Origin of the sequence: Mesorhizobium sp. B2-3-5 (assembly GCF_006442395.1) — a bacterium.
Taxonomy (GTDB): Bacteria; Pseudomonadota; Alphaproteobacteria; order Rhizobiales; family Rhizobiaceae; genus Mesorhizobium.
The window spans coordinates 169,847-281,505 of the sequence record NZ_VFVX01000004.1 but is presented as its reverse complement, the minus strand read 5'-3'; the positions used below and the strand labels follow the sequence as shown (position 1 = coordinate 281,505).

Here is a 111,659-nt window from a genome sequence, read left to right as displayed (position 1 = left end):
GAAACAAAGCTTACCGCCGGCCCAGGACACACCAGCGCCGCGCGAGCCCGCGCCATCGCCCTGTCGGCGATCCGCGAGACCTACGAGGAAGCTGGGCTTCTGATCGGCCGCAAAGGTGCCTTTGCCACCGCTAGGCGCGATTGGCAGGGTTTTGCCGAACATGGCGTGCAGCCCTCCCTGGACATGCTGCGCTTCATCGCCCGGGCCATCACTCCGCCCAACCGGGTGCGCCGCTTCGATACACGCTTCTTCAGCGCCTGGCGCGGCGACGTCGCTGTCGAACTGCCTGGCGGCGGCCCGACGAACGAACTCGAGGAACTGGTCTGGCTGCCGCTTGCCAAGGCTCGCGAAGCCGACATACCCGACATCACCCGAACGATCCTGGACGAGTTGGAAGAGCGTCTGGCCCATGATCCGCAGCTGCGTCCGGGCAGTCCCGTCCCCTTCTACCGGCTGATCCGCAATCGCTTCACCCGCGAAATTCTGTAAAACATCGAGTACTCAGACACCCATGACGGTCGATACCCAACCAAAGGGCGACGAACGCGTACACTGGCTGCCAATGATCGCGGCGATCTCGTCGATCAGCGTCGTCGGCATCGCCATCGGCTTGGGCATGCCCCTGCTCAGCGTCATCCTGGAAACACGCGGCCATTCGGCCTCCATGATCGGCCTCAACACGGCTGTCGCCGGCCTTGCCTCGATCGCCGGAGCGCCATTGGCCACACCGCTCGCCATGCGCTTCGGTGTCGCGTGGACCATGATTGGCATGATTGCCGCCGGTGCGTTCGCCTTCATCGGCTTTCATTTCGCACCTGATTTCTGGATGTGGTTCCCGCTGCGCATAGTGCTGCACATTGCGCTGACCGTGCTGTTCATCCTGTCGGAATTCTGGATCAGCACGTCGGCGCCTCCCTACCGGCGTGGCCTTGTCCTTGGCATCTACGCCACTGTCCTGTCGCTCGGTTTTGCCGCCGGTCCGTGGCTGTTCGCCCATCTCGGCAGCTCCGGCTTCAGGCCATTCGGCGTCATCGTCGCATTGGTGACGCTGGCCGCGATACCGGTGCTGGCGGCGCGTAACGAGAGCCCCACCATTGTCGCCGACGGCGAAACCAGCAACTTCCTGCGCTACATCTGGCTGGTTCCGACCGCGACCTTCGCCGTGCTGGTGTTCGGCGCGGTGGAGACCGGCGGCTTCGCGCTATTTCCAGTCTACGGCAACCGCATCGGCTATTCCGAGGCCGACGCGGCACTTCTCCTGACCATGATCGGTCTCGGCAACGTGCTGTTGCAGATACCCATCGGCATGATCAGCGACAGGGTCAGCGATCGCCGCTATCTGCTGCTCGCCTGCGCCATTGTAGGGTTGGCCGGCACGGTGTTCATGCCCTTCTTCGCCGCGAACTGGCATTTCATGGCAGCGCTGCTTTTCGTCTGGGGCGGTGTCGTCGCGGCCATGTACACGATCGGCCTTGCCCATCTCGGTTCGCAGCTTTCCGGCCACGAACTGGCGTCGGCCAATGCTGCTTTCGTGCTGTGCTACGGCGTCGGCATGGTGCTTGGCCCGCAGGCGATCGGGATCGGCATGGACAGTTTCGGACCTTCCGGCTTCGGCTGGTCGCTCGGCCTGTTCTTCGCCGCCTACATCGTCCTGGTCTGCTTCAGGCTTGTGCGCAAGATTCTCCTGTAACGGGGGACAAAAGCCCTTTGTCGCCGCCCTGAGGCGGCAGGCTGCTGACAGAACCGTGTCAGCAGCCAAGCGGTAAAAGAGGTGTTCCCAAACATCGGAAGTTGAGGACACTCCCATGATCGACAGCGGCTTTGAAACCACATCCCTGCGCATGACGCTTTTGCTGCTGGTGACCTTCCAGGCGCCGGCCGCGGATGTCGACCGCATCATGGACGCGGTGGTCGCGATCGCCCCGCTGGCCATGGGCAAATATGACCGCAACGCTTATCAGTCGGCGCACGGCATCGAACGCTACAGGCCACTGGAAGGCGCGGCGGCCGGCGCCGAAGCCGAATTGCGCCGCCGCCCGGGCACGGTCGAGGTGTCGTTCGAATTGCCTGATGACCAGGCGCTGGCCAGCCGCGTCGTCGAGGTGATTTTCCAGGCGCACTCCTACCAGGAGCCGGTGATCCGCATCCAGCCGATCCTTGCCAGCCGCTCCAAGGGGCTGGACGACCGCACCAATCCGAATCGCTGGTGGAATACGACCGGAGACTGGAAGAAGGTTGCCGCGCCCCAGACGGAAACCGTGTAATTTATGCATGCTGGGCAGCTCGAACCGGCCACATCAGGTCCGCCGGGCTTGACTTTCCGGGTACGTTCTTTATGTGTCGCGCCAAGTTTCCCGCGTCCGGGTGTTTTCCCCGTGCTCCAGCGGCCAAAACTCCACGAACAAACGGACTGATACCATGGCCAAAGCCGCAAACATCAAGATCAAGCTTCTGTCGACCGCCGACACCGGTTTCTTCTACGTGACCAGCAAGAACAGCCGTACCAAGACCGACAAGCTGTCGTTCCGCAAGTACGACCCGGTCGCCAAGAAGCACGTCGAATTCAAGGAAACCAAGATCAAGTAATCTGGTTTCTCTGGAATGCAAAACGCCGCCCATCGGGCGGCGTTTTTTGTTCAGCCGGCAGGCTTAGTCCCTCACCCGATGCGGTCGCCGTTTTTCGGGTCAAACAGGTGCAGCGACGCCGGATCGGCCGCGAGCCGCACGGTATCGCCGGGCTTCACCCCGGCACGGCCCATGGCGAACACGCAGAGCTGCTGGCCGGCCAGTTTGACATAGAACTGCGTCGACAGGCCGAGCGGCTCCACCACCCCCACCTCGCCTTGCAGCGCACCGTCACCGGCCAGCCGGATATGCTCGGGCCGCAGGCCGACGGTGATCGTATCACCCTCCTTGAGCGGTAAGCCGTCCGGCAGTTTTAGCGACTGGCCATCCGACAGCACCGCTTCCAGTAGGCCGCCCTTGCGAACCGTCGCCGGCAGGAAATTCATGCCCGGCGAGCCGATGAAGCCGGCGACGAACATATTGGCCGGCCGGTCGTAGAGATCGAGCGGGGCGCCGACCTGCTGGATCAGCCCATCATGCATGACGACGATGCGGTCGGCCATGGTCATCGCCTCGATCTGGTCGTGCGTGACGTAGACGGAAGTGGTTTTCAATTGTTGGTGCAGCGCCTTGATCTCGGCGCGCATATGCACGCGCAGCTTGGCATCGAGGTTCGACAGCGGCTCGTCGAACAGGAACACTTTGGGGTCACGTACGATGGCGCGGCCCATGGCGACGCGCTGGCGCTGGCCGCCCGACAACTGCCTGGGCAGGCGTTGCAGGAAACTGTCCAGGCCGAGCCGTTTGGCCGCACCGTCGACGCGGGCATCGATGGCGGGCTTCTCGGCCTTCCTCAGCATGAGGCTGAAGCCCATGTTCTTCGACACGTCCATATGCGGATAGAGCGCATAGGACTGGAACACCATGGCAATGTCGCGATCCTTCGGCGCCACGTCGTTGACCACCCGCTCGCCGATGCGGATCTCGCCGCCGGAGGCTTCCTCAAGCCCGGCGATCATGCGCAAAAGCGTGGACTTGCCGCAACCGGACGGGCCGACCAGCACCACGAATTCGCCATCGGCGATTTCAAGATCGACGGCGTGCAGGACACGAACGGCACCATAGTCCTTGCGGACCTTTTCGAGCGAAACAGAAGCCATCGATCTATCCTTTGACGGCGCCGGCGGTCAGGCCGGTGACGAGGTAGCGTTGCAGGAAGGCGAAGAAGATGCAGACCGGGATCAGCGCCAGGATGGATGCCGCCATCATCTGCCCCCAGTCGACGGCGAACTTGCCGATGAAGGTGAGCAGGCCGACGGCAAAGGTTTTCTGGGCGTCGCTTGAAATCAGCATCAGCGCGAACAGAAGCTCGCTCCACGCCGCTGTGAAGACGAAGCCCAGCGTGGCGCCCATGCCGGGCAGCGTCAGCGGCACGATCACGCGGCGCATCGCTTGTGCCCGCGTGCAGCCGTCGATCATCGCCGCCTCCTCCAGATCCTTCGGGATGCCGTCGAAGAAGGACTGCATCAGGAAGGTGGCGAAGGCGGTGTTGAAGGCGGTGTAGATGATGATCAGCCCGGTCAGGCTGTTGATCAAGCCGATCTGACCCATGACGCGGTAGATCGGCGGAATGACCATCACCAGCGGAAAGGTCTGGGTCAGCAGCAACAAGAGAGCCAGCGCCGCCTTGCCGCGAAAGGTGAAACGCGACAAGGCGTAGCCGGCGAGCGTGGCTATGACCGTCACCAATGCCGCCGTCGACACCGAGACGATGACGCTGTTGAGGAAATAGCGTGGAAAATCGGTCGCCTCGAGCACGGTGACGAAGTTCTGTAACGTCACGTGAGACGGCCAGAACGTGACGCCTTCGGAATAGAGCAGCCGCTCCGGGGTGACCGAGATCTTCAGCGTCCAGTAGATCGGAAACAAGGCGAAGATCACATAAGCAGCGATGGCCGCGTAGAGGCCGATGCCGCCGAAGACCCGTTGCGAGGTTGAGCGCCCTGCGATCATCAGACGTGCCTCACCAGTGAGCGGCGGATGGCGATTAGCGCAATCGCATAGGCGATGAGCAGGACGAGCAGCAGAACGGCCACCGCCGAGGCATAGCCCTTGTCCAGCGACTTGAACGCACTGACATAGATGTAGACCGGCACCGTGTTGGTCGAGCCGGCCGGTCCGCCCTCCGTCATGACGAAGATCAGGTCGGCGAAGGTGGCGATCCAGATGGTGCGCAGCATCACCGTGATGGCGATGGTCGGCGCCAGGAACGGCAGCGTCACCTTGGTGAAGCGTTGCCAGGGCGAAGCGCCGTCGATCGCCGCCGCCTCATGCAGTTCCGAGGGGATCGACTTCAGGGCAGCCAGAAGCGTGATGGCGAAGAAGGGAATGCCGAACCAGATATTGGCGACGATCGGCCCCCATATCGCTGTGGCCGGATCGGAGAGTACGTTGGTCGGCTCGGCCTTCAGCCCCAACGCGAACAGCCAGTGCGGCAACGGACCGATGATCGGGTTGAACAACCAGGCCCAGGTCAGGCCCGAAAGGAAGGACGGCACGGCCCAGGGCAGGAACACCAGAGCCTGCACGACCTTGCGGCCCAAGAACGGCTTGTCGAGCAGCAGCGCCAGGCCAAGGCCGAGGAAGAACTGGAAGAACAGGCTTGCGACCGTCCACCACAGCGTGTTGACCAGCGCCTGTCCAAGTACCTGGTCCGACAGCATCGCCTGATACTGCCCGAGCCCGACATATTCCGACTTGAAGGCCGAGAATTTGCGGAAGGAATAGCTGATGCCTATGACCAGCGGCACAAGCAGCACCACGACCAGCAGGATGATCGCCGGGCTGAGATAGAGCCAGGGCTCGAACGCCGCATAGGAAAGCCGCTTCTTTCGCGGCCGGCCGGCGGATCGTATTTCGGAGACGGCATAGGTCATTGGCGCTCGCAGTGGAAGATTGGTGCGACATGGCAACAGCTTCCTTCTCCCCGTTCACGGGGAGAAGATGCCGGCAGGCAGATGAGGGCTGCGCGAACCTACGAGAGGATGGCGCCGCCCCTCATCCGTCACTTCGTGACACCTTCTCCCCGTGAAATGGGGAGAAGGAAGAAGGGCGTCACTTCTTGTTCTTCGCCATCCAATCCTGCTGTTCCTTGGTCAGGAACGCTGCCCACTGGTCGGCGACTTCCTTGGCCGTCTTCTGGCCAAGCAAGACTTCCTGGAAGTTCTTGATCGCCACCTGGTCGACGAAATTGCCGAGGTTTTCCAGATGCGTCGGCGGCGTCACCATCTCATATTTGGAGCTGTCGCTCAGTTCGGTGAACCAGCCCTTGAACTGCTCGGTCTTGAAATGCGCGTCCTGGTCGGCGCCGTTGTGGATCGGGATGACACCGACTTCCTTCGCCCATTCGAGATTGTCCTTCGGCGACAGAAGGGTCGACATCAGCTTCCAGGCGTCGTCCTTGTGCTGCGAGTTGGCGAACATCGCCCAACCGGCGTAGCCGAGCGTCGGATAGGATTTGCCGCTTGGTCCGACCGGCAGCGGCGCCACGGCGAAGTCGTCGGCGCTCATCTTGTCGGCGATGCCGAGCAGCGCGTCCGGATCCTGGTTGAGCATGGCGCAGGTGCCGGAATAGAAGCCGGTGACGGTTTCGTTGAAACCCCAGCTTACCGCATCCTTCGGCGCCAGCCCCTGCTTGTACATGTCGGCCAGCATCTGAAGGCCTTTGACCGAACCTTCTTCGTTGATGGTCGAGGTGCCGTCCTCGTTGAAATAGCCGCCCTTCCCGGCCGCAATGTTCATGAACATGTGCATGCCGTTGAAGGCACCCGGGCCGCCGCGCAGGCAGTAGCCGTACTTGCCTGGGATGGCGGAGATCTTCTTGGAGTCGGCGACGAACTCATCGAGCGTGGCCGGCGGGCCGTCGAGGCCGGCTTGCTTGAACAGCTTCTTGTTCCAGAACAGCGCATTCACATAATAGCCGTAAGGGATCATGAACTGGGTGTTGTTGACCGTCGAGCCGAACTGCTTGGCGCGCTCGCCGAGCGTCTTGGCATCAGCCCATTTGGCCATATAGGGCCCGAGATCCTCGAGCTGGGCATTGTTGGCATAGAGGCCCATCCAGCGCTCCGGCATCTCGACCACGTCGGGCGTGTCGCCGGCCTGCACCATGGTCAGGAATTTCTCGAAGGCCTGTCCCCAGGGCAACGACACCAGTTCGACCTTGACGCCGGGATTGGCGGCTTCGAACTCGGCGATCTGCTTTTTCAGGAACTCGGTGCGCGGCGGGCTGGTGATGACTTCGACCATCTTGAGGGTCGAATCGGCCAGCGCGCTCCCGGCGGAAATCGCCAGTCCCGCAACGGTGGCAAGCATGACGGTCAGTTTTTTCATGTTCAAGACTCCCATTTTGAACCTGCTTGTTATTTTCTGGCTTTTTCGAAGGCCTGGGCGATATCGGCCCAGAGGTCCTCGACACTTTCCAATCCGACATTAAAGCGGATGGTTCGGGGGCTGACGCCGAAGCGCGCCATCGAATTCAGTCCTGGCGTCTGCTCCAGCGACGCCTTGGCCGGCACGACCAGGCTCTCATGCCCGCCCCAACTGACGCCGATGCGGAAATATTTCATCGCATCGACGAAAACCGGGATGTCGATATCGTCCGTCACCTCGAAGGAGAACAGGCCGGCATAGCCGGCAAGCGTCGCTTTGCCGGGATGGTTCGAATAAGCGGGATGGTTGACCCGCTCGACACTGCCATGCGCCTTCAGCCGCTCGGCGATTGTGAGCCCGCTCTTCATATGATGCGGCAAACGCAACGGCAGCGTCCGCAGTCCACGCAACAGCAGCCAGGCCTCGAACGGCGACAGCTTGCCGCCGAGATAGGAGTACGTCTGCTCGTTGATATGCTTGATGTGCGCGGCCGAACCCGCCACTACGCCGGCGACGGTGTCGCTATGGCCGCCGAGATATTTCGAGGCCGAGTGCAGCACGAGATCGACGCCGTGCGAGATCGGCTTCTGGAAAACCGGCGTCGCCCAGGAATTGTCGATGGTGGTGACGATGCCCTGCTCCCTGGCCAGGCGGGTCAGGTGTGGCAGGTCCTGCAGCTCGAACATCATCGAGGTCGGGCTTTCCAGATAGAGCAGCTTGGCGCCGGGAAGTGCCGCCGCGACCGCATCGGGATCGGAACCGTCGACATAGTCGACCTTGATATTGAGGCGCGGCAGAAGCCGCTCGAAAAGGCGGTAGGCGTCGCCATAGCAATTGCGGACCGCAACGATGCGCTCGCCGGCGCCGACGAAGGCAAGCACGGTAGCGCTGATCGCAGCCATGCCACTTGAAAAGCCGCGCGCGGCCTCGGCGCCCTCGAGCGCGGCCACGCGCGCCTCGAACTCCATCACCGTCGGGTTGTCGCCGCGCGAATAGATCGGCTGCTTTCGTTTGCCGGCAAACGTATCGGCCATTTCGGCATAGTTGGCGAAGGTGAACAGCGACGTCTGGTAGATCGGCGGCACCACCGCGCCACCAGGGAACGGTTCGTCATGCGCCAGAAGCGTCGCCGCCTCGGCAAGATAGTCGTGGTCGAAACCGGTCGGATGCTCGTTCATGTCTGGCTCGGAAGTTTGAGTTTGGCCGCACCGCGCTTGAGGTCGTCCTCGACGGTGGCGATCAGCTTGAGCGCCTCGGCGCGCGCGCCTTGCGGGTCACGCGCGGCGATAAATTCGTAGATGGTGCGGTGGTAGGGAAAGCTGGCGTGGCCGAAGTCGCGCACGCCGAGCGGATGCTCCCAGAAGCGGTGGAACAGTTCGTGCATAGCGGCGATGATCTGTTCGAACAGCGGATTGCCCGAAACCCTGTAGATCGCCTGGTGGAATTCCCAATCCTCTTCCGACGACATGCCGTCACGGGTGCGAAACGCCTGTTCCATGATGTCGAGCTTGCGTTCGATCTCGGCGATATCGGCTTGGCTCGCGCGCTCGGCGCAAAGGGCCGCCGCCTCAGCTTCCAGCGCACGGCGGATTTCCAGAGTCTGCATCAGGCTGGTGAAATCGTTGCCGCCCGCCAGCGTCAGCGGCATGTGCAGCATGTCAGGAGACACAGCCGCCTTGAGGTAGGTGCCACTGCCTTGCCGGCGCTCGACGAGACCGAGCCCTTCCCACCGCGTCAGTGCCTCGCGCACCGTGTTGCGGCTGACCTTCAGCCGCTCGGCCAGAATACGCTCCGTCGGCAGCCGCTCGCCGGGCTGCAGGGCTTCGGCACGCACAAAGCCCACCAAAGCCTTCAGCACGGCGTCGTCCCGCGCCGTCGTCTGAATGGGTGGCAGGCTGTTATGGTCCACAGCAACTCCAAGTGGTTCAATGGTCCAACCAATTTCTACACAGAAGAAGGCCCCTGTCAATCGCTTGTCAGGAGGCCATCGAATGTCTGCGAGAGGCACGGTCGGCGAGTGGCAAACAGCCTTATCGGTTGAAGTCGCCATAGTTCAGGAAGCGTTATTCAGATTTTCCGCGCATGAAAAAGCCCCTGATATTTCGGGCTTGGTACGGAGTCTTGAGTCCGTTTTGAAACAAAGGGGGCCGGTCGGCGTTTGGCAGCGGTACGAGGAGGCCACTATGTGCCAGCGCCGGCCGGCCGACCCCACGGACCCAGGAGATGCGGCGGACCTGAGCATCATGGGGTATTCGAGAGATCGAGCCGGCTATCTACCCTCGTGCCGGTTTCGTCTTGACCAGCACACTTGCGCAAGAGCTTATGAAAATCAACACTTTCTTAACCAAGGCTCGCGAATCGCTTGGATTAAGGTAAACGGGTAACCCTGTCGGAGTGACTGGATAATCGAGCCTGGGCCGTTACGCCGCTTTGGCGACAACGCGGTTGCGGCCGCCACTCTTGGCTTCATAGAGCGCGAGATCGGCGCGCTTCATCAGCGCCGCCACCGTATCCATGCCCTTCAGTACCGACGACACGCCAACACTGACGGTGACCTCGATGGTCTTACCATCGGCACCGAGGGCAAACGGCTTCTGGGCGATCTCGGCCCGGATGCGTTCGGCCACCTTCTCGGCCACCGCGCCATCGGTGTCCGGCATGACCACCACGAACTCTTCGCCGCCGAAACGGCAGGCAAGGTCGATGCCGCGAACATTCTTGCGCAGCCGCCGCGCGAATTCCCGCAGCACCTCGTCACCGCCATCGTGGCCATGCGTGTCATTGATGGACTTGAAGCGGTCGAGATCGGTGATCATCACCGACAACGGCCGGCGCCGCGCCACGGCGCGGTCGAACAGCGTCTGCAGATGGCTGTCGAGATAGCGGCGGTTATGCAGCCCGGTCAGGCCGTCCGTTACCGCCATCTCGATGGTTTGGGTGACGCTGGCGCGCAATTGGTCGTTGTAGCGCTTGCGGCGCACCTGGGTGCGCAGCCGTGCCGTCAGTTCCTGCTGGTCGATCGGCCGCATCAGATAGTCGTTGATGCCGAGTTCGAGGCCGCGGATGATGCGCTCCTCCTCGCCCTCCTCCGCCAGCAGGATGATCGGCACGAAACGGGTTCGGTCGAGCGAGCGCAACTGCGAGCAGAGCCTGAGCGGATCGAAATCGGCGAAGGCCGTCGAGATCATCACGCATTCGTAGGGTGTCTCGGCGGCCTGGAAGAAACCGGCGTGCGGATCGCTGGTGACGTCGAGGTCGGCACGGTCGCGCAGCATCTTCTCGATGCGCTCGACCGACGATTTGCGCTCGTCGATCAAAAGCACTTTTGGCGTCGTGTCCTCGGATGCGAAATTGCGGCTGAGCAACTCTTCGATGCCGATGTTGCGGGTCGTCGAAGCGCGCAGCCTGAGCTCGTCGGTCAGAGACTTCAACCTGACCAGGCTCTTGACCCGCGTCATCAGCTGCAAGTCGTTTACGGGCTTGGTCAGGAAGTCGTCGGCGCCGGCTTCCAGCCCGCGCACGCGGTCGGACACCTGGTCGAGCGCGGTGATCATCACCACCGGGATGTGCGACGTCGCCGGATCGCTTTTCAGCCGTCGGCAGACTTCGAACCCATCCATGTCGGGCATCATGACATCCAGCAACACCACGTCGACCTTGCCGTTCTCGCAAGTCTCGATCGCATCAGGCCCGTTGGTGGCGGTCAGCACCTCGAAATACTCGGCCAGCAGCCGAACCTCCAGCAGCCTCACATTGGCAGGGATGTCGTCGACGACGAGGATCCGCGCGGTCATTTCACAAGGCTCCGGCTCGGCTGGAAAGGCACATCAGGCATCGCCCAGATAGGATTTGATGGTTTCGATGAAACGCGGCACCGAGATCGGCTTTGAGATATAGGCCTCGCAGCCGCCCTGGCGGATGCGTTCCTCGTCACCTTTCATCGCGAAGGCAGTCACCGCGATGACCGGGATGACATGCAGGTCGTCGTCTTCCTTCAGCCATTTGGTCACCTCCAGACCCGACACTTCGGGCAACTGGATGTCCATCAGGATGAGATCCGGCCGATGCTGGCGGGCAAGGTCGAGCGCCTCCAGACCATTGCGGGTGCGCACCGTCTCGTATCCACTTGCTTCGATGAGGTCCCGAAAGAGCTTCATATTGAGCTCATTGTCCTCGACGATCATGACCTTCTTCGGCATCGACATCCCGTCCCGGTCGCCCTCCGCTCGAAGGCAGCCGTCATGCGTTCTTCCTTGAGCGCACCAAACCCTGCTTCACTATACGGCAATATGATTGACGAAACGGAAACCTATGGCTGCAAAGCAGCGCGATTTCCACCCCGTCTTCCCGCGCGTCGAAAAGGCGCGCCGCGTTGTAAAGGCTTGCCGCAAACAACTCTTGCCATTACTGCGGAAGAGACTCATTCCGCATACCGAAGGTAGTGATGGCAAACGCGGCGTCAATGCGCGAAGAGGCGGAAACCCTTGCCGTGAAGGCGCTGGGTTTCGTTGCCTCCGATCCGGAGCTGTTGCCGCGTTTTCTGGCCATCACCGGAATAGAGGCGCATTCGATCCGAAAGGCCGCCGGCGAGCCGGGATTCCTGGCCGGCGTCCTGCAGTTCATTCTCGCCCACGAGCCGACCCTGATGCGCTTTGCCGAGGAAACCGGCACGCCGCCGGCGGCCGTCGGTAAGGCGTTGCGCGCCTTGCCGCTCGGCGACGACAACCATGAGCGTTCGATATGAGCGATGATCCAGAGACCGCGCGCCAGATCGAGGAGCTGGCGGCCGACGACCGGCCGCTGCTGGTGCTCGACGTCGACGACGTCGTGCTCGAATTCATCCGCCCCTTTCCGCACTTCCTCAAGGCGCGCGGTTATGGCCTGACACTGGCGTCCTTCCGCCTGACCGGCAATATCGCCGAAACAGCCGGCGGCCGCCTGATCGAACAGCCGGAAGTCACGGCACTTCTGGGCGATTTCTTCGATGCGCAAGCCGATTGGCAGAGCATCACCGACGGTGCCGTGGAAGCCCTGGCAAGACTTGGCGACAACGCCGAGATCATCATGCTGACGGCCATGCCGCACAAGCATCGCGCCGTGCGCCGGGCCCATCTCGATGCCCTGGGGCTAAACTATCCGCTGCTGACCACTGAAATGGCCAAGGGACCAGCGGTGGCGAGGCTGCGCGGCCGTAGCAGCCGGCCGGTGGTTTTCGTCGACGATCAGCCGCACAATCTGGCGTCGGTGCGGGAATCGGTCGCCGACGCAAATCTTTTCCACCTGATGGCCGACAATTCGCTACGTGCGTTCCTGCCGCCAGTCCCGGGCGACGTCATCGTCGTCCAGGAATGGCGCGAAGCCGGGCCGAAGATCGCGGGCGCGCTGGGGTTCTAAGGCAAATCGCCCAAAAGTGACTTTGGTTTCGGGATCGAGGGCTGAACCCTCAAGGGTTCAGTTTCGCTCCTGATCCGCCATTGTCGTTACCGCCATTATCGCTACCGCCACTATCGTCGCCGTTGCCATCGTCCGCGCCGTTACCGTCATCGACGCTATCGTCCACTGCGGGATCGGCAGGCTTCAGCATGACACCGTTGACAGCGACCGAGCCGTCAGCCTTGGTGTTGATAACCCACTCCAACTTGCCATCCGGCAGCGTTTTGGCAAAACCCTTCGCCATGAGAGCGACAGGCACGTACTGCCCGATCTCCGGCTGCGCCTTTGCCGCCTCCTGCAGATGCGCCATGATCTTGTCGAAGCCGGCGACATCGACAGTGAGACTCGCGTCGGGTTTCTGGCCGAAGCTTGTCATCTCGCCTTCCAGCGCGATCTCCATGTCTTTGTTCTTGACGGTGCTGTGATCGATGACAACCTTCGGCGTCTTGGCCAGGAAGTCGGCCTTGAGCTGGTCGCCGAATTCCGCCGACAACGGCGGTTTGTGATTGAGATCAAAGGCTTCGATAGCCTTCTTCGCCATGCTGTCGAGATCGATGTTCGCGCCGCCGAAGTTCAGGTCGATATCGGTGGGCAGCAGCGCCACGCTCCAGCTTGGCAAAAGCTGCTGCGGCACGGTCAGCCCTGAAGCCTTGATGCCATAGCTGATTTTGCCGTTCTGGGAGACGCCGTCGGTACCGAACACGGCGCTGAGCTGGGTCGCCCCGAAAGTGCCGATCGGGCTGTCGACCGCGAAATCCTTGAAGCCATAAGTGCCATCGATGCGCTCCCACACCGGAAGCGCGGCAAGCAGAAGCGACTTGAGTTGCGCCTGGTTTGCCTTCAGCGTCTTCTCGTCTTCATTGGCCACGGCAAATGCCAGGAGGTCGAGCAGCGGCTTGGTCTGCACGCCCTTGCCACTGGCTTCCACCGACAATTCCGGCGACCTTATCGTGACCGGAAAATTCAGCCCGCTCTCGGGATCATTGTATTTTATCGCTTCGACGAAGCTCGAAATCTTTTGCGATGTCGTGAAATCGACGCCGCCATTAGCCGCCTTGGTCGCGGACAGGCTCGCGGTGCCCGCGCCAGCGCTCATATCGATCTGCTGCTTGGCGTCCTTCGATGCCATCGTCATGCTCGCGATCGAGCTGGTGCCGCTGGTAAAGGCGGCAAGTTTCGGATCGTAGACGCCGGAACCCTTGCCGTCCTTGATTGAAAACTGTGTGCTTTGCAGCCCCTCGGGCCCGTTGAACTCGAAAGATGCGCTTTGCGAAAAATCCATCGAGACATCCCAGGATCCGTCACTGCGCGGCTTGACCAGCAGGGCGTAGGGCGCAAAGTCGAATTTCACCAGCTTCTGGTCGGGAAATGTCCCGGCCAGAGCCTTGAAATCAAACACGATCTTGTAGGCGTTGCCTTCGACCGAAACCTTCAGGATGCCTTTGTCGAGTGCCTGTTTACCGACATAGCGGGACAGGTCATCGGACAATTGCTTCGCGCCCTGGCTGTCGACGGTCTGGCCGAAAGCGGGCGCGCTGAGCAGGAGCGCGGTAATGGCAACTGGCAACATACGGGTCACGGGAACTCTCCGTTTGGTCGAAAGGCAAAAATCTGTTCGTACTTCTGGTAGGGAAATACAATCACAACTGCAAGACAGCGATGTTCAGGCGCCCAGCACCAGTCGCATCAATGGCCGGCCGGCCTTCCGCTCGACGAGCCTCTCGAACCCGGCCTTTTCGAACACGCGCGACGAGCCGACGAACAGCCCGATGGAGCGCGAATCGCGGGACAGGTCGATCGGGCAGGCCTCGACAAGGCGTGCCCCGCTTTTGCGGGCGAAATCGACACCGCCTTCGACGAGCTGGTGGGTGATGCCCCTGCCGCGTGCTTTGGCGCGGATGAAAAAGCACGAGATCGCCCAAACGGCCGGATCGGAAGCATCGGCGGGGTCGATCGGCGCCGAGCCCCTGCCCTTGTTGTTCCATTCGGGCACGTCGGCCCGTGGTCCGATCTGCATCCAGCCAACCGCCTTACCATCCTCGATGGCCAGCAGGCCGGGCGGTGGGCCGGCTTCGATGCGCGCCTTTATGTGGTCCTTGTTGCGTTCGCGGCTGCTCTCGCGCCGCGCCGCCGGTGCCAGCCGGAAATGCGTGCACCAGCAGCCGTAACAGGCGCCCTGCTTGCCGAAAAGGTCCTCGAATTCAGGCCAGAGCTCAGGCGTCAGCGGTACTATGGTCGTGCTCATATGTTCTCCCCAGGCCAAGCTTGTCGCTGGCCCTGCACTGTCGTACCATTGCCTCTGTTCTCTTTATGTTCGCAGCGATGGCGGCCCCTGTCAACAATCCTGATCACGGTTTTTGTCGTGACTGCCTGACGTTTCAGCGCAGTGAAACGCGCCGCTGCGAGCGCTGCGGCAGCCCCCGCCTTGCCCGCCATCCGGAGCTTTACCGGCTGCATCTGGCCCATATCGACTGCGATGCCTTCTACGCGTCGATCGAAAAGCGCGACAACCCGGCGCTCAAGGACAAGCCGCTGATCATAGGCGGCGGCAAGCGCGGGGTCGTCTCCACCGCATGCTACATCGCCCGTATCAGGGGCGTGCGCTCCGCCATGCCGATGTTCAAGGCGCTCGAAGCCTGCCCCGAGGCCGTCGTGATCCCGCCCAACATGGAAAAATATGTGCATGTCGGCCGCGAAGTGCGCGCCATGATGCAGGCGCTGACGCCGTTGGTCGAGCCGCTGTCGATCGACGAGGCATTTCTCGATCTCGCCGGCACCGAGCGGTTGCACGGTCTGCCGCCGGCGGTGGTGCTGGCGCGCTTTGCGCAGGCGGTCGAGACGGAGATCGGCATCACGGTTTCGGCCGGCCTCTCCTACTGCAAGTTCCTCGCCAAGATCGCGTCGGATTTCCGCAAGCCGCGCGGCTTCTCGGTCATCGGCGAGGCCGAGGCGGTCGGCTTCCTGGCGCCGCAGCCGGTGACCATGATCTGGGGCGTCGGCAAGGCATTCAACGCCACGCTGGAGCGCGACGGCATCCGCACCATTGGCCAGCTTCAAAGGATGGAGCGCGGCGACTTGATGCGCCGCTATGGTTCAATGGGTGACCGGCTCTATCGGCTTTCGCGCGGAGAGGACGTCCGCCGCGTCGATCCTGACCAGGACGCCAAGAGCGTATCGGCCGAAACCACCTTCGACACCGACATCGCATCACTGGAAGAACTGGTCTCGGTGCTGAGGGGCCTTTCGGAAAAGGTCTCGGCGCGACTGAAAAAATCAGGCATCGCCGGGCGCACCGTGGTGCTGAAACTGAAGACCCAGGACTTCAAGCTGCGCACCCGCAACCGCCAGCTCGGCGACCCGACAAGGCTCGCGGACCGCATCTTTTCGACCGGCGTGGACCTTTTGCGCAGGGAAGCGGATGGCACGAAATACCGGCTGCTCGGCATCGGCGTCAGCGACCTTTCCGACGACGACAAGGCCGACCCGCCTGACCTCGTCGACCTCCAGTCGCGCAAGCGCGCCATGGCAGAAGGCGCCATCGACGCGTTGCGCGACAAGTTCGGCCGCAAGGCGGTGGAAACCGGCTATACGTTCGGCAGGGGCCGCGATGCCCACCCGCCGGAGCCGATCGAGGACTGACGCCGGATATGGGTATGGAGATTCGGGCCAGACATCACCTGAATATCAATGCACCCGTCAGGTGCGCTTCAGATCGATGCGACTGGTCACCACGTTCTTGCCGGTTTTGGGATCGTGGTCGGTGACGGTCAACAGAATGCCGTCGGTGCCTTTTTTCTCCACGGTCAATTGCGAAACGCTGTTGCCATTGACGGGCTTGGCCCAGCGGATGGCAAGATTGATCGCGTTGCCGGAGCGGCTGCCGTTGAGCTGCGCCGGACCAGTGCGCGATCCCACATAGACGCCGCTGTATCTGGTGCCACTGGTTTTCAGATGCGCGCTGATGGCGCGGCTCACCAGGATAAGGCCGCGGCAGTTGCCGTCGAGCGACAACGAGGATGATGTCGAATCCGATTTGAATGTGCAGGAGACGCTGACGGTCGGGGCCTCTGTCGTCACCTGGACAGCCCCCTTGCCGGCGAAATTCCCCTTAAAGGACTGGAGAAATTTGGCCTCGTCGGCATGTGCCGCATTGGCAGCGACCAGCAGGCACCCGCAAAGCACAAATCGCGCTGGTGACATCATCGACCCTCTCCTCGTCAGGTGGTTATCCATCAGGTGAGCCCCACGTCTCAACGCCCCTTCCGTCATCAAGTTCCGTCTGCGAAACGACCGTTTCGGACCAGCACCACCGCAACTGGCCCAGAAGAATGGCGCGGCTAGCGATTGCCCCGTCAGCCACCGCCTGCGAGATAGCTGACATGGCACCCACCCCTTCGATCACCAAGGCCGCGTTCTGGATGGCGCTGTCGATTGCCTCGTTCCTGGCGATGTCGGTCGCTGGCCGCGCCACGACAGCCGAGCTCAACGTCTTCCAGGTGCTGGAACTGCGTTCGGTGATCGGCTTTTTCATCCTGTTGCCGCTGGTGATGACGACGGGCGGATTTGCGGCAATGCGCACGCAGCGACCCCTCGCCCACATCGCCCGCAATGTCGTCCACTACAGCGGTCAGGCGGCGTGGCTCTACGCGCTGACGCTGATCCCGCTGGCGGTGCTGATCTCGATCGAATTCACGACGCCGATCTGGACGGCAATCCTGGCCGTGACCTTCCTTGGCGAAAGGCTGAACCGCCCCAAGCTTGCGGCGGTCGTGCTGGGACTGATCGGCGTGGTGATCATCGTCCGTCCCGGCGTCGACGCGGTCGATCCCGGACATCTGGTCGTGCTGGGCGCCGCGGTCTGTTTCGGCGCCTCGTTGGTTCTCGTCAAATCGCTGACGCGCACCGACAGTGTCGTGCGCATCATTTTCTGGATGCTGATCATCCAGTCCGCCGTTGGCCTCATCCCGGCGCTCTATGTGTGGCGCAACCCATCGCTTGAACTCTGGCCGTGGATCCTGCTGATCGCCTTCAGCGGCATGTCGTCGCATTTCTGCATGGCCCGCGCGCTCACCTATGCGGACGCGACCGTCATTTCGCCTATGGATTTCCTGCGCGTCCCCTTGTCGGCGCTGGTTGGCTGGCTGCTCTATAGCGAGCAGATCGACGCCTTCACCGCGGGCGGTGCGCTGCTCATCCTGATGGGCAACCTGCTCAATCTGCAGCGCAAACCGGTACAGCCGGCTGAAGTGGCGGCATCGTAGGCCGACCAGCCTCTTGGCGCAGCCGCGCCGGTGCGGAACGGTCTCTCGATGCGACCTTGTCCGAAGCCTTGTTGCCGATCACGGTGATATAGGCGGCAGCCGCCGCCCGATGTGTGGTCACCTGGCAAAGGCGGCGATCACACCAGTTCCACTTCGACCACGCCCGGCACCGCGCGCATCGCCGAGGCGATCTGCGGCGAGACGCGGTAGCCGCCCTGCAAGGCAATCTCGATCTCGCCCTGCGCCTCTTCCTTGATCACGATAATGCTGACCTGGCTTTCGCCGCGCTGGGTGAGTTGGGACTGGATCATCGACGCCGGTCCTTCGTTCCTGACGAAAATGCGCAGCGCCTTCTGGATGCGGCTTGCCTCGTCCTCCAGCGATTGCACGGAGTTGATGCGCAAATTGACGCCCTCGGGCCTGTCCTCGGCGGCGACCTGGATGACGACGGAGCGGCCGGGCTCCAGGAAGTCGCGAAACTGGGCCAATCCTTCCGAAAACAGCACGGCCTCATACTGTCCCGACGTGTCGGAGAACTGCACCACGCCCATCTTGTTGCCGGTGCGTGTCTTGCGCTCCTGCTTGGTCGTCACCGTGCCGGCAAGCCGGCCGGCGGTGGCGCCCCGCTTGACGGCGGCCGAGAACTCGCCCCAGGTCTGCACCCGCATCTTCTGCAGCGCCGCCTTGTACTCGTCGAGCGGATGGGCCGAGAGGTAGAAGCCGACGACCTGGAATTCGCGGTGCAGGCGGTCGGCCGCAAGCCAAGGATCCGTTGCCGGCAGGTTGAGCGCCTGCGACTGCGCTCCCAGCGAGGCGCCGAAAATATCGGCCTGGCCGGAAACGGCGTTCTGCTGGGCAAGTGAAGCCAGCCCCATCATCCGTTCGACGCCGGCCATCATCTGAGCGCGGTCGTGGCCGAAGCAGTCGAGCGCACCAGCCATGATCAGGCTTTCGAAGACACGTTTGCCGACGATCTTGGGATCGACCCTTTCGCAGAAATCGGCAAGGTTCTTGAACGGCTTTTCACCTCGCACGGCCACGATATGCTCGACCGCCGCGTCGCCGACGCCCTTGAGTGCGGCCATCGAATAATAGATGCGGTTCTCGCCAACCTCGAAGGGACGAAAACTCGTCATCACGGACGGCGCCAGCACCTCGATGCCGAGGCGCAATGCATCCTGGCGGAAATCTGCGAGCTTGTCGGTGTTACCCATGTCGAGCGTCATCGATGCCGCCAGGAACTCGACCGGGTAATGCGCCTTGAGATAGGCCGTCTGATAGGAGACCACGGCGTAGGCGGCGGCGTGCGACTTGTTGAAACCATAATCGGCGAACTTGGCCAGCAGGTCGAAAATGAAGTCGGCTTGCGGCTTGCTGACGCCGCGCTCGACAGCACCCGAGACGAAGCGCTCGCGCTGCTTGTCCATCTCGGCGCGGATCTTCTTGCCCATGGCGCGGCGCAGAAGATCGGCTTCGCCGAGCGAATAGCCCGACAGCTCCTGCGCGATCTGCATGACCTGTTCCTGGTAGACGATGACGCCTTGCGTCTCCTTCACCAGATGGTCGATCTTGGGATGGATCGAGGCCATCTCCTCCTCGCCATGCTTTCTGGCGTTGTAGGTCGGGATATTTTCCATCGGGCCCGGCCGGTAGAGCGCGACCAGCGCGATGATGTCCTCGATGCAGTCGGGCCGCATGCCGATCAGCGCCTTGCGCATGCCCGCACTTTCAACCTGGAACACGCCAACCACCTCGCCGCGCGACAGCATGGCGTAGGTGTCGGGATCATCGAGCGGGATTGTCGCCAGATCGATGTCGATGCCGCGGCGGCGGATCAGCTTCACCGCCGTCTCAAGCACCGTCAGCGTTTTCAGGCCGAGGAAGTCGAACTTCACCAGCCCGGCCTGCTCGACATATTTCATGTTGAACTGGGTGACAGGCATGTCCGAGCGCGGATCGCGGTACATCGGCACCAGCTCCGACAGCGGACGGTCGCCGATAACGATGCCGGCGGCATGCGTCGAGGCGTGGCGATAGAGCCCTTCCAGCTTCTGCGCCATGTCGAGCAGCGTCTGGACGATCGGCTCCTTCTCGGCCTCCTCGGCAAAGCGCGGCTCGTTGGCGATGGCGTCGGCGAGCTTGACCGGATTGGCCGGGTTCTGCGGCACCATCTTGGACAGCTTGTCGACCTGGCCGTAGGGCATCTGCAGCACGCGGCCGACGTCGCGCAGCACGGCCCGGGCCTGCAGCGTACCGAAGGTGATGATCTGGCCGACCTGGTCGCGGCCGTATTTCTGCTGGACATAACGGATCACCTCTTCGCGGCGGTCCTGGCAGAAGTCGATGTCGAAGTCGGGCATCGACACGCGGTCCGGATTGAGGAAGCGCTCGAACAGCAAGGAGAATCGCAGCGGATCGATGTCGGTGATGGTCGTCGAATAGGCGACCAGCGATCCGGCGCCCGAACCACGGCCCGGACCGACCGGAATGCCCTGTGCCTTGGCCCATTTGATGAAGTCGGCAACGATCAGGAAGTAGCCGGGGAACTTCATCTTCTCGATGATGCCGAGCTCGAATTCGAGCCGCTCGCGATATTGCTCGACCGTGTAGCCCGGGGTCGGTCCATGCAGGGCAAGGCGCGCGTCGAGCCCCTCTCGCGCCTGCCGGGCGAGTTCCGCGGCCTCGGCCTTTTCGGCCGCGTCCTTGTCGGCACTGTCGCCGCCGGTGAAGCGCGGCAGGATCGGGCTGCGGTTTTTTGGGTAGTAGGAGCAGCGCAGCGCGATTTCGACTGTGTTGTCGATCGCTTCCGGCAGGTCGGCGAACAGCTGCGACATGTCGGTCTGGCTGCGCAGGAAATTGTCCGGCGACAGCCGGCGGCGGGTGTCGACGGCGACGACCGAGCCTTCGGCAATGGCAATCAGCGCGTCATGCGCCTCATAATCGTCGCGCGATGAAAAAAACGCCTCGTTGGTGGCGACCAGCGGCAACTCGTGCGCATAGGCCAGATCGATCGTCGAATGTTCGATCATCCGGTCGTAGCCGGCAACCCGTTCCAGTTCGACATAGAGGCGGTCGCCGAACATCGCCTTGAGCGTCAAAAGCCGCGTCTCGGCAAGATCGCGGCGATCTTCCTTCAAGGCGCTGCCGATCGGGCCGCGCGGTCCGCCGCTGAGGCCGATCAGCCCATCAGCCTGCCCCTCCAGCATCCCGGTGGTCAGGTGCACGGCTTCGCCGGGTGGCGTTTCCAGGTAGACGCGGCTGACAAGCCTGACCAGATTGGAATAGCCGGCTTCGGTCGCCGCGATCAGGACGACCGGCCGCATCTCCGGGCCTTGCCGCCGGCGGTCGCGCTGGCCGTCGCTGTTTTCGCCGGAAAAGGCGAGCGCGATCTGGCAGCCGATGATCGGCTGGATGCCGTCCTTGACCGCCTTCTGGGCGAATTCCAGCGCGCCGAACAGATTGTTGGTGTCGGTGACGGCGATCGCCGGGGCTTCGTCTTTCAGCGCATGGCCGACGATCTTGCCAAGCTGAAGCGCGCCCTCGAGCAGCGAATAGGCCGAATGCACCCGCAGATGGACGAACGGCCGCACGGGCGCCTTCGGCGGCATGGCCGCAATCGCGGCTTCGCGCTTCAGGGGATCGCGTGGAAGTCTCTCATCCGCCATGGTTTCTCGCGCTGCCCGTAACACTTGAGTCGATGGAGATGTATTGTCCGGGACCGGACGATACCAGTCCAGCACAAACGACCACCAGCCACAGGCTTCCGCGACCTGCCCGGCTGGCCTCAGTCTCTCAGGCGAATTCCATGATCACCGCGTCGACAGCCAGGCTGTCGCCCGGCTTGGCATTTAGTTTCGACACGACGAGGTCGCGTTCGGCGCGCAGCACGTTTTCCATCTTCATCGCCTCGACCACGGCCAAAGTCTCGCCGGCCTTGACCTCCTGGCCCTCGGCAACGGCGATCGACACGACAAGGCCAGGCATCGGGCAGAGCAGCAGCTTCGACGTGTCTGGCGCCACCTTTTCAGGCATCAGCCGTTCCAGCGCCGCGGTGCGCGGCAGCATGGCGCGCGCGGTCACCGACATGCCTTTCCAGGCGATGCGGAGGCCGTTGGCAACCGGACGGATCTGGGCGACGACCTCGCGCTTGCCGACCGTGCCGCGCCAGATGAGGTCGCCTGGCCGCCAGTCGGACGAAACGGTCAGCGCCTTGCCGCCGTCGATCGACAGGTCGATCTCCATCGGAATGGAAATCATGCCTTCGAGGATGGCCGCCGGCAGATAATTCTCGCCGAGCTTAACCACCCAGTCGCGCTTGAGCGCCCCCGAATGCGGCGCCAGGCGCCCACCCAAACGGTCGAGCCGGTCGCGGCGCAGCAGTTCGACCGCGGTCGCGATCGAGGCCAGCACGGCCTTTTCCTCGCTGTTCGGCACGATGGGCGCAAAACCATCGGGATATTCCTCGGCGATGAACCCGGTCGATATCGCCCCTTCCCGCCAGCGCGGGTGCTGCATCAGCGCCGCCAGGAACGGAATGTTGTGCTCGATGCCGTCAACCACAAAACTGTCGAGCGCTTCCGACATGGCGTCGATGGCTTCGAGCCGCGTCGGCGCCCAGGTGCACAGCTTGGCCAGCATCGGATCGTAGAACATCGAGATCTCCGAACCCTCGGTGACGCCGGTGTCGTTGCGGACGACGACATCGCCGAACTGTCCTTCCTCGGGCGGCCGGTAGCGGGTCAGCCGGCCGATCGACGGCAGGAAATTGCGGTAGGGATCCTCGGCGTAGAGCCGGCTCTCCACTGCCCAGCCGTTCAGCTTGATATCGCTCTGCTTCAAAGCAAGCTTCTCGCCGGCGGCGACGCGAATCATCTGCTCGACCAGATCGATGCCGGTGACGAGCTCCGTCACCGGATGCTCGACCTGCAATCGCGTGTTCATCTCAAGGAAATAGAAGTTCTTGTCCTTGTCGACGATGAACTCCACCGTGCCGGCGCTCTGATAGTCGACGGCCCTGGCCAGCGCCACCGACTGCTCGCCCATGGCCCTTCTGGTCTTGGCATCGAGGAATGGCGAAGGCGCCTCTTCCGCCACCTTCTGGTTGCGGCGCTGGATCGAACATTCGCGTTCGCCGAGGTAGAGCGCGTTGCCATGCGCGTCGGCCAGCACCTGGATCTCGATATGGCGCGGGTCGACGACAAACTTCTCGATGAAAACACGGTCGTCGCCGAACGAGCTCTTGGCCTCGGAGCGGGCCCGGTCAAACCCGTCGCGCACTTCCGACTGGTTCCAGGCGATGCGCATGCCCTTGCCGCCACCACCGGCCGAGGCCTTGATCATCACGGGATAGCCGATTTCGCCAGCGATCTTCTCCGCGTGGTCGGCATTCTCGATCACGCCGAGCCAGCCCGGCACCGTCGAAACCTTGGCGGCGTTGGCGAACTTCTTCGATTCGATCTTGTCGCCCATCGCCCTGATCGCCTTCGGCTTGGGACCGATGAAGACGATGCCTTCTTTCTCCAGGGCTTCGCAGAAGGCCGCTCGCTCGGACAGGAAGCCATAGCCCGGATGCACGGCCTGGGCGCCAGTCTGCTTACAGGCTGCGATGATCTTTTCAGGGACGAGGTAGCTCTGCGCCGCCGGCGACGGTCCGATATGCACCGCTTCGTCGGCCATCTCGACATGCACCGCGTCGCGATCGGCATCGGAATAGACGGCGACCGTGGCAATGCCCATCTTGCGTGCCGTCTTGATGACGCGGCAGGCGATCTCGCCACGGTTGGCGATCAGGATCTTGGTGAACATGCGGATATCCCTCGGGTCGGCCGTTCCTTTTATGACCTGTGCTGGCGCGGTCAAGCCGGGTGGGTCAATCGCCGTCTTTCAATCGGTTAGGGAATAAAATTCTGCACGCTGGCCCAAGTGTGCAACCAGCTAGCAGTTGATCGTCGGGGCAAAACCTGAAAGCCTGCGCAAAAATCGCCTTTGGAGGAATTGCCTGATGAAAACGCGCGCCGCTGTCGCCGTCGCCGCCGGAAAGCCGCTGGAGATCATGGAGGTCGACCTCGACGGTCCTCAGCCCGGCGAGGTGTTGGTCGAGATCAAGGCGACCGGCATCTGCCACACCGACGAGTTCACCCTGTCGGGCGCCGATCCCGAAGGCATCTTCCCGGCCATTCTTGGCCATGAAGGCGCCGGTGTCGTCGTCGATGTCGGCAAGGGCGTCACCTCGGTCAGGAAGGGCGATCACGTCATCCCGCTCTATACGCCCGAATGCCGGCAGTGCCCGTCCTGCCTGTCCAGGAAAACCAACCTCTGCACCGCCATCCGCGCCACCCAGGGGCAAGGCCTGATGCCGGACGGCTCGTCGCGCTTTTCCATCGGCAAGGACAAGATCTTCCACTATATGGGCTGCTCGACCTTCTCCAACTTCACGGTGCTTCCCGAGATCGCGGTGGCCAAGGTCAACCCCGACGCCCCCTTCGACAAGATCTGCTACATCGGTTGCGGCGTCACCACCGGCATCGGTGCCGTCATCAACACCGCCAAGGTCGAGCAAGGCGCCACCGCCGTCGTCTTCGGTCTCGGCGGCATCGGCCTCAACGTCATCCAGGGCCTGAAGCTTGCCGGCGCCGACATGATCATCGGCGTCGATCTCAACAACGACAAGAAGGAATGGGGCGAGCGCTTCGGCATGACGCATTTCGTCAATCCGAAGGAGATCGACGGCGACATCGTGCCTTACCTCGTCAACATGACCAAGCGCGGTGCCGACCAGATCGGCGGCGCCGACTACACGTTCGACTGCACCGGCAACACCAAGGTGATGCGCCAGGCGCTGGAAGCCTCGCATCGCGGCTGGGGCAAGTCGGTCGTCATCGGCGTCGCCGGCGCCGGCCAGGAGATCTCGACGCGGCCGTTCCAGCTGGTCACCGGCCGCAGCTGGATGGGCACCGCCTTCGGCGGCGCGCGCGGCCGCACCGACGTGCCCAAAATCGTCGACTGGTACATGGACGGCAAGATCCAGATCGATCCGATGATCACCCACACGCTGAAGCTCGAGGACATCAACAAGGGGTTCGACCTCATGCATGAGGGCAAGTCGATCCGAAGCGTCGTCGTTTACTGAAGCCAGCCACACGCCGCCAGCCAACCGGCCAGCGACCTCTGTGGTTCACAAACGGGAGGAAATGGAATGGCGGAGAAACTGCATCCAAAAATCGACAATGGGCTGCCCAAGGAGAGCGCGAGCTTTGCCGGCGGCACGCTGATCTGCCTTTGCACCAGCAACCCGGTGAAGGTGAAGGTCAAGGGCCAGATCGCCCACAACCACGCCTGCGGCTGCACCAAATGCTGGAAGCCGGACGGTGCGGTGTTCTCTGTCGTGGCCGTGGCCGGCACCGGCGATGTCACCGTCGCCGAAAATGGCGACAAGCTCAAGGTGGTCGACCCCGCCGCATTGATCCAGCGTCATGCCTGCACCGGCTGCGGCGTCCACATGCACGGGCCGGTCGAGCGCGATCATCCGTTCAAGGGCCTGACCTTCATCCACCCCGAGCGCTTCGAGGAGGACGGCTGGTCGCCGCCGGGCTTCACCGCCTTTGTCTCCTCGATCATCGAATCCGGTGTCGATCCGGGCCGCATGGACGGCATCCGCGGCCAGCTGAAGTCTATCGGGCTCGAACCCTATGACTGCCTCAACCCCGGCCTCATGGACTACATCGCCACCTGGACGGCCAAGAGGTCTGGCGCCCTGCCGGCATGATAGCTGAGATTCCAGGCGGGGGCCGGATATGTTTCCGGCCCCCGCACGTTCCTGGAGAGACAATGCCCGTACCCGCCATCTACGTCGATGCCGACGCATGCCCGGTCAAGGCCGAGGTCGAGAAAGTCGCCGACCGCCATGGCATCGTCGTCACCCATGTCTCCAATGGCGGCCTGCGGCCCTCACGCGATCAGATGATCCGCAACGTCGTCGTCTCCAAAGGCGCCGACGCCGCCGATGACTGGATCGTCGAGAACGCAAAGCCCAACGATGTCATAGTGACAGCGGACATTCCGCTCGCCGCCCGCGCGGTGGCGCTTGGCGCGCACGTGCTTGGGCCTACCGGACGCCCCTTCACGCCGGAAACCATCGGCATGGCGGTGGCCATGCGCGACCTCAAGCAGCATTTGCGCGAGACAGGCGAAAGCAAGGGCTACAATGCCAGCTTCGCGCCCCGCTCGCGGTTCCTCGGCGAGCTCGACCGTATCTTGCGGCGCGCGCTGAAATCCGCCACACCCAGCTGAAGCAATTCCAGGAAAAGTGCGTAGCGGTTTTCCGTCCGGAATTGCGTCAAAACGAGATAAGGCAATTCCAGGAAAGGCGCCTAGCGGTTTTCGTCCGGAATTGCGCCAAAACAAGAGATAGAGCGGTTCGCCGTTTCCGTGAAACGGTGAACTGTTCTAGAAGCAGAGCGCCATTCAGGGTGGAGACCGCCATGGCCGCCGAAACGCCTCCAATCAAGAAGCCGATGCAGCGGCACATGCTGTTTGTAATGTCGGCGTGTATTGGTGTCTTTGCGCTCCTTGTGGCGTTGCTCCTTCATGCCCCGCTTGCCTATTCGATCGGCGCCAACGCCTTCTTTGCCGCCTACGTCATACTGGTCGTCGCCCAGATGCCGAAGTTCACGGGCACCTATCTCAGCAAGAATGCGCGCGCTGCCGATCAGCCGGTGCTGGTCATCTTCGCGGTCACGCTGGTCGTCGTCGGCCTCGCCATCATCTCATTGTTCCTGTTGATCAACCAGAAGGACAAAGGTCATCCGATCGAACTCGGCTTCGCGCTGCTGTCGATCCCGCTCGGCTGGTTCACCATCCATGCCATGGCCGCGCTCCATTATGCCCATGTCTACTGGATGGACGGCGAAGAGGTCGATGCGGGAACCAAGAAGAAAATCCCCGTCGGGGGCCTGCTGTTCCCGGGCGACAAAAGGCCGGAAGGCTGGGATTTCCTCTATTTCTCCACCGTCATCGGCATGACCGCGCAGACCGCCGACACCAACATCTCGACAACGCATATGCGCCGTGTCGTGCTTGTCCACTCGATCCTGTCGTTCTTCTTCAACACGGTGATCGTCGCCGCCGCCGTCAACCTCGCCGTCAGCCTGGGCGGTTCGTAATAAATCCGTGATCGGATGAAACATCGTTTTGGATCGCAACGTATCAGGAGGACAATGGACGCGCAGGCCGGGAGACGAGAGAAGATGGAATCGGTTGCCAAAAGCGAACCCACCGCCGGATCGGACGCTCCAGCATCACGGGACAGGAACTTGATCTACCGTCAGTCGCGCTGGACGCGCACGACGCATTGGATCTGGGCCATCTCACTGTTTTTCATGCTGCTTTCCGGCCTGCAGATATTCAATGCCCGCCCACAGCTCTACATCGGCAAGCAGTCGGGTTTTGGCTACAACAACACCGTCTTCGCCATTGGCGCCGAGAATACCGACGCAGGGCCGCGCGGCTACACGGAAATCTTCGGGCACCGCTTCGACACGACAGGCGTGCTTGGCTGGTCGGGTCCGTCGGGCAACGAGACGGCGCGCGGTTTCCCTTCCTGGGCGACCATCCCTTCCTACTATGATCTCGGCACGGCCCGCGTGGTGCATTTCTTCTTCGCCTGGATCCTCGTGACGACGCTGATCGTGTGGCTGGTCGCCAGCCTGATCAACGGCCATATCCGGCGCGACCTTGCACCACGCCTCGACGACCTCAAGCGGCTGCCACAGGACATCGTCGATCATGCCAAGCTGAAGTTCCACCACACACGTGAATACAACACGCTGCAGAAGATGGCCTATGGCGGCGTGCTGTTCGTGCTCTTGCCGCTGATGGTCATCACCGGCCTTGCCATGTCGCCGAGCATGAATTCGGTGCTGCCGTTCCTGAACGACCTGCTCGGCGGCCGGCAGACGGCGCGCACCATCCATTTCACCGTCATGGTGCTGCTGGTCGCCTTCTTCGTTATCCACATCCTGATGATCCTCGCCGCCGGACCGATCAACGAGCTGCGCTCGATCATCACAGGCTGGTATCGCACCGATCCTCCAGCACCGGACGATGAAACAGCGCAGAGGAGTGCCTGACATGGCGAAGTTCCAGATCAGCCGCCGGAAATTCCTGACCGCCGCCAGCCTTGGCGCCTCAGGCATCATCTTGTCGGGTTGCGATGCCTTCGACAGCCAGCTGAGCATCGGCGACGGCCTGCGCAGCTTCCTCGAGAACGCCAATAATCTCACACATCGCGCGCAACGCCTGCTTGCAGGCCGCGATTCGCTTGCACAGGAATTCACCGAGGCCGATATCCGTCAGCCAATGCGGCCGAACGGTGTCACGGCGCCCGATGACGACGCCTACAAGGCCCTGCTCGCCAGCAATTTCGCCGACTGGCGATTGGAGGTTTCCGGCCTTGTCGAAAAGCCGCTGTCACTCAGCCGCGAGCAGCTCCAGAACATGCCGAGCCGCACCCAGATCACGCGTCACGACTGCGTCGAGGGCTGGAGCTGCATCGCCAAATGGACCGGCACGCCGCTGTCGCTGGTGCTGGACCAGGCGGTGGTGAAGCCGCAGGCGCGCTATGTCATGTTCCATTGTCTCGACACGATCGACCGCAGCCTGTCGGGCGACGTCAAATACTACGGCACCATCGACCTGATTGACGCACGCCACCCGCAGACGATCCTCGCCTATGGCCTGAACGGCAAGCCGCTGCCCGTCGAGAACGGCGCGCCGCTCCGCGTCCGCGTCGAGCGGCAACTCGGCTACAAGATGCCCAAGTATCTCTACAAGATCGAGTTGGTCGACGGATTCGCCGATGTCGGCGGCGGCCGCGGCGGCTACTGGGAAGACAATGGCTACGACTGGTATGGTGGTATTTGATAGTCAGAGAGAATAGTGCTCCGACGTCGACGGCTTAACAGCCAATACTCAAGCAACCTTTTCGAGCAGCGGCTTTAGGGCCGGATGGATTTCCGGCGAGGCATGCTTGATCAGGGTCAGCAGTGCACGCTCGTTTTCGTAGAGAGGCCGATTCAGCCCGATATGCTCGACCAGCCATTTGGCTTCGCCGGCATCGATCGTTTCGGCGCGCCGGGCAAAGGCCTCCGCCGCCCTGTTCTTCGCCTCCCATTCGACTTCGATGTCATCCGGGGACCGGTAGGCCTCGATGATTCCGGCAAGGCCACCGGAGACCATGCGGCTGAAGAAGCCGCCGATTTCCGGGTCGGCTTGATTGAAGAAGCTTTCCTGGCGCAATGCCACATCGCGGGTCGGCGCTTCATAACCGGCCGAGCACATGACGAAGTTGGCGATCGCCTTGACGAACAGCTCGTTCCAGGAGGGGTCGTTGTTGGCATGGGCAGTCTGTTCATTGATCCTGAACAGCACCTCGGCCTCGCCGCGGGTAATGGCGATGTTGCCGTCACCGCCATGGGCGTAGAGGATGCGGCGCAGGAGCTCGACCTCCGCCTTGGCGATCAATCCCGGAACCAGGGCGCCGCCCAGCATCAGCGGTCCCTTGCCGTCGATGACGGCGTGGGCGACTTGCTCGAGGGCGTAGACGCAGAGCCGGCCCGGCGACGATTTAGCCTCTTCCAGCACATGGACCAGCAATTCGAGTTCGGTTCCGCGGTCGACCATGCCGTCTCGCGAGATCGTGCGGATCAGCCAGTCGGCATTGTCTTGCGAGATGTAGCCCTCCGGCCTTTCCTGATGGACGATGTAATCGGTCACTGCCTCGACAAAGAATGGCGCCCACTCCGCGCACTTGTTCCGCGCCGTCTGGTCGAGCGCGAACAGCGCCTCCGCCTCGCCGCGCGTGACCACACCATCGGCGAACACGTCGCGGCGCAGCATCACCACATCCTCCGGAGCAATGCTAATCTTTGATGTCAGCCCCGCCACCGGCGCGCTCATGATCAATTCGCCCATTTGTCGTCCCCGTCCGCGCAACGCGTCACATCGGCCTGCTGTATCAGGAATGTCTTGAAAAACGGGCAAATGGCGTGGTTAGCAAAGACTTGTCGGCCAATGTATGTCGCCCAAAAGCAGGCCCTCGGGCTCGACCCGAGGTGTGCAGCGGTTTTGGGAGAGCAACATGCATCAGAACAAATATCCAACGCGCATCGCCCAAACCCGCTTCAGCACGACGCGCTTTAGATGTCGCTGGGAGGTGACAAGGTGTCGCCGACGGGCTATGGATGGCGCGTCGAGGGCTCAGGCTTTGAGTCCTACCTGTTTGCGGGAGAGAGCAGCGAGAGCTGCCGCCGAAGGGGAAATCGCCCGAAATCTCTCAGGCAAAAGAACCGTGGACGGGAAAGACACTCTGGAAAGTCGGGGCTTGCCCCCGCGCCGAAGGTGTAAGCGCCGCTGACAGAGTTCCGGCTGCGCGAGTCTCTCAGGCTTCAGACAGAGGGGCACGGACTGGTCGCCATTCGCGGCCGATTGCGTGCGACTCTGGAGACGACATGACGGGCAACGACGATAAACACCTTCCCCTCGAGGATATCCACACGGCCGCAGGCGCGCGCTTCGGCGCCTTTGCCGGCTGGTCGATGCCGCTGACCTACCCGGCCGGCGTCATGAAGGAACATCTGCATACCCGCGAGCACGCGGGTCTCTTCGACATCTCGCATATGAAACTGTTCGTGGTCAGCGGGCCGCAAGCCGTTGCGCTGCTCGACCGCGCCTGCCCGCTGGACGCCGGCGCGCTCGAAATTTCGCAATCCAAGCTGACGTTCTTCCTCAATGAAGCCGGCGGCATCCTCGACGACCTGATCGTTACCCGGCTCGGCGCCGATCGCTTCATGGTGGTCGCCAATGCCGGCAACGCCGTCGCCGACGAAAAGCACCTGCGCGAACTTGCAGCCGGTTTCGACGCCATGGTCGAGCCGCTCGACCGCGTCTTCCTGGCCATCCAGGGGCCCGAGGCCTGGGCAGTGCTGTCCCGTGCGGGCATCGAAACCGGCTCGTTGCTGTTCATGCATGGGGTCGAGCCGCGAAAGGACTGGTTCATGAGCCGGTCCGGCTATACCGGCGAGGATGGTTTCGAGATCGGTCTTCCGGAGACCGATGCGCGCGACCTCGTCGCGAAGCTGCTGGATGATGAGCGCGTGCTCTGGATCGGTCTTGCCGCGCGCGACAGCCTGCGGCTGGAGGCCGGACTTTGCCTGCATGGCCAGGATATCGCACCGGAGACAGACCCCGCCGCCGCCGCGCTGATGTGGGCGATCCCGAAGGACACCAGGGCTTCCGGCACCTTTATCGGTGCCGACGCCTTGCGCGCCGCCGTGGAACGCGGCCCGGCGCAAAAGCGCGTCGGGCTGAAGCCGGAAGGCCGCCAGCCGGTGCGCGCCGGCGCCGCGCTCTTTGACGTCCACGGCCACCCCGCCGGCCATGTCACGTCGGGCGGCTTCGGCCCCTCGGCCGGTCATCCGGTCGCCATGGGCTATGTCGCCGCGCCGCTGGCAAAGCCCGGAACCCGGGTCTTCGCCGACGTGCGCGGCACGAAAATCCCGGTCGATATCAGTTCCCTGCCCTTCACTCCCCATCGCTACCGCAAAGGATAAATTTCATGGCAAAGACCTATTTCACCGCCGATCACGAATGGCTCAGTGTCGAAGGCGGCGTCGCCACGGTCGGCATCACCGACTATGCCCAGGAGCAACTCGGCGACCTCGTCTTCGTCGAATTGCCCGAGACGGGAAGGAAGCTCACCAAGGGTGACACCGCCGTCGTGGTCGAATCCGTCAAGGCCGCCTCCGACGTCTATGCGCCGGTCGACGGCGAGATCACCGAGGCCAATGGCATGCTCTCGTCCGACCCGTCGCTGGTCAATTCGGCGGCGACCGGCGCCGGCTGGCTATGGAAGATGAGGCTCGCCGATGAAAGCCAGCTCGCCGGCCTGATGGATGAGACCGCCTACAAAGCCCATATTGGCTGATAGCAGGACGATAAAAATGACCGCAGCACCTACCCCCTTTTCCGCCCGCCATATCGGCCCCGGCATCAACGACGTCAGAGCCATGCTCGCCGTCATCGGCGTTCCTTCCGTCGAGACGCTGATCAGCCAGGCCGTGCCAAGATCGATCCGTCTCGACCAGCCCCTGGCCCTGCCCGCGCCCGCCAGCGAAGCCGAAGCGCTGGCCGAATTGTCGGCGACCATGGCCAGGAACACGGTGCTGAAGAGCTTCATTGGCGCCGGCTACCATGGCGTCCACGTGCCGCCGGTCATCCAGCGCAATCTGTTCGAGAACCCGGCCTGGTACACTGCCTATACCCCTTACCAGGCGGAGATCAGCCAGGGCCGGCTGGAAATGCTGTTCAATTTCCAGACACTGGTCACCGAACTGACCGGTCTGCCGGTCGCGTCGGCCTCGCTGCTCGATGAGGCAACGGCGGTGGCCGAAGCCGTCGGCATTGCCTTGCGCCACCATCGCGACAAGCGCACCAAGGTGGCGCTTGCCGGCACACCGCATCCGCAGACGCTGGATGTTGTGCGCACGCGCGCCGAGCCGCTCGGCATCGAGGTCGACGGCGAGACGATCGACGACAACACCGCCGCCCTGCTCGTCTCCTGGCCGGATACGTTCGGTGTCTATGGCGACCATAAGGCGGCGATCGAAAAGGCCCGCGCGACCGGCGCCATCGTCGTCTTCATTTCCGACCCGCTCGGTCTTACGCTGACCAACGCTCCGGCGAAACTTGGCGCCGATATCGCCGTCGGCCCGATGCAGCGCTTTGGCGTGCCGATGGGCTTTGGTGGCCCGCACGCCGCCTATTGCGCGGTCTCCGACAGACTGACGCGGCTGATGCCCGGCCGCCTCGTCGGCCAGTCGACCGACAGCAAGGGTCGTCCCGGCTATCGGCTTGCCTTGCAGACACGCGAACAGCACATCCGCCGCGACAAGGCGACGTCCAACATCTGCACCGCGCAGGCGCTGCTCGCCAACATGGCGACCGCCTATGCCATCTGGCATGGCCCCGCCGGGCTGCAGGCGATTGCCGGCCGCATCCATGGGCTCGCCAACCGCCTTGCGGCGGGCCTGAGAGCCGCTGGCCTGCCCGTGCTCGGCACAAGCCGCTTCGACACGGTGACGGTTGAAATGAAGGGCAAGGCGAAAGCGATCGCCACGGCCGCCGAAGAAACCGGCCGGCTGCTGCGCGTCATCGACGCCGACCATGTCGGCATCAGCTTTGATGAAACCTCGACCGAAGCCGATCTGGAGGCGATCGCCGCGCTGTTCGGCGCCAAGGCAGCCGGCGCCGCCGACGGCAGCATGCCTGGAAAAGGACGCGGCAAGGAGTTTCTCACCCAGCCGGTGTTCCACGAAAATCATTCGGAAACCGAAATGATACGCTTTCTGCGCCGGTTGGCCGACAAGGATCTTGCGCTCGATCGCGCCATGATCCCGCTCGGCTCCTGCACCATGAAGCTCAATGCCGCTGCAGAGATGATGCCGGTGAGTTGGCCAAGCGTCGCCAATCTGCATCCCTTCGCGCCGGCCAGCCATTCGGCGGGCTATCGCGCCATGGTCGGCGACCTTGAGGTCTGGCTGTCGGAGATCACCGGCTTCGACGCGGTAAGCCTGCAGCCCAATGCCGGCAGCCAGGGCGAGTATGCCGGGCTGCTGGCCATCTGCGCCTACCACCGCTCGCGTGGCGAAGGCCATCGCACGGTCTGCCTTATCCCGTCCTCGGCGCATGGCACCAATCCGGCGAGCGCGGCGATGGCGGGCATGAGCGTCGTTGTCGTGCGCTGCACCGAGGACGGCAATATCGACATGGACGATCTCAGGGCCAAGGCCAACGAGCATTCCAGGAACCTCGCGGCGCTGATGTTCACCTATCCCTCGACGCACGGCGTCTACGAGGAAGGCGCGCGCCACCTCTGCGCCCTCATCCACGAGCATGGTGCCCAGGTCTATTTCGATGGCGCCAACTTAAACGCCCTGGTCGGCCTCGCCCGCCCCGGCGACATCGGCGCCGACGTCTGCCACATGAACCTGCACAAGACGTTCTGCATCCCGCATGGCGGCGGCGGTCCCGGCGTCGGCCCGATCGGCGTCAAGGCGCATCTGAAACCCTATCTGCCGGGCCATGTTACAGAAGGCTCAGGCCATGCCGTGTCGGCCGCACCGTTCGGCAGTGCTTCCATCCTGCCGATCACCTGGATGTACATCCGCATGATGGGCGCTTCCGGTCTCAAGCAGGCGACGGAGACCGCCATCATCTCGGCCAATTATGTGGCGACGCGGCTCGCGTCGTACTTCCCGCTCCTTTACAAGGGCAGGAGCGATCGTATCGCTCATGAATGCATCCTCGACACCCGCGTGCTCAAGGAGCGCGCCGGCATCAGCGTCGATGACATCGCCAAGCGGCTGATCGACTATGGTTTCCATGCACCAACCATGTCGTTCCCGGTCGCCGGCACGCTGATGGTGGAGCCGACGGAATCCGAGCCGAAAGGTGAACTCGATCGCTTCTGCGAGGCCATGATCGCGATCGCCGGCGAAGCGGCGAAGGTAGCAAAGGGCGAATGGCCGTTGGCCGACAACCCGCTGGTCAACGCGCCGCACACTGCCGCCGAGGCGCTGGCCGGCACGTGGACCCATCCCTATTCGCGGCTGGAGGCGGCCTATCCCGCGGGCAACGTGGATACCGCCGCAAAATACTGGCCGCCGGTGTCGCGCATCGACAATGTCGCGGGCGACCGCAACCTCGTCTGCTCCTGCCCGCCGCTGTCGGACTATCTGGGGGCGGCCGAATAGTAGTCTCTCGGCCTAAGCCGAACGCAAGGCCGGCTTGACCGGCTCGGCCTTGCCCATCAGCCCTTGTTCAGCAAGGCGAGATTTGCGTTGACAACCGTCGGATCGGCCATGCCGGCCTTGGCCTCGAGCAGCAGCGCCCTGGCCTTCTTCTTGTTGCCGCGCAACAGTTGCGAATAGCCCATATTGTTGACGATCTGTGGCCTGCGGCCGGCGACTTTCAGGAGTTGGTCGTAGGCGCGGTCGGCAAAGTCGAAGCGGCCGAGCTCGTCATAGGATGCGGCGAGCCCCATCCAGGCTTCCGCATTGTCGGCCTTCAATTCGACGGCCTTGCGGAAATGCTGTTCGGCCAGACCATAATTGGCGTCGCGAAACTGCGCTTTGCCCTGCGCCAGATCGGAGGTGTCGATGTTCTTTGCCGCAGGCTGAATGGCGGTAGTCTTGGTCGTGTCGACGTTGTTGTTCGTCGTACACCCGGTGATCATAAGGACGGCCGCCACGGTGGCTGCCGCCGCAAAATTTCTCTGACGCATGCCCTGCCCCGTCGCCCGATTTGTCGGGTCGTTCTTCAGCAAGGATGTTACAGCACAGCGGTTAAGCTTCGGTGCCGAAATGCAGCTAAGATTCGGTCTCCGAAAAACCGGCCGTTAACCACCAGGTGCCGGCCAAACAACGGGACAGTGCAACCGATAATTCAGGCGCCCACCCAAGCGCTAGAATGAAGTCGCTCAGAAAAATTGCATCGCTCTTGGCGACATGCTTGCCGCCATACATCGTCCTTTGCGCGGTGAAGGCGAATGTCGTCGCGCCGGGGTTGGCAATTTGGCCTTGATCGCGAACGCCATGCTTGTGGATTGCTCCGCGGACACGTCGGGATGAGTTCAGGCCGGGCTGAACTCATCCCGACGCATCTAGTGCCCGCCCGTCAATTTGACGATGATCGGAATGATCGCGATCATCAGCACCACCGGCAGGATGCACACCGTGACCGGCACCGACATCTTGGCCGGCAAGGCATGCGCCTTCTCCTCGGCCAGCGACATGCGCTTATGACGCATTTCGTCGGAGAAGACCCGTAGCGCTCCCGACAGGCTGGTGCCGAGTTCCTTCGACTGCTGCAGCAGCGTCGCGAAAGAACGCACCTCGTCCAGGCTGAGTCGATCGGCGAGCGCCTTCAGCGCGTCGTCAAGGCTGCGCCCGGCCCTCAATTCCAGCGACACCAGCTGCAGATTCTGGCTGAGCGCGGGATAGGTCTTGGCGAGTTCCTTCGAGACGCGCTCGACGCCCGCCTCCATGCTCATGCCCGCATCCGAGCACACGATCAACAGGTCCATGAAGTCAGGAAAGCCGTTGCGGTATTCGCGCATCTTCTCCCGCACTTTCTGGGTCAGCACCAGGCCGGGCAGGAAGTAGCCGGCCACGCCCGTCAGGATGACGAACGCCCAGCGGCTGGCCATCGTCGCGTCGGCGCTGGCCATCCAGCGGTTGATCACAAAGGCTCCCGTCGCGGCACCCATCAGTGCCGCGAAGCGAATGAGGAAGAACATGCCGACGGCGCGTGGCTCCATGTAGCCCGCCTGGATCAGCTTCATACGCAGCCGGGCAACATTTTCCGGATCGCTCTTGGCGTAGAATTCCTGCGCCCGTTTCACCGCCTTCTCGCGCACGACGCCGGCGTTCTTCTTCTGCACCGGCTCGGGTTTCGCGGCCACGCGACTGTCGTCAACCTTGAGGCGACGCTTCACGTCATTGCGATCACCCTTGGCAACCACCATCGGCCAGGCGACCGCGACAACACCCACGGCCAGAAGCACAACAGCCACCGGGATCAAGGAGGTCGGCGCAAGCGACGCGAGGAATTCTATGAAATCGCGCATGTCAGAACCTGAAATTCGACATCTTGAACATGATCAGATTGCCCAGCATCAGCCAGGTAACCGACCCGCCAAGCATGTACCAGGTTTTCGGCACCCCCCAGACGTCCCTGTAGAACCCCGGCATCAACGCCATGATGGCGGCAAACAAAAGCGCCGGTATTGCCGTCAGGATGTAGGCGGACAGGCGGCCTTCGGTCGAAATGGCGCGCACCTTGCGCCGCAGCTTGCCGCGCTCGCGTATTGTCGACGACAGGCCGTCGAGGATTTCACGCAGGTTGCCGCCCGAACTGGACTGGATCGAGACGGCGGTGACGAATAGCGGCAGGTCTTCGTGCCCCACACGATCGAACAGGTTGTTCAACGCCGAAACCAGATCGGAGCCATAGGTCACCTCATCGGCAACGACACCGAACTCGGTGCCGATCGGATCGGGCATTTCGCGCGACACCATGGCGATGGCCACCGGCACAGGGTGGCCGGCCTTGAGGCCGCGCGTAATCAACTCCAGCGCCTCCGGCAGTTGCATGCCGAAACGCTTGTGCCGCCGTTTGCGCATGAAGCGCATCGCGACCACCGGCAGCAGAGGCGCCAGCACGAAGAACAGGATGAGCCCCATGAGCAGCGGCAACCCATACCAGATGGCGACCAGGGCTGCGGCCATCGCCACGCCGCAGGTGATCGTCAGGAACTTCGACAGCGGCATGATCATGCCCGACTGTGTGCGCAGGGCACGGAATCGGTCCGGCGAGAACAGCGACGTGCCGGCATCGAGGCCGCGCTCCTTGCGCAGCTGGATCAGCACCTGTTCCTGGCTGATCTTGTTTTCCTGCAGCTTCATGCGCCGGTTGATGGCGGCGCGCTTGTCGCTGCGGCCAGCGTAGAGAAGATAACAGGCCTCGGCGATCAGGATGCCGGTCAGCGCTGCTCCGGCATAGACGACGTAGATCGCGCTGAATCCGTCGAACACTTGGCTACTCCTGCGGCCGGCCGGGTTCGAAATAGCGTCCGGGAAATTCGATGCCCATGGCGCGCAGGTCCTCGAGGAAGCGCGGCCGGATACCGGTCGCTTCGAAATAGCCGAGAACCCCGCCGTCCGCATCCATACCGGTGCGCACGAAGCGGAAGATCTCCTGCATCTGGATGACATCGCCTTCCATGCCCGTCACCTCGGCGACGCTTGTGACCTTGCGCTTGCCGTCGGAAAGCCGGGTCAGCTGGACAATGATGTCGATGGCGCTGGCGATCTGGCTGCGGATCGACTGTACCGTCATCGGCATGCCGGTCATGCCCAGCATCTGTTCGAGGCGCGAAATGGCATCGCGCGGCGTGTTGGCATGGATGGTCGCCATCGACCCTTCATGGCCGGTGTTCATCGCCTGCAACATGTCGAAAGCCTCCTCGCCGCGGCACTCGCCGAGGATGACGCGGTCGGGGCGCATGCGCAGCGCGTTCTTGACGAGATCGCGTTGCTTCAGTTCGCCATGGCCCTCGATGTTGGCAGGTCGCGTCTCCATGCGCGCGACATGCGGCTGCTGCAGCTGAAGCTCGGCGGCATCCTCGATCGTGATCAGCCGCTCGTCTTCCGGGATGAAGGCCGACAATGCGTTGAGCATCGTTGTCTTGCCGGTGCCGGTGCCGCCGGAAATGATCGTCGTCTTGCGGGCATGGACCGCCGCGGCCAGCACTTCGGCCATGTTCTGGGTGATGGCGCCGAACTCGACCAGCTTGTGCAGGCCAAGCTTGTTCTTGGAGAATTTGCGGATCGACACCAGCGGCCCGTCTACGCCCACCGGACGGATGGCCGCGTTGAAGCGTGAGCCGTCCAGCATGCGGGCGTCGACCATTGGCTGCGATTCGTCGACGCGGCGGCCGACGGCCGCCACGATCTTGTTAATGATTCTAAGCAGATGCGCCTCATCCTTGAACGGAATGTGCACCTGCTGCAGCTTGCCCTTCTTCTCGACGAAGCAGTTCTGGTGGCCGTTGATCAGGATGTCGTTGATGTCGGGATCCTTGAGCAGCGGCTCCAGCGGGCCCAGGCCAACCATCTCGTCGACGATGTCGTCGACCAGCGCGTCAAGTTCGGCGGTGTTGATCGCCATCCGCTCCTGGCGGGTTTTTTCCGAGACGAAATCATGCACCTGCCGCCGCATTTCGTCCCTCGGCAAGCGCTCCAGGGCGACAAGGTTGATTTCCTCGAGCAGCATCCGATGAATGCGCACGCGGGCATCGAGCACCCTGTTGGCGTTCTTTGCCGGGGCGACCTCGGGTTTTACCGGCAAAGCCTTTCGGCTCGTCGGGATCACCACCGCGTGATGCGCGACCGGCGTTGTTTCGGACGAACGCTGCGGCCGCGCGTCGCGGTTCTGCAGGGTCGAAAAGCGACTGGTCATCCGGCCCTCCTCTTCAAAAGACCCTTGCCGAGGCCGAACAGCGACGTCGATTTGCGCGCGGTCGCGGCTACCTCCTCCGGGAGGATGATCTTCTTCAGGTCGTTGACGACGTTGGCGTTCGGATCGATCTCGTGCAACGGCACGCCACGGTCGACCGCCTCCCGCACCAGCCGGTAGTTGTTGGCGATGCCGCCGACGAAATGCTCGCCAAGGATTTCCTGAACATCCGCCTGCTTGATGCCATTGTCGAACATCTTCTGCTCGAAGCGGTTGACGATGACGTTCGGCTTCACTTCCTTGCCGGCGGTCTCGTAGATTGCCTGGATGAGGCGCTGCGTATGGCGCAGGCAAGGCACCGTCATCTCGGTGACGATATAGAGCTTGTTGGATCCGAGCAGCACCGTCTCCGTCCAAGGAAACCAGGTGCGGGGCATGTCGATGACGACATTGTCGAAATAGGCCGAGACGAGGTCCAGCATGCGCACCACGACATCGGTCTTGAATGAGCGCATTTCCGACGGACGCGCGGGCGCGGCGAGCACGCACAATCCGCTCGCATGCTTCGACAGCATCACGTCCAGCAACTGCCGGTCGAGGCGCTCGGGCTGGTTCTCGATCTCGGTGATGTCGAAACGCGGCTCGAGGTCGAGATATTCCGCGCAGGCGCCCTGCTGGAAATTGAGATCGACCACGCAGGTCGAGGCGCCGCGCGTCACCGAGTGATGCAGCTGGAACGCCGTCTGCAGCGCCAGCGTCGTGGTGCCGACACCGCCCGCGGCCGGCATGAAGGTGTAGATCTGCGACTCGGTGTTTTCCTCGCGCCCCGGCCCTTGCAGGGCCCGCACGACCGAGCGCACCAGGTCGGCCGTGGTGATCGGCTTGACGAGAAAGTCCGCGACCTTGAGCTGCACCAGGATGCGGACGACGGCGGCGTTGAACTCCTGGGTGACGACGACCACTGGGGCCTTGCCCTCCAGTCTGCGCATGACGCGCTGCAGCGATTCGATCTCCTCCAGCTTCGCCGCGTCCATATCGACGATGATGGCGCCGAAGTCGGTTTCCTGGATCTCGCCGCGCAGTTCGGTGACATTCTTTTCCACCGTCGAGAGCTGGATGATCTCGGAGGCGGCGAATGCGGTGCGCGTGTCCTGCACGAAGGTCCCGTCCGTCGACACGAGCAGGATCTTCTTGGTCTTGATGCCGTTTGCCATTCTTGCCGCCTGTGAAGTCGATCGCCGCCTGGATCAGTTGCCCGCCGGAATCAGTTACTTGTGCTTGTCTGCGCCGTCTTCGCGCCAGCCGCCTGATCGGATGTGACGGGCGCGGCATCACCGCGCTTGGCCGGCACGAGGAGTCGGGTGTTCTGGACACCGTACTTCCACGGATCGACCATCTGCATGACCGTGTTGGCGGCCTGCGCTTCGCCGGCGCCTGTCGTCGGACCTTCGCTGCGCACATAGTCGTCGCTGGTGCAGCCGGCGGCGATGCCGGCAAGAAGCAACACGATGCCTGCTCTCAGGATCACACGCATCGCTTCAATCCTTCGGCAGGTCTAGGAAATGACCGACCGTGGTGGCCGTCCGCGCGGCGCTGCCATCGGCCAACGCCAGCGCACGGCCGTTGTTCGCCCCCTTCACCTCCTCGGTGTTGTTGAGAAAGTAGTCGACGTTGCTGGCCGGTTGAGTGCCGTCCGTCGGCCCGGCCATCTTCTTCGACGGATCGACGGGCTTGACCAGATAGGGCGTGACGATGATGACGAGGTCTGTCTCGCGCCGCTGATATGATTTAGACGAGAACAGCGGTCCGAGCACCGGCATCTTGCCGAGGCCTGGAATGCGAGAGGTGGTGATGTCGTTCTGCGACTGCAGCAGCCCAGCGATCATGAAGCTCTGGCCGTTCTTCAGGTCGACCGACGTCTTGGCGCGGCGAACGATGAAACCGGGCACCGAAATGTTGCCGATATTGTAGGAGGCCGACGCATCGATGGAGGACACTTCCGGCGCGATGTCGAGGCTCACCAGCCCGTCCTTGAGCACGGTCGGCGTGAAGTCGAGGCTGACGCCATATTTCTTGTAGCTGACCGAGATCTTGCCATTGTCCTCCGAAACCGGGATCGGAAATTCGCCGCCGGCCAGGAAGCTCGCCGTCTCGCCGGACCGAGCAATAAGGTTTGGTTCCGCGAGGCGTCGGGCAAGGCCGCGCTCTTCCAGGGCCTTGATGGCGATGTCGATCGAGACGCCGTTGGACAGCAGCCGGCCGATGGCTTCACCGGTTCCTGCCGCCGGCACCGTATCGGGTTTGAGCGAAACATCGCGCCCACCAAAGCCGTAGGCAAAGTTGGCGCTGTATTTGGCGCCGAGATCCTGGCCTGCCTGGCGGTTGATCTCGACGAAACGGACGTTGAGCTGGACCTGCTGCGACGATGAGATGTTGACCGAGTTGATCACTTCTTCCTTGCCGGAGAAGCGGGTGGCGATCTTGTTTGCCTTTTCGGCGGCGACCGCGTCATCCGCCTCGCCCGACAGCACGACACGGCCATTGGCCGAGCCGACCTTGATCTTGGCATCCGGCACGCTGGCGCGGATCGTGCTCGCCAGTTGGTCGGTGTCGAGCGTCACCTCGATGTCGATGGTGCCGACCAGTTGCTTCTTGTCGTCGAACAGCGCGATACCGGTGGTGCCGAGATTGTTGCCGAGCACGTAGAAAGACTTGTCGGTCAGTGGGTTGACGTTGGCGATCTCCGGATCGCCGATCACGATCTGGTAGAAAGCGGCACTCGTCATGATCGTCTTGGGCTTGCCCTTGGCGACCTTGATCGATGCATTCCTGGTCGACGAGACGTGGACGACATCGTTGTCCGCCCTGGCAGCGCCGGATAAAGCGAGCACTCCGCTCGCGGCCAGCGAGACGACCATCGCCAAGGCGCGCACGAAGTGCCGCCGAGCCGTCATTCGATATAGCGTACGCATCAACATTGTCCGTCCCGTCCGGTCCCCACCGGCCTTTATTTCTGGTCCCGCGAAGGAACCTGATATTCCTCGGCCTGTGTGCCGCGTGTCACGATGACCGTCTTGAATTTCGGCTTCTCGGGCTCCTTGGCCACCGCGTCGAACAGCGAGCCGGCCGCTGCCTCGGCCTTGGATGCCACCGATCCGCCGAAGGAGGAAATGGTGGTGACGCCGCCATTGCCGTCACCGCCTTCTCTGGCCGACCGCAGCGACAGCGACAACGTGCCGACGGTGCGGGCAAGCGCCACTTTCTGCGCGCCATCGGTCGTCACCTGGATGGTCACGGAATTGGCCACCTGCGGCGTCGTCTGACGCTCGTCGGCGCCCTGGCCGACGCTGAGCACCTTGGCATCGGCGACGACAATCTCGGAGGTGACGGTCGAACCAGCAGCTCCTTGGGCATTCTTGGCCACTTCCTGGATTGCGCCGGCATCGCGTGTCAGCACGACATCGACCCGGTCGCCCGGCGTGACGAAGCCGCCGACGCCGGCGATCTCGTCGGTGCGGATGGTGACGGCCCGCATTCCTGGCGCAAGCATGTTGGAGAGCGTCGCACGGCCGTTCGGTCCCGACAGCTTGGCCAGCAGCACCGGCTCGTTGACCTCGATCGGCGTCAGCACCACGCGGCCGCCTTCGCCGAGCAATCCGTCGATGGTGGCAAAAGCGCCCTGCGGCAGGGAATCCTGCGGCCACGGGATTTCGCTGAGCTTGGCACGGTCGATCTCCATGCCGTAACGCAACGGCGCGTTCGCCACGACGATGGTTTTGAATTCAATCCTGGGCGGGGTTGGAGCGGCGATCGATGCCGTCTTTTCCCCGGCATCGGCCTTGGCCTGGCTCTTGACCCAGAAATCCGCGGCAAAGATCGAGATCGCGCCGAAAACGGCGGCGATGCCGATCATCGTTATGGCCTTGCCCTTCACGCCGAAACCCCTGATGCCCGCAGTTTCTTGTTATGTTGGGCTCACGCTAGGCGGCATTGTTAAAGAATCAGGTATCCTGCACGGCCGCATTTGATCTATTTCCGGCCGCTTGGTTATCGAATGGTTTTAGGATAAGAGGGGCCAGACCCCCGAACGTAACAGGAACCTCCGTCGCTTGGCGCTGAAAAGCGTGGCAGTATCGACGGGTGATTCGAAGCATCGGACTCTATGGCAGGCATGGACGACAACAACGATCTCTTCGCCAATATGGACAAGCAGCCGCAGCCGGTTCGGGCGTCCGCGCGCCCGGCGGATCCGCTGGTGCAGGCGGCAAAACGCCCGGCGGCTTCCAAGGACGGCAGCGAGGGTTACAGCGCCGCCGATATCGAGGTGCTCGAAGGCCTGGAGCCGGTGCGTCGCCGGCCCGGCATGTATATTGGCGGCACCGACGACAAGGCGATGCACCACCTGTTCGCCGAAGTCATCGACAACTCAATGGACGAGGCGGTTGCCGGCCACGCCACCTTCATTGATGTCGAACTCTCGGCCGATGGCTTTCTCACCGTCACCGACAATGGCCGCGGCATTCCGGTCGACCTGCACCCGAAATACAAGAAGCCCGCGCTCGAAGTGATCATGACCACGCTGCATTCGGGCGGCAAGTTCGACTCGAAGGTCTATGAGACCTCAGGCGGCCTGCATGGCGTCGGCGTTTCCGTCGTCAACGCGCTGTCGGACCATCTCGAGGTCGAAGTCGCGCGTGGCCGCCAGCTCTACCGCCAGCGTTTTTCACGCGGCATCCCGGTGAGCGGCCTTGAGCATCTCGGTGAAGTCCACAACCGGCGCGGCACCAGGATCCGCTTCCATCCCGACGAGCAGATCTTCGGCAAGGGCGCGGCATTTGAACCGGCGCGGCTCTACCGCATGACGCGTTCGAAAGCCTACCTGTTCGGCGGTGTCGAGATCCGCTGGACCTGCGACCCCTCGCTGATCAAGGAAAAGGATCAGACACCGGCCAAGGCGGAATTCCATTTCCCTGGCGGCCTCAAGGACTACCTCAAGGCGTCGCTCGGCGACGAATTCCAGGTGACGCGGGAAATCTTCGCCGGCAAGAGCGACAGGCAAGGCGGCCACGGCTCACTCGAATGGGCGGTGACCTGGTTCGGCGGCGACGGCTTCATCAATTCCTACTGCAACACCATTCCGACCGGCGAAGGCGGCACCCACGAGGCCGGCTTCCGTAACGTGCTGACGCGCGGCCTGCGCGCCTATGCCGATCTTGTCGGTAACAAACGCGCCTCGATCGTCACCTCGGAAGACGTCATGATCTCGGCGGCAGGCATGCTTTCGGTATTCATCCGCGAACCGGAATTCGTTGGCCAGACCAAGGACAGGCTGGCGACGATCGAGGCGATCCGGATCGTCGAGACCGCGATCCGCGATCCCTTCGACCATTGGCTGGCCGACAACCCGCAGGAAGCCTCGAAGCTGCTCGAATGGGTGATCGCTCGCGCCGACGAGCGCGTACGCCGCCGCCAGGAAAAGGAAGTGTCGCGCAAGAGCGCGGTGCGCAAGCTGCGCCTGCCGGGCAAACTCGCCGACTGCACGCAGAACGCCGCCGCCGGCGCGGAACTCTTCATCGTCGAAGGCGACTCGGCCGGTGGCTCGGCCAAGCAGGCGCGCGACCGTGCCAGCCAGGCAGTGCTGCCGTTGCGCGGCAAGATCCTCAATGTCGCCAGCGCCGGCAATGACAAGCTGGCCGCCAACCAGCAGATATCGGACCTGATCCAAGCGCTCGGCTGCGGCACGCGCTCCAAGTATCGCGACGAGGATCTGCGCTACGACCGCGTCATCATCATGACCGACGCCGACGTCGACGGCGCCCACATCGCCTCGCTGCTGATCACCTTCTTCTACCAGGAGATGCCGGCGCTGGTGCGTGGCGGTCACCTCTATCTGGCGGTGCCGCCGCTTTACTCGATCAGGCAAGGCGGCAAGGTCGCCTATGCTCGCGACGACGCGCATAAGGACGAGCTCCTGCGCACTGAATTCACCGGACGCGGCAAAGTCGAGCTCGGCCGTTTCAAGGGCCTGGGTGAAATGATGGCCTCGCAGCTCAAGGAGACCACCATGGACCCGAGGAAGCGCACGCTTCTGCGGGTCGATGTGATCGATGCCGAGGCGGCGACCAAGGACGCGGTCGAAGCGCTGATGGGAACCAAGCCGGAGGCCCGCTTCCGCTTCATCCAGGAACGTGCCGAATTCGCCGAAACGGAAGTGCTGGATATCTGAGCGCCCCCTGCTCTACCTTGTCCGTGCGGGTACGGAGTCGAGCATGTGATCGGGGCGTGGCTGAAAGATTATCTCGGGACACGGTTCGCCGGCCTGACGCGACCAACGCGCTCGGACTGGATCTTCGCTCTTAGAACCGTTTCGGCCGGCCTGATCGCGCTGCTGGCCGCCTACGCCCTCAAGCTCGACCATCCGCAGTGGGCGATGATGACGGTGTTCATCGTCGCCCAACCGGTCGCGGGCATGGTGCTGGCCAAGGGCTTCTACCGCCTGCTCGGCACATTGGCGGGCGGATTGGCGGCAATCGGCATCACCACGGTCTTCGGCTCCAATCCGTGGCTGCTGGTGACCGTGCTTGCCGTCTGGATCGGCATCAGCACCTTCGTCTCGTCGCTGTTGCGCAATCCCGAAGCCTATGGCGCGGCGCTTGCCGGCTACACCGCGATGATCATTGGCCTGCCGGCTTTCGGCCAATCCCATCTCGTGGTCGATCTGGCGGTCGCGCGCTGCGCGGAAATCGTGTTGGGCATCGTCTGCGCCGGCGTGACCAGCCGGCTGATCCTGCCCAAGCTGGCGGGCGACGCCATCATCGAAAGGCTGAAGCGCTGCATTCTCGACCTTGCCGTCTATGCGGGCGGTGCATTTTCCGGCCGCGACAGCGCGGTATTGGCCGATCTTCACCGAAAGCTGATCGCCGAAGCGGAGATACTTGGTGAAATGCGCGTCTATGCAAGGCTGGAGGCGCCGAGCCTGGCGACCCGCGCGCATCCAGTCCGGCGCACCATCGGCCAGCTTCTGTCCGCTCTATCGGCCGCGCGCGCACTGCATGCCCATGCCGCGCCAAAGAACGCGGCGCTCATTCCCGTGCGCGCCGACCTGCATACTCTGGTCAGGGAACTCGCAGCCAAACCAGGCGCTCTCGAGGACACCACGTCATGGGTGGCACGGCTCGATACCATCGCCGCCAGGGCACGGCAGATGCCGGACATGCCGGATGGGCAAGGTGACGAGAGGCTCGGCACCATCACTCGCCTGACCATCGCCGCCGATTTCGCGGAAGCCTTGAAGCAGGTGCTGCGCGGCCTCGACGCGTTGCGTGCGGCCGCCCCGCGCTCCACCCGCGTGCGCAAGCAGCCCGCGCTGGTGGTGCACCGCGACTATCATGCGGCCTCGCGCAACGCTGTGCGCGCGGCACTCGCCACCTTGCTGGTCGCGGCCTTCTGGCTGACGACGAAATGGTCGGAAGCCGCGGGCACGGTCATCCTGGTCTCCGTCGTCTCCAGCCTGTTCGCCGCCCGCCCCGATCCGGTGCAAGTGGCCTGGGGCTTTTTCAAGGGCACCTTGCTGGCCCTGCCCTTTGCCTTCCTTGTCGGTCAGATCGCCCTGCCCGCCTTGCCCGGCTTCGGCTGGTTCATGATCTTCGTCGTGCCGATCCTGGTGCCTGCCGCGCTGGCGATGGCCAATCCGCGCTATGTTGGCGTGGCGACGGCCTTTGCCATCAACTTCCTGGCTTTCCTCAGCCCGCACCAGGCGATGACCTATGATCCCGGGCCTTTCCTGGCGGGTTGCGCATCAATCCTGGTTGGCATCCTGCTGGCGATCGGCGTTTTCATCGTTGTGTTGCCCTCCGATCCGTGGATCTTCGTCAACCGCATCGTGCGCGTGATGCGCGAAGACCTGGCGCGCCTCTGCTTGCATGAGCGCGTGCCAAGACGCAGCGCTTTCGAGAGTCTCGCCTACGATCGGGTCAATCAACTGATGTCGCAGACGCAGCGCATTGGAAAAAAAGGCGATGCGGTTCTGGACGGCAGCATAGCCGGTGTCACCGTGGGCGTCGAAATCCTGCGCCTGCGCCACGCGCTGCAAAGTTCCACCTTGGCAGCCGAAACGACCCTCTCGATCTCGAATTTTCTGCGCGGACTGGCGCGCGAGCTGCTGTTCCGGCGGCCAGGCGAGCCGCAGACTTCAACCGTGACCGTCGCCAGACAGTATGCGGCCACGATCACACAGCGAAGCAGCGCCGGTGAAATGCTGCAAGTCGCAGCCTCGCTGCGCATCATCGCCGCCGCGATCGAGGATTTTCCGGATTTCTTCGCGAAAGACCGAGGCTAGAGCAATTCCAGGAAAAGTGCGCAGCAGTTTTCCGTCCGGAATTGCGTAGGAAAAAGAATTAGAGCGGGTCAGCTATTCCATCAAACGCTGAACCGCTCTAAGCCGCCGCGATGGCCAGCGCATGGCCGCGCGCGTTCTCGCGCAGCGCGTCGAGATGGATCGACTTGACCAGAGCGGCAAGATCGCCTTCCGCGGATTGCCCGCCCAATTCCTTGAGCATCAGCCAGCTGACTTCCTGCACGCCGGCAATGCGCTTGCCATTGGCGACCTCCCGCCAGATTTTCAGCGCCCGCAGGATGATCGCATGCGTGGAGACGGCGAGGCCGGCGCTACGGAACAACGCTTGCAAAGCCACATCATGCCCGCCTGCCAGCAGCGCCCTCACCCGCGGCTCCGACTGCTGGCCGAGCGCGACCAGCGTGGAGCCGAAGAAATCGACCTTGCCGTGGGCGATGGTGCGGATGAGGAAGCTCGCGGTGAGATCGCCGCGCAGCCTGAGATGCTCGATCAGCGCGGCGTGTTCTTCCTGCCGCGTGCCCTCGATCAGCGTTACCGAGGCCTTGGCGCAGGCATCGCGCATGACGCGGTCGGCACGCGCGGCGCCCATCAGGGCCATGACCAGTGGCGACGTCTTCAATGTCTCGCCGAGCTTGACGAGCAGCATGTGCCGGCAGTCGGCAGGCAGGCGGGCATCCGATATCAGCGCTTCTCGCACCTGCGGGAGATGCCCGTGGCGTTCGGCCATGCGGCGGAAGCTCAGCGAAGCGATATCGGCACCGCTGTTGGCAAGCAGGACAGCGCAGGCTTCCGCCTCGCCGATCTCGGCGATGGCCGCCGCCAGCGCCATCGAGACGAGCGGACGGTCGGCAATCAACTTCTGGGTTGCTTTCGGGCTCGCCGCCACGCGGTTGATCAGATCGGCGTCGGTGAGCAGTGGTGAGCGCGCCAGCACGACGCCGGCGACCTCCGGCTGGTCGGACGCCAGCGCACTGATGATCTGCAGCGGCGCGTGGTGGCTCATCGAAAGCGCTTCCGCCATTGCAAGCCGCACCTTCGACGAGGCATCGTCGAGCAGCAGCGTCAGCGCCGCTTCGGCGGCGCAGCGGTCCTCGAACGGCAGTTCGGAATTGACATAGGCCCGGGCCAGCGCATTGGCCGCCGCGGCACGCTCCGACACCCTGGCCGTGTAGATCCATTTCAGGAAATGCGAAACAACAACCATGCCGCCTGCCAACGCCCCTTGCCGGAAGGTTTCCAGCCCCGTGCAGACGGTAGGCAGAAATGGTTTACGAACCGTTCACCATGTTCATTAACTGGCTTGCGAGTGCCGGATGCAGCGCCTATCAACCGTCAGACAGTGCAGGAGACGGAGAATGGCCGGACTACATCTCGAGGAATTTGTTGTCGGCCACGTCTTCCAGCACCCGCTGCGCAAGACCGTCACGGAAAGCGACAACATGCTGTTTTCGGTGATGACGCTGAACCCGCAGCCATTGCATATCGACTTCGATTTCGCCGCGAAAAGCGAATGGGGCAAGCCGTTGGTCAACTCGCTGTTCACGCTCGGGTTGATGATCGGCATTTCGGTCAACGACATCACGGTGGGCACGACGGTCGCCAATCTCGGCATGAAGGAAACGGTGTTTCCGCATCCAGTCTTCCATGGCGATACCATCCGCGTCGAGACAACGGTCGTCTCGGTACGCGAGTCCAGGTCGAGGCCCGATCGCGGCATCGTCGAATTCGAACACCGCGCCTACAACCAGCATGGTGATCTGGTCGCCAAATGCGCCCGGCAGGCGATGATGCTGAAGAAGGCCGCCTGATGCGTTCGCTGCTGTTTGTTCCCGGCGATTCCGAGCGTAAGCTGGAAAAGGGATTTGGCGCCGGCGCCGACGTGGTGATCGTCGATCTCGAGGATTCCGTGGCACCGCGGAACAAGGCAACGGCGCGAGAGGTCGCGGCGCGTTTTATCGCCGAACGCCGGAGACAAACCGGCTCGGCGATCTATATCAGGGTCAACGATCTGGCGAGCGGACTGACGGATGATGATCTTGCCGCGCTGATACCGGCGCGGCCGGACGGCATCATGCTGCCCAAGTCCAACAGCGGGCAGGACGTCCAGCAGCTCTCGGCAAAGCTCAGGGTACGCGAGGCGGAGAATGGCCTGCCCGACGGCAAGATCAGGATCCTGCCGATCATCACCGAGACCCCGGCGGGTGTGCTTGCCGCCGCGACCTATGCCGGCGCAAGCGCGCGGCTCGCCGGCCTCACCTGGGGCGCGGAAGACCTCTCGGCGGCGATCGGCGCTCGCTCAGCCCGCGACGGGCACGGCCGCTACACCGACGTGTTCCGCCACGCCCGCCTGATGACCATCCTGGCGGCCGGCGCCGCGGAAGTCGCGGCGATCGACACCGTTTTCCCGAATTTTCGCGACATGGCAGCCTTCGCCGCGGAATGCGCCGAAGCCGAGTGTGACGGCTTTACGGGAAAGATGGCGATCCATCCCGATCAGGTACCCGTCATCAACGCCGCTTTCACGCCATCGCCCGAAGCGGTGAAACAATCGGCGGCGATTGTCGCGGCGTTCGCGGCGGCCGGAAATCCAGGTGTCGTCGGCATCGACGGCAAGATGTACGACCGCCCGCATCTGCGGCTCGCCGAGCGGCTCCTGGCACGCGCGAGGGCGGCAGGGATTTCCGCCTAGACGCGCCAATCGCTACCATGCGCGCCGCCTTGACAGCCCGAATGCCGTCAACGCGCTGTGATTTGCCAAAGCCTGGAATCTATTCCTTGCCCCAGCGCGGCCGGCGCATCGAAAAGATTTCATTGACGCTGGCATAGTCCATGTAGCCGAGGCGAGCCACGTTGCCAGCCTTGGTGACATCGAACAGGCCGTCTTTCAGAAAAGCATCGTCAATGTGCACGCCCACCACTTCGCCGGCGACGACGACGGCGCTCGTTGGCGCCCCATTCAGCGCCTTTGGGCGAAAGACCTCCGTCACCCGGCATTCGAGCGCGGCCGGCGCTACCGCCACACGTGGCGGCCTGACGAGACGCGAAGGCGCCATGGCGAGATCGGCATAGACGAACTCATTGACGCCACGCGGCGCATTGACGGACGTGTAATTCATCTTCTCCGCCAGATCGCGGCCGACCAGGTTGGCGACGAACTCACCGGTCTCCTCGGCGAAGGAGGCGCTGTCCTTCTCGCCCTCGGAGGAGAACCAGACGATGAAGGGCCGCGTCGAAATGGCGTTGAAGAAGGAGTACGGCGCGAGATTGATCTCGCCCGCCTTGTTCAGCGTCGATATCCAGCCGATCGGGCGTGGCGCCACGATCGCCTTCGACGGATCGTGCGGCAGCCCATGCCCCTTGGACGGCTCGTAGAACATTCAGCCTGCCCAAGGCCCGGTGTAGTCGGCGTAGAGCTTTGCCGGGTCAGGCCGAGGCCGCTCCGGCGCGGGCCCGGCATGGGAGCCGATATGGATGAAACCGACGACGCGCTCCTGCGGCGCTAGTCCAAGGATCGCCCTGCCCTCCGGCACATCGGAATACCAGTTGCTGATCATGTTGGTGCCGTAGCCCAGCGCGTTGGCTGCTATCATCAGGTTCATCGCCGCCATGCCGCCGGACAGGAACATCTCCCATTGCGGTATTTTGGGATTCTCTTTCGGCACCGACACCACGCCGATCACCAGCGGGGCGCGCGAGAAGCGCGCCAATTCCTGATTGCGGCGGCCCTCGGGCAGCGGCCCTTCCCGCTGTTCGGCGAGTTCCGCCAGCTTCCTGCCGATCTCGACACGAGCATCGCCGCGATAGAGGATGAAGCGCCAGGGTTCCAGCCGGCCATGGTCGGGTACGCGCGTGGCGGCGGCGATCATCGTTGCGATGTCGGCATCGCTGGGCCCGGGCTCCTTGAGGTCGGGAATTGGCGCTGAATTTCGGGTCAGCAGGAAGTCGATGATCGGCGACGCCATGGGCGCAAGTCTCCTGGACACTCTGTTTTGAGCTGAAGCGCACCATCGGGAATTCGGGTGGCTCGGGCAAAGGCGCGCGAGCGCCGGAATGAAGAGTCGCGGGTCGGACTCTTAAGCCTTGAAATTGCCACCGCCATGGGCTTCAACGCAAGGCATGTTTGAGGGGCGACCGCGACTTTTCCTGCTTCGGCTCTGTGCCGTGCTGTTCTTGCTGCCGGTCGCCATGGCCGTTGCGCAGGAAAAGGACGGCGTAAGCGACCTCAAACTTCCCGGAATTTCGAGCTATGCGACGCCCAAAGGCGAAACGCCGCTCGCGCTGGGCGGCGGCGGCTCGATCACGCTTTCCGCCCAGCTGACCGACAAGGGCGCCGACATCACCCGGGGCCTCGTCTGGCGCGTCTTCAAGCCTGAAGCCGTCAACGGCAAATTGCCGATGGTGGCCTCCGCCCATGGCGGCAACGCCGTCTTCCAGCTCGAGCCCGGCAGCTACCTGGTTCATGCCTCCTATGGCCGCGCTGGCGCCACCAAACGCATCACTGTCGGCAAGGACGCCAAGCGGGAAAGCCTCGTGCTCGATGCCGGCGGCCTGAAGCTCGACGCGGTTCTGTCCGGTGGCGTACGCATACCGCCGAAGAAGCTGCGCTTCTCGATTTACGAGGGCCATGCCGCACCCAATGGCGACCGCGCGCTGATCATTCCCGATGTCGAGCCCAACAGCGTCGTGCGGCTCAATGCCGGCATCTATCACGTCGTCTCGACCTATGGTGCGGTCAATGCGGTCATCCGCTCCGACATCCGCGTCGAGGCCGGCAAGCTGACCGAGGCCACTGTCGAGCATCACGCCGCCGAAATCACGATGAAGCTGGTGCGCGAAGCCGGCGGTGAAGCCATCGCCGATACGTCGTGGTCGCTGCTCAATGAATCCGGTGATCCGATCAAGGAGACCGTCGGCGCCTTCGCCTCGATGGTGCTTGCCGAGGGCGACTACACCATCATCGCCAAGAACCGCGACCGTATTTATCAAAAGGATTTCACGGTCGTGGGAGGGCAGAACCTGGAGATAGAGGTTCTGGCCACCGAAGCCGCGGCGATGGATCCCGAGGAAGGCGCGGACTAGGGGGCCGCCGGAATCGCTTGGCCGCGACCATCCGGCCGCCCGCATGATATATTAGTGATATATCAAGGCGAAATGTTGCTAAGCAGCCAGTTTGGTCCGTGGGGGCAAAAATGGAATCCGGCGGCGCGGTAAAGGCGGCGCCAGGTCGAAGACGCCGCGATAAAGCCGCTCCAACAGCGCCTTGCGGTCGCGCAACGGCTCCAGTTCACTCCAGCTCAACACCTCGCCGACACGCACATCGATCGGCCGGCCCGAGAGCCGCGCGAATTCATGGATGAGCAATGAGGTGCGCAAGGTCAGCGATGTTTTGCCGACGAACTTTGCCACGCGCCCGTCGCGCTCGGCCATGTTCATCGGGCCGCTGACGAGGTGAAACAGACGTCCGTTCTGTCCGGAGAAATGCATCGGCACCACGGAGGCCTTGGCGTCCTGGATCAGCTTGGCAGGGAACATCTTCCATGGCAGGTCGATTGCCCGGCCGAAACCCTTCGGCGCAGTGGCGACGCCGCCGGCGGGAAACACGACGATTGTGACGCCTTCCCTGAGCAACCGCACCGCTTCATGGCGCACCGCCAGATTGTTCTTCAACGCTTCCTTGGTTTCGGAAAAGTCGATCGGCAGCGAATAGGGCTCCATTTCGCGGATCTTGAGCAGATCCTTGTGGATCATCACCCGGAACGGCCGCCCCAACTGCTCGGCCAGCGAAAGCGCGGCGATGCCGTCGCCGATGCCGAACGGATGATTGGCGACGATCACCAGCGGCGTTTCGGGCAGGTCTTTCGGCGGCCATTGGCCGGCTATTTGCATCCGCACGTCGATCAGCTCGAGCATGCGGCTGAAGATGCGCTCGCCGCTCGGCACCACCTGGCGGCGCCAGAAATCATAAAGCACCGCGAAACGATCGCGGCCTGAAAGGCCTTCGACGGAATGAATGAACCAGCGCGCCAATGCCGGCTGGCGCGGATTGGCGTAGGAAAGCTCGGGAAAGGGTCGTTGGCGCAATTTCAGCTTGAGCATAGGGGCTCGTTACAAGATCGGCGTGACAGGGATGTGAAAATGGCGGTGGATCGCTCCACCGCCATTCAATCGAAAACGTTTTCGTTCAGGCAGCGCGCTTGCGCCGGCGATCGGGTGTGATCGCTTCTTCGCTCAGTTGCGCGATCGCCTGGGCAAGGCCGAGCGATTCCTGGTCGCGCGAACCCAGGCGGCGCATGTTGACCGTCTGCTCTTCCGCTTCGCGCTTGCCGCAGACGAGGATGACCGGCACCTTGGCCAAGCTGTGCTCGCGGACTTTGTAGTTGATCTTCTCGTTGCGCAGGTCCGCTTCCGCCGACAAGCCAGCGGCCTTGAGCCTTGCCACCACTTCGGTCGCATATTGGTCGGCGTCCGACGTGATCGTTGCCACCACCACCTGCAACGGTGCGAACCACAGCGGGAAATGGCCGGAATAGTTCTCGATCAGGATGCCGAGGAAGCGCTCCATCGAACCGCAGATGGCGCGATGCACCATGACGGGCTGCTTCTTCTCCGAATCCGAGCCGATGTAGAAGGCGCCAAAGCGTTCAGGCAGGTTGAAATCGACCTGCGTCGTGCCGCACTGCCATTCACGGCCGATGGCATCTTTCAACACATATTCGAACTTCGGCCCGTAGAAGGCGCCCTCGCCCGGATTGATCGAGGTCTTGATCCGGTTGCCGGACCTCGTCCTGATCGTCTCCAGCACGCTGCCCATGATCGCCTCGGCATGGTCCCAGGCTTCGTCGGTGCCGACACGCTTGTCCGGCCGCGTCGACAGCTTCACGCTGATTTCGTCAAAACCGAAATCCGCATAGGTCGACAGGATCAGGTCGTTGATGCGCAGGCACTCCGACGCCAGTTGCTCCTCCGTGCAGAAGATATGCGCATCGTCTTGCGTGAAGCCGCGCACGCGCATCAGCCCGTGCAACGCGCCTGACGGCTCATAACGATGCACATTGCCGAATTCCGCAAGCTTTACGGGCAGATCGCGATAGGACTTCAACCCATGCTTGAAAATCTGCACATGGCCCGGGCAATTCATCGGCTTCAGCGCGAAGATGCGGTCGTCATCGGTGTCATCGCCCGCAACCGTCACCTTGAACATGGCGTCGCGATACCAGCCCCAGTGGCCTGACGTCTCCCACAGGCTCTTGTCGAGCACCTGCGGCGCGTTGACCTCCTGGTAGCCCTGTTCGTCGAGCCGGCGGCGCATGTAGTTGACCAGGTTCTGGAACATCTTCCAGCCCTTGGCGTGCCAGAAGACGACGCCTGGCCCCTCCTCCTGGAAATGGAACAGGTCCATCTCGCGGCCGAGCTTGCGATGGTCGCGCTTCTCGGCCTCCTCCAGCATCGTGTGATAGGCTTCGAGCTGCGCCTGGTCGGCCCAGGCGGTGCCGTAGATGCGCGTCAGCATCGGGTTGTTCGAGTCGCCGCGCCAATAGGCGCCGGCCACCTTCATTAGCTTGAAGGCGTTGCCGATCTGGCCGGTCGAGGCCATGTGCGGGCCACGGCAGAGATCGAACCAGTCGCCTTGCGCATAAATCTTGAGGTCCTGGTCCTCCGGAATGGCGTCGATCAGTTCCAGCTTGTAGCGCTCGCCCTTGTCGGCAAAGATTTTCTTCGCCTTCTCGCGCGACCAGACTTCCTTGGTGAACGGTTTGTTGCGCGCGATGATCTCGCGCATCTTCTTCTCGATCACCGGAAAATCGTCCGGGGTGAACGGCTCGTTACGGGCGAAGTCGTAGTAGAATCCGTTCTCGATCACCGGCCCAATGGTCACCTGCGTTCCCGGCCATATCTCCTGCACGGCTTCCGCCAGCACGTGCGCGGCATCGTGACGGATGAGTTCCAGCGCGCGCGGGTCGTCGCGGGTGATGATCTCGACCTTGCCGGACTTGCCGAGCGGATCGCTGAGGTCGCGCACGGTGCCGTCGACGGCATAGGCGACCGCCTTCTTGGCCAGCGACTTCGAGATCGATTCGGCGAGACCGGCACCGGTCATCGCCGCGTCGTATTCGCGGACGGAGCCATCGGGAAATGTCAGGGAAACGGAATTCAGCATTGAAATCTCCTATCCAGTCCCGCAAACGAGCGCGGGTGGTAAAAATGCATGTCGACAGCGGTTCGGGGCTGCGGCGTGCATCAGGTTAGCCGGAGGCGTCCGGCGGCGGCAGTCTTTTATGAGCAGATGCCGCCGCCGTAAAGCCCGGCTCACTGGATCAGTTGTGGCAGGTCCTTCAGGAACGCGGCCCGTGTCGCCAACCCCTTCGGCATCTCAGTCCGTTTGGTGTCGACGACGAGCCGGGCGAACACGATCTGGCGACCATCTTTCTGCGCCCAGCCGACAAACCAGCCGAGCGAGCGCTTGTCCTTGCCACCCTCGCCGAGCCGGGTGCTGCCGGTCTTGCCCTGAACCGCCCAATCGCCAGCCTTGAAGCTCGGTATGATGGCGCGTGTCATTTCATGCGCCTTCGCCGACACCGGCATCTTGCCGGCGAGCACCTGCCGCAGGAAGGCGACCTGTTCGACCGGCGTGATCTGCAGCGAGGAGTTGACCCAGGAACGGGTGAGCCCATCATCCTTGCCGGGATTGCCGGAAACATCGCCGTTGCCATAGTTGAACCTGGATACATAACCGGCAAATTTTTCGCTGCCGAGCCGGCGCGTGATCTCGCGCGAATACCAGAGAACCGAATCGCGTTCCCAGATCACCGGATCGACGGTCTTCTGATCCCGCTTCACCGCATTGAATTCCGGCTTGTAGTCCCAGGCCGGCGTGTGCTCGTCGCTCAGGACGCCCGCATCGTAGCCGATCAGCGAAAGCGGCACCTTGAACGTCGAGGCGGGGCTGAACCGCTGGTCGCACACTCCGTCCTGATAGAGCGTCTTGCCAGTCGCGGCGTCGGCGATCAGCGTGCATTGCACATCCCCCAGCGGCGCCGACTGCGCGCGCATCGGAAACCCCAGCAGCCAGGCCAGCAGGAACAGGACTCCAGCCAGGATAAAAGGAAGACGATCGACATTACGCATTTTTCTGCTCGCTCCAGAAGTGGGTTGCGAGCGGCTTAGCGAGGTCTCTTGTCTCGATTTTGTCTCAAATGCGCAGTCTTTGTGCAGGCTTGCGTTAACCCTACCGGATCGTAAACGTGCGCTGCCACCCAAGGCGCGATCGGCGCAATCATGCCCGCGTTTTGCTGTGCTTGCGGCCGATCCGCCAGTAGCGCCAGGGCATGAACCAGACGTAGCGATCGGCGAGCACTTCCGGCACCAGGTCGATCCCGTGCGTGCCGAATGGCCCGCAGCGCAGCACGCGGAAAAGTCCCATCCAGCCGCCGGCCCACAGGCCATGCCGGGCGATCGCCTCATGCGCGTATTCGGAACAGGTCGGCAGATGCCGGCAGGAATTGCCGATAAAGCCGGACAGCGTCAGCTGGTAGAGCCGCACGAGCGACGTGCCGAGGAGGCGACCGGGCGTCTTGCGCCACGGTCCGGGCCAGTTGCGGCCATGCCTTGCCGGTCCGGCGCTATGTGCATGCCCATGCGGATCCACCGCTGTTCTCCGTATCGCATTTCCACGCGATAGATGTGGGCTTCGTCGCGAGAACGCAATCCCCGCCCCCTATCCGCCGTGCTGTCATGGGCGGGAACGGCGACACGGCTGTCTGTCGACCGGAGGTGTCCATCGCTCAGGGCTGGCAGGCTCTTCGCGGCGCCGTGCACCGGGTCTTTCGTCACGCCATTGAAACGTCGCGATCCGCATGACATCGCCGAAGATGTTCAGGAACTGGATCATGGTCGTGTCCTCCTTTGACACGATTAGACCGCCGCTGGCCTTGGCCTTCAAACGAGTATAATTTCCACTTCGGATAATCCTGGGTTATGCGAATGAAGCGCGGACGCCTGCCTCTGACGGCATTGCGGAGTTTCGAGGCGGCGGGACGGCATCTGAGCTTCAGCCGGGCCGCCGAGGAGCTTTTGGTCTCGCAAGCCGCGATCAGCCGGCAGATCCGCGAGCTCGAAACTTTTTTGCGCCAGCCCTTGTTCGAGCGTCACCATCGCCGCGTCGAACTGACGGATGCGGGCCGCCGGCTGCTGGGTCAGCTGGTCAGAAGTTTCGACGCCATCGATGCGCTGCTTTCCGAACTTGTGGTGGCGCCCATTCAGTCCGTGGTCCGCGTCAGCGTGGAGCCGTCGCTGGCATCGGTTTGGCTGGTGCCGCGGCTCGACCGGTTCCGTCAATTGTGGCCCGATATCGACGTCTCGCTGGAGGTCGATCCCAGATTGATCGAATTCCGCAGCGATCAGCCCGAACTTGCCTTGCGTTTCAGTGCCAATGCCACCGGGTGGCCACGCAGCGAGGCCGAACGGCTTGCCTCGACGGTCGATTCCCCGGTTCTGTCGCCGGCCCTACTCGCCTCGGGCCCTCCCCTGGAGGAGCCGATCGACCTTGCCCGCTACACGCTTTTGCACGAGGAAAATCGTCAGGGTTGGGCGCGCTGGTTCGAAGCGGCCGGCGTACCGCCCGACGCCATACCGGCGCGCGGCCCGATGCTGGCGGATGCGTCGCTGTCGAAGCAGGCTGCCCTGCTCGGACATGGCGTGGCGCTTGGTGACCTCCTGCAGATCGGCGAGGAGATTGCGTCCGGGACGCTGGTCAAGCCGTTCGATATCGACGTCGCATCCGGCGCCTACTGGCTGGTGGCCCGGAGCTTGAGAAATCTGCCGGAGCCGGCCAAGGCTTTTGCCGATTGGGTGAGAAGTGAGTTCGCGGACAGCAGACGAGCGCTGGGAGCAAACGCCTGAGGCGCGTGCACTGCTCCGGCTAATCTGGCTTCTTGCGATATTTCTCCAGGAGTTTTTCGAGATCCTTCGCATCGACCCCCAAGGGCTGATCCGACGTGTCTTCTGCCGGGTTGAAAGTGAGGATGACATCGCGCCACAGATCGTAATGCGCCGCATAGGGCGTCAGGCCGGGAAACGGCGCGCAGCGGGTGATTGCCCTGGCGGCCGCCTCGGCTACTTTGTCCGGCTGTGACGTGACAGGACCGAGGACTTTTGGCGGGCCGGCGAGCGAACCGTCCTTGTTCAACCTGATCTGGACGCGCGCAATGCTGTGGGTGTTTGCAGGCTGGTTCCAACAGGGCTGGATGGCCTTCATGAGATAGTCGCCGACATCGCGCTGAACGTCCGCCCTGCCCACTCCGCCGCTCGACGCAAATACGACGACAAGGCTCCAGGCAAATAGCAGCCCACGGCAAGTCAGGTCGCGAATTCCCAAGCTCAAGCCGCCTGCTCGGCGCGCTTCTTTTCGATCTGACCGATCGCGTCGACCACGGCGTCGAAGGTCAGCATGGTCGAGGCATGCCGCGCCTTGTAGTCGCGCACCGGCTCCAGATATTTGAGGTCGGCGAAGCGCCCCTCCGGCGGTTCGCCGTTTTCCTTCAGCATCTTCAGCATCGTATCGCGCACCGCGCGCAACTCCTCGGCACTCGCGCCGACGACATGCTGCGCCATGATCGAGGACGATGCCTGGCCAAGTGCGCAGGCCTTCACGTCATGGGCGAAGTCTGTAACCACGCCGTCCGCCATCTTGAGGTCGACGGTGACCGTCGAACCGCACAGCTTGGAATGCGCCTTCGCGGTTGCGTCAGGATGATCGAGCCGGCCGATGCGGGCGATGTTTCCGGCAAAACCGAGAATTTTCGCGTTGTAGACGTCGTTGATCATTATTTTCCAATCCGTCGCCGCCAAGCGAACAGCGATTGCCGCTGCCGCGTCTTCCTTTCGCTCGCTACGGTCTTATATAATGCTGGCAGTCCGGTAACGACAAGGCGACGCATGCCTGCTGTCTGGCCGGGAAGTTCACGCCGCTTACGGGGCTGGAAACGGGGCGAGTTTCCGACACCGAAAGGTCGTGGTCCGTTCAACTCGTTCCTCCTGAGAGAGGAACTACGGGAGACGCCTTTTATGGATGCCGTCATCAAGAAACTCATGCCCCAGTCCGCCTACATGGAAAAGCCGGTCACCGACCGGCCGAGCGAAGCCGAGGTCGAGGCCGCCGTTCGCACTTTGCTGCGCTGGACCGGCGACAATCCGAACCGCGAGGGGCTGATCGACACGCCCAAACGCGTGGCCAAGGCCTTCCGCGAGATGTTCGGCGGCTATGATATGTGCCCGGCAGAGGAACTCGGCCGCACATTCGAGGAAGTCGCCGGCTATGATGACCTCGTCATTGTAAAGGATATTCAGTTCCATTCGCATTGCGAGCACCACATGGTGCCGATCATCGGCAAGGCGCATGTCGGCTATCTGCCGGATGGCAAGGTCGTCGGCCTGTCGAAGATCGCGCGCGTCGTCGATATCTTTGCCCATCGCCTGCAGACGCAGGAGGCGCTGACCGCGCAGATCGCCGGTGTTATCCAGGATGTGCTCAACCCTCGCGGCGTCGCCGTCATGATCGAGGCGGAGCACATGTGCATGGCCATGCGCGGCATCCGCAAGCAGGGCTCCACCACACTCACCTCCACCTTCACCGGCGTCTTCAAGGACACGCCCGAGGAGCAGGTTCGTTTTGTCACCATGGTGCGTGGCGGCGGGGCATAACGCCTAGGCCGATATCGCTAGACCATGATCCCGAAACGTGGGAACCGGTTTTCCGGATAAGATCATGGTCAAACAGGAAGATACATCGGCGATGTCGGCACTGGAATTTCCGAAAGCCTCGTCAGACAAGAAGGTCTTGGAAGAAGGCGCGGTGTTTTCACCGCGCTTCGACACTGCCGGCCTTGTGACCGTCGTCGTCACCGATGCCGAAGACGGGATGCTGCTGATGGTCGCGCACATGAACGCACAGGCGTTGGCGCTGACCCTGGAGAGTGGCGTCGCCCACTACTGGTCGCGCTCGCGCAATGCGCTTTGGAAAAAGGGCGAAACCTCGGGCAATTTCCAGCATGTCGTCGAGATGCGCACCGACTGCGACCAGGATGCATTGTGGCTCCGCGTGAAAGTGTTGGGCCACGACGCAACCTGTCACACCGGCCGGCGTTCATGCTTTTATCGGACGGTGGGGCTGGTCGACGGTAAGGGGATGCTTGCCGACGACGGCAGCAAGCCGCTGTTCGATGCGCAAACCACGTATCGAAAGCCATCAGCTTGAACCTTCTGCCTCACATCAACCACACAGATTCATCATTTCGATACGGCCCGTCCGTATATTAGCCTTGGGACAAGGGAGATCATGATGCTCGAATGGGCGTCATTGCGGAACAGACCAGACGTCAGGGAGGCCAACGGCCTGTCCTCTCCCGGTGGCGCATCCGAAACGAAATCTCCCAGGAAAACAGGAATTTCGCTCGCCCTGGGCGGTGGCTGCGCCAGAGGCTGGGCCCATATCGGCGTGCTGCGCGCGCTCGATGAGGCGGGCATCGAAGTCTCGATGATCGCCGGCACCTCGATCGGCGCGCTGGTCGGCGGCTGTTATCTCGCCGGCAAACTGGATGAGCTGGAAGAGTTCGCCCGCAGCCTCACCAGGCGGCGCATCTTCGGCCTGCTCGATCTCAATCTGCGCGGCAGCGGCCTCTTCGGCGGCATGAAGCTGGACGCACGTCTGCGTGAGCATGTGGCGGGTGTCCGGTTCGAAGACCTGCCCAAGCCATTCGTCTGTGTCACATCGGAAATCCGCACCGGCCACGAAATCTGGCTGTCGAGCGGCTCGCTGATCACGGCCATGCGCGCATCCTATGCACTGCCTGGCGTGTTCGAGCCGGTGAATTGCAACGGCCGTGTGCTGGTCGACGGAGCGTTGGTCAATCCGGTGCCGGTATCGGTCTGCCGCGCCTACGAGCAGCCTCTCGTCGTCGCGGTCAACCTGCATTACGATTTGTTCGGCCGCGCCGCTGTCATAAAGCACAGTGCCGGCGAATTGGTCATCGAGAAGGACGCGCCGCGCGCCGGTCAATTCGATCCTGAGCATCAGTCGCATCAGACGCGCCTCGGCATCACGGGCGTCATGGTCGAGGCCTTCAACATCATCCAGGACCGTATCTCGCGCGCCAGGCTTGCCGGCGATCCGCCTGACATGTCGCTGCAGCCCAAGCTTAGCCATATCGGCCTGACCGAGTTCCACCGTGCCGACGAGGCGATCCAACTCGGCTACCAGGCAACGATGGCGCAGATCGGCGAACTGACCCGGCTGCAGTCGGTTCTGGCCTAGAGTTATCCCTTCGAGACGCCTGCTATGCCGTTCAATGTTGACGGAGCGATGCCGCGCCCGCCCCTTTCAATAAACCGATTGCAGATGCAATTGTTATGCTGGTCTGCACAGGGTGACGCTGCTTTGCTAGGCGCCGGCGAGCTGAGCTCCGCGGCTCGGGCGGTTACGCCCGCGCCGCGTCGATAAAGCGAAATTGCACCGAGCGGCTGCCGTTCCAATAATTGCCCGACAGCGAGCCGGCGACATGCACGGCCTTGCCCCGGTTCTTGAACAGGAATTCGCCAAGCGCGGTGTCGACGGCGCGAAAGGCGATCGCCTGGATGCGTCCGCCACTCTCCGACTGCAGCTCCGCGCGGATGTGGTTGGTGCCGACCGGCCTGATATCGGCCAGCCGATGGCGCGGCAGGGCAAAAACCGGCGCGACATGCCCGGCGCCGAAGGGCCCCGCTCTTTCCAGAGTATCGAGCAGACTGAGCGTCGCACCTTCCGCGGCAAGCGCGCCATCGATCGCCAGGCTTTCCTCGTCTTGCAGCCGAAACACGTCGGCAGCCGCCCGTTCCTCGAAAAACGCCCTGAGTTCGCCGAGCCTGACACGCTCAACGGTGATGCCGGCCGCCATGCCATGGCCGCCGCCCTTGACGATCAGCCCGGCGTCGGCGGCTTCGCGAACCAATCTCCCAAGATCGAAGCCCGAAACCGAACGGCCCGACCCGGTACCGGTGCCGTTGGCGTTGAAAGCGATGGCGAAGGCTGGCCGGCGCGCATGATCCTTCAGCCGCGAGGCAAGCAGGCCGACAATGCCGGGATGCCAGTTGTTGCTGGCGGTGACGACGATCGCCGGGCCGTTGCCACCCGCAAGCTCGGCATCGGCCTCGGCCCGCGCCGCGGCCAGCATCTCCTGCTCCATCAGCTGCCGCTCCTGGTTCAGCCGGTCGAGCGTTTCGGCAATGGTCCCCGCCTCGACCGGATCGTCTGTCGCAAGCAGCCGGCTGCCGAGAGCCGCGTCGCCGATGCGGCCGCCGGCATTGATGCGCGGACCGATCAGATAGGCGAGATGGAAGGTGCTGATCGGTTCGCCGATCCGCGACACCCGCGCCAATGCGGCCAGCCCTTCATTCCTCTGTTGGCGCGCCATCTGCAGACCCTTGACGACGAAAGCCCGGTTGACGCCGGTGAGCGGCACCACGTCGCAGACGGTGGCAAGCGCCACGAGATCGAGCAGCGGAAACAGGTCCGGCTGCGTGGCATCGGTCAGGCCGCGCAGCACCCTTGCCGTCTGCACCAGGGCCAGGAAGACCACGCCCGCGGCACAGAGATGGCCCTGCCCCGAAAGGTCGTCGTCGCGGTTTGGATTGACGACCGCAATTGCGGCCGGCAAGGCGCCGCCGACCTGATGGTGGTCGAGCACCACGACATCGGCGCCAGCCGCATTGGCCGCGTCGACGGAAACGGCGCTGTTGGTGCCGCAATCGACAGTGACGATGAGGGTCGCGCCGCGTGAGACGAGCTCACGCATGGCATCGGGATTGGGACCATAGCCCTCGAAGATACGATCCGGGATATAGATCTCCGACGGCACGGAGAAATGCGTCAGGAACCGCTTCAGCAAGGCCGACGAGGCGGCACCGTCGACATCGTAATCGCCGAAGATCGCGACCTTTTCCCGCGCCATCACCGCTGCCGCGATGCGAATGGCGGCTCTGTCCATGTCCGTCAGCGAGGCCGGATCCGGCAACAGGTCGCGGATCGTCGGATCGAGGAACCGCTCGGTCTGCTCGGCGGTTACGCCGCGTCCGGCCAGGACGCGCGCGACGATATCGGGCACGCCATGGCCCTGCGCGATGGCAAGCGCGATCATGTCCTGCCGTTCGGTCAGCCGGTGCTCCCAGGAGAGACCGGTAGCCGACTGCCTGACATCGAGGAAAAGACGCCTTTCGCCCATCATGCGCTTTGCCAACTCACGGTTGGCCGCAGGATAGGCCAAAGGCCAAGCGGTTCAGGATGGTACGCTGTCGCGGGAGATCTCAAGAAGAACTACGCTTTCCGCCTTTCAGCCGCGCACCGAAACCATTGGCCGACCGCACCACTCGCCGGCCCCTCAAATCAGGGCCGCGCGGCGGTTGAACGGTCTTATCGTTAACCCCTTGCCGCCACCATCGGCAGCAGCCGAATGGCTAACAACTGCGATGCGGCTTCGCAAGCGGGTCTAGAACTTATCCAGATCCTGGTGCCGGGCCTTGATCTCCCGCACGGTCCGCGATGACGAGCGCAGCACGATCGTATGGGTGGTGATGTAGGTGCGGCCGAACTTGACCCCCGCCAGCATGTTCCCATCGGTGACGCCGGTGGCCGCGAACAGCACATCGCCGCGCGCCATGTCCTCCGCCCGGTAGACCCGCTTCGGATCGGAAATGCCCATCTTGGCGGCGCGTGAGACTTTCTCCGGCGTATCGAGGATCAGCCGGCCCTGCATCTGGCCGCCGGTGCAGCGCAGTGCGGCGGCCGCCAGCACGCCTTCCGGCGCGCCGCCAGTGCCGAGATAGATATCGATGCCGGTCTCGTCGGGATCGGTGGTGTGGATGACGCCGGCAACGTCGCCATCGCCGATCAGCCGGATCGCGGCTCCCGTGGCACGCACGGCGTCGATCAGTCTGGCGTGGCGTGGCCGGTCGAGAATACAGGCCGTGATGTCTGACACCGTGACGCCCTTGGCCCTAGCCAGGCTGGCGATGTTTTCGGCCGGCGAGGCATCGATGTCGACGACGCCTTCGGCATAGCCCGGCCCAATGGCGATCTTGTCCATATAAACGTCGGGAGCGAACAGTAGGCTGCCCTTCTCCGCGATCGCGATGACGGCGAGCGCATTCGGCAGGTTCTTGGCGCAGATCGTCGTGCCTTCCAGCGGATCGAGCGCGATATCGACCGCCGGGCCTTTACCGGTGCCGACCTCCTCGCCGATGTAAAGCATCGGCGCTTCGTCCCGCTCACCCTCGCCGATCACCACAGTGCCTTTGATGGCAAGCCGGTTGAGCTCCTGGCGCATGGCATCGACCGCGACCTGGTCGGCGGCTTTCTCGTCGCCGCGGCCACGAAGCCTGGCGGCCGCGACCGCGGCCCGTTCGGTGACGCGCACCAGCTCCATGGTGAGTATCCGGTCAAGGCCGGCGACAATGTTCTGGGCCACATTCATTGGGAGAAATCCTCGTTCGAATACCACCTCCCGCCGGAGGCGGACCTGTTTTGTCAAACGAGCATGACAACGGCAAGACCTGCCGGATGTTTTATCGAAAGACAAGCAATATCAATCGATTAAACCACATCTTTGAAACGAGGTGAGCCCGGCGCGGCAGAACCGAGCCGATATAAAACGCGAAACTGGCCCTAGAAAACCGCGAGATATCTGAGCAGCGAAACAATGCCGATGATGATGACGATAATCTGGACGATCTGTCTCATCCTGGCATCGAGCGGCAGGCGCTGAACCAGATAGAGGACCAGAATGATGACCAGGAACGTGATCAGTATGCCGATCAACACGGATGACGCCATGGTGCCCCTCCTTGAAATCAATTCCTGAAATCGGGAAACCGAGCCGGCGACGTCGGCTCAGTGTTGGTCAATACCAGCGGCGCGACGTATCGTTCATCGACTGGCCGACGGCAAGCCCGGCCAGAAAGCCGAGCAGCCCGATCATGCCGACAACAGCGGTCGTCGTGCCCGGGTTTTCGCGTGCGACGTCTGACACCGCCTGGGCCTGGCTGCGCAGCTGCTGCGCTGTTCGCGACGCACGGGCCGCGGCCGTCTCGTAGAAGTCCGAAGCCTGCTCGCTGGCGTCATCCAGCATTTCCGCGCCGCGCGCCGAAATGCTCTTGTTGATCTTGGTGATCTCCCTGCGCAGTTCGGCGATCTGCTTTTCCAGCGTCTTCTGGATGTCGTCGATGTTCGGGCTGTCGGACTTGTTGATGTCGGCCATCAAACGGCTCCCTTGGTTGTTGACCAAGAGAACGGCGCCGGCGCGGTTTCGTTCCGGCCGATCACGGCTATCTGCGAAGTAACGCCGGCGTGGCCCCGCCCGGCGGCGCTCGGGCGCTACCCTGCCCGCTCGATGCGGATGACCTGCGGCTTGTCGGTCAAGTGGCCGTCCTTGGTGATACCGTCGACGGCCTTGCGCACGGCGGCCTCGGTGGTCTCGTGGGTCACGAGGATGACCGTCTTCTGCGCCGCGGCCTCGCCGCTGACCGCATGCTGGACGATCGATTCCAGTGAAATGTCGTTGTCGGCCATACGCTTGGCGATGGCGGCAAACACACCGATGCGGTCATGGACGGTCAGCCGGATGAAGTAGCCGCCCTCATGGCTGCGCATCTGCGCTTTCTTGTAGGGTTTCAGCTCCTTCGCTGGCCGGCCGAAGACAGGGCCGTGCTGGAAGCCTGGGCGGCTCTTGGCGATGTCGGCGACGTCGCCAATGACGGCCGAGGCGGTGGCATTGCCACCAGCGCCGGGGCCTGAAAGCAACAGTTCGCCGAGGATGTCGGTTTCGATCGCCACCGCATTGGTGACGCCATGCACCTGCGCGATGACAGAGGCCGTCGGCACCATGGTCGGGTGGACGCGCTGCTCGATGCCGCTTTCGGTGCGCTGCGCGACGCCGAGCAGCTTGATCCGGTAGCCGAGATCGCCCGCCGCCCGGATATCGGCCTGGGTAATGTTGGAAATGCCTTCCATGTAGATGTCGTTGGCGGCGATCTTCGTGCCGAAGGCAAGGCTGGTCAGGATCGACAGCTTGTGCGCGGTGTCGTGGCCCTCGATGTCGAAGGTCGGATCGGCTTCGGCGTAGCCGAGCCGCTGTGCGTCCTTCAGGCAGGCGTCGAACGAGATACCTTCGGCCTCCATGCGCGTCAGGATATAGTTGCAGGTGCCGTTGAGGATGCCGAACACGCGGGTGACCGAATTGCCGGCCATCGCCTCGCGCATCGTCTTGATGACAGGAATGCCGCCTGCCACCGCCGCCTCATAGTTGAGCAGCACACCCTTCTTCTCGGCGATTTCGGCAAGTGCCACGCCATGTTTGGCGAGCAGCGCCTTGTTGGCGGTGACGACGTGGCGGCCGGCTTCGAGCGCTGCCTTCACAGACGAGCGCGCCGGCCCCTCATCGCCACCGATCAGCTCGACGAACACATCGATGTCGGCGGTCTGCGCCATCTTGACCGGGTCGTCGAACCATGTCGCCGAACCGAGATCGACACCACGGTCGCGCTTCTGGTCGCGCGCCGAGACCGCGGTGACGGTGATGTCGCGCCCGCATTGTCGGGTCAGTTCCGCCGCCTTGTCGCGCAGCACGCGCGCCACCGACGCACCGACCGTGCCAAGTCCGGCAATTCCAACACGCAGTGCTTCAGCCATGGCAGGCGATGTCCCTCAAGTCAGATCGAAATTATTTACGGCTTACCGGTGGGCGGACAGCGGCACCACATTGTTGGGCTGCTTGGCGCTGGTCGACAGGAAGCGCTTGATGTTGCGCGCCGCCTGGCGGATCCGGTGCTCGTTCTCGACCAGCGCCACGCGCACGAAATCGTCGCCATGTTCGCCGAAGCCGACACCGGGCGCCACGGCCACATCAGCGTGTTCGATGAGCAGCTTGGAGAATTCGAGCGAGCCGAGATGACGGAAAGGTTCGGGGATCGGCGCCCAGGCGAACATCGAGGCGGCCGGGGCCGGAATGGTCCAACCGGCGCGACCGAAGGCATCGACCATCACGTCGCGGCGCTTGTGGTAGATGTCACGCACCTCGGCGATATCGGCGCCGTCGCCGTTGAGCGCATGTGCCGCCGCCACCTGGATCGGCGTGAAGGCGCCGTAGTCGAGATAGGATTTCACCCGGGTCAGCGCCGAGATCAGCCGCTCGTTGCCGACGGCAAAGCCCATGCGCCAGCCAGGCATGGAGAAGGTCTTCGACATCGAGGTGAACTCGACGCAGATATCGATGGCGCCTGGCACCTGCAGCACCGAAGGCGGCGGATTGCCGTCGAAATAGATCTCCGAATAGGCGAGGTCGGACAGGATGATGATGTCGTTCTTCTTCGCGAATGCCACCACGTCCTTGTAGAAATCGAGCGAAGCGACCAGCGCCGTCGGGTTCGACGGATAGTTGAGGATCAGCGCCAGCGGCTTCGGAATCGAATGGCGGATGCCCCGCTCGACTGCCGGAATGAAGCCGTCATCGGGCTCGACCTGCAGCGAACGGATGACGCCGCCCGACATGATGAAGCCGAAGGCATGGATCGGATAGGTCGGATTGGGGCACAGAATGACGTCGCCGGGCGCGGTGATCGCCTGCGCCATGTTGGCGAAGCCTTCCTTCGAGCCAAGCGTGGCCACCACTTGCGTGTCGGGGTCGAGCTTCACGCCGAAGCGGCGCTGATAGTAGGCCGCCTGGGCCCGGCGCAGGCCCGGAATGCCGCGCGAGGAAGAATAACGATGCGTGCGCGGATCGCGCACCACTTCGCACAATTTGTCGACGATCGCCTTGGGCGTCGGCAGGTCCGGATTGCCCATGCCGAGGTCGATGATGTCGGCACCGCGCGAGCGGGCGCTGGCCTTGAGCCGGTTGACCTGCTCGAAAACATAGGGCGGAAGGCGGCGGACCTTGTGAAATTCTTCCATGACGGTTCCAGACATCGAAAGAGCCCAGACATTCAGGGGCGTTGGGCGCGCGCTATATACTCATTTGCAGGTAGGGTCGAGGGCGGGGTCGCATTTGCCTTCGATCTGCTTCAGCGTCTGGGGGCCATGCTGCTTGGCCAGATTCGTCAGCGCCGCCTGATTGGTGACCTTTGGGGCGCCCCCTTTTGGCGCTTGTGCGTTCTCGTCGGCCTTCAGTTCAGCGAGTTTCGCATTCCTCTCGGCTTCGGTGAACTGTTTGTTCGCCACCTTCGGCGGGATGTTCAGATTCGGAAAGGTGCCGGTATCCTTCGGGCCCGCATTCTCGGCCATCGGCACCGGACCGCTGGTATTCGTGCTCGAACACCCGGCAACCCCAAGGAGGACGATTGCCGCGCCGATGCGGCAAAAGTGACCGGCGCCGAAAAAAACAGTCTCGCCAATGTTAATCGTCATATTGTTTCCTTGGCAGCCGATGTAGAGCGACGTTGGACCCGGTCGGATGTCCCATGGTAATATGTCAAGAAAACGCTTCGGGAGGAACCCCGCGCACCATGTCCAAGACACCCGATTCGGGCAAAGCGGAAGATGGCGGACCTTCGACCGTCGAGCAATATCTGGTGAAAGATCCGGAGCGCTTCGCGTTGAATATGGCGCGCATGGTCGAGCAGGCCGGCAAGGCAGCATCCGCCTGGGCTGAGCCGCGCGAACGCGGCGAGGTGCGTGACCACGTCGCCGAACCGGTCGTCGACATGGTCAAGACGTTCTCCAAGCTCAGCGAATACTGGCTTGCCGACCCGCAGCGCGCGCTCGAAGCGCAGACGCGGCTGTTCGCCGGCTATATGACTGTGTGGGCGAACGCCATCCAGCGCGTCAGCCCCAACGCCGAAGGTGCCGACGATGCCGTCAAGCCCGAGCTTGGCGACAAGCGCTTCCAGGATCCGGAATGGGGCCGCAATGCCTTCTTCGATTTCCTCAAGCAGGCCTATCTCGTCACCTCGCGCTGGGCGTCCGAACTGGTCGAGCACGCCGAAGGTCTGGACGAGCACACCCGCCACAAGGCGAGCTTCTACGTCAAGCAGGTGTCCAACGCCATCTCGCCGTCGAATTTCATTCTGACCAACCCGGAGCTGTTTCGCGAAACCGTTGCCTCCAACGGCGAGAACCTGGTGCGCGGCATGAAGATGCTGGCCGAGGACATCGCCGCCGGCAAGGGCGACCTGAAGCTGCGCCAGGCCGATTATTCCCCCTTCGAGATCGGCAAGAACATCGCCACCACGCCCGGCAAGGTCGTCGGCCGCAGCGATGTCGCGGAGATCATCCAGTATGAGCCGGCGACCGAGACGGTGCTGAAACGCCCGCTGCTGATCTGCCCGCCGTGGATCAACAAGTTCTACATACTCGACCTCAACCCACAGAAATCCTTCATCCGCTGGGCGATCGAGCAGGGCCACACCGTCTTCGTCATCTCCTGGATCAATCCGGACGAGCGTCACGGTGCCAAGAACTGGGAAGCCTACATCAGGGAAGGATTGCAATACGGCCTCGACACGATCGAGAAAGCCATAGGCGAACGGGATGTCAACGCGATCGGCTACTGCGTCGGCGGCACGCTGCTGGCGGCGGCATTGGCACTGATGGCCAAGGAAGGCGACGACCGCATCAAGTCGGCGACCTTTTTCACCACCCAGGTCGACTTCACCTATGCCGGCGACCTGAAAGTATTCGTCGACGAGGAACAGGTCGCGGCGGTGGAAAAGTCGATGAATGAAAAGGGCTATCTCGACGGCACCAAGATGGCGACCGCCTTCAACATGCTGCGCTCCGGCGACCTGATCTGGCCCTATGTCGTCAACAACTACATGCGCGGCAAGGAACCCCTGCCCTTCGACCTGCTTTACTGGAATGCCGATTCGACCCGCATGGCGGCGGCCAATCACTCCTTCTACCTGCGCAACTGCTATCTCGAGAACAACCTCTCGCGCGGCACGATGGAACTAGCGGGGCACACGGTCTCGCTCGGCGACGTCACCATCCCGATCTACAACCTCGCCTCCAGGGAGGATCACATCGCGCCGGCGCTGTCGGTCTTCCTCGGCTCTAAATATTTCGGCGGCAAGGTCGAGTATGTGATGGCGGGCTCTGGCCATATCGCAGGCGTCGTCAATCCGCCCGCCTCCAACAAATACCAGTACTGGACCGGCGGCGCGCCGATCGGTGACTTCGACCAATGGATAGCCAGGGCAACCGACCATCCCGGATCCTGGTGGCCGCATTGGCAAAGCTGGATAGAGGCCAAGGACAATACCCGCGTGCCGGCCCGCAAACCCGGCAAGCATATGAAAACCTTGGGCGATGCGCCTGGCACCTATGTCAAGGTGCGTGTGTAACCGACTGTAATGTCTGGTGAGTTGACGGGCCCGTAAAAGCGGGCGAAATGGTGTCGTCAACCATCAAGCAGCCGTAATCGGCGATCACTGCAAAAAAATTTTCAAGCTTGCGGATTTGACACAGGTCTCGTTTCCGGATCGGAGACAAAGGTCACCTTGGACGGCGACATCTCACGCCGCCAAGGAAGTACCGACCGGACATCGAGGGGGAATTTGGCTTTGAAATCAAAAGGATGGAGCCTCGCAAAGGGAGAACGCCGCGCCATCGTGGCAGCGCTCTGCTCCGTGCTCCTGGCCTCCTGCACATCGGCTGGCGACCCGACAATGTCGGTCGTGATGCCTGGCTACAATACCTCCTCTTTGGACATCCACGCGGGAACCACCAGTAAGCCGGTCGCCACCGCCGATTCGTCATCGCAGATGACGGCCACGCAAACGACCGTTATGAGCGAAGGTGACACGGCACTACCCGAAACGGTCGCCTACGTGCCGATGGCCAAGCCCGAAGCCACCTTTCCGCTGATAGCGCCGGCCGGCGCTGAAACAATCGCGGGACAAACGCCGCAGTCCCTGCAGCAGCCGGTGCAGACGGCGCAGCAGACCGACGCGGTCGCCCAGAAGATCGCCACCGCCGATGCCGCCGTGACGGCGCCAAAGCCCACCGCGGCGCCGGTGATGAACAACCCGGTCTATGTGACCGCGGGTGAAACACCGCAAGCCGAGCCGCCGAAAAGAAGAGGCTTCCTGGCCTCGATGTTTGGCGCCACGCCTGCCTCGGCGACGCCTGCTCCGCTGGTCAACACGCGATCGGGCGAACAGCCGGCCGCGCAGGCCAAACCAGCGCCGGCGGCGGCAAAGCCGATCATCACTTTGGCCTCCGCCGATTCCACGGCAAAGCCGATACGGTTGGCTTCGACCGGTGACGAGGCCGGTCACATCACGGGCAGCGACGCCCTGCCCGGCGTGCGCCAGACGGCCCTGTTCGAGATCAAGCGCAAATCCGGCCTCGACGATGAAAGCGACGTCGACCTCAACGAGGACGAAGGCGGCTCCTATCAGGTTGCGTCCGCCGCCGGCATGGCGCGCCTGGCGCCCAACGGGCTGCTGAGGCAGAACGAAAGCGTCGATGTGGCCTGCCTGAAGCCGTCGCTGGTGCGCGTGCTGAAGACGATCGAAGGCCATTACGGCCGCAAGATGGTCGTCACCTCGGGCTATCGCGACCCTGCCCGCAACCGTCGCGCCAACGGCGCCAAGAATTCGCTGCACATGTATTGCGCCGCCGCCGACATCCAGGTGCCCGGCGTCTCCAAATGGGAGCTGGCGAGCTACGTCAGGACGATGCCCGGTCGTGGCGGCGTCGGCACCTACTGCCACACCGAATCGGTTCACGTCGATGTCGGTCCCGAGCGCGACTGGAACTGGCGCTGCCGGCGGCGCGGCGGCGGTGACGAGGGCTGATTTCGGAGTGGGCCAGCCGGACACCAACCAGAATCTGGTGTTGCGGGGCGATCCAACGTCGAAGTGGCTCGCAATCGCCTGAAAGAGTTCGCAAATCGATGCGGTCGTCTTGTTGGGGCACCGGCCGGAAACTGGTGTCAAGGCCGCGCAAATCGATCGCTTCGGCAGGTCGGAAAAAAGTTGTCGCGAGCGGCCACAGACGGGTTGCCGGTTGCGTGCAACGTCAGTATAAGCCGCTTTCATCTGAGCGCGCCCATCGTCTAGCGGTCAGGACACCGCCCTTTCACGGCGGTAACAGGGGTTCGATTCCCCTTGGGCGTACCAGAGATTTCAAGCGCTTGGCACCTACCCCCTGAACTTGTCGAATAAGCACCGAATAAACGGTCGCGGACGGAGGAGGACATTCGCATGCCGCTTTCGAGGGAAGAAGTCGGATGAAGTGTCCGCGCTGTACGATTGCCATACACACCGCTTGGTCAGCTAAGGCCTTTTTCCATGGCAGCCAAAATCTCACAATGGCGTACAGAACAACTCAATGCCCGGCGTGCGACCGGTGGATTATCAGATAAAGAAGAGCCTCGAACTGATTGGGAACTGGTGGTGCCTCGCGCTGCGGGTCGCGGCCCGGTTTCACCTGAAGTTCCACAGACTATCGCTGTGACTATCTCGAGGCCTGTAACGTCCTTTCAAAGCTCCAAGGCCGCCGCTGCTCCAAGCGCTGCTTGCAATCGATGCTTCGTGCGCATGGCTACACTGCAAAGGATCTGGCAAAGGAGGTCGACCTGCTCCTTTCTGGCCAAACTGGCGGCGGCTGGAAAGCCTGTTTCCAAGGGATAACGGCCCGCCACCGTGAGGCAGCGGGCCAAAAACTTCCGCGATGTCGTGATCGGTCGGGCTCGGCCGTTGCGGGGTAAAGAAAACGCCCACCACGTTATTCCGCAGCGGGCGCCAGTTCGGGAGGAGTGTCCCCTTTTACCCGTGGACAATGGTACGCCTCGCTTAGCTGGATAATAAGCTCGCGCCAGTTGAAGTGCTGGACATTCGAGTTGCGTGATTTTTCCGCCACAGACATAGCAATGCCGCCCCCCGAAGCAGCCGGGCCCTTTTTCGCCTGGGGAACGCTTAGGATTTCTTATCGCCGTTGGGATTTGGTACTGGTGCCTCTCGCACATCTCGCGGCGGCGGATCGACATGTTTGGGCTGTGGCGATTCTTCCTCGTCGGGACGACGGACAGGCGGCTTCTTCGGGTCGGGCCTCGCCGGAGGTTCTTTGACCTTGATTGGCATACCCAGTTAACCGGCTTCCCGGCATCTCGTTCCGTTGAACGCAAAAGGCCCGGAAGCCGAAGTCGCCGGGCCAAAAAATGGCCAGTCTTTGAGTCAATTGACTGTCGCCCCGCCAGTCGGGCCGAAAAGCTCCTCATCGCTGATTTCGGTGTGCCTTACCGTCGCCGCCGACATCGCCAGCATCGTCTCGAACGTCACGATGAACTTGGCAACGCAGACGCATTCCTGGTTACCGTCGAAACCGCGCTGGTTGGCGAAGTACGAAACGTGATAGAGGTTTTTCGAAAGCTCCTCGACGCGACCAACGCCTTGCACGAAGGTGTTTCTGGGGGATGATCGAATTGATGATGCCGACACAGTGCCGCGCCGCTCGCGCGCAGCAGAACCTCGCCGACGCGGCCAAGGTCGGCGTTGCGACGCTCCAGAATTTCGAGACCGGAATGTCAACCCCCGCAACGCCACACTGGAGGTCCTGGAACGCGCTCCGTGAAGCCGGCGCTATCTTCCTCGAAGACGGACAGACGGTCGACGGCGGCGCCGGCGTTAGGTTGAGGAAATGACCGCGATCCTGGCCGCGTTGTGCGCCTACGCATTGATGCTTTCGCCGGCAGCCTCGGAGCCGGCGCTGACCCCGATCGCACGGTGTGAGAACTTTCTGCGGTTTTTCGAACTGCATGGTGAGAGTCACAAGAGTTACAGGCGCATCAGCGTCACGGAGCAAGTTGATCCGCTGAAGGTGACGATCGAATTCGAAATCCGCAACAAGGCGCATGCCCCCCATCGGTTGGTCGCGTCGTGCGAGTTCTATCAGGATCGGCGGCACATCGGCTTCATCACGTTGGACGGATCGCGCAGCCAGATCATCTACGACTGAGCGTCTGGACGAAGGAAGCTCGGTTTCGTAGCCTATGGCGACGCGTTCGAGGAAGCTGGCATGCCGCATCGGGCGATGAAGACCTATCTGACGGATTTGTAAGCGTAGCAGCCCCGCCAGCATGCGTCTCCCGCCGCCGCTGTCCTACATCGCCGAGGCCTCTGGCGCGCGCTGGCGTCTCCCGGGAGCGCTCATATCAGATTACAAATCGTATTTGCGTTCTTGCTAATATAAGAGCATGATCAAATCAGCCGGGAGGAACTCCGGCATGGCTCGGCTGCTGGTCCCCCAAAGGAAAAACCCCCGGCAGCCGGGCCGCCTTCTCTCCGCACCTAGCGCACTGAAGCTTAGGATTCGGATCCCGCCGGCGGTCGACAAAGTAATCATGTTCGGAGCTTTTCGGCGTTCGAGTAGTTCCCGATCGTGGCCGTGTCGCTGAACAAGATCGCGAACCTGCTCAACCATCAGACCAAACTTGTGTGCGAAGTATTCAACTTCGTATCTGGAGTTGGCCGCCGAACTGGTCAGCAAGAGACTTCGTCACGCCGTGGCCGTCCGAACCGCCTTTGGCGGCTGCCGCGTACTTTGCCGCCGGCCCTTGGGTCGACTTGTACCGAGTGGTGGCACAATTCGGTTTCCGAAATCACGTGCACCGACCGCGGACTTTGATGGCACCACCGGGGTCGATCCTATCCGTTGACGGTTATCTGACGTTACGTTAACTTTTCATTAGTTTTTACTAAAATAGGAGCTTCTAATGAAACTTGCTATCGCGTGCGCGGCTGTTGTCCTTGCCGCGTCAAGTGCCGCTGTGGCGCATGAAAAGAAGGCAAAGGTCACTGCCAACGCATGTGCCGGTCTGTCGATCAAGGCGGTAAAGGCAGCAAAATTGGATTGTACGGCAACCGGTACCGCCATTTCATCACAGACTGACACAAGCAAACCCAAGCCGCGCCTGGGGTACGATACCAACCCTTGGGTTTTCTCTTTCGGGCTCTAATTTCCTTCCGCAGCATGCGCCTGGCGAACCGAAGCTCCCTGGGACGTTTCCTGCGGAACGATGACACACCGCCGATGAATCCGAGCGGGTCGTGATCGACCGGATAGGTTCCCGCTAGTGATCTCTTCGCGCTCGTCGCCAGCGATTGGTTGAGCCATCCCATTGCCGGGGCTTGTCCGGGGTAGTAGCAGCCCAAGCGTCTGAGCAGCGAAGCGCGCCATGAGTTCGCCACTCTCGAACACCCTATGAAAATCCCCCTTCGATAGAGGCAGCTTCCGCGATGAAACCTACCTTGCACTGCCGAATCGGCGATCTGTGCAGGGTCGCGAATCTGGGTGTCTGCTTGGGCAAGCGCTCACCCGGAAGCGCCTCGCCCAACAGGCGCCCGACATCTGTCCGTGGCGGTGATTGATACCGTCCATCGCCGTGAACCAAGGTCTGGATTTTGCAAAGCAAAGCTCTGACATCTCCACCTAGACTTGATCCTGAGCCGTTGGATATTCCGTATTCTGGTAAATCGGCATATAAGCGCGCCAGGGGAACCAACTCTATGTTCATTGACTATTATGAAATTCTCGAAATTAGCCCGAACGCCAACTCGGAAACGTTAGAGCGGGTGTTTCGTTACTTTGCCATGCGCTACCATCCCGACAACCAAGACACCGGCGATGAGGCACGCTTTAGCGAAATCGTGGAAGCTCATAACATCCTGAAAGACCCGGTCAAACGCGCTCAGTACGACATCAAGTACAAAGACCACTTGAAGCTTCGCCGCGAGTTGATTGAGGAAACCGGCAATAACAAAGGTATAGAGCGTGACGTCGTAATTCAGGCAAAACTTCTCTCGCTTCTTTACGTCAAACGCCGACAAGACGTCAACGATCCTGGCATTGGCGATACAGAACTTGAACGCCTGTCAGGTTGTCCTCGTGAGCATCTCGAATTTCATCTTTGGTATCTGAAAGCAAAAGGCTGGATAGGTAGGGTCGAAAACGGCACCTTCGCGATCACCGTGGAGGGCATCGATCGCGCCAATGCCGAACATCGTCGTGAACCCGCCATACGACTATTGGACCGTGATGTCCGTGGCGCCTGAACCATTTGCCGCTGCAAAGGATCCGCCGTTCCATTGACGGCAACGGCGCTCCGTCCCCCAGGGATAATGGGAAGCCTCGCCCGCGCGACAAGAGCGTGACATGGAGGGAACCAGTGGAAGTGCCACGCGTTCTCGCCGCATGCTCAAGAAGATCGCCTTTGCCGCCGTTCTGATACAGGTCGCCGTCTTTTCGGCTCTCATAACTCAGACGGTTCTTTTCGCATCATCCACCACTACCCACGCCGCGAACGTAGTGTCTGGCGAAGCTGTCGCGGCCATGGACAGAGAATGCGCCGAGGCAATTCGGCCGAATATTCCGGATCATTGCCTTGGACGGATTGAGGCGACGAGGCCGATTGCGACGGCGATCATGCGGACGGCCGCGCAATAGCGACCCGCCAGGGTAAGGCAGCGGGCCGTACATCCCTTGATCACCAAAGCTCATGCTTGGCGGACCGTGGCCTATCCGCCGACCAGCGGCACGGTAACGGTCGTCGCGTAGTTGATCGGGAAGGCGCTGAAATAGGGAAAATTGATGACGAAGGCATAGCTGGCGGTCAGATGTGCCATGCGGAAGCCACCACTCGCCGGATCCATGACGATCGTGACGACGACATCCTTCAAACCCAGGGCCTGAAGTTTCTGTGTAGCGATAGCCTGGATGTCCGCCTGGGTCAGCGTGTTCTGAAGCTGCAGCGAGCGTGCCGACATCTCCAGCGTATAGCGAACACTGGATATGGAGTTCATCGACCAGCCGAAGGCGAAGATGCCAAACAAAAGCATGATGAGAAAGGGGGCGATCAATGCGAATTCCAACCCGGCACCGCCCGATCGATCCCGCCTGAACACGGCTGCCTTGGCGCAGGTCCAGGAAAAGTGCGAAGCGGTTTTCCGTCCGGAATTGCGTCCCAGCAAGGACATGGAGCGGGCCTGCGTTTCCGTGAAACGAAGGACGCCTCTAGCGGACACGGATCACCTCCAGGTGGCCGATGACGCTGGACGTGGAAAAGGCGCCGAAGGTGAAGGGCGGCACCCAGGTGGCCGACGCCTGGATCTGGACATAGACCGATGGCGCCTTGGGCCCACTGCACAGGGTGGCGGCGTCGACCACGGTCGTCCCGCACATGTAAATCCGGCTTAGCGTGACCTGGCCATCCGCCGGCCGCTTCTCCCAACTCGAAATGGCAACGGCCTGGGTCGCCGTATCATTGGTCGATCCTGCCATGACCAGGTTCGCGGCAGTCTTGACGCCTGCGCGCATCGACAGTGAACTCGTCACGTAGGACCAGCCGTCCAGGATGCCGAGCAGCGCAACGCACAGGAAGGGTAGAATCATTGCGAACTCGACGGCCGCAACGCCCGCCTCATCTTTAAGATACGAGATCGATCGACGCTCCACGGCAGGCTACTCGACCAGCGCCACGGACTGCGTGGCCGGAATATCTTGCATGCCAAGGCTCGTGCAATCCTGATTGATGGTTGAGTTTCCGGACCATTGGATCGTGTTGGCGACGACCTGGGTGCAGCCGCTGTTGCCCGAGAAATTGCCGAGATAGCTGATCTGCTGTTTTGGGAAGTAGATGGCCCCAGTCAGTAGCGAGTCGGCCGTGCCGTTGAAGGTGCTGGATGCGCTGTTACCTGTCCTGTCGCCATAGAACAGAACGCCTGAATAGGTGCCTGAAGTCGGCGCACTGAGCTGCACAGAGGCATTGCCGTTTATGCTGACCGTCGAACTGCCCGACATGAAGATGGTCACCCCGGTGCCGGTAATGGCAGCGTTGGCGTTTATCTTGAGATTGCCCTGAACGACATAGACGCCCGGCTGGAGGGCGACGCTGCCGCTAAGACTGAGCCCATTACAGTACGTACCCGGCGCCAGCGTCGCTTTGTTGCTGTTCTGGCAGGGGTTGGTGGCCGCCGGCGTCGGCAGGCCGGCGAATGGATCGGCGGCCGGCAGCGCCTGGGTGATCGGGGCTGCGCAAACTGTCGTGACGGGGTTGTTGAGAGAGACGCCGCCCGCCGTTATCAGGCAATCGGCCTGGAGGCCTGCCGAACCCTGAAGCTTGATGGCATCCGAGGCAATCGAATTGGACATCACCGAGCAACCGGTGAGCTTCACGCTGGTGTTGCCTGAAAACAGCGTAGCCTGCGATGCGGATGGATCGAGCGCTAGCACGCAGGCCTTCGAGGCATTGGTGATGAGGGCCACCGCCCTCGCCTTTTCGGGAACCTGGCCCTGCGTGAAGATCGAAGTGAACATCCGGTCGAGGTTCTGGCTGACGATGACCTCGACCGCTTTCTTCGCCGTGTTCGGTCCGGACGCCGGCGGCGTGTTGACGACGATCGTGCCGGAACCCAGCCCATTGGAGGCGGCCGACTGGGTCGCGGCCGCGACGATCGTCGGCTTGTCTGACCCAGAGATCTGTTCGAGCGCGCCGGCATAGGCCGCGGCGTCGGCCGTCGCCTGAAGTTTGAGGCTGTTGTAATACCAGTAGGACGTTTCGATACCGAAGCCCGCCGCCCCGACGACGATCGGTAAGGTCAGGGCGAATATGGTGGCAACATTCGCGCTCGTACCCCGGCGTATACCGTCCGCTATAAGCCGAATTCGGGTGAAGCGTTTGAAAGTCATGACAAATTAGAAGACACGCACATATGAACGAACGGCTAAAAAGTTCGGTTCATTTTTTGATCGGTGGCCTATTGGCCTCAAAAAGAAAGAATTTTCGTTGGCCGATCCGCGCACAGTAGGACTTATGTCTGGCAGACTTGGGACTAAGGTCCTGCAGACGAGGTTATCGGTATCGTCCCATGCTTTTCTGACGGGACAGCCGATACGAAGGCTAGATGCGGGCAGCGAAGGCGAGCCTCAGAGCTGCCAGCCTGCGACAGGTTCGTGCCGACGCCCTGCCCTACCAGTTCACCCTGAACCCGACATTGCCGCCATAGGTATGCACCCGGTCGGCGAACTTGCCGTCGAAGGTGGCGAAGACGGATGTCTTGGAACCCCAGTTCAGCTTGACGCCGGCGGTGACGGCGACTGCGTCCTCGGCAGCGCCAGCGCCCTGGACGACGAAAGCACCGAGCGGTCCGGCTTGAACTCATGCTGCCATGCCGCGCGGCCCGGGCCTGCAGCGTCGTCCCGCCAGGGGCGACCGTCGTGTCGAGGTGCAGGCCGAGCGAGGACGGCAGCAAGATGACCGCGCGACCGCCGAAGTCGAGGCCGAGCGCTCCATCGCTTGCCGAGTCTCAGCTACGACCCGCGTTCGCGCGCCGTCGTGCAAATAGCGTGGAGTTATCGGGGGTTGGATATTACTTCAGGCTGAAAGAACTGGTGTCGCTTCGGCGGTCGTGCCAGCCGAAAGTTCTCTCTGTACCGCAAGGAAAAACCTGCGTACTTCGTCACTGGCTGCCGCCCTGTCCCTGCCGGATCCAACGACGAGATCAAGCAACTCGACCGCTTTTGCCTTCCAGAAGGAGGTGGCGGTCTCGCCGTGCAGATTGCCGAGATTGGCTGCAACTTCTTTGACCAAGAATAGCTGACGGTCGATCGGGAACGCACGGACTTTTTCTGGGGACATCTTCCGAACCATGAGACTGACGCAACGAATCAACCATTGCTGAACAAGCAATGGCCTAGCCGCGAAGGTGGAAACGGAAGCTTAACGCCGCTATCGAGACGATCTGGTCGCCGGATCGTAATGTGCAATCAAGTCGAGCTGGTTTGATCGGGATAGGCGGAGCGGGCCTCAGGCCTGGAGCACCCTGGCCTCACCGCCACGCTTGCGCGGCGCCATCATGTCGCTGGCCATCAGTCCGGTGACACGGCAGAACGCCATGAATGCCCGGCAGGCATCCTCGGTCTTGACTACATCCACCGTTGCGCCGAAGCAGGCATTGAAAGCCTTTTGATAAACCGGTCCCTGCCGGCGTGCCGGCCAGTCCTGGAGAAAATCGAGCGCCTGCTCGACGCTATAGATCTCCTCGACGGGCAAGCCGGACCCTGGCGCGATCCGCACCGGCACCTCGAATTGCAATCTATCCATCCGACATCTCCAGAACCGGCGTCGCCCCAGCAACGCCGTTCGTCGTCAAAAGTTGCTTGGTCTGACGTGCCACGCAAATGTGTCGTCACTGCGGAAGCGGTCGCGTTTGCCGCAACGGGCCGAGGAAAACCTACCGGCGCCGAGCGGCCCGGCAGGTCCCCCCAATGCATCCCGGCAGCGTGATCATTGGTTGGCCAGGTCGGTCTCCGCGTCGAAGGCCATGCGCACCACGGTCAGCAGAACATAGGCCGACGGCAACGCGAATAGGACGCCAAGGACAAGCGCTCCGGCTCCGGACAAATAGAGCGTCTCGGCGATCGCCCAATAAGCGGTTCCGATGCAGATGAGCGCCTGGACGGAGAGGAATGAGGCGGCCGAAGCCGCTCGCGACAGGCTTTTGAATGTCTTGATCCGTTGCATTGAATTGATCCGGAAATGACGCGTCGCGCCACCAATGCGCGGCTGACGGCCGCCGCACGGGTCGCGACACGAGTGGCATGCGAAATGATGGTGAAACCTGCGGTCCTGGACCGCTCAGGCCCGCGTGGACGGCGGCGCGCGCGGCTGGTTGCTGTTTACGCTGGGCGCGCCGATCGCCCCATGGTCGGCAATAAATACGGCAGGTAACGTCGGATCGAACCGAAGGAAGACAGCTTGCGGCGCCGGCAGGGCCGGATGGCCGCTGGCGAATTTGGCCAGCACTGGCCGGGCGCCGCGAACCTCCAGCGCCTGCGCCTTGTTGGTGACACGCGGCAGTGCCGCCAACTCGCCCGACCGTTCCAGACCAACGCTGACGCCGCCCTGTGCAGGGTCCGCGAAGGTTGGCACATCAGGCCGGCCGAGACACAGCATCGCCAGCAGCACCAGGCCCATCAGACATGAGCAGGCTGCCGTCAGCGGCGCTTCAAGCGATCTGGCGCACTTGCGTGAGGGAGGCGATCTCCAAAACATAACCCGCCCTAACGCACGATGGGCGGAAAAGAAAGCAAACCGTGCAAAACCGACCAGAGATGACCCCGACCAGACCAATATCCCGCCCACTCGGGCGGTATCAGACAGTTCTTCCTTGAACCTTTTGCCCCCAAGTGCCAAATCTGGGGGGATCTTCACGCCAGCACTCCTGCAGCGCCCCACCTTCTACACGGACAAAATGGTCACCTATCTCGACGCCGCCACGGCACCGCTCAGAAATACCGGCCAGATCCGCCTTTATGGCGAGGAAGGGTTTGCCGGCATGCGCAAGGCATGCGACCTCACCGCGCGCTGCCTGGACGAACTGGTGCCTATGGTCGCTCCCGGCGTCACGACCGATACCATCGACCGTTTCGTCTTCGAATTCGGCATGGACCATGGCGCGCTGCCGGCGACGCTCAATTATCGCGGCTATACGAAATCGTCCTGCACCTCGATCAACCATGTCGTCTGCCATGGCATTCCAGACAACAAGCCGTTGAAGGATGGCGACATCGTCAACATCGACGTCACCTACATCCTCGATGGCTGGCACGGCGACTCCTCGCGCATGTATCCCGTCGGCACCATCAAGCGCGCCGCGGAACGCCTGCTCGAGGTCACGCATGAATGCCTGATGCGCGGCACTGCCGCGGTCAGGCCGGGTGCCCGCACCGGCGCCATCGGCGCCGCCATTCAGACCTATGCCGAGGCGGAACGCTGCTCGGTGGTGCGCGACTTCTGCGGCCATGGCGTCGGCCAGCTGTTCCATGATGCGCCCAACATCCTGCACTATGGCAACGCCAGTGAAGGCGTGGAAATGCGGCCCGGCATGATCTTCACCATCGAGCCGATGATCAACCTGGGCCGGCCGCATGTGAAGGTCCTGTCGGATGGCTGGACGGCGGTGACGCGTGATCGCTCGCTGTCGGCACAGTATGAGCACACGATCGGCGTGACCGACGCGGGCTGCGAGATTTTCACGCTCTCGCCCGCAAAACTCGACCGCCCCGGCCTGCCGGCCTGATATTTTGACATGTCGGGCGACTGTTTTGCCCGATTGATTGCCGGATGCGGGGGCGCATGGGGAAAGTCAGCGACGACGACGAGCGGAGTTTCTTCTCCGAGGTGCCGGTACCACCCGCGGCGAAAGCCAGGCCGGTATCCGAGGAGAAACCACACTATCTCGGCCATCGCGACCGCCTGCGCGAGCGCTTTGCCTCGGCGGGTCCGGATGCCCTGCCCGACTATGAACTCCTGGAACTCCTGCTCTTCCGCCTGATCCCGCGCGCCGACACCAAGCCGACCGCCAAGGCGCTGCTGGCGCGCTTCGGCACTTTGGCCGAGGTGCTTGGCGCGCCCGTCAACCTGTTGCAGGAGATCAAGGGTGTCGGCCCGGCGGTGGCGTTCGACCTGAAGGTCGTCGCGGCGACAGCGCAGCGCATGGCGCGCGGCGAAGTCCATGGCCGTGAAGTCCTGTCGTCCTGGACGCAGCTTCTCGCCTACTGTCGCTCGGCCATGGCGTTCGAGGCACGCGAGCAGTTCCGCATCCTGTTCCTCGACAAGAAGAACGCGCTGATCGCCGACGAAGTACAGCAGACCGGCACTGTCGACCACACACCCGTCTATCCCAGAGAAGTGGTCAAGCGGGCGCTCGAACTGTCGGCGACCGCGATCATCCTGGTGCACAACCACCCCTCAGGCGACCCGACGCCCTCACGCGCCGATATCGAGATGACAAAGGAGATCATCGACGCGGCCAAGCGGCTGGGCATCGCCGTGCACGACCACATCATCATCGGGCGAAAAGGCCATTCCAGCATGAAGGGCCTGCTGCTGATCTAGCGCATGTGGCTCGCATGGCGCGTCGTACCGTGGCCAAGCTTTCAACAATTCAGCGTGCTTCCTATAAACCAGCCCGCAACTTCTGCCTAACCGCTGGGGTTGATGCCTAGGACCATCGTCCGGCTAGTATGGGACTTCAGTACAGTAGTAGTTTTACTGCGCCGATTTTGAAGTAATATCAGGAGGTTACGGCGCCTTCTGGATCCGGCCAAGGGATTAGGGACACATTTAGCCAAAGTTTATTCTGTACTTTTAGCGATTTCTCATAAGAGGCTGTTTTAGCGTTGGGCGGAGTGGCGATTCCCGAGGAGAGACACTATGACAAACCGAAAAACTCTGTTCGCGGTACTTGCCGCATTGGCGCTTCTTGCGTCCCCGGCGCTCGCCGGCAACGGGCACGGCAATGGCGGTGGCAATGCCGGCGGCAACGGCGGCGGCCAAGGCAACGGCGGCGGCGGCGGCAAGGGTAATGGCAATGGCAATGGCAATGGGAATGGCAACAGTGGCGCTTCGCATGGCAAGTCTGCGTCGGCTCCAGGGCATGCGGCCAAGACGGAAACGGACACAACGACCGACACCACGGTCGATACGACTCAGGTCGCGTCCGTGCCCAACGACAAGAACATCCATGCCAAGCTCGGCCGGCTGAACTCGCTGCAGCGCAATATCAACGCTTACATGAATTCCAGGAGCAAGAAGTTCGCTGCCATTCAGGCGTATGTGACACAGTCCGCGAAAGCCAAGGTCGCCCAGGCCGCGGCTGACGCGGCGGCCGCGACAGCGGCCACCGCCCAGGCCCAACTGGATACTCTGAACGCGCAGCTGACCGCGCTGCAGGCGGATTCGTCAGCCACGACTGCCCAGATCCAGGCTGTGAAAGACCAGATCACCGCACAGCAGGCCATTGTCGACACCGACAATGCGGCGGCGGCCCAGGCCGAGGCGGCAGCCACCGCGGCGGCCGTCGGCACCGATCAGGCATCGCTTGACGCAGCGCTGGCGGGTATGGCCAACAAGCCCGTCGATGCCCAGGTCACTGCCTGGGCCCAGGGCGTCCTTGCCGGCAAGATCGATCAGGCGGCCGCCACGATCCAAGCAGGGACAGGCCCGTAGCGCATCGCGGCCGAAGCGGCGATAGTCAGCCAAGAACACATGCCGCCGGGCCTCCCCCGGCGGCATTGCCATTTCTGGCCCTTGGGAAGAAAACTGGCCAAGGAAACCAGTCTGCCGCTATCCCGCGCACCTGTCCCGCCGGACATCTTCCCACGAAATCGGAGATAGGCGGCTTTTCCGTCAACGCATGCGCGAAAACCGTCGCCAGCCCCGGTGGTTGAAGATGCCGATATCGAGATGACCAAGGAGATTGTCGATCCGGCCAAGCGGCAAGGCCTTGCCGCATGACCATCATCGTTGGGCGGAGAAACGCCATTCCATGATAAAGGACCTGGTCCCGCCCTGGGGAATGGCCCGCCTCGAAGCGCAAAAGCTGCATTTTTTCCCGTCAAGATAGTCGGCGCTGGAATTGCGACCCCAAATCGAGCTATGATGCAGCTGGTATTTTTCGGGACGGCTTCGCGCCCCTGGAATGCCGGAGGGACGGGACATGGCCGTAGCGCTTGTACTCGTTTTGATTGTAGTGGGCTCAGTGTCGTTTCACCTCCTGAGCCCATGGTGGTGGACGCCGATTGCCTCGAACTGGGACTATATCGACAACACCATCATCATCACCTTCTGGATCACCGGCGTCGTCTTCGCCGCCGTGGTTCTATTCATGGCCTATTGCGTCTTCCGCTTCCGTCATCGGGAAGGCAACCGAGCTGCCTACGAACCGGAAAACAAGCGGCTCGAATCGTGGCTGACGATCGTCACCGCAGTTGGGGTCACGACGTTGCTGGTTCCCGGCCTGTTCGTCTGGAGCCGGTTTGTTACCGTTCCAAGCGACGCGACCGAGGTCGAGGTCATTGGCCAGCAATGGCAATGGAGTTTCCGCCTGCCCGGCAAGGATGGCAAGCTCGGCACGTCGGACACACGCGACGTCAGTGCCGACAATCCGCTGGGGATCATCCCCGGCGATCCCAATGGTCAGGACGATGTCGTGGTCGAAGCCGCTGACCTGCATTTGCAGGTCGGCAAACCGGTCAAGATGCTGCTTCGCTCCATTGATGTGCTGCACGATTTCTTCGTGCCGGAATTCCGCGCCAAGATGGACATGGTCCCGGGCTCGGTCACCTATTTCTGGTTCACCCCGACCAAGACCGGAACCTTTCAGGTCCTTTGCGCCGAACTTTGCGGACAAGGGCATCCTTTGATGCATGGTGTGGTCGTCGTCGACACGCAACAAGACTACCTGGCCTGGATTGGTCAGCAGCAGACTTTCGCGCAGCTGTCGGCACCCCAGAAAACGGGCTCGGCGGACCAGGCATCGGGCACGATGGCGTCAGGTTTGAACGTTGCAGCAAAGCTCGAAACGGTCGGGTCTCGCTGAAAAGAACACGGAGCGTTCCCATGGTCGACATCACGCCTGCAGATGGAATCCCACCGGCCGAAGTCGCGGAAGTGGAACTCTACCATCCTCACAGCTGGTGGACAAAATACATCTTCTCGCAGGACGCAAAGGTGATAGCCGTCCAGTATTCGGCGACAGCAACGGGAATCGGCCTGGTCGCCCTGGTGCTATCCTGGCTGATGCGGCTGCAACTCGGCTTCCCCGGTACGTTCAACTTCATCACCCCGGAAGCCTATTACCAGTTCATCACCATGCATGGCATGATTATGGTGATTTACCTGCTCACCGCTCTCTTCCTTGGCGGCTTTGGCAACTATCTGATCCCATTGATGGTCGGCGCGCGCGACATGGTCTTTCCCTATGTCAACATGCTGAGCTACTGGATCTACCTGCTCGCCGTGCTGGTCCTGGTGTCGAGCTTCTTTGCGCCCGGCGGGCCGACTGGGGCCGGCTGGACGCTCTACCCGCCGCAGGCCATTATGAGCGGCACACCAGGCGGCCAGGACTGGGGCATTATCCTGATGCTCTCCTCGCTGATCCTGTTCATCATCGGCTTCACGATGGGCGGCCTGAACTATGTGGTGACCGTGCTGCAGGGCCGCACGCGCGGCATGACAATGATGCGCCTGCCGCTGACCGTCTGGGGCATCTTCACTGCGACCGTCATGGCGCTGCTCGCCTTTCCGGCGCTGTTCGTTGCCAGCGTGATGATGCTGCTTGACCGGGTCCTGGGCACCAGCTTCTTCATGCCGGCAATCTCCGAGCTGGGCCAGCAACTGGCGCACAATGGCGGCAGTCCGATCCTGTTCCAGCACCTATTCTGGTTCTTCGGCCATCCCGAGGTCTATATCGTGGCGCTGCCGGCCTTCGGCATCGTGTCCGACCTGATCAGCACCCATGCCCGCAAGAACATCTTCGGCTACCGGATGATGGTCTGGGCCATCGTCGGCATCGGCGCGCTGAGCTTCGTGGTCTGGGCGCACCATATGTATGTCAGCGGCATGCACCCCTATTTTGGCTTCTTCTTTGCCACCACGACGCTGATCATCGCCATTCCAACCGCCATCAAGGTCTACAATTGGGTACTGACCCTGTGGCGCGGCGACATCCATCTCACCATACCTATGCTCTTTGCCCTGGCCTTCATCGTCACCTTTGTCAACGGCGGGCTGACCGGGTTGTTTCTCGGCAATGTCGTCGTCGATGTTCCGCTGTCCGACACGATGTTCGTCGTCGCCCATTTCCACATGGTCATGGGTGTCGCCCCGATTCTCGTGGTTTTTGGCGCGATCTACCATTGGTACCCGAAGGTCACCGGCCGGATGCTCGACGAGACGTTGGGCCGGTTCCATTTCTGGGTCACGTTCCTCGGTGCCTACCTGATTTTCTTCCCCATGCACTACCTCGGCCTGATGGGCGTGCCGCGGCGCTATGCCGAACTGACCGACATGACCATCATGACGGAGTCGGCCCGCCACCTGAACTCGTTCATCAGCATCATGGCGTTCATCGTCGGCTTTGCCCAGATGGTGTTCCTGTTCAACCTGATCTGGAGCATCCGCCACGGCCGCGAGACCGGCGGCAATCCGTGGCGGGCTACGACCCTCGAATGGCAGACGCCGCAAACACCGCCGGCCCACGGCAATTTCGGCAAGAACCTGCCGATCGTCTATCGCTGGGCCTATGATTACAGCGTGCCGGGCGCCAAGGAGGATTTCATCCCGCAGAACATGCCGGGCTCCTTCGGCCCATCGAGAGAGCCGACATGAGCGTCATCATAGTCTTCCTGTTCGTCGTCGCCGGCTTTGCCGGATGGTGGCTTTCACATCAGGGGCTGATGTCGAAGCCATGGCTCGAGCAAGGTCTGGCCGGAGATGTTGTCGCCCTCAACCGGTCAACGCTGCCAACCGCCAAGATCGGCCTCGGCGTCTTTCTCGCCGTCGTCGGCTGCCTTTTCGCGCTCTTTACCAGCGCCTATTTCATGCGGATGGCGGTGCCGGACTGGCAGCCGTTGCCGCTGCCGCGGCTGCTCTGGCTCAACACCGGCGTGCTGGTCCTGAGCAGCATAGCCCTGCAATGCACCTCGGTCGCGGCGCGCAGGGGCCAGATCGACACAGTCAGGCTCGGCCTTGCCACGGCCGGGCTCACTGCGCTCGCCTTCCTGATCGGACAGCTCATGGCATGGCGGCAGCTGACCGCCGACGGCTATTTTCTGGCCTCCAATCCGGCCAACAGTTTCTTCTACCTGACAACCGGCATGCATGGCCTGCACATATTGGGAGGGCTGGTGGGTCTGGGCAGAACCACCACCAGCGCCTGGACTGGAGCGCGGCCGGAGCGGGTTCGCCTCGGCGTCGAGCTGTGCGCCATGTACTGGCATTTCCTGCTTTTCGTCTGGCTTGCCATCTTCGCCCTGCTCGCCGGCTGGGCCGCGACGTTCGTCGATATTTGCCGGCTGTTGCTGACCTAAGGGGATCAAGCGCATGGCACAGACACTGACACATATCGGCCAGACGGAGCCACGGCCAGCGGGCTGGCGAGGCATTGCCGCCGACTGGTCCTCGGATCAGCGCGCGTTCAAGAACGTGTCCTGGGGCAAGGCCATGATGTGGATCTTCCTGCTCAGCGACACCTTCGTCTTCGGCTGCTTCCTGCTCTCCTACATGACCGCGCGCATTTCCACACGCGTGCCGTGGCCCAATCCGAGCGAGGTCTTTGCACTCCGTATCGGCGGCTCGGATATCCCGCTGATCCTTATTGCCATCATGACCTTCGTGCTGATCTCCAGCAGCGGAACGATGGCCATGGCGGTCAATTTCGGCTACCGCCGCGACCGCCGCAAGACGGCAATTCTCATGCTTCTGACTGCTGCACTCGGTGCGACCTTTGTCGGCATGCAAGCCTTCGAATGGACCAAGCTGATCACCGAAGGGGTGCGGCCTTGGGGCAATCCCTGGGGTGCCGCGCAATTCGGCTCATGCTTCTTCATGATTACCGGCTTCCACGGCACGCATGTGACCGTCGGTGTGATCTTCCTGATCATCGTGGCGCGCAAGGTCTGGCGCGGAGACTACGACGTCGGACGGCGCGGCTTCTTCACCAGCCGTACGGGTCGCTACGAGAACGTGGAGATCATGGGGCTGTACTGGCACTTCGTCGATCTGGTCTGGGTGTTCATCTTCGCATTCTTCTATCTTTGGTGAGAGGCAGACATGGCTGAAGCAACCGCAAACGGCCTCGGGCAAGACGCACTTCACGCCGCGCATGAAGCGCCGGCGACTCGCATCGCCTATACGGAGGTTCACCAGGAGCACCCGATCAAGCTCTATCTGGTGGTGTGGGCGTGGCTGTTCATCCTCAGCACCTGCTCCTACCTGGTCGACTATTTCGGCCTCCACGGCTATCTCAGATGGTCGCTGATCCTGATTTTCATGATCCTCAAGGCAGGATTGATCGTCGCCGTCTTCATGCACATGGCTTGGGAACGGTTGGCTTTGGCATATGCCATCATCTTACCGCCAATATTGGTCCTGGTGTTTGTGACAATGATGGTCTTCGAAGCGGATTACACGCTTTTCACGCGGCTGGCGTTTTTCGGAGCCGGGCCCTGACGCGAACCATCAGCACCGGTCCATTTTTAGTACCCGAAACGACATTGGGAGAATGATTTCCCTCGTTTCCCCACGCGTCATGAACTCCGGCAAAGGGAGACCAAGATGACGATCGCAGCCAGACTGAAGGACTTTATCGACCAGAAGGGAATCTCATACGACACTGTCGCCCACCATCGCACATCCACCAGCAGACAGGCCGCCATTGCCGCGCATGTACCCGGCAGCATAGTGGCCAAATCGGTGGTTGTTCACCACGAGCTCGGCTATGCGCTGGCCGTGGTGCCCAGCACCCACAGGATAGAACTCGGCACATTGCAAGACGTCATGGACAAGCGTCTCGGGCTCGCCTCCGAAGACGAGGTGATTTCGCTCTTCGGTGATTGCGACACCGGCGCCATCCCGCCGATCGGCGCAGCCTACGATGTGCCGGTGATTGTCGATGAAAGCCTTGGCGATGCCGCCGACATCTACTTCGAAGGCGGCGACCACAGAACGCTGGTGCATGTCAGCGGCAAGGATTTCCGCAACCTGACCATGGGTGCACATCAGGCCCGCTTCAGTCACCGGGCTTATTGACGGATCGATCAAGCTCGCACCGGCACTCTGGCCGGTGCGATGACGCAAAACCTCCTCAACTCGCCGGTCTGGCGGGCGGCCCCACAACCTTGCGGTAGACATGCCAGGTGGCGTGACCGAGGATCGGCAACACGACGGCAAGCCCGGCGAATACTGGCAGCGAGCCGATGATCAGGCCGACGGCCACGATCAGCCCCCAGACGGCCATCACGATCGGGTTCGCCAGGACCACGCGCACCGAGGTGTGGATCGCTTCATAGGCGCCGATATCGCGGTCGAGCAACAATGGGAAGGCGACGACCGTCGTGCACAACACCACCGCAGCGAAGACGAAACCGATGGCATGTCCCAGGACAATCAGCGTCCAGCCACGTCCGGTGGCGAATATTGCATTGATGAAGCCGGATATCGATTCCGGCGGAGCCGGGCCGAAAAGGTATTGGTAGAACATCTGCGCCGTCAAAAGCCAGGTGATGAAAATTGCAAACAGCATGATCCCGACCGCCGCGATGGCCGGCAGCGCCGGAGAATTCCTGACCTCGAATGCATGACGCCAGGAGGTGTCGAGTCCGGCCTCCCGTCTACGGCTGATTTCATAGAGGCCTATCGCCGCGAATGGGCCAATCAGCGCAAAACCAGAAACCAGCGGAAACAACAACGGCAAAGCATTGGCGCCTGAAGTCCAAGCGGCGAGCACGACGCCCACGAGCGGATAGATCAGGCAGAGAAAGACGATATGCGACGGTTTGACCATGAAATCATCGACGCCCCGTTTGAGCGCGTCGAAAAGGTCGGAAACACCGATTTTCCTAATTTTGGTATGTTCCAGCGTCTCGCTGGCGCCTGCTATCACATGAAAGCTTGCCATGACCGTTCCTCCAGACCGGGTCCGGAAGGTCGCGGTTTCGCGGTGCTGTCGTCTGCATGATTGGCCACGCAAGACCGCGACCTGCACCGCCATCAACATACTCCCCTGCGCGGGACTTGTCGCCCGTTGTTGGCAAGGATAGGAGGACCGAGCGGCTCGGCTGCCTCTGGCGGCACTTCTTCGATATGCTTAGCAGCGCCGCGCACCGTTTTTGGGGCACGCAAAGATGCTGTACCCGTTGGATTGGCGCATGATCCTTTCCCAACCAGAGGTCGGCGAAGCAAAAATCGATCCCGATTTTCAGGATCATGCGCTGGTCGAAAGTGACGACCATGGACGCAAGGACGCTTCTCATACTCAGCCTGGCATGATCATTCTGCTGCTGCTGGGATTCTGTGCGCTGCCATCGCGACAGCTCTGTAAGCATCTTTAGCACGGCACGTGCCGACCGGCCGCCGGAGAGCGGTTCGCGAACGGCGATCTGCGCTCAAACTCCGGCTGAGATCAAAGTGCGCGTGACAATGGTGTCGGCAAGCAGCGCGGCGAAGATCACGAAAAGATAGAAGATCGAATAGGCAAACAGCGCCTTGGCCGGTTTCAGTTCCTTTTCGGGAGCGGCCAGAACCTTCCAGGCGTGCCAGATGAAAGCGGCACCCAATGCGGCCGAGGCAATTCCGTAGTAGCCGCTGGCGAATCCGAAGAGCCAAGGCAGCACGCCGACCGGCGCCAAAAGCAGCGCATAGGCAAGGATCTGCCTTCGCGTTGAAGCAGGGCCTGCCACATTCGGCATCATCGGAATGCCGGCAGCGGCGTAGTCGCCAACCTTGAACAGCGCCAGCGCCCAGAAATGCGGCGGCGTCCACAGAAAGATGATCAGAAACAGGATGAGGCTTTCAATGCCGATGGCGCCAGTTGCGGCGGCCCATCCAATCATCGGAGGAAGGGCGCCAGCCGCGCCGCCGATGACGATGTTCTGCGGCGTCGAGCGCTTCAGCCACATCGTGTAGACGACGACGTAGAAGAAGATGGTGAAGGCAAGCAGCGATGCTGCAAGCCAGCCTACCAGTACGCCGAGCGTCATGACCGAAAGCCCGGAAAGCACAAGGCCGAAGCCGAGAGCTTCGCCCGGCGTGACGCGGCCCGACGGAACCGGCCGCCGTGATGTGCGCGACATCAACGCGTCGATGTCCGCGTCGTACCACATGTTGAGGGCCCCCGCCGCTCCCGCTCCGATCGCAATCGCGCCGATTGCAATCACGGCAATGGCCGGATTCATCCCGCTAGGCGCCACCATCAGACCGACGAAAGCGGTGAATACGGCAAGCGCCATGACCCGCGGCTTCATAAGCGCGAAGAAATCACCCGCCGTCGCTTCCGAGGGGCGGATGACGGTATCGTTGAGGCGGCTTTCCCCAGTCGACATCTTCAGACCACTGATCGAAGCGGGCAAGCTGGGCCATGATCCCGAACTGAACGCCCGCGCAAGCGAGAACTGGTACCCTGCTTTTGCTTACGCTGTCCTTCGGTTCGGATAAAATCGCGGTAGAGCAAGGACGGATGGCGGAGAAGCCAGGTCACTTGGAAAACGTTTTCAGATAAGCAATGACATTGGCCACGTCCGCATCGTTCTTGAGACCTGGAAACGCCATCTTGGTCCCTTTGACCATAGCCTTGGGGTCGTGAAGGTAGGTCGTGAGTGTTGGTTCGTCCCATTTGACGCCGGATTTGCCGGCCGCAATCATGGCATCAGAATATTTAAAGTCCGGATGCGTCCCGGCGGTGCGGCCGATGACCCCGTGCAGCGATGGCCCGATCTTGTTCTTGTCTTCATTTACGATGTGGCAGACTTGGCATTTGGTGAAGACCTTCTCACCAGCCGCGGCGTCCTGTGCCTGGGACGGATGCGCGACGAAGATCGTAACGGACACCGCAGCGAAAAACGCTATAGTGCGCATGGCATTTCCTCTCTGATCGTCATTTGTGTCTTGGACGATCGCATCTGGGCCGAATATCCGCCCTCCCCAGTGGAATTGCGGTACCAATGTACCATGGAATCCAGGCGGCGGGTAGAAAAAGCCAAGCATCGCTGAGGTTTAGAACCCGGGCGCGCTCAAGGCGGGTCGGTGTTGCAGCTCCCGGCAATCTGCGCGACCGCCTCATCAAGCCCCGCAAGGTCGAAATCCGCCTGGCCGCGCCCCGACAGCAACCCGAACCGCCAGGAGAGCAACAGCCGGCTTGCGGGAACAAGACGCTTGATGCCGTCGGCGCCGTCGCGCATCAGCAATCGGCCTCGCGACCCGACCGACCAGCTCTCGTTGAACTTGCCGCCACCATCGACGGTAACCGACATTGTGATCTTGCTGCCGGCCGAAACCGCGTCATTCAATTGCAGCCATTCGGTCCAACGCGGTTCGCCGGCTGCCCGGCAGGCAATGGTCAGGACCGGGCTGTAGCTCAAGGCGCCACCCCCGGTGATCAGTTTGTTGGTGGCATGGAGTGAAGCCGTGGCAAGCCCATCGTCACCCGTGGCAAAGCGCCAGCTGCCGCCAATCGCGTCGGCGTAGGCGACATCACAGGCGAAGGCCAGAACAAGCGACAAGGCGACAGCACGCCCCGTTTCGAAGAATAGGCTCAACGCCCCCTCCAGGAACCACACGGTTTGCAGCAGAAGCGCAGATAATGATCAACGCTTGGTATCGCCAAGGGCCGCTTCCCGCAAAGCAAATAAGCTGTTGCAGTTCCGCAACGAAAAAGGCCGCCTCAGGGGCGGCCTTGATCAATTCCATCGGGTGCGGAGCTTATTCGGCGTCCTTGGCGGCCTTCTTCTTCGGCGCGGCCTTTTTCTTCGGCTCTGCCTCGTCGCCGGCCTCGTTCGCCTTGGCTTCAGCCTTCTTGGCCGCGGCCTTCTTCGCCGGCTTGGCCTTGGTCGCGGTTTCCGCTTCCTCGTCGTCGGCCATCAGCTCTTCCTTGCTGACCTTGACGTCGGTGACCGAGATCTGCCCGAGCAGGTGGTCGACCACCTTCTCCTCGAACATCGGTGCCCGCAGCGCGTTCAGCGCTTCGGGGTTGCTGCGGTAGAATTCGAAGGCTTCCTGCTGCTGGTTGGCCGGGAAGCGGCGAACCTGCTCGAACAGGCCGCGCTGCAACTCCTCATCCGAAACGGTGACCCCGGCCTTTTCGCCGATCTCGGCCAGCACCAGGCCGAGGCGCACGCGGCGCTCGGCAAGGCGCATATATTCGGCGCGGGCTTCTTCTTCGGTCGTCTCTTCGTCGGCGAAAGTGCGGCCGGCGGCTTCCAGGTCGCGGTTGACCTGCGCCCAGATGTTGTTGAACTCGGCCTCGACGAGCTTCGACGGCGCCTCGAACGAGTAGGCCGCATCCAGTTGGTCGAGCAGCTGGCGCTTGACCTTCTGGCGCGTCATCGAGCCGAACTGGTTCTCGATCTGGCCGCGCACGATGTCACGCAGGCGCTCGAGCGATTCCAGGCCAAGGTTCTTGGCGGTCTCGTCGTTGATTTCCAGTTCGCCGGGCTTCGACACTTCCTTGACGGTGACGTCGAAGGTGGCTTCCTTGCCGGCCAGATGCGCAGCCTGGTAGTTTTCCGGGAAGGTCACGGTGACCTGCTTTTCGTCGCCGGCCTTGGTGCCGATGAGCTGATCCTCGAAGCCTGGAATGAATTCCTTGGAGCCCAGCACCAGTGGCTGGTCGGTGCCGGCGCCGCCGGCAAAGGCCTCGCCGTCGATCTTGCCGACATAGTCGATCGAGACGCGGTCGCCTTCGGCGGCCTTACCGGTCTTCGGCTCGTAGCTGCGCGCCGATTCGGCGACGCGCTTGACCTGCTCGTCGATTTCGGAATCCGGCACGTCGAATACCTGACGCGTCACCTTGATGTCGGAGAAATCCTTGATCTCGATGGCCGGGATGACCTCGTAGTTGAGGCGGAACTCGAAATCGGCGCCGCCGGCCAGGATCTTCTCGGCTTCCTTTTCATCCTCGGTCATGATGACCTCGGGCTGCATGGCGGCCTTTTCGCCGCGCCCGGTGATGATGGAACGGGTCGAATCGTTAAGGATCTCGTTGACCACTTCGGCCATGAACGACTTGCCGTAGACCTTGCGCAGGTGCTGCACCGGCACCTTGCCCGGGCGGAAGCCGTTGATGCGGACCTTGTTCCTGGCGTCGGTGAGCCGCGCCATCAGCTTGGCTTCCATGTCACCGGCCGGCACGGTGATCTTGATCTCGCGCTTGAGACCGGAGTTGAGAGTTTCGGTGACCTGCATCGTAAAACCTTTGTTTTCACCAATGAGGCTGCCAAACGGCTCCCTGCCGTTCACAGCCTGCCGGTATAGTCTTGCCGGAAATGGCTTTTGGTACGGAACCTGGCGATTTGACCGAAATTACGGCTCAAACTCTTCCAAACTGCGTTCCAAGATGTGAATAAGTTCTTGTTTTTCCTACTTCTTATCACATTCTGCAGAAGCGGATCGTCGCGTCCCGTCACATTCGACACGCCTTTTGTCACAGGCGAGCCTAATTTTCAACCATCTTCGCGTTTAGGCGAATAACCAACATTTCAGCTCCGACATTGACAGAATGATGGCTACGTGGGATTGCCGGACCATGCGGATGTGGCGGAACTGGTAGACGCCCTGGATTTAGGTTCCAGTGCCGAAAGGCGTGGGGGTTCGAGTCCCTTCATCCGCACCAAGCAGCGGCGCGGCCGCTTCGCTCCGCCACCTCCCGGCTCCAGTTCGATCTTCGTTGACTTGGCCATGCGTCGGTCAGAGTCCACCGCCTATTGATCACTTGAGGGATCGCCGACGATGAGATCAACTCGTTGCCGGGAATGGCGGGACAATGATGATGCTTGAATACTGGAACAAGGCGCACATCTGTGGGCTGCTCTCGGTGCGCTTTGGGCTCACGAGCTACCTTGAGATCAACACGAGCACGACAGGCTTCCGATATAAGGAAGCATCGCAATTGGGTTTTCAGCCCTGCATGCGCCTGGTCTATCGGGCGATGGAACCGCCACTCGACGGCCTCCCTGTCGATTTCACCTCAGCGGACGAGAATATCGCGGCATGTCTCGATGACGCGCGTCTGAAGGGGCAGACATTCGACATTGTGTTCGTCGATCCGCATCACACATACGAGTGCTCGGCGCGCGACATCAGGGAAGCCTTCCGCATGGTCTCGCCCGGGGGCGCCGTTGTGGTGCATGACTGCCTGCCTCCGGACCGGGCTGCAGCCAGTCCCTCCTTTTTCCACGGTGAGTGGTGCGGCGTGACCTACAAGGCGTTCATTGATTTCGTGCTGGGCAATCCGGATCTCGACTATTTCACTGTCCACGCCGACTACGGCTGTGGAGTCATCCTGAAGCCCAAGGGAACCGCCGCGAAGATAAAGAACTGGCTGCGCGCCCGACGCGCCCGCAGGTTGCGAGACGAATGGCGAGCGATTGGCAACGATTTCGACGCCGCATTCGACAAGTTCATGGCCGACAAAATCAGACTCCTGCGTCTTGTCGACTTTCGACTGCTTCGCAGAAAGCTTCTCTAAATCACACCATGGACGATAGGGGGATCAATAAAGCGGCTCCTCGAACAGCGTCTTGTCGCCGTCCACCAGCGCCTTGATCTGTGCGCTGCCGTCAGCGGCTAGCGCAAGGCGTATCCCGAACGGCCGCACCCGCATGTCGTTCTGGATCGCCAGTCCCTCGCCTTCCGGCAGATAGAACCGTTCGATGCCGTAGTCGGGCGCGATCGTCGCTCCCTCGCTCCGCAGATCCCAGCCTTCGGCGACATGACCCGATATGTCGGCCTCGTCGGCAGCGGCCGGGGTCGGCGCCTTGCCGAACCAGGCGGTGGTCGGCGTCCAGTAGCCGTCGACGCCCTTCTTCAGGCGCACTATGATCGTCGTGTCGTCGGTGGAGATTTTGTCGGGCGGAATGTTGGCGATCATTTTCAACGGTATGCGCGAAATATCGTAGCCGAGGATGATGTAGTCGCCGCGCAGCAGGTCGCGCGGGTCGACTGGCTCGATCTTCAAGAGCACTTCCTTGCCGTTGCGCAGGATCGCCGCCCGGCCACCGATGATCCAGCTCAGGAAGCCGATCTGGACAAGCGCCAGCACCAGCGCCAAGATGACAAGTCTCCTTCCGGTCATCATGCCACGGCTCCCCTGGCCACCGGGGCCTTCATGCGCTTTTCGATGCGGAGGATAATGAGTGCGAGGATGCCTAGCAGCACGGCGGCCGCGAGGAAGAAACCGGCGGTGTCGAGCATCGATTGCAGGGTCACGACATAGATGATGGCGAGTTCGAAGGCGAAGCCGAGATAGGCAAGCCAGCGCAGGCCACGGCTCTCACGCCCCGCCAGCACGATAGCCGCGACGATGCCGGCGAGCGCCACGACCGAGGCGACGGCGAAACCGCTGTTGTAGGTGCTTTCATCGGCCAGTTCGAACTGGATGATGGCCAGCCCGGTGAGAAAGCCGAGCAGCGCGTGCAAGGGTAAGCGACCGCCGAGCCGCACGATCCTGTCGACCGGTTCCGGCGCAAAGACGGCGGTGGCGAACAGCACCACAGACACAATGACCAGGGGGATCGCCACCGGCAGCGTCGCGTGGTCCATGGCCAGCAGCACGAGATAGAAGAGCAACGATAGGAGGATCAGGTGGCGCGCGGCCTGGCTGCGGGTCCAGAACGAGACTGCGAACAGCACGGCCGCCATTGCAACGAAGGCATGCGGAAACGCGCTGCGATTGATATAGTCGAACTCCTTCAGGAACAGCCAGGCGTCGGCGATAGCGACCGCGGCGACGGTCAGCGGGTTTGACCGCAAGGCGACCGCCGCCAGTGCCGTGCCGGTGCCCCAGGTGATCAGCGCGGAAGCCTCGTTGCCGGACAAGTGATACATCTGCCCGATCAGGGCGATCGAGCCCCCGAACGCGGCTGCCGCCGCGATCCACAAGGCTTCGCCGGCCGCCGCATGGTCGCGCGTCTTCAGCACCGCGCCGCCGACATAGCCGCCAAGAATGACGGCAAAGAGCGCTGCCACCCGCGCCAGTCGCGGGATCGCGTCCCAGTTGGCGGCAACGAAGATCAGGATGGCCGCGCCGAACAGCAAGGCCGCCATCATCGCCAGGATCGAGCCGAAGCTGAGCGAATTGCGCGTGTTGGCCTCGACGTCGCGCGCCAAAATATCGGCCGTCGAGGCATCGATCAGGCCGGCCTGCTGCCATCGTGCGATGTCCGACCTGACCCGTGTCGTATAGCCCGCCATATCCTCCCCCACTGCTTGGCCGGTTTTTCAGCCGAAGCTGCCAAACCGTTGACGTCACGGCACTTTCTGATTCTTGGCTTCTTTGTGTCAGGTCCGTGAAGGCGCGTTAATGTTGCATTGCACAATTTGCATTGCTGCCATGCAGCCATAGCGCTTTTAAATCGATGTGAGCCCGCCTATCTATGGTTCGTACACAAACGGAATGATCCGCAAGAAAGACGAAACGAGAACTACCATGAACCTGATCCGCAACTACCGCAACTGGCGCCGCTACCGGGACACCGTTTCCGAGCTGAGCCGCCTGAGCAACCGCGAACTGACCGACCTCGGCATCAGCCGCAGCGATATCCCTTACGTCGCTCGCAAGGCGGTCTAATCCTTCGGACCGCGAATGGTCCGAACCAGTTTTGAGAAGAGCATGACAATGAACCTGATCCGCAACTACCGTAACTGGCGCGTTTATCGCGAGACGGTTACCGAGCTGGGTCGCCTTTCGAACCGCCAGCTGCATGATCTCGGTATCGTCCGCGACGAAATCAAGATCATTGCCCGCAAGGCGATCTAACCGACGGAATTTCGTCCAGGTCGACCTCCTCCCCGACCTCGACGAATACGGTCAGCCCTTATCCTCCTCCCGAGGGTTGACCACCAAAACGGCGCCCGCCGCACCTCCTCCCGCGGCGGGCGTTGTTTCCCCGGACAAAATGAATTTTGCTCCAGAGGTTTCGCTCCTTTTCAAACAGCGAAGTGAATTTCGTCAAAGCCGACCTCCTCCCCGGCGATGACGAATACGGTCGGCCTTCACCTCCTCCCGAGGGTCGACCCCCAAAACGACACCCGCCGGACCTCCTCCCCCGGCGGGTGTTGTTGTTTTCAGGGCGGGGTTCCGGCCACGCGTTTGCCTCTGCCCCCGCGCGCAATTGCAATCGCGGCGGCAAGCGATTATTCCAGCGCTCATGAGCAAAAATCCCATCCATGTCGTCGGCGGCGGTCTCGCCGGCTCCGAAGCCGCCTGGCAGGCGGCGCAGGCCGGCATTCCCGTTGTGCTGCACGAAATGCGCCCGGTTCGCGGCACCGATGCGCACAAGACGGACGGGCTGGCCGAGCTCGTCTGTTCCAATTCCTTCCGCTCCGATGACGCCGAGAACAACGCCGTCGGCCTGCTGCACGCTGAAATGCGACTGGCCGGCTCCCTGATCATGAGCGCCGGCGACGCCAACCAGGTGCCGGCCGGCGGCGCATTGGCCGTCGACCGCGACGGGTTCTCCGATGCCGTGACGAAAAAGCTCGAGGCGCACCCGCTGATCACCATCCAGCGCGAGGAAGTGCCTGGCCTGCCGCCAGCGGACTGGGACCAGGCGATCATCGCCACCGGGCCGCTGACCGCGCCATCGCTGGCGCAGTCGATCGCGGAAGCGACCGGGGCCGATGCACTCGCCTTCTTCGATGCCATCGCGCCGATCATCCACTTCGACACGATCGACATGGAGACCTGCTGGTTCCAGTCGCGCTACGACAAGGTCGGGCCGGGTGGCACCGGCAAGGACTACATCAATTGCCCAATGGACAAGGACCAATACCTCGCCTTCGTGCAGGCACTGGTCGACGGCCAGAAGACCGAATTCAAGCAATGGGAAGGCACGCCCTATTTCGACGGCTGCCTGCCTATCGAGATCATGGCCGAACGCGGCGTTGAGACGCTGCGCTACGGGCCGATGAAGCCGATGGGCCTGACCAACCAGCACAACCCGACGGTCAAGGCCTATGCGGTCGTCCAGCTGCGGCAGGACAATGCGCTGGCCACGCTCTACAACATGGTCGGATTCCAGACCAAGCTGAAGCACGCCGAACAGGTGCGCATCTTCCGCACCATTCCGGGCCTCGAAGACGCCGATTTCGCACGCCTGGGTGGCCTGCACCGCAACACCTACATCAATTCGCCGACCTTGCTCGACGGCTCGCTGCAGCTGAAGTCGCGGCCCGGCCTGCGCTTCGCCGGCCAGATTACCGGCTGCGAAGGCTATGTCGAAAGTGCCGCCATCGGCCTGCTCGCCGGCCGCTTCGCCGCCGCCGAGCGGCTCGGCCAAACACCGTCCCTGCCACCGCTTACCACGGCCTTCGGCGCCCTGCTCAACCACATCACCGGCGGCCATATCGTTTCCGACGACGAACCGGGAAAGCGTTCGTTCCAGCCGATGAATGTCAATTTCGGTCTGTTCCCGCCGGTCGAGGCGCCCAAAACCGAAGGCAAGCGGATGCGCGGGAAAGACAAGACCGTCGCCAAGCGCCACGCGATAACCTCGCGCGCGCTGGCCGATTGCAGGGAATGGCTGGGGTTACCGGCGCAAACGGAAGCCGCCGAAGCCGCGGAGTAATATCCCTATTCGGCCGGCTCCACACTTGCCGACGGCAGTCCCGGCTTGCCCGCCTCACCCGGATTGCGCCTGATATAAGCGGCCTTCAGGCTCTCCGAGGTATCGCGCGAGCCGTCATGACTCCAGCCCGGCGGCTTGATCAGATAGTTGAGGCGGTCGCGCGGCGTCAGCCCGGGCGAAAGCGCATCCTTGAACATGCCGATCCACTCGTGAAAAGCCACCTTCAGCGGGTTGAAGGTGCCAAGATTTTTCACGATGCCGTAGCGCGGCCTATCCTCTTCCAGTTCCTCCACGAAGGTGCCGAACATGCGATCCCAGATGATCAGCGTGCCGGCATAGTTGGCGTCGAGATAGCGCGGATTGGTGGCGTGGTGGACGCGGTGGTGTGACGGCGTGTTGAAGATGAATTCGAACCAGCCCCACATCTTGCCGATCGTCTCAGTATGGATCCAGAACTGCCAGACAAGGTTGAAACCGAAGGTGAAGGCAATCACCGCCGGATGGAAACCGAGCAGCACCAGCGGCGCCTGCAGCACGAACATGAAGGTGAACAGGCCGGTCCAGCTTTGCCGCAGCGCCGTCGACAGATTGTAGTGCTGGCTCGAGTGATGGTTGACGTGCTCGGCCCACACCCAGCGCACCCGGTGCGCTATGCGGTGGTAGGCATAGTAGCGCAGGTCATCGAGCAGGAAGGCAGCCAGGAACACCCAGACCGACAGGCCGAGATTGAAGACGCGGAATTGCCACAGCCACAGCAGCGCCCAGTAGGAGACGACGCCGAGCAGCAAGCCGGCGACGACATTGCCGGTGCCCATCATCAGGCTGGTCAGCGTGTCGCGCGTCTCGAACGAGCCCTTGGCGCGACCGGTGCGCACGAGCCAGAGCTCGATCAGGATCGCGGCGACGAAGAACGGAATCGCCAGTTGGGTGACCTGCGGAAAATCGTAACTCTCCATCACGCGGCCTCCCAGACGGAATGTAGGTGCTGCGGCCCAAGGGTATTCAGCAGGGCCTGAGCATCGGCGGCGCTGGCAAAACGGAAGCGCCCGCCCTTCCAGGTGAAATCCGCCAGCCGGAGCAGAACTGTATTCGCCTCGTCGGCGCGCGACATTTTCACATCCAGAGGCGTGACGACACGTGTCAAAAAGCAGTCACCGATGCCGTGGACGATGCCTATGCGTCCTCGCCCAAGGTCCAGAAATGCGGTCTTGGCGTCAGCCGTGAGTCGGACGGTCGTGGCCGCCTCGTCGGGAAAATCCTCCGCGAAGCGGCTCAGTGCCTGATCCGCGCCGGATAGCGTTGCCGCCTTGCTGCCGCCGGTGAAATGCACGGCGGCAACCGACAGCGCAATGCCCAGGACGACGATCGCGACCAGCACAGGCAAACTCATGGATTCCCTCCGGGCCGGCCTGTTGTCTTGGCGACAATTCTCGGCTGGGCCGACTCCTTAACACGATTGACGTTTACGTCAAAGTGCCCGCCAGCCCCTGCTCGCGCGCCGCAACAGCAACCAATGCCGGTGCAAGGCGGACAGCCGCACGACGCCATCAAGCGATGAATGGCGCGAGCCCTCCATCTTGTCGAGATAGGCACGCGACAGGACCAGGGGCAGAAAGGCCGGGCGCAACGACACCGGCAGCGCCGCGGCGCCCTGTTCGAAGGCGGAAAGGTGTTCGCGCGCCAGCGCTCTCATCGCCGCCACGGCGCGCTGTGCACCCGGCCCGCCATCGCCGGCAACAAATTCCTCCGGCGACGACCCCGCCGCCGCCAGGATGTCGACCGGGATGAAACACTGCCCGCGCTTGCGGTGCAGCGGCAACAGAAGCAGCAGGCCGGTCATTGCTTGCGCGCAGCCTGCCCTGCCCGCCAGTTCGGCAAACCGGGGCGCCTCGTCGGGATCAAGCACCATCGCCGCAAGCTGGATCAGCGCCGCGGCCGTCTCGCCGCAATAGCCTTCGAGGTCGGTGCGCGACGGCATCGGATCGTCGTAGAGGTCGAATATGCGGGCTTCGAGCATGTTCTCGAAGGCCAGTTTCGGTAGGTTGAACGCGGCAATGGTAGCGTTCAAGGCTTCGGCGACGGGGTGACCGGCGCCAGCCCCGGCGCCGGCGGCTATGACATCGCGCCACCATTGCAGCCGCACCTCACCGGGCAACGGCTCGTGGATGCGGTCGCGTATGCTCGCAATCTCGGCATTGAAACCATAAAGCGAAACCAGCGCGTCGCGCTTGTCGGCAGGCGCATAGAGCGCGCTGAGATAGCGGTCGCGGTCGGCGGCGCGCACCGCGCTCATGACGATCTCAGTGTTTTGCGGCATGTCAGTCGACGGCGATGAGCGCGGCGGCCACGGCGCGGTCCTCGGCCAGAAGCACATTGTAGGTCCGCACCGCTGCCCCCGTCGACATCGGATCGGACGCGATACCTGCCTCTTTCAGCGTAGCGCGCAGCGGCACCGGCAATGGCCGGAGATCCCTGCCCATGCCGATCAGCAGGATCTCGATCTTGTCCGCTTCAGCCAGAAGCTTGTGGAAATCCGCCATGGTCAACGCCAGGGGATCCGCCGGCTCCCAGCCGTGGATGCCGGATGGCAGGCACAGCAGCGAGCCGCGATGCGACATGTCGGCAAAGCGAAACCCGCCATTGCCGTAGGCTTCGATCGGCGCGCGGCCGGGGAAATGCGCCTCGCGGATGACGATGCCTTTGCCGGTCACCATTCTGTCACCCCTTCGGGGCCGCGCGTCAGGTCGCGACCGCCTTGCCGCCGCTGACCGGCTTCTCCTCGTCGGCCGAAGCCTGCGGCCGCAGCTTGAACAGGATCAGCAGCGGTGCGGCAATGAAGATCGACGAATAGGTGCCGAAGACAACGCCGAACAGCATCGCCAAGGTGAACGAGCGGATCACCTCGCCGCCGAACAGCACCAGCGCGAGCAGCGCCAAGCTGGTCGTCACGGAGGTCAACGTCGTTCTCGACAGCGTCTCGTTGATGGCGTTGTTCAATAGCTGCGGCAACGGCATCTTCTTGTATTTTCGCAGATCTTCTCGAACGCGGTCGTAGACCACGATCGTGTCGTTCAACGAATAGCCGATGATGGTCAGGATCGCCGCCAGCGATGATTGATTGAACTCCAGCCCGGAGATGACGAAGAAGCCGATCGTCATGACCACGTCGTGTACGGTCGCGACGATAGCGCCGACCGCGAACTGCCATTCGAACCGAAACCAGACATAGACCAGGATGCCAACCAGCGCGACCAGCATCGCGATCGTGCCTTGCTTTGCGAGTTCGCCCGATACGGTCGGCCCGACGACCTCGACGCGACGGAAGTCGTAGTTGTCTTGCAGCTCGCCGCGAACCTTGTCGATCACCGTCTGCTCGGCGTTTTCGCCGCCGCCCTGGGTGCCGACGCGGATCAGGACGTCGTTGGGAGCGCCGAACTGCTGCACCTGCACTTCGCCGATATTGAGCTCCGACAGTCTGCTGCGGATATCGCCGAGATTGGCGTCACCGCTCTTGGACTGGACCTCGATCAGCGAGCCGCCCTTGAAGTCGATGCCGTAATTGATGTCGACGGTAAAGAACAGCACGACCGACAGGATCGACAGCGCACTCGACAGTGCGAACGTCCACCGTCGGATGCCCATGAAAGGGATCTTCGTGCCGGGCGGAATGAAGGTCACCGGCGCCCGAGGCAGTTCCTTCGGCCGGGCGCGGCGCAGCCAGATCGACACCAGCATTCGGGTGAAGGTGAACGCGGTGAACACCGTGGTCAGGATGCCGATGGCATAGGTGATGGCAAAGCCCTTGACGGGCCCGGTGCCGAGATAGAACAGCACAACGGTTGCGATGAGCGATGTGACGTTGGAATCGACGATCGTCGCCAGCGCCTTGGAAAAGCCGGTGTCGATCGCCTGGATCACCGAGCGCCCGTTGCGTCGCTCCTCTCGGATACGTTCGTAGATCAGCACGTTGGAATCGACCGCCATGCCGATGGTGAGCACGATACCGGCGATACCGGGCAAGGTCAGCGTGGCGCCGAGCAGCGACAGCAGCCCGACAATCATCGCCACGTGCACCGCCAGCGCGATGTTGGCGAGGAAGCCGAGGAACCCGTAGGCGACGAACATGAAGGCAACGACGAGGATCGAACCGATGACGCCCGCGATCTTGCCGGCATGAATCGAATCCTGGCCGAGGCCGGGACCCACGGTGCGTTCCTCGATGACCGTCAACGTCGCCGGCAACGCACCGGCGCGCAGAAGCACGGCCAGGTCATTGGCGCTCTGGGCGGTGAAATTGCCGGAGATCTGGCCGGTTCCGCCAAGGATCGGTTCGCGGATCTGCGGCGCCGAAATCACCTGGTTGTCAAGGATGATGGCGAACAGCTTGCCCACATTCTGCGCGGTGGCCTGGCCGAACCGGGCAGCACCCTTCGAATCAAAGCGGAACGACACCACCGGCTCGTTGTTCTGCGAATTGTAAGTCGCCTGCGCGTCGACGAGGTTTTCACCCGATACGATGACGCGGTTCTCTATCAGGTAGGGAACTGGCGGATCGTCCTGCGAATAGAGCACCGAATCGCCGGCCGGCGGGCGCCCCTTGAGCGCGTCCTGCACCGGCATCGACTGGTCGACCATCTGGAAGGTCAACTTCGCGGTCTGGCCGAGGATTTCCTTCAGCCGCTGCGGATCCTGCAGGCCAGGCACCTGCACAAGGATGCGATCCTCGCCTTGCCGCTGCACGATTGGCTCGGTCGTGCCAAGTTCGTTGACGCGACGTCCGACCACCTCGATCGACTGCGCCAATGCGGTCGACGTGCGATATTTGATGCCGGCGTCGGTGACGGTGAACTTCAGCAGGCCGGGCTCGGAATCATCCAGCGACATTTCCTGGATGGAACCGCCGGAAAACAGGCCAGCGGCAACCGGATCGGTCAGCGACTTCAATGCCTTCTTGGCGGCATCGAGTTGGGCCGGGTCCGTGATGCGGACCTGCAGGGTCCGCCCCGTTCCACCAAGGCCGGTGTAGCCGATCTTGGCATCGCGCAGCAGCGTGCGGATTTCATCGCGCGCCGTCTCGAGCCGATCCTTGATCAGGTCGTTCTGATTCATCTCGAGCAGGATGTGGGAGCCGCCCTGCAGGTCGAGGCCAAGTGTCATCTGCCGCTTCGGCACCCAGCTGGGAAGCTGGGCCAATGTGCTTGCGGGGATGAGATTGGGCGCGGCGAGGACCACTGTGGCGGCCACGGCCAGCCAGATCAGGATCATCTTGAAGCGCGAAAAATAGAGCATATGGCGTCGTCCGTCCGAGCGTACCCGCGGATCACTCCGCCTGGAATTGGATTATTTCTTGGCGTTCTGGTTGGCTACCGGCTCGCCCTTGACGCGCACGTCGGCAATCGTCGAGCGCAGCGCCGTCACCTTGGTGCCACCGCCAAGGTCGATCTCGAGTTCATTGTCGTCGATCACCTTCGTCACCTTGCCGACGAAACCGCCGCCGGTGACGACCGTGTCGCCGCGACGGACCGCCGCCAGCATCTCGCCGCGCTTCTTCAGCTGCGTGCGCTGCGGGCGGATGATCAGAAAATACATGATTACGAAAATCAGGACAAACGGCAAAATGCTGATGAGCATATCGGGAGAGGCGCCGCCAATGCCTTGGGCGTATGCCGGTGTCACGAACATCAAGGTACTCCTGAATTTTGAAAAACGGCCGCCAAACCGAATGCAGTGAAAATTTGGCGGCCCCGCGAAATTTGGCCGGAATATAGTCGGTAAAGTTGTCAATGCAACTGCGCGGCCGGGCAAATCGGCTGCTTTTCCGGCCTGTTTGGCCGTGTTAGAGCAGGATCGCGAAAAGCGCGAGCCGGTTTTCGGAAAACGTCACGCTCGAACAAAAGGTTGGAGCCGGTTTCGAACCCGACGGAATCGAACGGGTCCCACCTGCCCGCCCCAAAGAGACGAACCAAGAAGACCCGAAATGACCGACAGCACCATCGACGCCCTCAACGAGAAACTTGACCGCCTGATCGAGGCTGTCGGCCGCCTCGCCCCACCGCCAGTGCCTGAAACCGGCCTTGGCGAGGCCGATTGTTTCGTCTGGCAGGCCGATCCCGGCTATCTGGAGCCGGTGCGCAAGGTCAACCGCGTCGACATCGGCCTGATCCGTGGTGTCGATCGCGTCCGCGACATCCTTGTCGACAACACCGAACGCTTCGCCGCCGGCTTTGCTGCCAACAACGTGCTGTTGTGGGGCGCTCGCGGCATGGGCAAATCGTCGCTGGTCAAGGCCGTGCATGCCGAGATCAACGCCAAGGCCAAGTCCGACCTGCCGCTGAAGCTGATCGAAATCCACCGCGAGGACATCGACACGCTGCCGAAGCTGATGGGTTTGCTGAAAGCCGCTCCCTTCCGCTTCATCCTGTTTTGCGACGACCTGTCCTTCGACCACGACGACACGTCCTACAAGTCATTGAAGGCGGCGCTCGAAGGCGGCGTCGAGGGCCGCCCGGCCAATATCATCTTCTACGCCACCTCGAACCGCCGCCACCTGCTGCCGCGCGACATGATCGACAATGAGCGCTCGACCGCCATCAACCCGTCCGAAGCGGTCGAGGAGAAGGTCTCGCTGTCCGATCGTTTCGGCCTTTGGCTCGGCTTCCACAAATGCTCGCAGGACGAATATCTCGATATGATCAACGGCTATGCCAGCCATCATGGCCTCGACATCGACCCCGAGCAGCTTCGCGCCGAGGCACTGGAATGGGCAACGACGCGCGGCAGCCGCTCGGGCCGTGTCGCCTGGCAGTTCATCCAGGACCTGGCGGGCCGGCTCGGCAAGCCATTGAAGGATTGATCCATGTCGCCCAGGCGGGCTCGGTCTCGCGACCACGACATGCACGGAAACAAAGACTTAAACCAAGAAACCAACTGAAAGAGCCCGCTCCTTGCGGAACGGGCTGAGCCGGCGGGCCGGACTGGAGGTCAGACGGCCCGCAAATCGCTTTTTTTATTCTATTCGAGATAAGTCGAGGGATCGACCGGCGCCGAGTTCTTGCGCACCTCGAAGTGCAGCTTCGGCGCGTCCGTCGTGCCGCTCATGCCCGAGAGTGCGATTTCCTGGCCGCGCTTGACCTTCTGGCCGCGCTGCACCTCGATCGAGCTGGCATGGCCGTAGACGGTGACCAGACCGTTCTCGTGGCGCACCAGGACCGTATTGCCGAATTCCTTGAGTCCATCGCCGGCATAGATGACGACGCCGTTCTCGGCCGCTTTGATCGGCGTTCCCGTGGGCACGGCGATGTCGACGCCGTCCCTGCCGGATCCGAAGCCGGAGATCACCCGGCCGCGCACCGGCCAGCGCATCTTGCCGATGCCTGTGGCATCCGGCGCCACCGCCTCGTCGTCCTCGGCCTGCTGGATGACCTTCGCATCCTTCTTCGGCGGCGTGTAGGATGCCAGCGTTTCCGAGGGTGTGGCCTTTGCGGCGGGCTGCGTGGTGGCCGTGGTCACCGGGTCGACCTTGGCCGGCTTTGCGCTGGCGACTGTCGCGGTTCCACCGGCCGGCACTTTCAGGGTCTGGCCGATCTTGAGCAAGCCATCCTTCATGCCGTTGGCCTGCTTCAGGGCAACGACGCCAACGCCGGTCTTCCTGGCAATCGAGGACATCGTGTCGCCGGACTGGACCGTATAGGTGCCGGCGGCGCCGCCAGCCTTGGCCACCTGCGCTGGCTTGGGCTCCTTGGGCTGGCTTGTGGCGGCCGACGCATCGACCTGAGCCGCGGACTTGCCCTCCTTGAGCTTCGGCTGCTGCGGCAGAACGGCGACCTTGTCCGGCGCGGTGGCCGGCAGGTCGTGCTTGCCGTCCTTGGCCGGCTTTGCATCGGCGACCTTCGATTCAGCCTTGCTCGAATAGGCATAGGCCGGGATGACGATCTTCTGACCGGTCTTCAGCCCCTTGGTCGGGCTCAGGCCATTCACCTTCATGATGACCTCGGCCGGCACCTTGTAGTGCGCCGCCAGGCCGGAAATGGTTTCGCCGTCCCGGACGACGATCTCGGTCGCGTGCGGCGTGCCGGCCTGGGCCATCTTCGGCTCGTCGGGCTGGGCATTTTTGAACGGCTTTGCGGCCGGCGCGACGGTGCCGGTTGTCGTCCTGTCGACATGGGGAGCGGGCCGAGACAGGGCCGGCGCCGATGCGACACGCACCGGATTGGCGGCGGGCGCGAGCGCCGGAGCGGCCTGGGCTGAAACCGGCGGCGGCAACGGCCGGCTCGAAACCGGTTCAAGGCTGGAGCGGGCGACCGATTGCGTGTGGCTGCCGTCGAGCGGGGCTGCCGAGACGTCGCCCGGATAGGGCTGTACGGCATCCTGCTTGTTGATGATCGCGCGCTGATTGTTGGTCGAGGAAGTGAAAACGTCGTCGACACTGTTGAACCGCGAAGCCTGGGAACTGCATCCGGCCGCCGCGCCCGCAATCATGAGAACAGCGCAGCCCCGCGCCAGATTGCGACTGTTTGCCTTCAAAACATTGAGTTGCATCGCACTAACCCGCACAAACTCTGCACCAACTGGTCAGGATTAAAGCGCGTTAATGTTACTGGTCGGTTAACCCCATGGAATCCGAGATAAATTTTCTTAAAATATTTGAGGATGGCCGGTCGTGCACTTCGGCAGGCTGAACCCACCCGGATGGCGGGCGGCGCCTGACGAAAAGCTACATCACCGCTGCCAGGCTGCGCAGGATCGGCTGCAGGCGCACAAGGCCGATATCCTCGCGCTCGAAACGGCTGCCGACCTTGGTCAGCTTGGCCAGCACCTGCTCGCCCTCCTCCGGGCCGATCGGTGCGATGACGATGCCGCCGCTCGACAATTGGTCGAGCAGAAAGCGCGGCAGGCTGTCGAAAGCCGCCCAGGCGACGATGCGATCGAACGGTCCTTCAGCGGGCAAACCGGCGGAACCGTCGGCCTGGCGCGCGATGGCGTTGCTGATGCCGAGCGCCTCGAAGCGCTGTTTTGCCTGTTCGGTCAGGGTCTTGTAGCGATCTATGGTAATGATGCGCGCGGCAAGCCGCGACATCACCGCAGCGGTGTAGCCCGAGCCGGTGCCGATCTCGAGCACACGATTGCTGGGCTCGATGGCTAGTGCCGCGATCACCGCCGCCTGCATGTCGGCGCCTTCGATCGCCTCGCCGCATTCGATCGGCAACATTCGGTCGGACCAGGCGATCTGGTGGAAGTGGGGCGCCAGGAAACCGCGCCGTGGTGTCGCCTCGAAAGCCGCGATCAGCGCCTTCGGCACGGTCCCCCTGCCGCGCAGGCGCAGCAGGAAAGCGGCGAAGCCTTCGCGATCGTCGATGCCATGGTTCATGCAAGCGCCTTGCTCAGCTGGTCACGGATCTCATGCGCGGTGAGGTCGAGCTGCAATGGCGTCACGGACACCAGACGGTTGCGCAGGGCAAAAAGGTCGGTGCCCTGCTTGCCCTCTACCGGCTCACGGCCGAAGCGCAGCCAATAGTAAGGCAGGCCGCGCCCGTCGCGGCGTTCGTCGACCCAGAGGCTGTGCACCAGCTTGCCCTGCGTGGTGACCACGGTGCCGGCGACTTCCTCGGGAAGGCAGTTTGGAAAATTGACATTGAGCAGCACGCCGTCGGGCAGCGGCGTCGCGACGAGCTTCTTCAGCAGCGCCGGCGCCAGCGCCTCGGTGGTCTCGTAAGGAACGACGCGGTCCTCGCCGACATAGCTGTAGCCCTGGCTGAGAGCGATCGACCTGATGCCGAGCAGCGCGCCTTCCATGGCGCCGGCGACGGTCCCCGAATAAGTGACGTCGTCGGCGATGTTGGCGCCCGAATTGATGCCGGACAGGATCAGGTCGGGTGCACCGGGCAGGATCTTCTTCACGCCCATGATGACGCAATCGGTCGGCGTGCCCCGCACGGCAAAGTGCTTTTCGCCGATCTTGCGCAGCCGCAGCGGCTCCGAGATCGACAGCGAATGCGCGTAGCCGGACTGGTCCTGCTCCGGCGCCACCACCCAGACATCGTCGGACAGCGTACGGGCGACGCGCTCGAGCGATGCCAGCCCCTCGGCATGAATGCCGTCGTCGTTGGTCAGGAGGATGCGCATTATTTCGATTCGATCTTTTCCAAGCCACCCATGTAAGGCCGCAGCACTTCAGGAATGGTTACGCTGCCATCCTCATTCTGGTAGTTTTCGATGACAGCTATGAGAGCGCGGCCGACAGCTGTGCCCGAACCGTTGAGCGTATGGACGAAGCGGTTGCCCTTGCCTTCCTTGTCCTTGTAGCGGGCGTCCATGCGGCGCGCCTGGAAATCGCCGCAGACCGAGCAGGACGAAATTTCGCGGTACGCATTCTGGCCGGGCAGCCAGACCTCGATGTCGTAGGTCTTGCGCGCGCCAAAACCCATGTCGCCGGTGCACAGGACCATGGTGCGGAACGGCAGTTCCAGCCGCTTCAGCACTTCCTCGGCGCATTGCGTCATCCGTTCATGCTCGGCCAGCGACGATTCCTGGTCGGTGATCGATACAAGCTCGACCTTGTAGAACTGGTGCTGGCGCAGCATGCCGCGCGTGTCGCGCCCGGCCGAGCCTGCTTCAGACCGGAAGCACGGCGTCAGCGCCGTGTAGCGCAACGGCAGTTTCTCATGCGCGGTGATTTCTTCACGCACAAGGTTGGTGAGCGGCACCTCAGCGGTGGGGATGAGGTATAGAGCGCCAATTTCAGCTCTAAGTTCATCCAGGCGTCGAACCCCCAAACCCGTCATGTGCTGGGCGGACGACCCGTCGGAACCAGTCACGTCTCGCGTCAGTCGACTTTGACCTGCCTCTCTTTCTTGGAAATCCTCAGCGATGAACCGGAGGAACGCATCATTGTTCTGATCGATGGTAAGGCTCAGCGTTTTAAAAAGGTCTTCTTCGAATTTTGGGAGTTGCCCCGTTCCGAACATGGCACCGGACTTGACCATGAGCGGAGGCTGCACTTCCTCATAGCCATGCTCGGTCGTGTGCAGGTCGAGCATGAACTGGCCGAGCGCCCGTTCCATCCGCGCCAGGCCGCCTTTGAGCACGGTGAAGCGCGAGCCTGAAAGCCTGGCGGCCCGCTCGAAATCCATCATGCCAAGCGCTTCGCCGATCTCGAAATGCTCCCTCACCCAGTTCGGCCGCGTCGGCAGCTCGCCGACGACATGCCTGACGACATTGTCGTGCTCGTCCTTGCCGACAGGCACATCATCAAGCGGCACATTGGGCAGCACCGCCAGCGCATCGTTGAGCGCCTTGTCGAGCTCACGCTCGCGCGCCTCGCCGTTCTGGATGAAGACTTTTATCTCGCCGACTTCCGCTTTCAGTTTTTCGGCAAGGGCGGCATCGCCCGAACGCATGGCGT

Annotated in this window: 111 protein-coding genes, 2 tRNA genes and 1 riboswitch (2 of these 114 running past the window's edge); of the genes, 50 read left to right on the top strand and 63 right to left on the bottom strand. The window is 62.4% G+C overall.

Annotated elements, in window-relative coordinates; genetic code table 11:
* From FJ958_RS07810 to rpmG, 4 genes are all read left to right on the top strand, one after another.
* On the top strand, nt 1–489 hold the 3' portion of the coding sequence (locus FJ958_RS07810; RefSeq protein WP_140741249.1) for an NUDIX domain-containing protein. The gene continues 252 nt to the left of window position 1, outside the view; the window shows 489 of its 741 coding nt (coding positions 253–741); the start codon falls outside the window, past its left edge; its stop codon occupies nt 487–489.
* Nucleotides 490–511: 22 nt separating this feature from the next.
* The gene (locus tag FJ958_RS07805; RefSeq protein ID WP_140741247.1) at nt 512–1,690 is read left to right on the top strand and encodes an MFS transporter; all 1,179 of its coding nucleotides are present in this window, start codon (nt 512–514) and stop codon (nt 1,688–1,690) included.
* Between the two features lie 115 nt (nt 1,691–1,805).
* Nucleotides 1,806–2,264, top strand: a complete 459-nt coding sequence (locus tag FJ958_RS07800) for a hypothetical protein (RefSeq protein ID WP_140741246.1) — start codon at nt 1,806–1,808, stop codon at nt 2,262–2,264.
* A 154-nt stretch (nt 2,265–2,418) separates the two neighbouring features.
* Nucleotides 2,419–2,586 (top strand): 50S ribosomal protein L33, encoded by a 168-nt coding sequence (gene rpmG / locus FJ958_RS07795; RefSeq protein WP_006201775.1) that lies wholly within the window; start codon nt 2,419–2,421, stop codon nt 2,584–2,586.
* A gap of 71 nt (nt 2,587–2,657) precedes the next feature.
* On the opposite strand, the gene ugpC is transcribed toward rpmG, so the two are convergent.
* From ugpC to FJ958_RS07750, 8 genes are all read right to left on the bottom strand, one after another.
* A complete protein-coding gene (gene ugpC, locus FJ958_RS07790; protein WP_140741244.1) occupies nt 2,658–3,725 on the bottom strand; it encodes a sn-glycerol-3-phosphate ABC transporter ATP-binding protein UgpC in 1,068 nt (355 codons plus the stop codon).
* Nucleotides 3,726–3,729: 4 nt separating this feature from the next.
* On the bottom strand, nt 3,730–4,578 hold the full coding sequence (locus FJ958_RS07785) for a carbohydrate ABC transporter permease (protein WP_140741243.1): 849 nt from the start codon (nt 4,576–4,578) through the stop codon (nt 3,730–3,732).
* A complete protein-coding gene (locus FJ958_RS07780; RefSeq protein WP_140741241.1) occupies nt 4,578–5,501 on the bottom strand; it encodes a sugar ABC transporter permease in 924 nt (307 codons plus the stop codon). The genes FJ958_RS07785 and FJ958_RS07780 overlap by 1 nt, the downstream gene beginning before the upstream one ends.
* 178 nt (nt 5,502–5,679) lie before the next feature.
* On the bottom strand, nt 5,680–6,957 hold the full coding sequence (locus FJ958_RS07775) for a sugar ABC transporter substrate-binding protein (protein WP_140741240.1): 1,278 nt from the start codon (nt 6,955–6,957) through the stop codon (nt 5,680–5,682).
* Nucleotides 6,958–6,986: 29 nt separating this feature from the next.
* Nucleotides 6,987–8,174: a PLP-dependent transferase gene (locus tag FJ958_RS07770; protein ID WP_140741238.1), complete on the bottom strand. Its 1,188-nt coding sequence runs from the start codon at nt 8,172–8,174 to the stop codon at nt 6,987–6,989.
* Nucleotides 8,171–8,905 carry a FadR/GntR family transcriptional regulator gene (locus FJ958_RS07765; RefSeq protein WP_140741236.1) on the bottom strand — a complete coding sequence of 245 codons (735 nt, stop codon included), beginning with the start codon at nt 8,903–8,905 and terminating at the stop codon, nt 8,171–8,173. Before FJ958_RS07765 ends, FJ958_RS07770 begins: the two co-directional genes overlap by 4 nt.
* A gap of 511 nt (nt 8,906–9,416) precedes the next feature.
* Complete coding sequence (locus tag FJ958_RS07755; RefSeq protein ID WP_140741235.1) at nt 9,417–10,790, bottom strand: PleD family two-component system response regulator; 1,374 nt, start codon at nt 10,788–10,790, stop codon at nt 9,417–9,419.
* Between the two features lie 33 nt (nt 10,791–10,823).
* Nucleotides 10,824–11,195 carry a response regulator gene (locus FJ958_RS07750; RefSeq protein WP_006334976.1) on the bottom strand — a complete coding sequence of 124 codons (372 nt, stop codon included), beginning with the start codon at nt 11,193–11,195 and terminating at the stop codon, nt 10,824–10,826.
* A 245-nt stretch (nt 11,196–11,440) separates the two neighbouring features.
* Between FJ958_RS07750 and FJ958_RS07745 the strand changes: the two genes are divergently transcribed.
* On the top strand, nt 11,441–11,740 hold the full coding sequence (locus FJ958_RS07745; RefSeq protein WP_140610111.1) for a DUF3572 domain-containing protein: 300 nt from the start codon (nt 11,441–11,443) through the stop codon (nt 11,738–11,740).
* The gene (locus tag FJ958_RS07740) at nt 11,737–12,390 is read left to right on the top strand and encodes a hypothetical protein (protein ID WP_140741233.1); all 654 of its coding nucleotides are present in this window, start codon (nt 11,737–11,739) and stop codon (nt 12,388–12,390) included. The genes FJ958_RS07745 and FJ958_RS07740 overlap by 4 nt, the downstream gene beginning before the upstream one ends.
* Before the next feature lie 49 nt (nt 12,391–12,439).
* Here the strand turns inward: FJ958_RS07740 and FJ958_RS07735 are convergent, their stop codons facing one another.
* A complete protein-coding gene (locus tag FJ958_RS07735) occupies nt 12,440–13,999 on the bottom strand; it encodes a hypothetical protein (protein ID WP_140741298.1) in 1,560 nt (519 codons plus the stop codon).
* A 93-nt stretch (nt 14,000–14,092) separates the two neighbouring features.
* On the bottom strand, nt 14,093–14,674 hold the full coding sequence (locus FJ958_RS07730; RefSeq protein ID WP_140741231.1) for a GNAT family N-acetyltransferase: 582 nt from the start codon (nt 14,672–14,674) through the stop codon (nt 14,093–14,095).
* Between the two features lie 65 nt (nt 14,675–14,739).
* On the opposite strand from FJ958_RS07730, the gene FJ958_RS07725 reads away from it, so the two are divergent.
* Nucleotides 14,740–16,068, top strand: a complete 1,329-nt coding sequence (locus FJ958_RS07725; RefSeq protein ID WP_140741230.1) for a DNA polymerase IV — start codon at nt 14,740–14,742, stop codon at nt 16,066–16,068.
* Between the two features lie 57 nt (nt 16,069–16,125).
* On the opposite strand, the gene FJ958_RS07720 is transcribed toward FJ958_RS07725, so the two are convergent.
* A complete protein-coding gene (locus FJ958_RS07720) occupies nt 16,126–16,632 on the bottom strand; it encodes a hypothetical protein (RefSeq protein ID WP_140741228.1) in 507 nt (168 codons plus the stop codon).
* 176 nt (nt 16,633–16,808) lie between these two features.
* Here FJ958_RS07720 and FJ958_RS07715 point away from each other — a divergent pair, with 176 nt between their 5' ends.
* Entirely contained in the window at nt 16,809–17,690 is an 882-nt protein-coding gene (locus FJ958_RS07715) for a DMT family transporter (protein ID WP_140741226.1), read from the top strand.
* A gap of 137 nt (nt 17,691–17,827) precedes the next feature.
* On the opposite strand, the gene dnaE is transcribed toward FJ958_RS07715, so the two are convergent.
* A complete protein-coding gene (dnaE, locus tag FJ958_RS07710; RefSeq protein ID WP_181176324.1) occupies nt 17,828–21,298 on the bottom strand; it encodes a DNA polymerase III subunit alpha in 3,471 nt (1,156 codons plus the stop codon).
* A gap of 184 nt (nt 21,299–21,482) precedes the next feature.
* The gene (locus FJ958_RS07705) at nt 21,483–23,495 is read right to left on the bottom strand and encodes an acetyl/propionyl/methylcrotonyl-CoA carboxylase subunit alpha (protein WP_140741222.1); all 2,013 of its coding nucleotides are present in this window, start codon (nt 23,493–23,495) and stop codon (nt 21,483–21,485) included.
* A gap of 196 nt (nt 23,496–23,691) precedes the next feature.
* Between FJ958_RS07705 and FJ958_RS07700 the strand changes: the two genes are divergently transcribed.
* The 6 genes from FJ958_RS07700 (at nt 23,692) to FJ958_RS07675 (ending at nt 28,610) form a co-directional block, all read left to right on the top strand.
* Nucleotides 23,692–24,819, top strand: coding sequence for an S-(hydroxymethyl)glutathione dehydrogenase/class III alcohol dehydrogenase (locus FJ958_RS07700; protein WP_140693774.1), 1,128 nt, complete (start codon nt 23,692–23,694; stop codon nt 24,817–24,819).
* Between the two features lie 66 nt (nt 24,820–24,885).
* On the top strand, nt 24,886–25,455 hold the full coding sequence (gene gfa, locus FJ958_RS07695; protein ID WP_140741220.1) for an S-(hydroxymethyl)glutathione synthase: 570 nt from the start codon (nt 24,886–24,888) through the stop codon (nt 25,453–25,455).
* A gap of 62 nt (nt 25,456–25,517) precedes the next feature.
* Nucleotides 25,518–25,979 (top strand): YaiI/YqxD family protein, encoded by a 462-nt coding sequence (locus tag FJ958_RS07690; RefSeq protein WP_140741218.1) that lies wholly within the window; start codon nt 25,518–25,520, stop codon nt 25,977–25,979.
* 191 nt (nt 25,980–26,170) lie between these two features.
* Entirely contained in the window at nt 26,171–26,851 is a 681-nt protein-coding gene (locus FJ958_RS07685) for a DUF1345 domain-containing protein (protein WP_140741216.1), read from the top strand.
* Nucleotides 26,852–26,935: 84 nt separating this feature from the next.
* On the top strand, nt 26,936–27,817 hold the full coding sequence (locus FJ958_RS07680; protein WP_140741214.1) for a cytochrome b/b6 domain-containing protein: 882 nt from the start codon (nt 26,936–26,938) through the stop codon (nt 27,815–27,817).
* 1 nt (nt 27,818) lies between these two features.
* Nucleotides 27,819–28,610, top strand: coding sequence for a molybdopterin-binding protein (locus FJ958_RS07675; protein ID WP_140741213.1), 792 nt, complete (start codon nt 27,819–27,821; stop codon nt 28,608–28,610).
* A gap of 48 nt (nt 28,611–28,658) precedes the next feature.
* Here the strand turns inward: FJ958_RS07675 and FJ958_RS07670 are convergent, their stop codons facing one another.
* Nucleotides 28,659–29,660 (bottom strand): hypothetical protein, encoded by a 1,002-nt coding sequence (locus FJ958_RS07670; RefSeq protein WP_140741211.1) that lies wholly within the window; start codon nt 29,658–29,660, stop codon nt 28,659–28,661.
* A gap of 300 nt (nt 29,661–29,960) precedes the next feature.
* Nucleotides 29,961–30,047, top strand: a riboswitch (glycine riboswitch).
* A gap of 149 nt (nt 30,048–30,196) precedes the next feature.
* On the opposite strand from FJ958_RS07670, the gene gcvT reads away from it, so the two are divergent.
* Genes gcvT through gcvP form a run of 3 tightly spaced genes read left to right on the top strand, consistent with a single transcriptional unit; the run spans nt 30,197 to nt 34,498 of the window.
* On the top strand, nt 30,197–31,297 hold the full coding sequence (gcvT, locus tag FJ958_RS07665) for a glycine cleavage system aminomethyltransferase GcvT (RefSeq protein ID WP_140741210.1): 1,101 nt from the start codon (nt 30,197–30,199) through the stop codon (nt 31,295–31,297).
* A 5-nt stretch (nt 31,298–31,302) separates the two neighbouring features.
* On the top strand, nt 31,303–31,671 hold the full coding sequence (gene gcvH, locus FJ958_RS07660) for a glycine cleavage system protein GcvH (protein WP_140741208.1): 369 nt from the start codon (nt 31,303–31,305) through the stop codon (nt 31,669–31,671).
* A gap of 16 nt (nt 31,672–31,687) precedes the next feature.
* Nucleotides 31,688–34,498, top strand: a complete 2,811-nt coding sequence (gene gcvP, locus FJ958_RS07655) for an aminomethyl-transferring glycine dehydrogenase (RefSeq protein ID WP_140741207.1) — start codon at nt 31,688–31,690, stop codon at nt 34,496–34,498.
* Nucleotides 34,499–34,554: 56 nt separating this feature from the next.
* On the opposite strand, the gene FJ958_RS07650 is transcribed toward gcvP, so the two are convergent.
* From FJ958_RS07650 to cpaB, 8 genes are all read right to left on the bottom strand, one after another.
* A complete protein-coding gene (locus FJ958_RS07650) occupies nt 34,555–35,028 on the bottom strand; it encodes a tetratricopeptide repeat protein (protein WP_140741205.1) in 474 nt (157 codons plus the stop codon).
* 378 nt (nt 35,029–35,406) lie between these two features.
* Nucleotides 35,407–36,372, bottom strand: coding sequence for a type II secretion system F family protein (locus FJ958_RS07645; protein WP_140741203.1), 966 nt, complete (start codon nt 36,370–36,372; stop codon nt 35,407–35,409).
* 1 nt (nt 36,373) lies between these two features.
* On the bottom strand, nt 36,374–37,339 hold the full coding sequence (locus FJ958_RS07640; RefSeq protein ID WP_140741201.1) for a type II secretion system F family protein: 966 nt from the start codon (nt 37,337–37,339) through the stop codon (nt 36,374–36,376).
* A gap of 4 nt (nt 37,340–37,343) precedes the next feature.
* Entirely contained in the window at nt 37,344–38,765 is a 1,422-nt protein-coding gene (locus tag FJ958_RS07635; RefSeq protein WP_140741200.1) for a CpaF family protein, read from the bottom strand.
* Complete coding sequence (locus FJ958_RS07630) at nt 38,762–39,976, bottom strand: CpaE family protein (protein ID WP_140741198.1); 1,215 nt, start codon at nt 39,974–39,976, stop codon at nt 38,762–38,764. The genes FJ958_RS07635 and FJ958_RS07630 overlap by 4 nt, the downstream gene beginning before the upstream one ends.
* Before the next feature lie 50 nt (nt 39,977–40,026).
* The gene (locus tag FJ958_RS07625; RefSeq protein ID WP_140741197.1) at nt 40,027–40,296 is read right to left on the bottom strand and encodes a hypothetical protein; all 270 of its coding nucleotides are present in this window, start codon (nt 40,294–40,296) and stop codon (nt 40,027–40,029) included.
* Between the two features lie 4 nt (nt 40,297–40,300).
* Nucleotides 40,301–41,740 carry a type II and III secretion system protein family protein gene (locus tag FJ958_RS07620; protein WP_140741195.1) on the bottom strand — a complete coding sequence of 480 codons (1,440 nt, stop codon included), beginning with the start codon at nt 41,738–41,740 and terminating at the stop codon, nt 40,301–40,303.
* Nucleotides 41,741–41,769: 29 nt separating this feature from the next.
* Nucleotides 41,770–42,696, bottom strand: coding sequence for a Flp pilus assembly protein CpaB (gene cpaB / locus FJ958_RS07615; protein WP_246679526.1), 927 nt, complete (start codon nt 42,694–42,696; stop codon nt 41,770–41,772).
* 237 nt (nt 42,697–42,933) lie between these two features.
* On the opposite strand from cpaB, the gene parE reads away from it, so the two are divergent.
* Together parE and FJ958_RS07605 are read left to right on the top strand one after the other, a co-directional pair.
* Nucleotides 42,934–44,988 carry a DNA topoisomerase IV subunit B gene (gene parE / locus FJ958_RS07610; RefSeq protein ID WP_140741194.1) on the top strand — a complete coding sequence of 685 codons (2,055 nt, stop codon included), beginning with the start codon at nt 42,934–42,936 and terminating at the stop codon, nt 44,986–44,988.
* A 45-nt stretch (nt 44,989–45,033) separates the two neighbouring features.
* Nucleotides 45,034–47,100, top strand: a complete 2,067-nt coding sequence (locus FJ958_RS07605; protein ID WP_140741192.1) for an FUSC family protein — start codon at nt 45,034–45,036, stop codon at nt 47,098–47,100.
* A 97-nt stretch (nt 47,101–47,197) separates the two neighbouring features.
* On the opposite strand, the gene FJ958_RS07600 is transcribed toward FJ958_RS07605, so the two are convergent.
* A complete protein-coding gene (locus FJ958_RS07600; protein WP_140741190.1) occupies nt 47,198–48,322 on the bottom strand; it encodes a DUF2336 domain-containing protein in 1,125 nt (374 codons plus the stop codon).
* Nucleotides 48,323–48,473: 151 nt separating this feature from the next.
* Here FJ958_RS07600 and FJ958_RS07595 point away from each other — a divergent pair, with 151 nt between their 5' ends.
* On the top strand, nt 48,474–48,926 hold the full coding sequence (locus FJ958_RS07595; protein ID WP_140741188.1) for a MaoC family dehydratase: 453 nt from the start codon (nt 48,474–48,476) through the stop codon (nt 48,924–48,926).
* Nucleotides 48,926–49,807 carry a CoA ester lyase gene (locus FJ958_RS07590; protein WP_140741187.1) on the top strand — a complete coding sequence of 294 codons (882 nt, stop codon included), beginning with the start codon at nt 48,926–48,928 and terminating at the stop codon, nt 49,805–49,807. Before FJ958_RS07595 ends, FJ958_RS07590 begins: the two co-directional genes overlap by 1 nt.
* Before the next feature lie 79 nt (nt 49,808–49,886).
* Here the strand turns inward: FJ958_RS07590 and FJ958_RS07585 are convergent, their stop codons facing one another.
* Both FJ958_RS07585 and FJ958_RS07580 read right to left on the bottom strand, forming a co-directional pair.
* On the bottom strand, nt 49,887–50,495 hold the full coding sequence (locus tag FJ958_RS07585; protein WP_140741185.1) for a flavin reductase family protein: 609 nt from the start codon (nt 50,493–50,495) through the stop codon (nt 49,887–49,889).
* A complete protein-coding gene (locus tag FJ958_RS07580; protein ID WP_140741183.1) occupies nt 50,496–51,080 on the bottom strand; it encodes a nitroreductase in 585 nt (194 codons plus the stop codon). It lies immediately after the preceding gene.
* 154 nt (nt 51,081–51,234) lie between these two features.
* Here FJ958_RS07580 and FJ958_RS07575 point away from each other — a divergent pair, with 154 nt between their 5' ends.
* Nucleotides 51,235–52,197: a hypothetical protein gene (locus tag FJ958_RS07575; RefSeq protein WP_140741181.1), complete on the top strand. Its 963-nt coding sequence runs from the start codon at nt 51,235–51,237 to the stop codon at nt 52,195–52,197.
* Nucleotides 52,198–52,275: 78 nt separating this feature from the next.
* Here FJ958_RS07575 and FJ958_RS07570 read toward each other — a convergent pair whose 3' ends face one another.
* From FJ958_RS07570 to yidD, 4 genes are all read right to left on the bottom strand, one after another.
* Nucleotides 52,276–53,214, bottom strand: a complete 939-nt coding sequence (locus FJ958_RS07570) for a GNAT family N-acetyltransferase (protein ID WP_140741179.1) — start codon at nt 53,212–53,214, stop codon at nt 52,276–52,278.
* 85 nt (nt 53,215–53,299) lie between these two features.
* On the bottom strand, nt 53,300–55,276 hold the full coding sequence (gene thrS / locus FJ958_RS07565) for a threonine--tRNA ligase (protein WP_140741177.1): 1,977 nt from the start codon (nt 55,274–55,276) through the stop codon (nt 53,300–53,302).
* Between the two features lie 149 nt (nt 55,277–55,425).
* Entirely contained in the window at nt 55,426–56,244 is an 819-nt protein-coding gene (gene blaOXA / locus FJ958_RS07560; RefSeq protein ID WP_140741295.1) for a class D beta-lactamase, read from the bottom strand.
* 148 nt (nt 56,245–56,392) lie between these two features.
* Nucleotides 56,393–56,764 (bottom strand): membrane protein insertion efficiency factor YidD, encoded by a 372-nt coding sequence (yidD, locus tag FJ958_RS07555; protein WP_140741175.1) that lies wholly within the window; start codon nt 56,762–56,764, stop codon nt 56,393–56,395.
* Nucleotides 56,765–57,099: 335 nt separating this feature from the next.
* On the opposite strand from yidD, the gene FJ958_RS07545 reads away from it, so the two are divergent.
* Nucleotides 57,100–58,017 (top strand): LysR substrate-binding domain-containing protein, encoded by a 918-nt coding sequence (locus FJ958_RS07545; protein ID WP_140741171.1) that lies wholly within the window; start codon nt 57,100–57,102, stop codon nt 58,015–58,017.
* Between the two features lie 19 nt (nt 58,018–58,036).
* On the opposite strand, the gene FJ958_RS07540 is transcribed toward FJ958_RS07545, so the two are convergent.
* Both FJ958_RS07540 and FJ958_RS07535 read right to left on the bottom strand, forming a co-directional pair.
* On the bottom strand, nt 58,037–58,372 hold the full coding sequence (locus FJ958_RS07540; RefSeq protein WP_140741169.1) for a cell envelope integrity protein TolA: 336 nt from the start codon (nt 58,370–58,372) through the stop codon (nt 58,037–58,039).
* Between the two features lie 122 nt (nt 58,373–58,494).
* Nucleotides 58,495–58,941 (bottom strand): iron-sulfur cluster assembly scaffold protein, encoded by a 447-nt coding sequence (locus tag FJ958_RS07535; RefSeq protein ID WP_140741167.1) that lies wholly within the window; start codon nt 58,939–58,941, stop codon nt 58,495–58,497.
* A 240-nt stretch (nt 58,942–59,181) separates the two neighbouring features.
* Between FJ958_RS07535 and folE the strand changes: the two genes are divergently transcribed.
* The 3 genes from folE (at nt 59,182) to FJ958_RS07520 (ending at nt 61,426) form a co-directional block, all read left to right on the top strand.
* The gene (gene folE, locus FJ958_RS07530) at nt 59,182–59,817 is read left to right on the top strand and encodes a GTP cyclohydrolase I FolE (RefSeq protein WP_140741165.1); all 636 of its coding nucleotides are present in this window, start codon (nt 59,182–59,184) and stop codon (nt 59,815–59,817) included.
* Between the two features lie 91 nt (nt 59,818–59,908).
* On the top strand, nt 59,909–60,370 hold the full coding sequence (hisI, locus tag FJ958_RS07525) for a phosphoribosyl-AMP cyclohydrolase (RefSeq protein ID WP_140741293.1): 462 nt from the start codon (nt 59,909–59,911) through the stop codon (nt 60,368–60,370).
* Nucleotides 60,371–60,451: 81 nt separating this feature from the next.
* Nucleotides 60,452–61,426: a patatin family protein gene (locus FJ958_RS07520; RefSeq protein ID WP_181176319.1), complete on the top strand. Its 975-nt coding sequence runs from the start codon at nt 60,452–60,454 to the stop codon at nt 61,424–61,426.
* A 163-nt stretch (nt 61,427–61,589) separates the two neighbouring features.
* Here FJ958_RS07520 and recJ read toward each other — a convergent pair whose 3' ends face one another.
* From recJ to FJ958_RS07485, 7 genes are all read right to left on the bottom strand, one after another.
* The gene (gene recJ / locus FJ958_RS07515) at nt 61,590–63,371 is read right to left on the bottom strand and encodes a single-stranded-DNA-specific exonuclease RecJ (RefSeq protein WP_140741161.1); all 1,782 of its coding nucleotides are present in this window, start codon (nt 63,369–63,371) and stop codon (nt 61,590–61,592) included.
* A 261-nt stretch (nt 63,372–63,632) separates the two neighbouring features.
* Nucleotides 63,633–64,616: a class II fructose-bisphosphatase gene (gene glpX, locus FJ958_RS07510; protein WP_140741159.1), complete on the bottom strand. Its 984-nt coding sequence runs from the start codon at nt 64,614–64,616 to the stop codon at nt 63,633–63,635.
* Nucleotides 64,617–64,807: 191 nt separating this feature from the next.
* On the bottom strand, nt 64,808–64,975 hold the full coding sequence (locus FJ958_RS07505; protein ID WP_140610153.1) for a Thivi_2564 family membrane protein: 168 nt from the start codon (nt 64,973–64,975) through the stop codon (nt 64,808–64,810).
* 67 nt (nt 64,976–65,042) lie between these two features.
* Nucleotides 65,043–65,399: a hypothetical protein gene (locus FJ958_RS07500; protein ID WP_140741157.1), complete on the bottom strand. Its 357-nt coding sequence runs from the start codon at nt 65,397–65,399 to the stop codon at nt 65,043–65,045.
* A 116-nt stretch (nt 65,400–65,515) separates the two neighbouring features.
* A complete protein-coding gene (locus tag FJ958_RS07495) occupies nt 65,516–66,829 on the bottom strand; it encodes a homoserine dehydrogenase (RefSeq protein WP_140741155.1) in 1,314 nt (437 codons plus the stop codon).
* Nucleotides 66,830–66,871: 42 nt separating this feature from the next.
* On the bottom strand, nt 66,872–68,089 hold the full coding sequence (locus FJ958_RS07490) for an LL-diaminopimelate aminotransferase (RefSeq protein WP_140741153.1): 1,218 nt from the start codon (nt 68,087–68,089) through the stop codon (nt 66,872–66,874).
* 60 nt (nt 68,090–68,149) lie between these two features.
* Complete coding sequence (locus FJ958_RS07485) at nt 68,150–68,542, bottom strand: hypothetical protein (RefSeq protein ID WP_140741151.1); 393 nt, start codon at nt 68,540–68,542, stop codon at nt 68,150–68,152.
* Nucleotides 68,543–68,640: 98 nt separating this feature from the next.
* On the opposite strand from FJ958_RS07485, the gene phaC reads away from it, so the two are divergent.
* The 3 genes from phaC (at nt 68,641) to FJ958_RS07470 (ending at nt 72,258) form a co-directional block, all read left to right on the top strand.
* Complete coding sequence (phaC, locus tag FJ958_RS07480; protein ID WP_140741150.1) at nt 68,641–70,476, top strand: class I poly(R)-hydroxyalkanoic acid synthase; 1,836 nt, start codon at nt 68,641–68,643, stop codon at nt 70,474–70,476.
* Nucleotides 70,477–70,689: 213 nt separating this feature from the next.
* Nucleotides 70,690–71,934 (top strand): YcbK family protein, encoded by a 1,245-nt coding sequence (locus tag FJ958_RS07475; protein ID WP_140741148.1) that lies wholly within the window; start codon nt 70,690–70,692, stop codon nt 71,932–71,934.
* A 249-nt stretch (nt 71,935–72,183) separates the two neighbouring features.
* Nucleotides 72,184–72,258, top strand: a tRNA-Glu gene (locus FJ958_RS07470).
* 1,056 nt (nt 72,259–73,314) lie between these two features.
* Here FJ958_RS07470 and FJ958_RS07465 read toward each other — a convergent pair.
* The gene (locus FJ958_RS07465; protein ID WP_140741147.1) at nt 73,315–73,536 is read right to left on the bottom strand and encodes a hypothetical protein; all 222 of its coding nucleotides are present in this window, start codon (nt 73,534–73,536) and stop codon (nt 73,315–73,317) included.
* Between the two features lie 17 nt (nt 73,537–73,553).
* Here FJ958_RS07465 and FJ958_RS07460 point away from each other — a divergent pair, with 17 nt between their 5' ends.
* From FJ958_RS07460 to FJ958_RS07435, 5 genes are all read left to right on the top strand, one after another.
* Entirely contained in the window at nt 73,554–73,781 is a 228-nt protein-coding gene (locus tag FJ958_RS07460) for a transcriptional regulator (RefSeq protein WP_246679525.1), read from the top strand.
* On the top strand, nt 73,778–74,095 hold the full coding sequence (locus tag FJ958_RS07455) for a hypothetical protein (protein ID WP_140741145.1): 318 nt from the start codon (nt 73,778–73,780) through the stop codon (nt 74,093–74,095). The genes FJ958_RS07460 and FJ958_RS07455 overlap by 4 nt, the downstream gene beginning before the upstream one ends.
* Before the next feature lie 757 nt (nt 74,096–74,852).
* Nucleotides 74,853–75,095 (top strand): hypothetical protein, encoded by a 243-nt coding sequence (locus FJ958_RS07445; RefSeq protein WP_140741142.1) that lies wholly within the window; start codon nt 74,853–74,855, stop codon nt 75,093–75,095.
* A 550-nt stretch (nt 75,096–75,645) separates the two neighbouring features.
* Nucleotides 75,646–76,191, top strand: a complete 546-nt coding sequence (locus FJ958_RS07440) for a J domain-containing protein (RefSeq protein ID WP_140607525.1) — start codon at nt 75,646–75,648, stop codon at nt 76,189–76,191.
* A gap of 139 nt (nt 76,192–76,330) precedes the next feature.
* Nucleotides 76,331–76,582, top strand: coding sequence for a hypothetical protein (locus FJ958_RS07435; protein ID WP_246676869.1), 252 nt, complete (start codon nt 76,331–76,333; stop codon nt 76,580–76,582).
* Nucleotides 76,583–76,653: 71 nt separating this feature from the next.
* Here FJ958_RS07435 and FJ958_RS07430 read toward each other — a convergent pair whose 3' ends face one another.
* The 7 genes from FJ958_RS07430 to FJ958_RS31805 form a co-directional block, all read right to left on the bottom strand.
* Nucleotides 76,654–77,040 (bottom strand): TadE/TadG family type IV pilus assembly protein, encoded by a 387-nt coding sequence (locus FJ958_RS07430; RefSeq protein WP_281406650.1) that lies wholly within the window; start codon nt 77,038–77,040, stop codon nt 76,654–76,656.
* A 109-nt stretch (nt 77,041–77,149) separates the two neighbouring features.
* Entirely contained in the window at nt 77,150–77,590 is a 441-nt protein-coding gene (locus tag FJ958_RS07425) for a TadE/TadG family type IV pilus assembly protein (RefSeq protein WP_181176318.1), read from the bottom strand.
* A 6-nt stretch (nt 77,591–77,596) separates the two neighbouring features.
* The gene (locus tag FJ958_RS07420) at nt 77,597–78,823 is read right to left on the bottom strand and encodes a pilus assembly protein TadG-related protein (protein ID WP_181176317.1); all 1,227 of its coding nucleotides are present in this window, start codon (nt 78,821–78,823) and stop codon (nt 77,597–77,599) included.
* Nucleotides 78,824–79,508: 685 nt separating this feature from the next.
* Entirely contained in the window at nt 79,509–79,772 is a 264-nt protein-coding gene (locus FJ958_RS07410) for a DUF6074 family protein (RefSeq protein ID WP_140741137.1), read from the bottom strand.
* A 168-nt stretch (nt 79,773–79,940) separates the two neighbouring features.
* Nucleotides 79,941–80,237, bottom strand: coding sequence for a DUF982 domain-containing protein (locus tag FJ958_RS07405; protein ID WP_140607530.1), 297 nt, complete (start codon nt 80,235–80,237; stop codon nt 79,941–79,943).
* 183 nt (nt 80,238–80,420) lie between these two features.
* Nucleotides 80,421–80,657, bottom strand: a complete 237-nt coding sequence (locus tag FJ958_RS07400) for a hypothetical protein (RefSeq protein WP_140741135.1) — start codon at nt 80,655–80,657, stop codon at nt 80,421–80,423.
* A 114-nt stretch (nt 80,658–80,771) separates the two neighbouring features.
* Complete coding sequence (locus FJ958_RS31805; protein ID WP_210243443.1) at nt 80,772–81,347, bottom strand: hypothetical protein; 576 nt, start codon at nt 81,345–81,347, stop codon at nt 80,772–80,774.
* A 40-nt stretch (nt 81,348–81,387) separates the two neighbouring features.
* On the opposite strand from FJ958_RS31805, the gene map reads away from it, so the two are divergent.
* The 9 genes from map (at nt 81,388) to FJ958_RS07350 (ending at nt 89,729) form a co-directional block, all read left to right on the top strand.
* A complete protein-coding gene (map, locus tag FJ958_RS07390; RefSeq protein ID WP_140741131.1) occupies nt 81,388–82,215 on the top strand; it encodes a type I methionyl aminopeptidase in 828 nt (275 codons plus the stop codon).
* 56 nt (nt 82,216–82,271) lie between these two features.
* Nucleotides 82,272–83,033, top strand: a complete 762-nt coding sequence (gene radC / locus FJ958_RS07385) for a DNA repair protein RadC (RefSeq protein ID WP_140741129.1) — start codon at nt 82,272–82,274, stop codon at nt 83,031–83,033.
* A 318-nt stretch (nt 83,034–83,351) separates the two neighbouring features.
* Nucleotides 83,352–84,146, top strand: coding sequence for a hypothetical protein (locus tag FJ958_RS07380; protein WP_140741127.1), 795 nt, complete (start codon nt 83,352–83,354; stop codon nt 84,144–84,146).
* A 490-nt stretch (nt 84,147–84,636) separates the two neighbouring features.
* Nucleotides 84,637–85,518, top strand: coding sequence for a cytochrome c oxidase subunit II (locus FJ958_RS07375; protein ID WP_140741125.1), 882 nt, complete (start codon nt 84,637–84,639; stop codon nt 85,516–85,518).
* A gap of 20 nt (nt 85,519–85,538) precedes the next feature.
* Entirely contained in the window at nt 85,539–87,308 is a 1,770-nt protein-coding gene (ctaD, locus tag FJ958_RS07370) for a cytochrome c oxidase subunit I (protein ID WP_140741123.1), read from the top strand.
* Nucleotides 87,305–88,009: a cytochrome c oxidase subunit 3 gene (locus FJ958_RS07365; protein ID WP_140741121.1), complete on the top strand. Its 705-nt coding sequence runs from the start codon at nt 87,305–87,307 to the stop codon at nt 88,007–88,009. Before ctaD ends, FJ958_RS07365 begins: the two co-directional genes overlap by 4 nt.
* 13 nt (nt 88,010–88,022) lie before the next feature.
* The gene (locus FJ958_RS07360) at nt 88,023–88,742 is read left to right on the top strand and encodes a heme-copper oxidase subunit III family protein (RefSeq protein ID WP_140741119.1); all 720 of its coding nucleotides are present in this window, start codon (nt 88,023–88,025) and stop codon (nt 88,740–88,742) included.
* 9 nt (nt 88,743–88,751) lie between these two features.
* Nucleotides 88,752–89,150, top strand: a complete 399-nt coding sequence (locus FJ958_RS07355) for a cytochrome C oxidase subunit IV family protein (RefSeq protein WP_140741117.1) — start codon at nt 88,752–88,754, stop codon at nt 89,148–89,150.
* A gap of 105 nt (nt 89,151–89,255) precedes the next feature.
* Nucleotides 89,256–89,729 (top strand): aminoacyl-tRNA deacylase, encoded by a 474-nt coding sequence (locus FJ958_RS07350; RefSeq protein WP_140741115.1) that lies wholly within the window; start codon nt 89,256–89,258, stop codon nt 89,727–89,729.
* A gap of 55 nt (nt 89,730–89,784) precedes the next feature.
* On the opposite strand, the gene FJ958_RS07345 is transcribed toward FJ958_RS07350, so the two are convergent.
* Nucleotides 89,785–90,597, bottom strand: a complete 813-nt coding sequence (locus tag FJ958_RS07345) for a DUF2189 domain-containing protein (RefSeq protein WP_140741113.1) — start codon at nt 90,595–90,597, stop codon at nt 89,785–89,787.
* Nucleotides 90,598–90,847: 250 nt separating this feature from the next.
* Here FJ958_RS07345 and FJ958_RS07340 point away from each other — a divergent pair, with 250 nt between their 5' ends.
* Nucleotides 90,848–91,030, top strand: coding sequence for a hypothetical protein (locus FJ958_RS07340; RefSeq protein WP_140741111.1), 183 nt, complete (start codon nt 90,848–90,850; stop codon nt 91,028–91,030).
* Between the two features lie 54 nt (nt 91,031–91,084).
* On the opposite strand, the gene FJ958_RS07335 is transcribed toward FJ958_RS07340, so the two are convergent.
* From FJ958_RS07335 to tig, 4 genes are all read right to left on the bottom strand, one after another.
* On the bottom strand, nt 91,085–92,020 hold the full coding sequence (locus FJ958_RS07335) for a heme o synthase (protein WP_140741109.1): 936 nt from the start codon (nt 92,018–92,020) through the stop codon (nt 91,085–91,087).
* Nucleotides 92,021–92,171: 151 nt separating this feature from the next.
* Nucleotides 92,172–92,552 (bottom strand): cytochrome c family protein, encoded by a 381-nt coding sequence (locus tag FJ958_RS07330; RefSeq protein ID WP_140741107.1) that lies wholly within the window; start codon nt 92,550–92,552, stop codon nt 92,172–92,174.
* Between the two features lie 155 nt (nt 92,553–92,707).
* Nucleotides 92,708–93,232, bottom strand: a complete 525-nt coding sequence (locus FJ958_RS07325; protein ID WP_140741105.1) for a hypothetical protein — start codon at nt 93,230–93,232, stop codon at nt 92,708–92,710.
* Between the two features lie 163 nt (nt 93,233–93,395).
* Nucleotides 93,396–94,877, bottom strand: a complete 1,482-nt coding sequence (tig, locus tag FJ958_RS07320; protein ID WP_140741103.1) for a trigger factor — start codon at nt 94,875–94,877, stop codon at nt 93,396–93,398.
* A gap of 342 nt (nt 94,878–95,219) precedes the next feature.
* Between tig and FJ958_RS07315 the strand changes: the two genes are divergently transcribed.
* Nucleotides 95,220–95,304, top strand: a tRNA-Leu gene (locus tag FJ958_RS07315).
* A 150-nt stretch (nt 95,305–95,454) separates the two neighbouring features.
* Nucleotides 95,455–96,159, top strand: a complete 705-nt coding sequence (locus FJ958_RS07310) for a class I SAM-dependent methyltransferase (protein WP_140741101.1) — start codon at nt 95,455–95,457, stop codon at nt 96,157–96,159.
* Between the two features lie 24 nt (nt 96,160–96,183).
* Here the strand turns inward: FJ958_RS07310 and FJ958_RS07305 are convergent, their stop codons facing one another.
* Nucleotides 96,184–96,768 (bottom strand): GDYXXLXY domain-containing protein, encoded by a 585-nt coding sequence (locus FJ958_RS07305; protein ID WP_140741099.1) that lies wholly within the window; start codon nt 96,766–96,768, stop codon nt 96,184–96,186.
* Entirely contained in the window at nt 96,765–97,883 is a 1,119-nt protein-coding gene (locus FJ958_RS07300; protein ID WP_140741097.1) for a DUF2157 domain-containing protein, read from the bottom strand. Before FJ958_RS07300 ends, FJ958_RS07305 begins: the two co-directional genes overlap by 4 nt.
* A gap of 235 nt (nt 97,884–98,118) precedes the next feature.
* Between FJ958_RS07300 and FJ958_RS07295 the strand changes: the two genes are divergently transcribed.
* The 3 genes from FJ958_RS07295 (at nt 98,119) to trmFO (ending at nt 100,258) form a co-directional block, all read left to right on the top strand.
* Entirely contained in the window at nt 98,119–98,259 is a 141-nt protein-coding gene (locus tag FJ958_RS07295) for a DUF1127 domain-containing protein (protein WP_013531315.1), read from the top strand.
* Nucleotides 98,260–98,307: 48 nt separating this feature from the next.
* Entirely contained in the window at nt 98,308–98,448 is a 141-nt protein-coding gene (locus FJ958_RS07290) for a DUF1127 domain-containing protein (RefSeq protein ID WP_065005581.1), read from the top strand.
* 391 nt (nt 98,449–98,839) lie between these two features.
* The gene (gene trmFO, locus FJ958_RS07285; protein ID WP_140741095.1) at nt 98,840–100,258 is read left to right on the top strand and encodes a methylenetetrahydrofolate--tRNA-(uracil(54)-C(5))-methyltransferase (FADH(2)-oxidizing) TrmFO; all 1,419 of its coding nucleotides are present in this window, start codon (nt 98,840–98,842) and stop codon (nt 100,256–100,258) included.
* A gap of 5 nt (nt 100,259–100,263) precedes the next feature.
* Here trmFO and FJ958_RS07280 read toward each other — a convergent pair whose 3' ends face one another.
* From FJ958_RS07280 to yajC, 6 genes are all read right to left on the bottom strand, one after another.
* Nucleotides 100,264–101,214 (bottom strand): sterol desaturase family protein, encoded by a 951-nt coding sequence (locus FJ958_RS07280; protein WP_181176316.1) that lies wholly within the window; start codon nt 101,212–101,214, stop codon nt 100,264–100,266.
* Nucleotides 101,214–101,648, bottom strand: a complete 435-nt coding sequence (locus FJ958_RS07275) for a hypothetical protein (protein WP_140741091.1) — start codon at nt 101,646–101,648, stop codon at nt 101,214–101,216. The genes FJ958_RS07280 and FJ958_RS07275 overlap by 1 nt, the downstream gene beginning before the upstream one ends.
* Before the next feature lie 78 nt (nt 101,649–101,726).
* A complete protein-coding gene (locus FJ958_RS07270; RefSeq protein WP_181176315.1) occupies nt 101,727–102,575 on the bottom strand; it encodes a phytoene/squalene synthase family protein in 849 nt (282 codons plus the stop codon).
* 1 nt (nt 102,576) lies between these two features.
* Nucleotides 102,577–102,972, bottom strand: a complete 396-nt coding sequence (locus FJ958_RS07265; protein WP_181176314.1) for an Mth938-like domain-containing protein — start codon at nt 102,970–102,972, stop codon at nt 102,577–102,579.
* 25 nt (nt 102,973–102,997) lie between these two features.
* Nucleotides 102,998–105,547, bottom strand: a complete 2,550-nt coding sequence (gene secDF, locus FJ958_RS07260; protein ID WP_140741087.1) for a protein translocase subunit SecDF — start codon at nt 105,545–105,547, stop codon at nt 102,998–103,000.
* Between the two features lie 51 nt (nt 105,548–105,598).
* Entirely contained in the window at nt 105,599–105,940 is a 342-nt protein-coding gene (gene yajC, locus FJ958_RS07255) for a preprotein translocase subunit YajC (protein WP_027043763.1), read from the bottom strand.
* A gap of 295 nt (nt 105,941–106,235) precedes the next feature.
* On the opposite strand from yajC, the gene FJ958_RS07250 reads away from it, so the two are divergent.
* A complete protein-coding gene (locus FJ958_RS07250; protein WP_140741085.1) occupies nt 106,236–107,111 on the top strand; it encodes an ATP-binding protein in 876 nt (291 codons plus the stop codon).
* 158 nt (nt 107,112–107,269) lie between these two features.
* Here FJ958_RS07250 and FJ958_RS07245 read toward each other — a convergent pair whose 3' ends face one another.
* From FJ958_RS07245 to serS, 4 genes are all read right to left on the bottom strand, one after another.
* Nucleotides 107,270–108,796, bottom strand: coding sequence for a peptidoglycan DD-metalloendopeptidase family protein (locus FJ958_RS07245; RefSeq protein WP_140741083.1), 1,527 nt, complete (start codon nt 108,794–108,796; stop codon nt 107,270–107,272).
* 175 nt (nt 108,797–108,971) lie between these two features.
* A complete protein-coding gene (locus tag FJ958_RS07240) occupies nt 108,972–109,625 on the bottom strand; it encodes a protein-L-isoaspartate(D-aspartate) O-methyltransferase (RefSeq protein ID WP_140741081.1) in 654 nt (217 codons plus the stop codon).
* Complete coding sequence (surE, locus tag FJ958_RS07235; RefSeq protein WP_127281111.1) at nt 109,622–110,380, bottom strand: 5'/3'-nucleotidase SurE; 759 nt, start codon at nt 110,378–110,380, stop codon at nt 109,622–109,624. Before surE ends, FJ958_RS07240 begins: the two co-directional genes overlap by 4 nt.
* Nucleotides 110,380–111,659: the 3' portion of a serine--tRNA ligase gene (gene serS / locus FJ958_RS07230; protein WP_140741079.1), read on the bottom strand. It continues 193 nt past the right edge of the window; 1,280 of the gene's 1,473 nt are visible here — the last part of the coding sequence; its start codon lies off the right edge, out of view — the gene reads right to left on this strand; its stop codon occupies nt 110,380–110,382. Before serS ends, surE begins: the two co-directional genes overlap by 1 nt.

Excerpts from the sequence above, each read along its gene's own strand:
- FJ958_RS07805 (WP_140741247.1), top strand. The coding sequence starts at position 512 with ATGACGGTCGATACCCAACCAAAGGGCGACGAACGCGTACACTGGCTG.
- FJ958_RS07800 (WP_140741246.1), top strand. The coding sequence starts at position 1,806 with ATGATCGACAGCGGCTTTGAAACCACATCCCTGCGCATGACGCTTTTG.
- rpmG (WP_006201775.1), top strand. The coding sequence starts at position 2,419 with ATGGCCAAAGCCGCAAACATCAAGATCAAGCTTCTGTCGACCGCCGAC.
- ugpC (WP_140741244.1), bottom strand. The coding sequence starts at position 3,725 with ATGGCTTCTGTTTCGCTCGAAAAGGTCCGCAAGGACTATGGTGCCGTT.
- FJ958_RS07785 (WP_140741243.1), bottom strand. The coding sequence starts at position 4,578 with ATGATCGCAGGGCGCTCAACCTCGCAACGGGTCTTCGGCGGCATCGGC.
- FJ958_RS07780 (WP_140741241.1), bottom strand. The coding sequence starts at position 5,501 with ATGACCTATGCCGTCTCCGAAATACGATCCGCCGGCCGGCCGCGAAAG.
- FJ958_RS07775 (WP_140741240.1), bottom strand. The coding sequence starts at position 6,957 with ATGAAAAAACTGACCGTCATGCTTGCCACCGTTGCGGGACTGGCGATT.
- FJ958_RS07770 (WP_140741238.1), bottom strand. The coding sequence starts at position 8,174 with ATGAACGAGCATCCGACCGGTTTCGACCACGACTATCTTGCCGAGGCG.
- FJ958_RS07755 (WP_140741235.1), bottom strand. The coding sequence starts at position 10,790 with ATGACCGCGCGGATCCTCGTCGTCGACGACATCCCTGCCAATGTGAGG.
- FJ958_RS07750 (WP_006334976.1), bottom strand. The coding sequence starts at position 11,195 with ATGCCGAAGAAGGTCATGATCGTCGAGGACAATGAGCTCAATATGAAG.
- FJ958_RS07745 (WP_140610111.1), top strand. The coding sequence starts at position 11,441 with ATGGCAAACGCGGCGTCAATGCGCGAAGAGGCGGAAACCCTTGCCGTG.
- FJ958_RS07740 (WP_140741233.1), top strand. The coding sequence starts at position 11,737 with ATGAGCGATGATCCAGAGACCGCGCGCCAGATCGAGGAGCTGGCGGCC.
- FJ958_RS07735 (WP_140741298.1), bottom strand. The coding sequence starts at position 13,999 with ATGTTGCCAGTTGCCATTACCGCGCTCCTGCTCAGCGCGCCCGCTTTC.
- FJ958_RS07730 (WP_140741231.1), bottom strand. The coding sequence starts at position 14,674 with ATGAGCACGACCATAGTACCGCTGACGCCTGAGCTCTGGCCTGAATTC.
- FJ958_RS07725 (WP_140741230.1), top strand. The coding sequence starts at position 14,740 with ATGTTCGCAGCGATGGCGGCCCCTGTCAACAATCCTGATCACGGTTTT.
- FJ958_RS07720 (WP_140741228.1), bottom strand. The coding sequence starts at position 16,632 with ATGATGTCACCAGCGCGATTTGTGCTTTGCGGGTGCCTGCTGGTCGCT.
- FJ958_RS07715 (WP_140741226.1), top strand. The coding sequence starts at position 16,809 with ATGGCACCCACCCCTTCGATCACCAAGGCCGCGTTCTGGATGGCGCTG.
- dnaE (WP_181176324.1), bottom strand. The coding sequence starts at position 21,298 with ATGCCGCCGAAGGCGCCCGTGCGGCCGTTCGTCCATCTGCGGGTGCAT.
- FJ958_RS07705 (WP_140741222.1), bottom strand. The coding sequence starts at position 23,495 with ATGTTCACCAAGATCCTGATCGCCAACCGTGGCGAGATCGCCTGCCGC.
- FJ958_RS07700 (WP_140693774.1), top strand. The coding sequence starts at position 23,692 with ATGAAAACGCGCGCCGCTGTCGCCGTCGCCGCCGGAAAGCCGCTGGAG.
- gfa (WP_140741220.1), top strand. The coding sequence starts at position 24,886 with ATGGCGGAGAAACTGCATCCAAAAATCGACAATGGGCTGCCCAAGGAG.
- FJ958_RS07690 (WP_140741218.1), top strand. The coding sequence starts at position 25,518 with ATGCCCGTACCCGCCATCTACGTCGATGCCGACGCATGCCCGGTCAAG.
- FJ958_RS07685 (WP_140741216.1), top strand. The coding sequence starts at position 26,171 with ATGGCCGCCGAAACGCCTCCAATCAAGAAGCCGATGCAGCGGCACATG.
- FJ958_RS07680 (WP_140741214.1), top strand. The coding sequence starts at position 26,936 with ATGGAATCGGTTGCCAAAAGCGAACCCACCGCCGGATCGGACGCTCCA.
- FJ958_RS07675 (WP_140741213.1), top strand. The coding sequence starts at position 27,819 with ATGGCGAAGTTCCAGATCAGCCGCCGGAAATTCCTGACCGCCGCCAGC.
- FJ958_RS07670 (WP_140741211.1), bottom strand. The coding sequence starts at position 29,660 with ATGGGCGAATTGATCATGAGCGCGCCGGTGGCGGGGCTGACATCAAAG.
- gcvT (WP_140741210.1), top strand. The coding sequence starts at position 30,197 with ATGACGGGCAACGACGATAAACACCTTCCCCTCGAGGATATCCACACG.
- gcvH (WP_140741208.1), top strand. The coding sequence starts at position 31,303 with ATGGCAAAGACCTATTTCACCGCCGATCACGAATGGCTCAGTGTCGAA.
- gcvP (WP_140741207.1), top strand. The coding sequence starts at position 31,688 with ATGACCGCAGCACCTACCCCCTTTTCCGCCCGCCATATCGGCCCCGGC.
- FJ958_RS07650 (WP_140741205.1), bottom strand. The coding sequence starts at position 35,028 with ATGCGTCAGAGAAATTTTGCGGCGGCAGCCACCGTGGCGGCCGTCCTT.
- FJ958_RS07645 (WP_140741203.1), bottom strand. The coding sequence starts at position 36,372 with ATGCGCGATTTCATAGAATTCCTCGCGTCGCTTGCGCCGACCTCCTTG.
- FJ958_RS07635 (WP_140741200.1), bottom strand. The coding sequence starts at position 38,765 with ATGACCAGTCGCTTTTCGACCCTGCAGAACCGCGACGCGCGGCCGCAG.
- FJ958_RS07630 (WP_140741198.1), bottom strand. The coding sequence starts at position 39,976 with ATGGCAAACGGCATCAAGACCAAGAAGATCCTGCTCGTGTCGACGGAC.
- FJ958_RS07625 (WP_140741197.1), bottom strand. The coding sequence starts at position 40,296 with ATGCGTGTGATCCTGAGAGCAGGCATCGTGTTGCTTCTTGCCGGCATC.
- FJ958_RS07620 (WP_140741195.1), bottom strand. The coding sequence starts at position 41,740 with ATGTTGATGCGTACGCTATATCGAATGACGGCTCGGCGGCACTTCGTG.
- parE (WP_140741194.1), top strand. The coding sequence starts at position 42,934 with ATGGACGACAACAACGATCTCTTCGCCAATATGGACAAGCAGCCGCAG.
- FJ958_RS07600 (WP_140741190.1), bottom strand. The coding sequence starts at position 48,322 with ATGGTTGTTGTTTCGCATTTCCTGAAATGGATCTACACGGCCAGGGTG.
- FJ958_RS07595 (WP_140741188.1), top strand. The coding sequence starts at position 48,474 with ATGGCCGGACTACATCTCGAGGAATTTGTTGTCGGCCACGTCTTCCAG.
- FJ958_RS07590 (WP_140741187.1), top strand. The coding sequence starts at position 48,926 with ATGCGTTCGCTGCTGTTTGTTCCCGGCGATTCCGAGCGTAAGCTGGAA.
- FJ958_RS07585 (WP_140741185.1), bottom strand. The coding sequence starts at position 50,495 with ATGTTCTACGAGCCGTCCAAGGGGCATGGGCTGCCGCACGATCCGTCG.
- FJ958_RS07580 (WP_140741183.1), bottom strand. The coding sequence starts at position 51,080 with ATGGCGTCGCCGATCATCGACTTCCTGCTGACCCGAAATTCAGCGCCA.
- FJ958_RS07575 (WP_140741181.1), top strand. The coding sequence starts at position 51,235 with ATGTTTGAGGGGCGACCGCGACTTTTCCTGCTTCGGCTCTGTGCCGTG.
- FJ958_RS07570 (WP_140741179.1), bottom strand. The coding sequence starts at position 53,214 with ATGCTCAAGCTGAAATTGCGCCAACGACCCTTTCCCGAGCTTTCCTAC.
- thrS (WP_140741177.1), bottom strand. The coding sequence starts at position 55,276 with ATGCTGAATTCCGTTTCCCTGACATTTCCCGATGGCTCCGTCCGCGAA.
- blaOXA (WP_140741295.1), bottom strand. The coding sequence starts at position 56,244 with ATGCGTAATGTCGATCGTCTTCCTTTTATCCTGGCTGGAGTCCTGTTC.
- FJ958_RS07545 (WP_140741171.1), top strand. The coding sequence starts at position 57,100 with ATGAAGCGCGGACGCCTGCCTCTGACGGCATTGCGGAGTTTCGAGGCG.
- FJ958_RS07540 (WP_140741169.1), bottom strand. The coding sequence starts at position 58,372 with ATGAAGGCCATCCAGCCCTGTTGGAACCAGCCTGCAAACACCCACAGC.
- FJ958_RS07535 (WP_140741167.1), bottom strand. The coding sequence starts at position 58,941 with ATGATCAACGACGTCTACAACGCGAAAATTCTCGGTTTTGCCGGAAAC.
- folE (WP_140741165.1), top strand. The coding sequence starts at position 59,182 with ATGGATGCCGTCATCAAGAAACTCATGCCCCAGTCCGCCTACATGGAA.
- hisI (WP_140741293.1), top strand. The coding sequence starts at position 59,909 with ATGTCGGCACTGGAATTTCCGAAAGCCTCGTCAGACAAGAAGGTCTTG.
- FJ958_RS07520 (WP_181176319.1), top strand. The coding sequence starts at position 60,452 with ATGATGCTCGAATGGGCGTCATTGCGGAACAGACCAGACGTCAGGGAG.
- recJ (WP_140741161.1), bottom strand. The coding sequence starts at position 63,371 with ATGATGGGCGAAAGGCGTCTTTTCCTCGATGTCAGGCAGTCGGCTACC.
- glpX (WP_140741159.1), bottom strand. The coding sequence starts at position 64,616 with ATGAATGTGGCCCAGAACATTGTCGCCGGCCTTGACCGGATACTCACC.
- FJ958_RS07505 (WP_140610153.1), bottom strand. The coding sequence starts at position 64,975 with ATGGCGTCATCCGTGTTGATCGGCATACTGATCACGTTCCTGGTCATC.
- FJ958_RS07500 (WP_140741157.1), bottom strand. The coding sequence starts at position 65,399 with ATGGCCGACATCAACAAGTCCGACAGCCCGAACATCGACGACATCCAG.
- FJ958_RS07495 (WP_140741155.1), bottom strand. The coding sequence starts at position 66,829 with ATGGCTGAAGCACTGCGTGTTGGAATTGCCGGACTTGGCACGGTCGGT.
- FJ958_RS07490 (WP_140741153.1), bottom strand. The coding sequence starts at position 68,089 with ATGGAAGAATTTCACAAGGTCCGCCGCCTTCCGCCCTATGTTTTCGAG.
- FJ958_RS07485 (WP_140741151.1), bottom strand. The coding sequence starts at position 68,542 with ATGACGATTAACATTGGCGAGACTGTTTTTTTCGGCGCCGGTCACTTT.
- phaC (WP_140741150.1), top strand. The coding sequence starts at position 68,641 with ATGTCCAAGACACCCGATTCGGGCAAAGCGGAAGATGGCGGACCTTCG.
- FJ958_RS07460 (WP_246679525.1), top strand. The coding sequence starts at position 73,554 with ATGATCGAATTGATGATGCCGACACAGTGCCGCGCCGCTCGCGCGCAG.
- FJ958_RS07455 (WP_140741145.1), top strand. The coding sequence starts at position 73,778 with ATGACCGCGATCCTGGCCGCGTTGTGCGCCTACGCATTGATGCTTTCG.
- FJ958_RS07445 (WP_140741142.1), top strand. The coding sequence starts at position 74,853 with ATGAAACTTGCTATCGCGTGCGCGGCTGTTGTCCTTGCCGCGTCAAGT.
- FJ958_RS07440 (WP_140607525.1), top strand. The coding sequence starts at position 75,646 with ATGTTCATTGACTATTATGAAATTCTCGAAATTAGCCCGAACGCCAAC.
- FJ958_RS07435 (WP_246676869.1), top strand. The coding sequence starts at position 76,331 with ATGCTCAAGAAGATCGCCTTTGCCGCCGTTCTGATACAGGTCGCCGTC.
- FJ958_RS07420 (WP_181176317.1), bottom strand. The coding sequence starts at position 78,823 with ATGACTTTCAAACGCTTCACCCGAATTCGGCTTATAGCGGACGGTATA.
- FJ958_RS07410 (WP_140741137.1), bottom strand. The coding sequence starts at position 79,772 with ATGTCCCCAGAAAAAGTCCGTGCGTTCCCGATCGACCGTCAGCTATTC.
- FJ958_RS07405 (WP_140607530.1), bottom strand. The coding sequence starts at position 80,237 with ATGGATAGATTGCAATTCGAGGTGCCGGTGCGGATCGCGCCAGGGTCC.
- FJ958_RS07400 (WP_140741135.1), bottom strand. The coding sequence starts at position 80,657 with ATGCAACGGATCAAGACATTCAAAAGCCTGTCGCGAGCGGCTTCGGCC.
- map (WP_140741131.1), top strand. The coding sequence starts at position 81,388 with ATGGTCACCTATCTCGACGCCGCCACGGCACCGCTCAGAAATACCGGC.
- radC (WP_140741129.1), top strand. The coding sequence starts at position 82,272 with ATGGGGAAAGTCAGCGACGACGACGAGCGGAGTTTCTTCTCCGAGGTG.
- FJ958_RS07380 (WP_140741127.1), top strand. The coding sequence starts at position 83,352 with ATGACAAACCGAAAAACTCTGTTCGCGGTACTTGCCGCATTGGCGCTT.
- FJ958_RS07375 (WP_140741125.1), top strand. The coding sequence starts at position 84,637 with ATGGCCGTAGCGCTTGTACTCGTTTTGATTGTAGTGGGCTCAGTGTCG.
- ctaD (WP_140741123.1), top strand. The coding sequence starts at position 85,539 with ATGGTCGACATCACGCCTGCAGATGGAATCCCACCGGCCGAAGTCGCG.
- FJ958_RS07365 (WP_140741121.1), top strand. The coding sequence starts at position 87,305 with ATGAGCGTCATCATAGTCTTCCTGTTCGTCGTCGCCGGCTTTGCCGGA.
- FJ958_RS07360 (WP_140741119.1), top strand. The coding sequence starts at position 88,023 with ATGGCACAGACACTGACACATATCGGCCAGACGGAGCCACGGCCAGCG.
- FJ958_RS07355 (WP_140741117.1), top strand. The coding sequence starts at position 88,752 with ATGGCTGAAGCAACCGCAAACGGCCTCGGGCAAGACGCACTTCACGCC.
- FJ958_RS07350 (WP_140741115.1), top strand. The coding sequence starts at position 89,256 with ATGACGATCGCAGCCAGACTGAAGGACTTTATCGACCAGAAGGGAATC.
- FJ958_RS07345 (WP_140741113.1), bottom strand. The coding sequence starts at position 90,597 with ATGGCAAGCTTTCATGTGATAGCAGGCGCCAGCGAGACGCTGGAACAT.
- FJ958_RS07340 (WP_140741111.1), top strand. The coding sequence starts at position 90,848 with ATGATCCTTTCCCAACCAGAGGTCGGCGAAGCAAAAATCGATCCCGAT.
- FJ958_RS07335 (WP_140741109.1), bottom strand. The coding sequence starts at position 92,020 with ATGTCGACTGGGGAAAGCCGCCTCAACGATACCGTCATCCGCCCCTCG.
- FJ958_RS07330 (WP_140741107.1), bottom strand. The coding sequence starts at position 92,552 with ATGCGCACTATAGCGTTTTTCGCTGCGGTGTCCGTTACGATCTTCGTC.
- tig (WP_140741103.1), bottom strand. The coding sequence starts at position 94,877 with ATGCAGGTCACCGAAACTCTCAACTCCGGTCTCAAGCGCGAGATCAAG.
- FJ958_RS07310 (WP_140741101.1), top strand. The coding sequence starts at position 95,455 with ATGATGATGCTTGAATACTGGAACAAGGCGCACATCTGTGGGCTGCTC.
- FJ958_RS07305 (WP_140741099.1), bottom strand. The coding sequence starts at position 96,768 with ATGATGACCGGAAGGAGACTTGTCATCTTGGCGCTGGTGCTGGCGCTT.
- FJ958_RS07300 (WP_140741097.1), bottom strand. The coding sequence starts at position 97,883 with ATGGCGGGCTATACGACACGGGTCAGGTCGGACATCGCACGATGGCAG.
- FJ958_RS07295 (WP_013531315.1), top strand. The coding sequence starts at position 98,119 with ATGAACCTGATCCGCAACTACCGCAACTGGCGCCGCTACCGGGACACC.
- FJ958_RS07290 (WP_065005581.1), top strand. The coding sequence starts at position 98,308 with ATGAACCTGATCCGCAACTACCGTAACTGGCGCGTTTATCGCGAGACG.
- trmFO (WP_140741095.1), top strand. The coding sequence starts at position 98,840 with ATGAGCAAAAATCCCATCCATGTCGTCGGCGGCGGTCTCGCCGGCTCC.
- FJ958_RS07280 (WP_181176316.1), bottom strand. The coding sequence starts at position 101,214 with ATGGAGAGTTACGATTTTCCGCAGGTCACCCAACTGGCGATTCCGTTC.
- FJ958_RS07275 (WP_140741091.1), bottom strand. The coding sequence starts at position 101,648 with ATGAGTTTGCCTGTGCTGGTCGCGATCGTCGTCCTGGGCATTGCGCTG.
- FJ958_RS07270 (WP_181176315.1), bottom strand. The coding sequence starts at position 102,575 with ATGCCGCAAAACACTGAGATCGTCATGAGCGCGGTGCGCGCCGCCGAC.
- FJ958_RS07265 (WP_181176314.1), bottom strand. The coding sequence starts at position 102,972 with ATGGTGACCGGCAAAGGCATCGTCATCCGCGAGGCGCATTTCCCCGGC.
- secDF (WP_140741087.1), bottom strand. The coding sequence starts at position 105,547 with ATGCTCTATTTTTCGCGCTTCAAGATGATCCTGATCTGGCTGGCCGTG.
- yajC (WP_027043763.1), bottom strand. The coding sequence starts at position 105,940 with ATGTTCGTGACACCGGCATACGCCCAAGGCATTGGCGGCGCCTCTCCC.
- FJ958_RS07250 (WP_140741085.1), top strand. The coding sequence starts at position 106,236 with ATGACCGACAGCACCATCGACGCCCTCAACGAGAAACTTGACCGCCTG.
- FJ958_RS07245 (WP_140741083.1), bottom strand. The coding sequence starts at position 108,796 with ATGCAACTCAATGTTTTGAAGGCAAACAGTCGCAATCTGGCGCGGGGC.
- FJ958_RS07240 (WP_140741081.1), bottom strand. The coding sequence starts at position 109,625 with ATGAACCATGGCATCGACGATCGCGAAGGCTTCGCCGCTTTCCTGCTG.
- surE (WP_127281111.1), bottom strand. The coding sequence starts at position 110,380 with ATGCGCATCCTCCTGACCAACGACGACGGCATTCATGCCGAGGGGCTG.